Source organism: Rathayibacter sp. CAU 1779 (genome assembly GCF_054551755.1).
The window spans coordinates 1026829-1138738 of record NZ_JBTOLK010000001.1; the positions used below are offsets into that span (position 1 = coordinate 1026829).

Here is a 111910-nt window from a genome sequence, read left to right on the forward strand (position 1 = left end):
CGATCGTGACAGCGGATGCCTTCGGTCACGGCCTCCTGCCCGTCGCGCACGCGGCGCTCGCCGGCGGCGCTCGCTGGCTGGGTACCGCGGGCATCGAGGAGGCCCTCCGCCTGCGTGCGGCCGGAGTCACAGTACCCGTGTTCGTGTGGGAGTGGGATGCGGAGCGTACGGCGTCGGTCGAACGCGCGGTCGCGGCATCCGTCGATCTGTCCGTCGCCGACCACCGGCAGCTGGCAGCGGCGTGCGACGCGAGCGCAGAGACGGGCGTACTCGCTCGTGTGCACCTCAAGGTGGACACGAGTCCGGAGCGGCCGGCGGATGCCGAACTGCTCTGGGAGGAGCTGCTCGCGTCGGCCGCCGATGCGCAGTCCGCTGCCGACGTCGAGATCGTGGGCGTGTGGAGCGAGCTCGGCCACGCCGAGGAGCGGATGCATCCCGAGAACGATCGGCAGCTGAACGCGTACCACGCCGCAGTGAAGGCGGCGGTGCTGCACGGGATCGTGCCGCAGTTGCGTCACATCGCGAACTCGGCGGCGATCCTCGGGATGCCCGGCACGCACCTCGACCTGGTGCGCGCCGGCCGAGCCGTCTACGGCATCGAGCCGGTTGCGGGCACAGAGCACGGACTCGTCCCCGCCAAGCGGATCCTGGCGGGGACGGGAACTGCGGCCTAGCAACGTCCGAGGTGGGATCGCGACTGCCTGCAGGTCTCGTGACTTCCGGAGTTGCTGGAGGCTCGCCGCGGTTCGCAGAACGGGCCGAGGTTCCGCGCCGCGCTCAGGCGCGGGCCTCGTCCGGGGCCTCGGGCGTGCCGCTCAGGGGCGCAGCGGCCACCGTGGGTCGCTCCGGCCGGAGATGCCGCACCGCGACGATGGCCAGCACGCCCAGCGTGACCAGAACGAGGACGATCTGCTCGGTCACTGCCGCCGGTCCGGTCTGGAACGCGCGGAAGAGGCCGACCCAGCAGTAGGTGAGGATCGCGCCGGATCCCATGCCGACGGCATCCGGACGCACGAGGTACGCGAACACGATGCCCGCCGCGATGATGACGATCATCAGCGTCACCGGCACCCAGGGCGACACGGTGTGCGGAATCTGGGAGAGGAGCTGGAACAGGGAGCCCAGCGCGAATCCGGCCGCGATCCCTGCCGCGAATCCGCGGCGCACGGTGAGCTTCCTGCGGGAGCGGGTCGCGGGCAGCGGGTCGCCGTCCGGCGTGGTGCGACCGCGCAGCACGGTGAACGTCACGACGACGAGCACGGCGGCGATGGCGACGGAGACGCCGAGCCGGACACCGTTCGCCATGAAACCGCCTGCGGCGAACGACGCGACGAAGATCGCGGCGGCCCCGAACGTGAGGAGCACAGCCGGGATGGCGAGCCATCCCGCGCGCATCCAGGAACGGCGCCCGAACGCGCCCTCCATGACGGCGATCGGCGAGCCGATGCTCCACACGACGTGCAGCGTGAGCACGTAGATCAGCCACGGACCCGCCGTGCCCAGCCACGGAATGAAGCCGAAGTCGAGCATGTGCGCGCCGACGTATCCCGGGTTGAAGAGCGACTGCGTGATCACGCCCTCCTCGAGCACGCCGAATGCCAGCGCAAGAGTCAGGATGCCGGGCCAGCCGGCGCGCGCTCGCCGCGCGAGCTCGCGGATGAGGATCGCGGCGGATCCGTAGAACGCGGTGAACAGGATGAGCTCGGCGATCTGCTGCCCGGCAGGCGCCGTGCCGCCGAGGTATTGATCGCCGAGCAGGAACTCGGCCGTCACGCCGGATGCCACCGCAAGGGACAACGAGTGCAGGAACGTTTTCATGTGGCAAGCGTCCCGCTGGGGCACAAGGCGGGCATGCGGCATCCGTCACGTGCGCTCCATGACATTCGTCACCGTCTGCGGCGCGGCAGCCGGCGTTCGACGGCACGTGGCACCACGTAGGGTGGGTCTGCCACCCGTGCCGGACGTGGGAGGCAACCGATGCCGACGAGGAGGCGAAGCCGACGATGAGCAGCGATGGACGGCCATTCGGATCCGAGCTGACGTCTCACGCGAGTGGGGCCGAGGTGTCGGAGTACATCGGTCTGCTTCGCTCGCAGGGCCGATATCGGACGCGGTATTCGCCGCTCGGGACGGGCATCCTGGTCGCGATCCAGGCGGGCCTGGGCGTCGTCCTGCTCGGCGTCGCGGGCGTGATGGCGGCATTCGGTGTCGGACTGGCGGCGGTCGGGGTCGTCCTCGTCTTCGGCGTGCTGTTTCTGGTCTGGGCCGTGACGAACGCCGTGAAGTACGCGGCGTCGCGCAAGGACCCGGCCCGATGGCTGCACCTGCAGCGCTTCGCGGACGCGAACGGCCTGGAGTTCTCCCCGTCCGTTCCGAACCCTGATCTCCCCGGGATCGTGTTCCAGCAGGGCTGGGGCCGCATCGCCAGGCAGGTCTTGCGTGCCACGAGCGGACGCTTCGTCGAGTACGCGAACTACGAGTACCGCATCGGCGACAAGAACAACTACACCGTGAACCGCTGGGGTTACGTGGCGATCCGCCTCGACCGTCCGCTGCCGAACGTTGTGCTCGACGGAAAACGCAACAACAGCCTCTTCGGCACGAACCTTCCCGAAAGGTTCCGTTCTCATCAGCGGTTGAGCCTCGAGGGCGACTTCGACCGGTACTTCACGCTGTACTGCCCGGCGGGATACGAGGCGGACGCGCTCTACCTCTTCACGCCCGACATCATGGCCCGTTTCATCGACAACGCCGCACCGCTCGACGTGGAGATCGTCGACGACTGGCTGCTGCTCTACGGCCAGGGCGACCTCGTCACACTCGATCCACAGATCTGGCAGCGACTCTTCTCGCTCGTCGCATCCCTCGAGGACAAGTTCGCGCAATGGGGCCGCTGGCACGATGAGCGCGCGGATGCCGGCGCGCCGGCTGCTGCACCCGTCGCGTCGAGCGACGCATCCGTCCCCGCTGCGCGGCAGGATGCGCCCGCGGGCACCGTGGCACCGGAGGGTCAACGGTTGGTGCAGCGCTCCGGGATCCTCGGCGACATCACCGGCAGGAACTAGAACGGCCGCCGACGCGCTCAGCCGAGGTGTCGCGCGACGCGTGCATCCAGTCCCTGGCGAACGGCCGGCCACTCGATATTCAGGATCGAGTAGGTCACGGTGTCGCGCACGATGCCTTTGTAGACCTGGTAGCTGCGGAGCACGCCGTCCTGCTTCGCGCCGAGCCGTTCGATCGCGGCCCGCGACTGGCGATTGTGCCAGTGCGTGTGGAAGTACACCGCGTTGCAGCCCAGCGTCTCGAACGCGTGGCCGAGCAGGAGCCGCTTCGCGTCGGCGTTGATGCCTGTGCCGTGTGCCGACCGGGCCATCCAGGTGTAGCCGATCTCCACCCGCAGGTTCTCCTGCGTGATGTTGCAGTACGTGGTCATGCCGACAAGGTCGCCGCTTCGCGAGTCGCGGATCGCCCACGGCGCCATCGTTCCCGTGCGCTGAAGGGCGAGCCGACGCTCGATCTCCGTGGCCATCTCCTCCGGACGCGGCACAGTCGTGTACCAGATATTCCACAGCTCGCCGTCGGACGCGGCACGACCGAGTCCCTCGGCGTGATCGAGCGTCAGCGGCTCGAGGGTCGCGATGCTGCCGGTGAGCGGGACGGTGTCGGCGAAGCGCGTCATGCCGAAACGCTACTGGACGTCCGACTCGTCCGGATACGCGAACGCGATGCGCGTCAGACGGCTCAGATCGCGTCGGACTCGACCGGTTCGCTCACGACCAGTTCGTGCACGCCGTGCAGCACCTCGTCGGGGCGGAACGGGTACTTCTCGATCTCCCGCCGGTCGCTGATTCCGGTGAGCACGAGCACCGTGTGCAGACCGGCTTCGATGCCGGCGACGATGTCGGTGTCCATGCGATCGCCGATCATGCCCGTGTTCTCGGAGTGCGCGCCGATCTTGTTCATCGCCGAGCGGAACATCATCGGGTTCGGCTTGCCCACCACGTACGGCTCACGTCCGGTCGCCTTCGTGATGAGAGCGGCGATGGCGCCGGTGGCCGGAAGCGGTCCGTCGGCGCTCGGCCCCGTCGCATCCGGATTGGTCACGATGAACCGTGCGCCCTGACCGATGAGCCTGATCGCCTTCGTGATGGCCTCGAACGAGTAGTTGCGCGTCTCGCCGACCACGACGTAGTCGGGGTTCGTCTCGGTGAGGATGAACCCTGCCTCGTGCAGCGCCGTCGTGATGCCCGCCTCCCCGATCACGAACGCGCTGCCGCCCGGCATCTGCGACTTGCAGAACGCGGCCGTGGCAAGAGCGGATGTCCAGATCGCCTCCTCGGGAACGTCGAGTCCCGAGGCGCGCAGCCGCGCAGCGAGATCGCGCGGCGTGAAGATCGAGTTGTTCGTGAGCACCAGGAACGGCGTGCCGGTGTCGCGCCACTGCTGGATGAGCTCGGCAGCACCGGGCAGCGCCTCGTTCTCGTGAACGAGCACGCCGTCCATGTCGGTGAGCCAGCATTCGATCTCGTCGCGGTTCGCCATGTTCGTCCTCCAGGATGCGGTTCCTCAAGGGTATCCGCGGCTGTTGTCGGCGCCGTTTCGGTGCCCTCACGGTCTGGTCTCCGTCGGTGCCCGCGCCCGCGCGTCACGGGCGCTCGTACGTGCCCACCCTCGCAACGTCCCGACCGCCATCACTCTCTTCCGCGGTCGCGAGATCCCGCCGATCTCCGCCGGTCGCGAGACCTTGGCCACCTCCGCCAGTCGCGAGACCCTCGCCACCTCCGCCGGTCGCGAGACCCTCGCCACCTCCGCCGGTCGCGAGATGCCGTTTGGAATGCAGAAAATGCTCTTCGGGCGCCGATATGGAGCATTTTCTGCATTCCAAACGGGATCTGGAGTCGCGTCTAACGCGAGCTGACGAGTCGCGCGGGGCGACGCAGTCGCCGCCCCCAAGCGCGGTCGCTCGGATGCCGTTCACATTTCGCCATTGGTCCTACTGCAGCCGCGACTGCCCGGTCCACCGTGGGCACGACGCCCATGCGACACTGAGGAGGTGATGACCCTGAGCGATGCACAGACCTGGACGGTCATCGGTGTGCTCGCCGCCGGGTTCGTCGGGTTCATGTCCGTGATCGTCGGGCTCCTGAACCGCACGATGGCCGCCGAGCTTCGTGGCATCCGCGTGGAGATCGGATCCTTGCGCGCCGAGTTCGGCCTCCGCATGGACGGCCTCGAGCGCCGCATGGATGCCATTGAGCGCCGCATCGATGACATCGATCACGATGTCGCAGCGATCTCCCGCAAGGTCTTCGGCGACCAGTAGGCCGGGTGCGGCCGGCATGAACTCAATAGGCTGAACCGCGTGCCGAACGAGACCGATCCTGTGCCTGAGTCGACTCCGACCGTCGAGCAGTCGACGCACGGCGTCGGCCCGTGGCCGGGCGGACCGGATGCCTGGCCCACCGACGACCGGTACGATCCGGAGCTGCTCGGCAACGGCGACACCCGCAACGTCGTCGACCGGTACCGCTACTGGCGGATCGAGGCGATCGTCGCGGAACTGGATGCCCACAGGCACCCGTTCCACGTCGCCATCGAGAACTGGCAGCACGACATGAACATCGGCTCGATCGTGCGCAGCGCGAACGCGTTCCTGGCCCATACCGTGCACATCGTTGGCCGGCGGCGCTGGAACAAGCGCGGTGCCATGGTCACCGATCGCTATCAGCACGTGGTGCATCACGAGACGATCGCGGACCTCGTGGCGTGGGCGCGCGAGGAGCGGATGCCGATCATCGCGGTCGACAACGTTCCCGGAAGCGTGCTGATCGAGACGTTCGAACTGCCGGAGCGCTGCGTCCTGCTGTTCGGGCAGGAGGGACCGGGCCTCTCGCCGGAGGCGATCGACGCGGCGGATGCGATCGTCGAGATCGCGCAGTTCGGATCCACCCGCTCCATCAACGCGTCGGCCGCCGCCGCCATCGCCATGCACGCCTGGATCGTGCAGAATGCGCGCTGGAGCTGAGCACCTCAACCCATTGGCGCCATTTCGGGCGGGACAACGCCTTCCGGATCCGCTGCCCTCATGGACCCTGCCTTCAGCCCGATTTGTGCATCCGGGCACACGGAAGCCGGAGCGTCAGACCTTGGCGGCGGCCTGCGCGGCGACCCACTCGGCGAATGTCTGCGTGTCGAGGCGGGCATCCGGTCCGGGGAGGATCGAGCCGTCGCGGAGTCCACGGCCGAACGCGCCCGGCAGGGAGATGTTGATCACCGGACCCTTGTCGCCGACGGCCTCGAGGTACTGGCGCACCATGTCGGTCATCTGCTCTTCGCGGGGTCCGGCGAGATCGGTGTCCAGGCCGCGCGGCGCGCCGACGGCGATCTCGGCGAGCGCATCGCCCACCTCGGATGCCGCGACCGGCTGACAGTCCATGACTGGCGCCAGGTGCACCCCGGCGAACCGCATGCGGGTGGCCATCTGCTGCGCGAACTCGTGGAACTGCGACGCCCGGAGGATGCTCCACCCGCCGGGCAGCGCCATGAGAATGCGCTCCTGTGCCGCCTTGCCCGCGTAATACCCGGCGTCGATCTTCGCCGCCCCGATGATCGAGAGCGCGATGTGGTGTGGGATGCCGGCGCGCTTTTCCGCTGTCAGCAGGTTGCGGGTCACGGAGCCGAAGAACGCGACGCCAGTCTTCGCGGACTGGGATCCGGTCGACGTGACGTCGATGACGGCATCCGTTCCGCGGAGCGCCTCGTCGATGCCGGTTCCCGTCGCGAGGTCGACCCCCGTTGCGCGGGAGAGCGCCACCGGCTCGTGCCCGCGCGTCCTCAGCGCCTCCATCACGTGCTTTCCGACGGTCCCGGTTCCGCCTGCGACAGCGATTCTCATCGATTCCCTTCCTCCCTCTGCGGCACGGTCGTGCTCACACTCATTCGACAACGCAGGGTGCTGTTTCGTGACATGGGTCGATGCGCGGCGGCCACGTGCGTCGGTTCATCCGTGTTGACGCACCCCAGGCGACCCGCACGTGTCGATTCAGCCCGGCCGCCCGTACGAGTCTGCGACCTGGCGGATGCCATCGGCATCCAGCTCGAACACCGGCTCGCCATCCTGCGCGCTCGGCGCCCGCACCACGGAAACTCTCGGGGCGCCGGATGCCGGCAGATCGACGAGCGCGAATCCCGCGCCCACACGCGCGCGCTCGATGTCCTCGGGAGTGGTCACATCCGAGGTGTTGGTCACTCCGGGAGCGACCACGACGGGGATCCCGCGCTCCAGGGTGACGAGTGGATGGTGGTAGTGCCCGCTCAGCACGAGCCGCACGTCGCTGCCGTCCAGCGCGCCGAGGAGGGCGTGCGGGTCGTCGAGCTCGAGCCGGCGCAGCAGCGGCGTGACGGCGCGCGTCGGCGGATGGTGCACGACCACCACCGTGCCGAGGTCGGCCGGCTCGGCAAGCACACCCTCGAGCCAGGCGAGCTGGGCGGCGTCCAGGGATCCGTATGCGGCGCCGGGCACAGACGAGTCGAGCGTGACGATGCGGTGGTGGCCCAGCGTCAGCACCCTGGTGCGGTCGCCGAGGACCTCGGTGAAGGCATCCGGATGGTCGTGGTTGCCCATCGCGTACACCGCCTCCGCCCCGCGCTCGGCGGCCCAGGGACCGACGAGGTCGCGCAGCTTGCTGTACGACGCGGCCGTGCCGTCCTCGCTGAGGTCTCCGGAGAGCACGACGGCATCGATGCCCGCGACCTCGGATGCGGCGGCCAGCACCCGTTCGAGCGCCGCCGTCGTGTCGACGATGCCGTAGTGCAGCGCGTCGTCGCCGTACAGGTGCGTGTCGCTGATGTGCAGGATTCTGAGGTCGGCGCTCGCCCGATGTGATGCCGTCACGCGGCCACCCTACCGACGGCCGCCGACGCCGTGTGGTCCGGGTGAGATCGCGTCGCCACCCCGGCAACAGCGCCATGTGCGCATGACTGCGCCAGCGAGAGTGGCGCAATCATGCGCACATGGCGCGATCACGGGAGTGCGGCACTTCGCCGTCTACTCCGACGACCCCAGCAGCGTGTCCATCGCCGCGAGCGGGCCGGCGAGCGATCCGCCGTCGACAGGGAGCGTGACGCCGGTGATCCAGGATGCGTCATCCGAGGCGAGGAACGCGATGGCCGAGGCGATGTCGGTCGGTTCGCCGACGCGGCCGAGCGGATAGAGCGGGGCCAGCCGATCCGGTCCGCCCTGCTCGTCCCACACTCGGGTGCGGATGGTGCCAGGCGCCACGACATTGATGCGCACGCCGGCCGGCCCCAGCTCGACGGCGAGATTCTTGGCGAGGAGCGTGAGGCCGGCCTTGGCCGACCCGTATGCCGGCTCGCCGTACGCGGCGACGCCGTTCACCGAGCTCACGATGACGATGGCTCCGCGCGAGGCGATGAGCGCTCCCCTGCACGCGCGGATGAGACGTACCGGCCCGTGCAGGTTGAGGCTGACGATCTCGTTCCAGTGGTCCTCATCCAGCTCGTCGTCGACGAAGTGGTCGCCGCCCGCGACGGAGGCCAGCACATCGATGCGTCCGAACTGCTCGAGCGCCTCGGCGACGGCGCGGTCGACGGATGCCGCATCCATCACGTCGCACTCGAACACGGCGGCACGCTCTGATGTCGTGGCATCCCGTGCCGTGCGTTCGGCCACCCTCGCGGCTGCAGCCTCCGGTTCGCGGTCGAGGATTGCGACGCGAGCCCCTTCGCCGAGGAGCCGCTCCACCGTCGCCCAGCCGATCCCGTTCGCGCCGCCGCTCACGACGGCCACCCTGTCGTCGAATCTCATCGGGCAACGCTAACCCGCCGCGCTCGCCGCAGCCACCCGCCATCCCTCAGTGCCGCAGCACGCAGAACTCGTTGCCCTCGGGATCCGCCATCGTCGTCCACCCGTCGTACTCGGCGAGGATCCGTGCGCCGAGTCCGATGAGCCGTCGTACCTCGGAAGCCGAATCCTCCGCCCGAAGGTCGAAGTGAACCCGGTTCTTCACCACCTTGCCCTCGGGCACACGCGTGAAGAAGTAGCGGGGCAGGCTCGGCGGTCCCACAACGAGCACGCTCGGATCGTCCTCGGGATCGTCGATGCCCTGCGCCCGCAGCCGCTCGAGTTCCGCATCGTCGTACGGCGCGACGGCGTATCCCTCGAGCACCTCGGCCCAGAACCGCGCAATCGCTGCCGGCCGCTCGCTGTCGACGACGATATCCCCCACGACACTCATGGGCACCGATCGTACGCGCGCATCCGTCGGGGGCGGCGGAGGCCGCGGGGGACCACGCCCCCCGGCTCAGCCGATCAGGCTGGGCTGGAGGTCGCGCAGGGTGCGGCGGTGTGTCATCCGGATCACGCCGATGGCCGTGAGCACCAGCGCCGCTGCGAGCCACGTCAGCAGGAACAGCGCGTCGCCGCCTGCCAGGCTCGCGTTGCCGCCGTACATCGTCTGTCGTATGCCGTCGACGGCATACGACATGGGCAGCGCGTGATGCAGCGCGGCGAGCGGCCCGGGCAGTGTCTGCCACGGGAACGTACCGCCTGCCGTCACCAGCTGCAGCACCATGAGCACGAGGCCAAGGAACTGGCCGACGCTGCCCAGCCACACGTTGAGCGCGAGGATGATCGACGCGAACGTCACAGAGGCCAGCGCCATCAGACCGAATGTCGCGAAGGGGTTGCTGACTCCGAAGTGCAGTGCGCCGGCGACGATCGCGTACAGCCCGATCATCTGGATGACGCCCAGCAGCGCCGGCGTGAGCCATCCGGCGAGCGTGATCCGCAGCGGTGAGCGCAGCGCTGTGATGGCACGCCGAGACACGGGCTTCACGATGAGGAACAGCGCGTAGATGCCGATCCATGCCGACAGCGCGATGAAGAACGGTGCGAGGCCGGCGCCGTAGGTTCCGGCGCTCGCCTCCTTCGAGTTCTTCAGCGTGACGGGGTTCGCGATGGTCTTCGCCTGAGCCGCGCGTTCGGATGCCGTCGTCGCCGGGATCTGCTGCACGCCGGCGTCCAGCCCGTCCTGCAGCTTCGACGTGCCGTCGGCCAGCGTGCCGAGGCCGTCGCGCAGGGACGCCGCTCCCGTCGCTGCCTGGGCGGATCCGTCCGCCAGCTGCGATGCTCCGCTCGCCGCCTGCTGAATGCCGCCGCTGAGCGCGGGAGCGGATGCCGCCAGTTGCGACGCGCCCGCCGCCACCTGCTGAGATCCGCTGGAGAGCTGGTCGAGCTGCCCGACGGCGGTCTGCACCTGCTGGTTGCCGTCGGTCACCTTGGATCCGAGCTGGTCGAGCTGGGCCATGACCTGGTCGATCGTCGCCTGGTCGACGCCCTTCGCCTGCAGGTCGGCGACGATCTGCGCGCGAACGCTCGGCACGGCATCGGCCGCCTGTTGCGCGAGGGATCCCGCCTGATCGGCGACGGCCGCGACCTTCGCGTTTCCGGCTGCCACCTGCTGTGCGCCGTCGGCGAGCTGTGCCGTCTGGGACGGCAGGTCGGCGGTCTGCGAGGCGAGGGTGTTCAGGCCGTCGCGGAGGGTAGAGGATCCGGTGGCCAGCTGGGCCGTGCCGTCCGCCAGCGTAGCGGCGCCGGTGTGCGCGGTCGCGGCGCCGTTCGCGAGCTGCTGCGCGGCATCCGCTGCATCGGTGAGGCTGGAGCGGATGTCCGCCAAGGCGAGCAGGAACCGGTTCGCCGCCTCCTGGTTCACCTCCTGCACGATCGACGCCTTGATGGTCTGCGCAGCCTGCTGCCCGATGGTGGATGCGAGGTAGCTGTTCGTGTCGTTCGTGGTGAGCGTGACCGTCGCCTTCTCGGGCGTGGTCGTCGATGCACTCGCCAACTGCCGCGAGAAGTCGGACGGGAAGGTGATCGCGAAGTCGTACTTCTGGTTGTTCAGGCCCTTCGCCGCGGACGTGGCGGAGACGACATGCCAGTCGAAGGTGCCGTCCTCCACGAGCTGGTCCGCGACCTTCTGCCCGTAGTTCACGCTCTTGCCGTCCACCGTCGCTCCGGTGTCGGAGACGACGATCGCTGCTGGGATCTGGTCCAGCTTCGCGTACGGGTTCTGGTTGGCCCAGAGGTAGAGCGCGCCATAGATGACCGGAACACACATCAGCGCGAGGAGCGCGATGGTGGCCATGCGGCTGGCGGTCAGGCGGCGCAGTTCTGCCGCGATCATCTGGGGGACTTTCATTCGTCACTCGATTCGGATGCGTCGCGCGTCTCGCGCGCAGCGGTCGTCGCATCGCCGGTCGTCGCGTCGTCGGCGCCGGGCTGGGAAGTCGTGCGGATCACCGGTACCGGCCGGGTGATCACGTCGGGAAGGTCGAAGAGTGCGGCCTCGTCGTACAGCGCTTCGTTGTAGAGCACCGAGTCGGAGTCGTCACGTGTGGGGTCGTCATCGGGATCCGGCGCCTCCCACGGCGTCTCAAGGCGCTGGACGAGCGAACTGGCCGCGATCGCGGCGGCGGAGGCGTCGCCGGCGATGACGAGCACGGCGTATCCGCGGCCGGCCACCTCGAGCGCCAGCTGCCACCACGCGTTCGGGTCGCCGCCGTGCCTGTCGGGAGAGGTGAGCACGATGCCGCGCACGCCGTCGCGCAGCAGGGCGAGCTCGACGAGGAGGCGGATGCGCACCCGCGGCGGAACCTGTCCGATCGCGTCCCGCGCGTGCCCGGCCAGGCCGAGCGACGCGAGGGTGCGCTTGACCGCACGCGGGCCCGACGGCATCCCGGCGAACATCAGCTCCTCGGCGGTGACGCCGCCGATCGTGACATTGGGCGCTGGATCGCTGACCGCTGGCGCGTCGACCAGGGCGATCGCGCGACGGATGGCGCCGGCATCCGCTTCGCCGTCGAGCACCACGCTTCCGCTGCCCGGTTTCATGCGACCGGAGGCGATGAGACCGAGAACGGTCGGGCGCTGTTCGGTCTCGGCGCGGGCGAGCACGGCTTCGCCGGTGCCGTAGGTGAGGGTGACGGCGCTCAGCGCCGGCTGCTTCGCGACGGCGTTCAACGAGATCCTCATGCGACGCCGCCCGATCGGTTCGATTCCGACTTCTGAGGTCGGGGCGTGGTCGTGGTGGCAGTCGTCGCGGTCGGGCTCGCGCCGGCACCTGCGCTTTCCGTGCCGGCGCGGTCGTCGGCGCTTCGCACCGCCGGACGGAACGCGAGCTCCGGCGCCGTGGCGACGAGCTCGTCGGCGTCGCGCCAGTCGAGGCCGGCGAGGCTGAGTGTGGTCACCATCACGAGCTCGTGTCCCGCGCGGTCGCTGAGCCCGGCGTGCGTCGCCTCGGTGAGCACGTCGATGGCGGCCCGTTCGATGAGCCTGGCGAGCGGATCGGGACGGATGTCGCGCCGCAGCACCCCCTCGCGCACGCCGCGCCGCACGGTGGCGCGCAGCTTCGCGCGCGCCGGTTCCAGTGCGCGTCCGACCAGCTCCTGATGCGGGCCGCGCACGGCGAACTCCGCGGTCACGCTGGCGTGCTGCACCTCGCGCCACAGGGTCGCGCCGTAGAGGGCGATCTCGATGCGGGCATCCGGATGCTCGATCGGCAGGATGGATGCCCCGATCCGCGCCGCCCCGCGCACGAGCACCTCGCGCACGAGGTCGTCACGCGTGGCGAAGTGACCGTAGACCGCCCGTCGGCTCAGGCCGGCCTCTGCGGCGATGGTCTCGAGCGACCCGTCGATGTCACGGTTGAGCACGCGGACGGCCGCCTCGAGCAGAGCGGATCGGTTCTCCGCGGCGTCCCGGCGTGGAGCGCGGGCGCGTGCGGATGCTTCGGTGACGGTGGACATGCCCCCAGTGTACTAACTTGCACATCAATGTGCACATTAGATCAGCGGATGCTCAGCGTGCGGATCCGCCATCGGTCATGGCCCCGAGGGCATGAGACTGCGGTGCGCCGAGCGCTTCTGCTGCGACCTCGAAGAGTTCGCGCACGCGGTCGTGCGCGGTCGACATTCGAACGAGCCGGATACCGAGCGGCTCGCGGTCGATGATCGGACGCAACACGAGACCCGGGCGTGCGTAGAGGGTCGCGACGCTGCGCGGCAGCATCGCCACGCCCCGGCCGGACGCCGCAAGCTCGACGGTTCCCTCGATTCCCGCGCAACGTCGATCTGCTTCGAAAGGGCCTTCGCCTTCCAGGTCCGCCATCCGCAGTCGGCGCTTGCCGGCCAGGCGATGGTTGGCAGCGAGGACGGCGAGCTTCGGCTCGGCACCGAGCGGCACGCTGATCAGGCCGTCGTCATCGATCGGCTCACGGGCCACGGCGATGTCCGCTCGACCGTCGCGCACCGCGTCGGCACCCTCGTACCACACGAGTTCGATCAGGGTGACATCGAGCTCAGGCGCGACCTCGCCGATTGCCGCCACCGCCGGCGCGACACGCAAGCCGGGCGCGAAGCCGATGACGAGGCGCTCGAGACCACGAGCCGCTTCATGCGCGTGACGGACGGCGGTCGTCGCAGACGCGAGCAGACTGCGACCCTCGTCAGCGAGGCGCTCGCCGGCCCGCGTGAGCGCCACGCGGCGGCCCGTGCGGTCGAGCAACTCGACGCCGGTCTCGCGCTCGAGCGCCATGATCTGCCGAGACAGCACGGGCTGAGCGATGAGCAGTCTCTCGGCCGCGCGCCCGAAGTGGAGCTCTTCGGCGACCGCAACGAAATAGCGCAGTTTGCGAAGGTCGAGATCCATGCCCTGAGGGTATCGGAGACCCTGAGAAGGTATTGGACGGTGCACTGGGTGCGCCCCGAGGCTGAACTCATGATTGTTCTGACCACACCCACCGGCCGCGTCGGGCGTCGCGTTCTCGACCGAGTGCTCGCCCGAACGGACGAGCCCGTGCGCGTCATCGCCCGCAACCCTGACGCGCTGCACACCGACACCACCGCTCGTGCGGAGATCGTCACCGGATCGCACGGCGACCCGGTGGTGATCGACGCGGCACTGACGGGAGCCGACGCCCTGTTCTGGCTGACCCCGCCGGCGTGGCGCGCCGAGCGGCTCGAGGACGGCATGGAGGAACCCGCCAGGGCCGCCGCCGAGGCGGTGGGCCGCCACGGGGTGCGGCACGTCGTCGCCGCGTCGAACCTCGGCCGCGGCATCCCCGGCGAATCGGGCCTTGTGCGCCACGCCCTCGCCGTCGAGGACATCTTTGCGGCCACCGGCGCGGCGTTCCGCGCCGTCACGTTGCCCGGCTTCTTCGACAACGTGCTCAACGATGTCGGGGCGCTACGCGACGGCAGCCTCGGCGGCGTGCAGCGCCCCGACCTCAGGGCCCCACTCGTCGCGGTCGACGATATTGCGGATGTCGTCACCGATCTGCTCATCGACCGATCGTGGTCTGGTCAAGAGGATCGCCCGGTCCTGGGTCCGGAAGACCTGTCGATGTCCGATGTCGCCGCGATTCTGTCCGACGTCCTCAAGCGTCCGATCGAGTACACACCGATCGATCTCGAAACGTTCCGCGCGGGGCTGCTCGCGCGCGGGGCGTCGCCCGCGATGGCGGATGGCATGGTCGGGATGATGTCGGCCAAGAACGCGGGACTCGACAACACTGTTCAGCGCACCGCGCTGACGGCGTCGCCGACCACCTTCCGGGCCTGGGCCGAACGTGAACTCATGCCGCTCGTCGTGAGCTGAGCCGGGCCAGGCGACGACGTTGTGGCGGCAGTGATGGCCGCGCCGGTCACTACTTCGCGCTGAGCGCCGCGGCGGCGGCCGCACCGCGCTCGGGGTCGATGGCGAACCGCATCACCTCGGCAGCCGACATCCGCCGCCCGCGCTCCTCCGCGTCGTGCATGAGGTCGGGAAATGCCTCACGCAACGGCGCGAGGTACCTCGGGTGGTACACGAACATCGGCGCGTCGTACATGCCGGACTTCTGTCGCATCTCCTGCGCGGCCCCGGCGAGGATCCCGGCACGCTCGGCCTTTCCCCGCGCGGCAGCGATGGCGCACAGGCCCTCGATGCCATACGCGGTGCCCTCGAGGTGGCCGAGCGTCGCCGAGACATAGGCGGCATCTGCGAACGCCGGTTCCGCCTCGTCGAGCCGGTCCTGGAACAGCAGCAGCCGGGCCATGTGGTGCTCGGTGATCGTGATGGCGAACGGATCGTGCGTGCGCTGGGACACCTCTGAGCCGCGCTGGTAGTGCTGCAGCGCGGCGTCATCGTCGCCCTCGAGCATGTCGATGCGCCCGAACGTGACCCATGCCACCGACTCGCCCCAGCCGTCACCGAGCTTCTGGAACAGCGCGATCGCGCGTTCCAGATCGGTCTTCGCCGTTGCGCGATCCGCATCGGGGATCTGCGCACGTGTCATGGCGGTGCAGCCGAGCGCCACCGCCGTTCCGCCCTCGTCGCCGAGGCGTTCGAACACGGCACGGACCTCCTCGAATCCGTCAACGATGTCGGAGGTCGGGGCCTGCCACATGCGCATCCACAGCACGTAGAACCGGGCGATGTTCGCTGCGCGCCCGGAGAGCTCCGCCCCAGAGTCGAGGATCTCCTCCATCCACACGCGCACCTCGCCGAAGAATCCGCCGATCCACCAGAACACGAGGAGGTTCCAGGCGAACTCGGTCGCGTCGTCGTACTCGCCCGTGTAGACGAGATGGCGGACGGATGCGCGCAGGTTGGCGCGTTCGCGCTCGAGTCGAGCGAGCGCATCCACCTGTCCGGCGCCCTTGAGCTCCGGACCGAGGCGGCGAGCGAGGGCGAGGTAATAGCGGGCGTGCGCCTCACGCATCGTCGGCTCGTCGCCGGACTCCTTCAGCCTCTCGAGCGCGTACTCCCGCACGGTGACGAGCATCGAGTACGAAGGATGCCCGTCTGCCTCGTGCTGCCTCACCAGCGAGTTGTCGATGAGGCCGTCGAGCGCCTCGAGCTCGGCGCCTCCCCACGACCGTTCCCGGCCGAGCGCCTCCACCGCCTCCAGCGTGAACTGCAGTGAGAACACGGAAAGGTCGAACAGCAGCGCCCGCTCCCGGTCACCGAGCAGGTTGGTGCTCCACTCGATGGTGCTGCGCAGCGTGCGCTGCCGTTCCGGCATATCCCTCGTGGATCCCACCAGCAGCGGAAGCTGCCGATCCAGCCGCTCGAGCATGCCCTGTGGGGTGAGCACGCGCATCCGTGCGGCGGCCAGCTCGATCGCGAGCGGCAGCCCCTGAAGGGTGGTGCAGATGTGTGCGACGGTCGCCGCGTTCGAGTCGTCCAGCCGGAACTCGGGGCTTACGGCCGACGCGCGTGCGACGAACAGTTGCACGGCATCCGATCGCAGCGCGGAATCGACCGTCGCTGAGTCATCGTCTGCAACGCCGAGGCCGTCGAGCTCGTAGACGCGCTCACCGCGCACGCGCAGCACGGTGCGGCTGGTCACCAGAAATGAGACCGACGGCGCTATCGAGTAGAGCCGCACGAGCGTGGGCGCGGCGTCGATGATCTGCTCGAAGTTGTCGAGCGCGATGAGCACGTGCTTGCCGGAGAGCATGATCGCCAACCGTTCCTCGAGCGAGACCTCGCCGGTGTCTCGCACGCCGAGCGCGTAGGCGATGGTCGGCAGCAACAGGTCGGGCTCCAGCACGTTCTCCAACGGAACGAAGTAGGTGCCGTCGACGAAGTCGTGCTTCGCCCGACCCAGCACCTCGAGCGCGAGCCTGCTCTTGCCGACGCCGCCGGGCCCGACGAGCGTGACCACGCGGTCGGTGCCGGCGCGCAGCAGGCCGGCGACCTCGGCCACCTCGCGGGTGCGTCCGACGAGCGGTGCGAACGACGGCGGCAGCGGGCGCGCCGCGTTGAGCGGCGCAGGCTCCGGCACGGCTGCCGGGGCTGCCGCGCCGGCAGAGGGCGCGAGCGGTCCGACCGTGGCGGGAGAGACATCCGGATGCGCAGCACGGCTGTCGTCGAACCGCTCGGCCAGCAGCGTGGCCAGGTCGGACTCGAGCAGTTCGGCCAGCTGCTCGTCGGAGTCGAACGTCATGTACGACGCGTTGTCGTCCGAGCGGATCCGATCGAGCAACTGCCCGAGGCGCTCGTCACGCTGCTCCGACGCCTTGATGTAGATGAGCTTCGGCATCGCCGGGCCGGCGAGGTTGTACTCGTCTTCAAGGCCCGACACCTCCTCGCCGGGTGCGACCCATCCATATCGCTCCCAGTACAGTCCGACGAAGACGTCGCTCTGGTCGAGGTAGGCGCGGTAGAGCGAGCGCGGCGGATGCGGCCTTGCCCCCAGCTCGAACATCACCGGCGCGAGGCGGAGCCGTTCGATCGCGGTGCGCGCGGCCCTGCGCTCGGGCTCCAACTCACGGAGCGTCGAGCTCACGAAGACGCGAAGTCGCTGGTCGGGCGTACGGATGGCACCCACACCGGTGGCCATGGATTCATTGTGCGACCTGGGCAATTACTGGACATGTCCCCGTTAGAGGGGCGTCAGGCCCTGCGCGACGTCCGGAACATCCCGCACCCTGCGGTGGATCCCTGAGCGGTGGATCCCGCGGTCGATCCCTGAGCGGCTCTCCCTGAGCGGCGTCCGCGCTATCCGGCCAACCGCCGTCGCGCGATGCGCACGAGCTCGGCGGCCGTCGCGTGCAGGGTTGCGGCATCCGTCCAGACCGCGTGGATCGAGCGCGTGAGCTCCAGCCCGTGCAGGGGAACCTCGACGAGGTCGCCGCTGCGCACCGCGGATTCGACGGCGAGCTCGCTGAGCACCGCTGCCCCCGCACCACTCGCCACCGCGACGCGCACGGCGGCGTTGCTCGTGAGCTCCAGCGCGGGCGCGGGTCGCTGGTAGTGGGCGAGCGCATCCTCCAGCGTGTTGCGCGTGCCGGATCCGGCCTCGCGCACGACGAGCGGGGTGGCGGCCAGCTCCGCCGGACCGAGGGACCTGGTGCGCTTCGCCCACGGATGCGACGGCGCCACCACGACCACCAGCCGGTCGTGCGCGACGGTCATGCGTCGCACATCCCGAGGGATGCGAGGCGTCTCGACGAACCCCACATCGGCCCGCTCGGCTCGCACCAGGTCGAACACCTCGGACGAGTTGTGCACGAGGAGCCCCACGTCGAGATCCGAGTGCTCTCGCCGCAGCGCCGTCAGCCAGACCGGGATCAGGTGCTCGGCGACGGTGAGGCTCGCCGCCACCGTCAGGTGCGAGTTCTGCTCGCGGCGCAGGGCGTCGACGGCGGTGCGGAGCCGGGTGGCGGCATCCAGCACGCCGCTCGCCCAGTCGACGACGACGTCGCCGTCCGCGGTGAGTCGCGAGCCACGTGGCGACCGCTCGAGCAGACGTACCCCGAGGCTCTTCTCCCAGGCGGCGACGGCTCGGGATGCGTTCGGTTGCGCCATCCCCACGGCTCGCGCGCCCGCGCTGAGACTTCCGTGCTCCGAGACCGCGACGAGCAGTTCGAGCACGGCGAGGTCCGGCCAGCGTTCGCTCGCATGACGCAGTCGCGGATCGTCCGACGCGCGCGACACACCCGACGCACCCGACGCACCGGACGCACCGGACGCACCGGACGCACGAGTCGTCCCGCCACCTTCGGTTGCCATATCGAAATGATATGTCGTCATGCGGATCCGGCGTCTACCGTGGCGGCGCGCTCCCGCCGACGCTGGAAGGGTGACCAGCTCCCCACCAGCACGGAACAGCACCGAGCCCCGTACCGCGTCCGAGACCGACGGGCTCGGACTGCAGAAATGGCTCCAACACAGCCCGGATGGAGCCATTTCTGCAGTTCGGTGCGACCCGCGGAGCGACTCGCCGACCGACCGGCAGAGTGGCTGGCGGGGCACTGGCGCGGGTCACGCACTCTGGATGGGCACGCTGCGGGTCGCCCCGGGCCTCGCCGTCTGCGCTGTCGCCGTGGCGATCGCGCTGGTCGTGGCATCCCTCGTCCCGGTGATGAGCGCGACGCTGATCGCGATCATCCTCGGCGTGTTGATGCGCAACACGCTGCCCGTGCCGTCCGTGCTCGAGGCCGGGCTCGCGTTCGCTGCCAAGAAGCTGCTGCGGCTCGGCATCGTGCTGCTCGGGCTGCAGCTCGTGCTCGGTGACATCCTCGGGCTCGGCTGGGGCGTCATCCTGCTCGTCATCGCGGTCGTCGGCATCGGCTTCAGCGGAACGCTGCTCATCGGCAAGTGGCTCGGCGTGCCGTTCACGCAGCGCATCCTCATCGCCGGCGGATTCTCCATCTGCGGCGCTGCTGCCGTCGCTGCCGTGGACGGCGTCATCCAGACCGACAAGGACGAAGAGGTCGTCACGGCCGTCGCCCTGGTCGTGGTGTTCGGAACGCTGATGATCCCGTTCATCCCGTTCGTCAGCTCGCTGCTCGGATTCGGCAGCACTCAGGCCGGGCTCTGGGCTGGCGCATCCACGCACGAGGTCGCCCAGGTGGTCGCGGCCGGCGGCATCATCGGCGGTGGCGCGCTCGCCGTTGCTGTCGTCGTGAAGCTCGCGCGCGTGCTGCTCCTCGCCCCGATGATGGCCATCGTCTCCGTCGTGCAGCGGCGTCGCAGCGGAGCGGATGCCACGGCCAAGCGCCCCCCGATCATCCCGCTCTTCGTGCTCGCCTTCGTCGTCATGGTGGTGCTCCGCTCCGTCGGCATCGTGCCGGCGCCCGTGCTGGACGTCGCCAAGACGGCGCAGGGCGCGCTGCTCGCCGCGGCGATGTTCGCGCTGGGAGCCGGGGTGGACATCCGCAAGCTCGTGAAGGTCGGTGGCCGGCCGCTCCTGCTCGCCGTGCTCGCAACGGTGCTGGTGGCGACCATCGGTCTGATCGGTGCCCTCCTTCTGGGCTGAGGGCTCCCGGCGCACGCCTTCAGGTTGCACCCATCGCTCTGACTACCATGGCCGTATGACCGCCGACGTCCAGAGTTCCGACCACGCCATCCGCCTTCCCGTCGAACGCGATGCGGTCATCGAGCTCCTCGACGCCGGCGGGGAACCGCGCGTGCTGAGACTCGTGGTGGCGCGGTACCCGCACTCGAGCCTCGCCTGGGCGAAGCTGGCCGACGCCGTCTTCGATCCGGACGCCCCGCTCGAGTCCTACGCGTACGCCCGCGTCGGCTACCACAGCGGCCTCGACGCGTTGCGCGCAGCCGGATGGGAAGGGGATGTCGTCCCCTCGATCCCGTGGTCGCACGAGCCCAACCGCGGTGTGCTGCGTTCCCTCTACACTCTGCGTCGCGCGGCGGATGCCATCGGCGACGCGGCCGAGGTGACTCGCCTCACCGACTTCCTCACCGCTGCCGATCCGACGGCCGCCGCCGAGATCGAGGCGTCACGCACGGCCCCCATCCCGGTGCAGCACCCCGCGCCACCGACGGAGTCGATCGTCATCCGCGGCGAGGACTGAGGCTCCGACTGCGGTTCACTCGCCGGCCGGGTCGTCGGCGACCCTCGGCGCCTTCACGATCGCGTCGAGCTTCGCCTCGACCGCCTCGCTGAGGCGGTCGGCGTCCAGCCCGAGCGCGGCGAGCGGTTCGACGGTGGGTCCCTCGGACGCTGCGGAGAGCAGCAGGTGCTCCGTTCCGATGTAGTTGTGGCCGTAGTGGAGCGCGACATCCAACGCGTGCGCGAGGAGACGCTTCGCGTCGCCGCCGAACAACACGGCGCCCTCGCCGTCGGCCGGTGAAGCCTCTGCGGGCTTCACGAGTCGGTCGGACGGAACGTTCATCGCGGCGATGAGGGCGTCATCCGTCACGCCGAGCTCGTGGATGACAACGGCGGCAACGGCCTCCGGCTCGGTGAGCAGTGCGGCGACCAGGTGGCGCGGCTCGACCTCGCCGTCGGCGGTGATGCGTCGCGCGGCCACCAGCACGTTGCGGGCGCGCTGCGTGAAGCGCTGCAGCGGAGCGGATGACGGGGCGGGGAGTCCGTATTCCTGCGCCTTCGACACGAACCGCTTCTGCGCCGCCTGCTTGGTGACGCCCATGCTCTCGCCGATCTGGGTCCAGGATGCGCCGGAGCGGCGTGCCTGGTCGACGAAGTATCCGATCAGGGCGTCCGCCTGGCCCTGCACCCGGTTGGAGATCGTGACGGCGTCGGAGAGATGGCGGAGCGGATCGCCGTCCGCGTGGAGGGCTTCGACGAACGCGATGAGGTTGTCGAGTGAAACGGGGAAATCAGCCATGCGTCAACTCTAGGTTGACGACTCGACATCGTCAACCATTGGTTGACGACTCGACATCGTCAACCATTGGTTGACGGCGTGTGTGGGTGCCGTCGCTTGTGAGACTCTCGCTTGAGACCCCGCCGAGTGCGCACAAAGCGCGCTTCGTTCACGGGCGAAGAGCATTCTTCGCACTTTGGCCGTGAATCGGGTGCGTCGGAGGAGTCCGTGCACCGATGGACAATGGGTTGATGACGGATGACACGGAACCCGCGTCGGTCGAGACCCGGTGGGTCGCCACGGATGCCCGCGACCGAGTGGCGTACGAGGTGCGCGGGCAGGGGCGTCCGGTGATCTTCATCGCGGGCGCCGGCCCCTACCGCGCGTCGGATCCCACTCCCGCGATCACGGCGGATCTCATGGCGGAGCGGGGCATCAGCACCATCCTGTACGACCGCATCGGACGCGGGGAGAGCCTGGCGGACGGCACGCTCACCCTGGACCGCGAGCTGTCGGCCATCGCCGCGCTGATCGGCGTCGCCGGCGGACACGCTGTGCTCTGGGGGCAGTCATCGGGCGGCGTTCTGGCTCTGAGAGCCGCCGTCGACGGGCTCGCCGTCGACGGGCTCGCACTCTGGGAGGCCCCGGTGCAACAGAGTGACGACACGGCGGCCTGGGCGCGCGAGTTCGCCGCGCGTATCGACGCCGGCGACCTGCTCGGCGCCCTCCAGCACTACATGAGGGACATGCCGCCCGAGCGATTGGAGCAGCTCAAGGCCTCACCGCGGTTCGACGAGATCCTTGCGACGGTCCCGTCCCAGCGCTCCGACGCCGCGGCCATCGCGTGGGCGGGCGAGGCGATCCCGGCAGGACGCTTCGCCGAGATCACCGTTCCGGTCCTGGCCATGACGGGTGTGGTCACCAGGCCGGCCATGGCAGCATCGGCGGATGCGATCGCATCCGCCGTGTCGAACGGTCGCGCGGTCACCGTCGGCGGCGCGCGGCATCGTTGGGAACCGGACGCCATGGCATCCGCCGTCGCCGACTTCGTGCTCGCCCTCGGCTGAGACACGACTCAGCGCTGCGTCGTTCCCTGCTGGGTCGCCGGGGCATCATCGGCCGGCGGGTGTGTTCGAGAGCACCTGGAAGATCTCCGGTCCGTTGCGCTTCAGGCGCCTGCCGGCCACACGCCCGAACCAGACCACGCAGGCCGTTCCTGTGATGATGCCGATCGGCACGCCTGACCAGAGGAGCCACGCCGCGCCGGCCACCGTGCCGACGACGAGAACGGCGATCGTCGGGCCGGCAGTCACCACGGTCAGGATGATCGCCACATACGCCTTGAGTACCCACGTCGCGCCCGGCGAGCCGTTGTCGTCGAGTGGTTGCACGGCGACAAGCGAGATCATCGGGATGAGGCCGACCGCCCCGCCAACGACGGCAGGCAGCAGACCGAGAACCCACGGCCAGGCCGTCTGCTGATCGCCCACGATGAGGCCGGCGACGCTGAGCACGATCGAGTACGGACCGACGAGCAGGAACCAGGCGAGCTGGCGGCCGCGGACATCGGCGTGCTCGGCTCCGGCAACGCCGAGCACGATGGCCAAGGCGGCGCCGTCGAAGCCGTAGCTGTTGCCGGCGATCGCAGCGGCGATCACCACCGTCCCGAGCCCGGCGAAGGGCAGCAGAAGTGCGGTGCCCTGACTGATGAGCGGCACGACGCAGACCCCGAGCCCGACCACGAACGCGACCAGAAGGAATCCTGTTCGGTTGGGATCGCGGATCCAGAGTCGAAGCTCACGGCCGGTGACGGCCCCGATCGCCGTTCCCGGCAGGACGCGACGCGCTCTCCGGACGTGTCCGCGCCGGCCGCCGCCGCCCGTCGCCAGGAGCCGTGCGCGGAGCACATGCGGCCACCAGATGGTCAGAGCGGCGCAGGATGCTCCGAGCGCGATGAGCAGGAGCACGGCTGTGAGTGCGCTGCCGCTGACGGCGCTCGCCGTCGCATCCGCTGCCCACCCCGTCGGCAATATGCGCAGCACTGCGCTCAGCGCGGGAGCCCGCCCGGATGCCAAGAGCGCCAGCAACGGTCCGATCAGTGTTCCCGTCACGACCACGGCGCTGATCAGCACGGCGGCGAGCAGCGTGCCCAGGTCTTGTCGACGTCGCGACCCCGATGGCACGACAGCTGCGGCGATCGTGCTCACGATGCTCACGAGCGCCAGCGTGCCGATGGTCCCGAGAATGCCGACGATGCCTGCGACGGGCCCGTGCCGGAAGCCGAACGCGATCAGGGAGCTGAAGGCGATGGCGATGAAGGGCAGCGCCGGATCGGCGAAACCGACGATCAGCAGCGATCGCGCGAGCCTGCGCCGCGGCACCGGCACGATGCGGAAGAGGTCCAGCTGGATTGCCGGATCCCCGCCGGAGAAGGCCGCGAATCCCACCCGGCCAACTGTCCACGTCAGGATGACGAGGGCGATCTGATCGGAGGCGCCCGACGCCTCGATGCCGGTGGCCGTGAATCCGAGCAGGAGTGTCGAAGCGGCGACGAGCAGACCGAAGAAGGCGCCGGCGATAAGCGAGACGGTGCCGAATCGAGAGCGGCGGACATTGGCGAGCGCTGCCGCCCGCATGTGCATCAGGATGCGAACCATGACAGCGCCTCCGGGGAACGCTCAGCGCCGATCAGGTCGGCGAATGCATCGTCAAGCGAGCGGCCGCCCTTGACCTCGTCGAGGCTGCCCGCGCTGACGAGCCGGCCCTCGGAGAGGATCGCCACGTGGTCGCAGAGCGACTCGACCAAAGCCATGACGTGGCTGGAGAACAGGATCGTTCCGCCCGAGGAGATGAAACCGTTCAGGATCGATCGGATCGTGGCCGCCGAGACCGGGTCGACCGACTCGAACGGCTCATCAAGCACGAGCACCTTGGGCCCGTGCAGCAGTGCCACAGCCAGAGCGATCTTCTTGCGCATCCCTGTCGAGTAGTCGGCGACGACCACTGAACCGGCGTCCGTCAGATCGAGCACGCGCAGCAACTCAGCCGAGCGTTCGGCGACGACGGAGCCATCCAGGCCACGCAGCAGACCGACGTAGGTCAGCAGCTCCGACCCGGTGAGTCGGCGAGGGAGCGTCTCACCTTCGGGGAGTACGCCCAGTGCTGTCTTCGCGGCGACGGGGTCGCGCCAGACGTCGAATCCGTGCACAGCCGAGGTGCCGGCATCCGGACGGATCAAGCCGACGGCCATCGACAGGAGTGTCGTCTTGCCGGCGCCGTTCGGACCGACCAGTCCGAAGAATGATCCCGTCGCGATGCTGAGGTCGACTCCGTCGACGGCGGTGAAGTCGCCGAATCGCTTGGTGAGGCCATCGAATCGGAAGGCGGTCTCCGGTTCGGCTGCGCCGCGAGTCCGGTCGTCGCCCGACAGGCGTGTCTGCTCGACCACCACTTACTCCTCGTTCCTCTTCATGGGTTCGTCCGTGTCCGGCTTCATGGGTTCGTCCGTGTCCGGCGCGGTAGCCCGGTCGAACAACTTCGTGAGTTCGCCCTCGAAATTGGCAAGATCGAACTGCGGATCGGTGCGCATGCTCTCGGAGGCGGAGTCGATCGTCGCCCGCAGCGCCCTCGCCAGCATGCGTGCGGGGGCGTCGCCGAACTCGCCGGCAGCGTGGCCGCCCGCGAACAGCTTCGTGAGGCCATCGGCCGCCTCGGATTGCGAGGTCCGGAATATCTCCGGCACGCCGGGCGTCGCTCGGGCATTGGCCAGAACCTCTGTCAGCGCGAAGATCTCGGTGCGGTGCGTGTCGAGATAGGAGACGTTCGCGCTGATGTATGCGTGCAGGGCGTCGCGATACGTCGCGGCTCCGGCGATCCGTGGTGTCATCCAGGCCTCTGCGTCGGCGAGCACGGACTGCACGACCGCCTGGAGCAGCTCCGCCTTGCCGGCGAAGTGGTACGAGATGACGCTCTTGCTCACCCCGATCCGATCCGCGATCGCTCCGAGCGACGTCGCCGAGTAGCCCTCCGACGCCAGTACGTCGATCGCGGCTCTCGTCATCTGTTCCCGCCGCGCCGCCGCCGTGAACGACAGCGTCGAAGGCTCCTGAATTGACCGCATGACCTCAAATTAGTACGCACGGTCAAAATCTTCAAGAGACAGTTCGGTGTTCCGCCACGTGGCGCGTCTAACGCATGCCGCAAGACGACGTAGCGCCAGGTCCCGCCGAGGGCTTCGATAGAATCAGGTGGACGAGCCGCCCCGACCGGCGCTGTCCGGAGGGGAACACACAATGCCCGCAACAGTCATCGTCGGCGCCCAGTGGGGCGACGAAGGTAAAGGAAAGGCCACCGATCTTCTGGGTGGTCGCATCGACTACGTCGTCAAGTTCAACGGCGGCAACAATGCCGGTCACACGGTGGTCGTCGGCGACGAGAAGTATGCGCTGCACCTGCTGCCCTCCGGCATCCTGACCGAGGGCGTCACGCCCGTCATCGGCAACGGCGTCGTCGTCGACCTCGAGGTGCTGTTCGAAGAGCTGGACGGACTCGTCGCCCGCGGAGTCGATGTGTCTCGGCTCGTCATCTCGTCCAACGCGCACATCATCACCCAGTACCACCGCACCATGGACAAGGTGACGGAGCGCTTCCTCGGCAAGCGCCAGATCGGCACGACCGGCCGCGGCATCGGACCGACGTATGCGGACAAGATCAACCGGGTGGGCATCCGGGTGCAAGATCTCTTCGACGAGGGCATCCTGCGCCAGAAGGTGGAGGGCGCGCTCGACCAGAAGAACCACCTGCTGCTCAAGGTCTACAACCGTCGCGCGATCACCGTCGACGAGGTCGTCGACGACCTGCTGTCGTATGCGGAGCGGGTGCGCCCGATGGTCGCCGACACGTCGCTGCTGCTGAACAACGCGCTCGACGAGGGCAAGCAGGTGCTCTTCGAGGCCGGCCAGGCGACCATGCTGGATGTCGACCACGGCACGTACCCGTTCGTCACCTCGTCCTCGTCCACCGCCGGTGGCGCTGCGACCGGATCCGGCGTGGGCCCGAACCGCATCGAGCGCGTGATCGCGATCGTCAAGGCCTACACGACGCGTGTCGGCGCCGGTCCGTTCCCGACGGAGCTCGACGACGAGATGGGCGAGTGGCTGCGCACCCAGGGCGCCGAGTTCGGGACGACGACCGGACGTCCGCGTCGCACCGGCTGGTACGACGCGCCGATCGCCCGTTACGCCACCCGCGTGAACGGTGTCACGGACTTCGTCCTCACCAAGCTCGACACCCTCACCGGCCTTCAGCGCATCCCGGTGTGCGTCGCCTACGACGTGGACGGCGTGCGCTTCGACGAGGTGCCGTCTTCCCAGACGGACTTCCACCACGCCGTGCCGATCTACGAGGAGTTCCCGGGTTGGAGCGAGGACATCCAGGGCGCCCGCAGCTTCGAGGACCTCCCGCAGAACGCGCAGGACTACGTGCTCGCACTCGAGCGGATGAGCGGATCCCGCATCTCGGCGATCGGCGTCGGCCCGGCTCGCGACGCCATCGTCGTGCGCCACGACCTGATCGACTGATCGGCTGTGAGACCGATCGGTTGAGACCGACCGGCTGAGGGCTCATCGGCAGGGAGGCGGCCGGCGGCTCTCGCGCGGCCCGGACGCCTCTCCCAGCCCGCCCCCGAGTCGCGATACGAGGATTGGACCCGTGAACCGCACGCCACGCATCAGCACGTTCCTGTGGTGCGCGGCGGGCCTGATCGTGGCGTTCGTCGCCGTGTACCTGTTCTTCGTGCGCACCTACACGGGCCAGATCGTTGACGAACGCGCCTTCAACGGCGCAGCGGATCAGCACAGCGGGATCGCGGCCATCTCGGAAGCCTTCCTCACCTTCGAGCCGTACCTCGCGTTCGGGCTGGGCGCCGTGCTGACCGTGGGGATCGCGCTGGCCGGACGTCGGTTCCGGCATCTCGTGGTGGCGGTGCTCGTGGTAGGCGTCGCGGTGGCGCTGGCCGAGCTCTCCAAGTACCTCTTCCTCAGCCGTCCGGAGACCGGGGCGACGAACGTCTTCGACAATTCATTCCCGTCCGGGCATACGACTGTCGCGGCGGCTGCGGCGTTCGCGGTGTTCGTCGTAACGGCGCCGCGGTGGCGACCCCTCGCCGCCGTGCTCGGCGGCGGATTCGCCGTGCTGACCGGCGTGCTCGCGCTCATCAGCCAGTGGCATCGTCCGAGCGACGTGGTCGCGGCGTACTTTCTCGTCGCGGCCTGTGGATGTCTCGCCGGCGCCGTCCTCGTGGCCTGGGGCGTCCCATCCGTGGCGCGCCCGTGCCGGGGTCTGCAGCCGCTCTGGTGGATCGCGGGCGTCAGCGCGCTCGTCTCCCTCATCGCGTTCATCGTGATCTACGCCACGACCGAGCAGCACGGACGCCACCTCGAGGTCGCGTACATCGGCGGAAGCTTCGGGATCCTGGCGGCCGGAGCCGCCCTGACCGCGGCGGGGAACCGGCTGTTCCGTCGTGTCGGGTGAACGTGAAGCCGGCGCAACAGCGCCAGGTTCGAGACACCAGGTAACCGCGCCATGTGCGCACTGCTGCGCCAACGAGGCCGGCCCAATAGTGCGCAGATGGCGCAGTTGAATCCGCGGCGGGCAGGCGAATTCGCTGTGTGATCAGGCTGCTGGCACGTAGCGCGACGACGGACGGATGATCTTCGGGTCGCGCGCCTGCTCGAGCACGTGCGCTGTCCAGCCGATCACGCGGGCCATCGCGAACGTCGGCGTGAACATCTCTCGGGGGATCCCGCACTGCTCCAGCACGACCGCCGCGTAGAACTCGACGTTCGTGTGCAGGTCGCGGCCCGGCTTGTACTCGGCGAGCAGCCGCTCTGCCGTCTGCTCGTATTCGACAGCGAGCTCCACGCGCGGACCGCCGAACTCGAGCGCGATCCGGCGCAGGAGACGCGACCTCGGATCCGCGGTGCGGTACACGGCGTGACCGAATCCCATCAGGCGACGACCGGCCGAGAGCTCGCCGCGCACGTAGCGCTCGATGGCGTCCGCTCGGGACGCGGCGGCGGATGAGGAGGAGGTGGCCGGAGCTGCGGGCAGGTCGCGCGCGACGGCATCCAGTGCGTCCAATGCACGGCTCGGCGCTCCGCCGTGCAGCGGACCGGACAGTGCACCGAGTCCGCCCACGATGCAGGAGGCCATATCCGCGCCGGTGGATGCGATGACGCGCGTCGTGAACGTCGAGGCGTTGAATCCGTGGTCGAGGGTGGCGACGAGGTAGGCGCTCAGCGCATGGATCGCCCGTTCGTCCGGTTCGCGATCCGTGACGAGCCGCAGGTACTCGGCGACGGCACCCTGCGCGGTGCCGCCCGGTCGATCCGTGCCGCCTTGGCGGCCCCGGCGCGCATGCTGGTCCCGGTCCGCCGGCACGAACGGGTCGAGCCCGCGACGTGCGCGATGGAAGGCCGCCAGGATGCTCGGCACCACCGCGCCCACCGCGAGAGCCTCCTCGACACGGGCGGCCTCATCCAGGTCGTACAGCGGCGCGGCACCCCGCGCGGCGGCGAGCACGGGCAGCGTCGCCTGCAGCCCGCGCAGTGGGTCGATGACGGATGACGGATGCCGCGAGTCGGCCAGAGACTCCACGAATGTTCGCACCAGCGCTGGCGGCGTGCGGAGGGCGGCGACGCGCTCGCGGAAGGCGGTGGCGGCATCCGCGTCGGGAAGGGTGCCGAGCACCAGCAGCTGCCAAGCCCGCTCGAAGTCGCCTGCGTCGGCCAGCGCGATGGCGTCGTGGCCCCGGTAGTGGTAGCGGCCCTCCGTGCCGAGGACGTCGCCGACGGAGGTCTGTGCGACGACGACCCCGGCGAGGCCGCGCGGCACGTCGGTGGGCGGCGCTGCTGCCGTGCCAGCGCCGGCGGGCTGGACCGTGGAAGGACCGGCGGGCCGGCCCGTGACGGGACCGGCGGTGGCGCGTGCCGCGTCCGCACCTCCGGTGCTCGGTGCTGCCGACGGGCGGCTCGAGACGGACGACGCGACGGCGCCCGATGGGGTGATGGACATGGCGCACTCCTTACTGACGTCTTCAGGTTGCGACTTGATCCCCATTCCGTCAACGTTGATTGGATCAATATCATGAGACCATGGATGCTGCACTGCCGCGCCTGACCGCCGCCCAGACCGCCTCCCGCCTGGGCGTCAAGCCGCAGACGCTCTACGCGTATGTCTCGCGCGGGCTGCTCTCCCGGGAGCGCGACGCACACGGATCCTCCTTCGACCCGCTCGAGGTCGAGGCGTTCGCGTCGTCCCGGCGCGCAGGCCCGGTTCGGCCGAGTGATGTCACAGCGCCCGGCTCGCCACTCATGGTGATGGACACCGACATCGCGCTCATCGAGGACGGCGAGTTGTACTTCCGTGGAATCCCCGCCGCTGAGCTGGCCGTCGGCCACGCGTACGAAGACGTCGCACGGTGGGTCTGGATGCCGGCGCCCGAGGCATCGGCGGCGTCCGCGGCATCCGACGCGCTCGACGCCCTCGACGCGCCCGGATCCGGTGCACGGTTCGCCGCTGATCCCGATGCGGTCCACGCCGCGCGAGCAGCCGTCGCGTCGCTGCCCGCTGATGCCACGGCGCTCGACCGCATCCAGGTGGCCGTTCCGGTTCTGGGGGCCTTCGACCCGACGCGCCACGACCTCGGTGCGGACGCGGTTCGCGCCGCAGCCGAGCGCCTCATCGGCGGGATCGTCGAGACCTTGGTCGCAACCCCGTCGCCGCGCACACCCACTCCGGTCCGGACTCTCGCCCCAGACGGCAGCGCACCCGCCTCGCAGGACAACACCCCTGATCGACCCTCCGCTCCGCTGTCACGAACTGCGGGTGTCTGGCGAAGCGACCCGCAGCCTGCGACAGCGGAACCAGGGGCAAGCGATGCTGGTGCCTCGACGGGTCGCAGCATCGCTGAGGTGCTCTGGCGCGCGTTCACGGGACGACAGGCGACCGAGACCGAGGCGCGCGTGCTGAACGCGGCGCTCGTTCTCCTCGTGGATCACGACCTCGCGGTATCGACGCTCGCGGCACGGGCCGCGGCATCCGCCCGGGCGACGCCGTACGCGGTCGTGTCCAGCGGGCTCGGCGCGCTCGACTCGGCGTTGCACGGCAACGCGAGCGGTGCGGCATCGGACCTGATCGGACTCGTGCTCGACGGAGCGGATGCCCGCACCGCGCTCTCCCGCACGCTCGCTCGCACGGCTCGCCCGGCACCCGGCTTCGGGCAGCCCCTCTACCCGGGGATCGACGCACGGGCACGCATCCTGCTTCCGCTGGTCGCCGAGCTGGATGACGGCCAACGCGTGATCGACGCCGTCGACCGGCTCGCCGAGGAGGTGCGCGAACGCACGGGGCGGCATCCGAACGTCGATCTGGCGCTCGCCGCGCTCACGACCGCGGCAGGGATGCCGGCGGATTCGGGCGCCGCGATCTTCGCCGTCGCACGCAGCGCCGGTTGGATCGCGCACGCCATCGACGAGTACGGGCAGCGCCCACTGCGGATGCGCCCGACCGGGCGCTATGTGGGGGCGGCGGCGACCGCGGGTTGAGCACCGTGGCTGGCGCTGGTTGAGCCGCGGACTCTCTCGCCGCAGCACCAGCCGATCGGTGTCCAAGCCCAGCCGATCGGTCGATCCGGTCTGCGGAGTCGATCGCGACGCTGGAGTCATGACCGAGACGCTTCCCACCACAACAGACCAGGCGCCTTCCCACCGCGCCGCCCTCCGCCCCGTTCGCACGTTGCTCGTGGCGTACTTCGCCGTCAGCGCCGCGATGATCGTGTTCATCGGCGTGCTGACCGCGATCGGGAACGGCCAGGATCCCGCCGTCTGGATCCGTTGCTCCCTCGTGCTCGGCAGCGCCGCAGTGCTGCTGGCCTTCGTCGCGCGTGCCAGGCGGGGATCGCGTGCGGCGTTCATCCGGCTCCGCATCATCACGCCCGTGGTGCTCGCCGCCATCGTCGTGATCGTGTCCATCCCGGGTTTCCTGCCCGGCTGGGTGCGCGTGGAGCAGGCGCTGTGCGGCGCGATCCTGCTGCCGGCGGTCATCCTGCTGTTCCTGCCGCGCACGTCGGTTCTCTTCCACCGCGCAGCGTAAGGTCGTCAGCGTGCTGCCCGACCCGCGCTGGCGAAGAGTGCTCACGATAGAGCCCTATGTCGTTCTCGGGCTCCTCGTGATCGCCGCGATCATCGTCGAGCGGGACGAGCCGGGACGCCTCATCCCCACGCTCGTGCTGTGTGGTGCGACGGGCGTCTGGATACTCGTCATGCGCACGCTGCCGGTGCCGTGGCGAGACCAGCCGATCGCGACCGTCGTGTTCATGTCGGGCATGGTGGCCCTGAACTTCGCCCTGGTGCTGATCAGCGGCTGGTTCGGATTCCTCACCATCGCGACGTTCTCGTTCGCGTACTCCCTCTTCGAGTGGCCGTGGGAACTGCCGGCTGTCGGTGCGACGGCCGTCGTCGCCGGGGTGGCGCAAGCCTCCAGTTTCGGCAACGACCCGGCGGGCATCGTCGGAAGAGTCGGCGTCATCGCCCTCAACGTCGTCGTCATGTGCGGACTCTCCATCGGTCTCAGGCTCGCCGAGAAGCGGCTGCAGGAGGCCGCGACCGAGAGCGAACGGGCGAGGCTCGCACGAGAGATCCACGACACGCTCGCCCAGCGGTTCGCCGGCATCGTCACGCAGCTCCAGGCCGGTGAGGAGGCGGCGGATGACGAAGGCCGACGTCGCCACACGAACGCCGCCCTCATCCTCGCGCGCGACGGTCTCGCCGAGGCTCGACGTTCCGTGAACGCCCTGCGTCCCGCGGCCCTGGACGCCGTCCGGCTGCCGGATGCGCTGCGGAACGTGGCGCGCGTCTGGACCGTACGCACCGGCATCCAGGTGGATGTCAGCACGCACGGCGACGCCTCGGGCCTGCGGACGGATGCCGAGGTCGCACTCCTGCGCACCGCCCAGGAGGCGCTCGCGAACGTCGAACGCCACGCGTCGGCACGCAGAGTGACGCTCACACTGCGCTCGGATGCCGCCGGCTCACGCCTCGAGGTGCGCGACGACGGATGCGGCTTCGATCCGCTCGAGCGGGAACGACGCGAGGCGGATCCGGAATCCGGCGGCTACGGTCTTGTCGCGATGCGGGAGCGGATCGAATCCGTCGCGGGCGCGTTCGTCGTCGAGTCGCGGCCGGGACACGGCACCGCGGTGCGGGCGCAGGTGCCGGCATGAGCGGCAGAACGGGCGCCAAGTCATCCGGTGCGGGCGTCGAAGGATCCTCGGCATCGGTCATCCGGCTGCTCGTCGTCGACGACCATCCGGTGGTGCGGGACGGGATCGTGGGCATGGTCGCCTCCGCGCCGGACGTCGAGGTGGTGGGTGAGGCATCCGACGGCGCGGAAGCCGTCGCGCTGGCACGCGTGCTCGAGCCGGACGTCGTGCTCATGGACCTGCGGATGCCGGGCACAGACGGGGTCGCGGCGATCCGGGAGCTCGCGAGGCTGGGCATCCGCAGCCGCGTCGTCGTGCTGACCACGTTCGACTCGGACGCCGACGTGCTGCCCGCGATCGAGGCCGGAGCCACCGGATACCTGCTGAAGGATGCGCCACGCGAGGAGCTGCTCAGGGCCGTGCGCGCGGCCGTGGCGGGTCACGCCGTGCTCGCGCCATCCGTCGCCTCGCGTCTCGTGGGTCGCGTGCGCACCACGGATGCCGGTGTGCTGACCCCGCGGGAGCTCGAGGTGCTCGCGCTGGTGGCCGAAGGCGCGACGAACCGCGCCGCAGGCGCCCGCCTGCACCTCAGCGAGGCCACGGTGAAGACGCACCTGCTCAGCGTCTACGCGAAGCTCGGCGTCGGGGATCGGGCGTCCGCCGTCGCCGAGGGGTTCCGCCGCGGGCTCCTCGGCGGCTGAGTGCCATCCGCGGGTGCGCTCCAGCGGCGATTCCGTACAGGGGCCGGCGCGCCGCATACCGGATGCGGCGTGTCGCGCTGCAATGCCGCTGGAGCGCACCGGTGGAAGGCACCGGTGCAAGCCGAACCCGGCCGTTCCCGGCAGACTGGAGTCATGACGAGAACGCTCTGGCTCGGAACCTACACGGCGGATTCCGGTGGCCACGGCCGCGGGATCGCCCGCGTCGCGCTCGCGGACGACGGCGCGATCGCGGGCATCCGCACGGCCGCTGCAGTCGACTCACCGTCGTTCGTCGCCACGCATCCGACGCTGCCCGTCGTGTACGCCGTCGAGGAGTTCGCGCGCCGCATCGCGGCGTTCCGGATGACGGAATCCGGCGAGCTCGCACCGCTCGGCGACGCCTGGCCTGCTGGCGAGGCCGTGTGCCATGTCGCCGTCGCACCGCACGGACGGTACGCGGTCGCGACCTGCTGGGGCGACGGACGCGTGCTCGTGTACGAGCTCGACGGCACGGGCGCCATCGTCGGACAGACGGAGGCGCGGGCGTCCGTCGACCCGTATCGCGACATCGCGGAGGAACCGCGGCCGAGCCGCGCACACTCGTCGCTGTTCCTCCCCGACGGACGCATCCTCACCACGGATCTCGGTCACGACACCGTTCGCGTCTGGCGCGCCGAGGGCGCAGAACTCGTTCCCGTGGCGGAGACGGTGCTGCCGTTCGGCAGCGGGCCGCGGCACATGGTGCGGCATCCGAGCGGGCACGTCTACGTCGTGACGGAGTACTCCATCGAGGTGGCGGTGCTCGATCCGGAGACGCTGGCTGTGACATCCGTCGTTCCAGCCGTGCTTCCGCACGACCGCAACGGCAATGCGGCAGCGCACATCTCCTTCGACGGCGACCGGCACGTGCACGTCACGGTGCGCAGTGCGAACGTCATCGGTGTGCTCGAAGTGGCGGATGCCGGTGCTCGCCTCGATCCTGTCGCGCACGTCTCCTGCGGCGGCAACTGGCCACGCCATCACCTGCAGGTCGACGGCCGCCTCTACGTGGCCAACCAGCTCAGCGAGGACATCGCCGTGTTCCGGCTCGAAGACGGGATGCCCGTGCTCGAGACGACCGTGCCCACCGGATCGCCCACCTGCCTGGTGCCTGTCGCAGGCTGAGTTCCGGTGTCGCCGGCTGAGGCAGCGGTGATCGCTCCACCTGCGGCACCGCGTGCGTCATCCGCTCGACGGATGCCCGCCCGGCCCGAATCAACCCACCGCCTGACGCGCGACGCTACCCCGCAGGGGAGGGTGGATGCATGACCGTGATTCTCGAGGCATCCGCCCTGACCAAGTCCTACGGTGACACCCACGCGCTCGCGGGCGTCACACTCGACGTGCTCGCCGGGGAGGCGCTGGCGATCATGGGCGCATCCGGATCGGGCAAGTCGACACTCCTGCACGTGCTGGCCGGTATCCTCACGCCCGACAGCGGATGGGTCGCCCTGCACGGTCCGACGGGCGCGGTATCGGTCGGCGAGCTGAACGACAGCGGTCGGTCCGCGCTGCGCAGGGAGTCGTTCGGATTCGTCTTCCAGCAGGGCTTGCTCATCCCCGAGCTGACGGCCATCGAGAACGCGGCGCTTCCGCTGATGCTGCGCGGTGTGCCGCGCGAGGAGGCCGAGCAGCGAGCTGCCAAGTGGCTCGCCGCACTCGGCCTCGCCGGCCTCGAGCAGCGCCGCATCGGACAGCTGTCCGGCGGGCAGGCACAGCGCGTCGCCGTCGCGCGCGCCCAGGTGATCGAACCGCTCGTGGTCTTCGCCGACGAGCCGACAGGCGCCTTGGACTCGGCAACGTCATCCGACGTGATGGATGCCCTCATCGGCTCGACGACGGGCCGCGGTCGCACGCTCGTCGTCGTCACGCACGACGAGGGCGTCGCCGCCCGCTGCAGCCGCGTGGTGCGGCTTCGCGACGGGCTCATCGTCGAGACGAGGTCGAAGGTCGCGGGTATGGACTACGTGGAGACGCCGGGCGGATCCGCCGGTGCCATCCCCGCAGCTCCGCTCGCGCAGGACACGCAGCACGGCCAGGAGCTCGGACGATGAAGACGCTCTCCGTCGCCCGCCTGCTCGCGCGGCCAGGAGCATCCGGTCTCTCAGCACTGCTGCTGCCGATCGTGGCGTTCAGCATCGCGACAGCGCTCCTGCTCATGACCCTCGCCGGCGCCATGTCGTTCTTCCGCTGGCACGACGAGATGGGGTTCACGTATCAGGTGCTGGCGATCTTCGCGTCGGCTCTGCTGCTCGTCCCGCTCGCCTCGCTCGGAGGTGCGGCCGCACGGCTCTCGGCGCGCCGCAGGGACGACAGGCTCGCCACTCTTCGTCTGCTCGGTGCCACCACGGCGTTCGTCGCGCGGCTCACGGTGCTCGAATCCATCGTGCTGGCCGTCGTCGGCGCAGTCGGCGGGACCGTGCTGTATCTCGTGCTCACGCCGCTCGTCGGACTCATCCCGTTCCGCGGGCAGCCGATCGGCGCGCTCGCCCTGCTGCTCAATCCCCTCATCGTGCTCGCCGTCATCGCGGGCGTCGGCCTGCTCGCCGGCATCAGCGCGGCCATCGGGTTGCGCGGCGTGATCGTGTCCCCGCTCGGCGTGCGCACGCGCCAGGCCGCGCCGCGGCCGCGCTGGATCCGCATCGTGATCGGCGTCGTCGTCATCGCCGCCGTGGTCTTCTGCGTCGCGAACCCGAGCCTGCTCGGCGGTGTGCTCACCGTCATCCTTGTGCTGGCGGCGGCGTTCGTCGCGGCCAACGCGGTGTTGGGGCTGGTCGGCCCGTTCGTCATCCGCAAGTTCGCCCAATCGGGGCTGCACCATGCGACGACCGCTCAACGGCTCATTGCGGCGCGCTCCGTGCTGGAATCCCCGAAGGCGGCCTGGCGACAGGTCGCCGGGGTGTCGATGACGTGCTTCATCGCGGTCTTCGCCGGAACGGCGCTCGCCATGGTGGATGCGGTCGGCGGAGAGCGGATGCCACGCGATCAGTCCGTGCTGATGGGCGACATCCGCACGGGCGTGTTCATCACCCTTGCCATCTCGTTCCTGATGGTGGCGTGCTCCGTCGGCGTGAGCCAGGCATCCGCGATCCTGGATCGGCGCGACCTCTACGTCAGTCTCGACCGGCTCGGGATGCCCCTGAAGACCATGAACGCCGCCCGCGTCCGCGCGGTGCTGTCGCCGCTGCGCATCGTGACCATCGGATCCGCCGTGGTCGCGGTCATCGTCGTGCTGCCGCTCGCCGGGATCGCACTCGTGCTCGCCCCCGTGTCGTTGCTGATCATCGCCGTGAGCATCGCGGGCGGCATCCTCGTGGTCTGGCTCGGGCTGCTGGCCACCCGACCGGTGCTGACCAGGGTGCTGGCGGAGCCGGCGCTGGCGGTGGAGTAGCGGCGCACCGCCCCCGCCCCTGCCCCGGGCGCTCCCGGGCTTCCTGTGCACTTGTCCCTCGTGCGCGGGGCCCCGTAGTGTGTGTGGCGGTCCGCAGCGGCTCACGCACCACCTCCCCCGGGGTGAGCAGTCGGTCACACATCGTGACATGCGGGCAAACCAGAGGCAACGGCGGCCTCGTAGCGTGAGGACGCCTGCGTTGTCGTGCGTGCGCCGCGCCCGCGGCCGGGCGGATGCGAACCCAAACGAGATGAGGACCCCCTGATGAACAACGAACAAGTCGAACTCGTTCAGAGCAGCTTCGCGAAGGTGGCGCCGATCGCCGACCAGGCCGCGGTCATCTTCTACGACGAGCTGTTCGAGCGCGACCCGTCGCTGCGCCCGCTGTTCACCGAGGACATGACGGAGCAGCGCAAGAAGCTCATGACCATGCTCGCCATGGCCGTGAACGGCCTGACCAACTGGGATGCCACGCAGCGCGTCGTCGCGAACCTCGGCGCCCGCCATGTCGGCTACGGCGTCAAGCCGGAGTTCTATCCCACGGTCGGCGCCGCCCTGCTGGCGACTCTGTCGAAGGGCCTCGGCGACGACTTCACTCCCGAGGTGGAGGAGGCGTGGACGGCGGCCTACACGGCGCTGTCCGGCACCATGATCGAGGCCGGCGCCTCGGAGGCTGCGGCGAGCTGAGTGCTTCTGTCGCGGGTTGATCGCTCTCTCGCCGGTTGAGCTCCCGCTCGCGGGTTGAGCGCATGACGACGAGCTCAACCCGCGGCGGTCGGCGACGTGCGGCCGTCGGCATAACTAACGTTGAGGCATGAGCGCCGAGCCATCCGCAGCGGCGTCGCACCACGGTGAGGCGCACCACGTTCGATCAGCTCACGAGTCCCGCCGCATCGCCGCGGCGGTCGTGACGGTCTCCGACCGGGCGCACAGCGGCGTGCGCTCGGACGAGCAGGGTCCGGTCATCGTGTCGCGTCTGCGCGACGCGGGGTGCGATGTCGCGGATGCCACGGTGATCCCGGACGGAGCGGATGCCGTGACCAGCACCCTCGAATCCGTGCTGCGGGCGGGCGCTCGCGTGGTGATCACCACGGGTGGCACCGGGGTGGGGCCGCGGGATCTGACGCCGGAAGGCACGCTGCCCCTGCTGACCCAGGAGCTGCCGGGCGTCGCGGAAGCGCTGCGGCGGCGCGGGGCATCCGTCGTTCCCACCGCAGTCCTGTCCCGCGGCCTGGCCGGGATCGTGCGGCGCGACGATGCGCCGGCCGCGTTCGTCGTGAACCTCCCCGGCTCCTCCGGAGGCGTGGCGGACGGTCTGGACGTGCTGCTCCCGCTGCTGCCCCACCTCATCGACCAGCTCGACGGAGGGGACCACTGATGGCGGTGCTGCGCGCGGAGATCTCCGCCGAGCCCCTCGACCTCGCCGAGCACATCGGCCTCGTCGAGTCGCCGCGGATGGGTGCCGTCGCGACCTTCGTCGGCATCGTGCGGGATCACGACCCGGACGCCGGCGGCACGGTTGTGGCGCTGGAGTACAGCGCGCATCCGGACGCGCCGCGCATGCTCGCTGAGCTGGCTGAGCGCGTTGCGGCGGACGACCGATCAGAGGTGCGGATCGCCGTGAGCCATCGCATCGGACGCCTGGCCGTCGGCGACGTCGCGATCGTCTGCGCCGTCGCGAGCGCACACAGGGGCGAGGCGTTCGACGCCTGCCGGGAGCTCGTCGAGGCGGTCAAGCACGAGTTGCCGGTCTGGAAGAAGCAGGTCGAGGCCGACGGCTCGCACAGCTGGGTCGGACTCGGCGGGGTCTCGTAGGGCCGGTTTCGACGGGGCTCGACCAGCGATGGCTCAGCCGCCGGCGAAGGGCGGCAGCACGTCCACCGTGGTGGCGTCCGAGAGCGGATGCCACGGGTCGTCGACACGCCTGCCGTCCACGAGCAGCGCACAGCGGCTGAGCACGGCGCCCAGCGCCGGATGCGCCGACAACATCGCGCCCTGCAGCGCCCCGACGGATGCCACCGGCAGCTCCTCCTCGTCGCGTCCAGCGGCCTCGGCTGCCGCCGCGAAATAACGCACTCGCGTCACTTGGACGCCGTCCAGTTCTCCGCCGCGGAGCTCGTCAGCGCGATCAGGTCGGACGCCGTCCCCTTGCCGGACCCGACAGCGAGTCCAACGATGAACGCGGTGAGCGGCGCTGCCGGACGCGCGACGCCGTGCGCGACGGTGCTGGCCAGCTGGAGCACGTCGCCGATCGGCACCGACTCTTTCGGGATGCCGAGTTCAGCGGCGATGGCCGCCGTCCAGTCGTCGAGGGCTTCCGGCGGCAGCTTGCTCGACTGTTCGTCGTTCGGCTTCTGGTCATTCGGCACGGGATCCTCCTGGGCTGAATCGGGGTCTGTCGTCATCCTCCCACTCCGGGCGGAGCGCCTCCGGGGGACCGTGTGGGTTCGCGTCACGTGGCCGTTCTGGTGTGTTGGGCCAGGCGTGCATCATGCGAGGAAGTGGCGGTCACGGCCTTAACGGTTCACCAGCCGTCGAAGGTGTCCGGCCAGGGGGCGACGTCGACTTCGTTGCCCTCGGCGTCGGCGAGGGTCCACCAGTCGGGGCCGTTGTCGCGCACGATGGTGCCGCCAGCGGCCAGCGCAGCCTCGACGCGGGCCGGTGCCAAGTCAGCTGGCACGTACAGGTCGACGTGGATACGGTTGCGCTGCGGCCGCGGAGCGTCCATCTGCTGGAACCACACGTTCGGACCGAAGCCGTCAGGCGCGATCACGTCCTCTTCGCCGAACGGCTCGTAGCCGAGCACCGCGGCCCAGAACGGCCGTATCGCCCCGATGTCGAGGGCGTCGAGCGCGATCTGCATCACCTGCACTCGTGACGGGTCGGCTGTGATGCCGAGCTCTCGCGCCGCCTGTGAGATCTGCGCGGCAAGCATGCTGTCGCGCTCGCTGAGCATCCATCCCTGGGGTATCACCTCGTGCGTTTGCAGTCGCACGATGACGCCCGAGTAGCGCAGATCGACGGCGGGGTGATGGTTCGCAGCCTCCGCCAGCACGCCGATCCTGTCCACGAGTTCGACACCCTTCGCGAACGAGCCGGTGGCGAAGTAGGTCGCCGCCCCTGTCGACAAGACCCGCCAGTCCTCAGTGTCGACCGCGGCATGGAACTGCTTCGAAGTAATCAACTCGACCATGACCCGGAGCCTACGCAGCGGCGGAAGGCCGCCACTACCCCTGTGGGCATGACGTCTGCGGATGGAACGCACTCCGTGCGACTTCCGGGCGTGAGCACCTTGGGAATGTGTTCGCTCGGCCGAGTGAAGAAGCAGGTCGGTGCAACAGCACGAGACATCTACGACTAAGGGCCGGGCAGAAACGCGATGATCCAGCGCATCCTCGCGGTCGCCGGCCTGCGCGATGCTGAACGCGCCAGCATCGACGCCAAGCAGGTTCCCATCCGCCGCTGACTGCGCGCTGGCGGATCCCGTAGTGACGCATCAGCGCCGTGCTGATGCCGTTCGGGCGCGGAAGCGGATCCTTCAGCGCGCTGATGCGTACGGGGCGCTCGTATGTGGTCAGACGGCCGCCGGGCGGCGTTGGGTGAACTCGAGGCAGATGTAGGCGAGCTCGTCACGAGGAACGACCGCGGTAAGGACCGTGTCGCTGGAGAGCGCAGCACCGATGGCATACACGAACGGGTCGGTATCGATCTCCAGCGCCGGCACCTCGACACCGTCTACCGTGACAACCGCTTCCCGGTTAATGACCTTCTCGGTCAGCGGTGAAACGAAGCGGTCAACGCCCATGTCACCGAGTCCGAGTTCTTTGCGGAATCGATTCATCAGGATGTGGTTGGCATGGTCCACAAGTAGGCGTGCCGGGGTAGAGAGCTCGGATGTGTCGCGTGTCCATGTCGTCCGCACGGCTTCCCACAACATCGGGTATCGCCTCCGCTCGGCCATCTCGATCAACCATGCCGGCCGGGGTCTTGGGGCCGGATCGTCGAGGGCGCGACCAGTGAGTTCATCGAGTTCGGCGATGTTCACCGGGTCGGATGGATCAATGGGATTGCGCCACAGCGTGTAGTTGATGCTCACCGACATCTGAGAGAGCCCAGTCGTTCCCTCTCGGGACATGGTGTTCTCCATGTTGGCGTCCTCGAGGGTCGGCTGAGGCACGAACCCGATGATCGGAACGGGCATGAGTTTCACCTTTTCCGCCTGCGCAATACGAGGATCAGGCGCGTCTTCTGGAAGGAAGCCCCCGAAACGCATCGGCGCGGTCGCCATCAGCTCAACCGGACTGACACTCGAAGCCCATCAGGCTTGCGACCTGAATCGTGCTGAGCACGTGCACCCTGCGGTGCAAAGGCAGTTCCGCTCATGCTGCACCTCCACACTCCACGCTAGGGCCGTAGATCACCGGGCACCACGTCATCTCGAACCGAATCGAGAGCGTGTCCCAGGACTGGGAGCTCCGGTCGGGAACGACGCAGTGAGGGATCGCGCCACACGCCCGTAACGGGATGGCTATCCGTGCTGACCCCAGAGCTGGAGGGGGATGAAGGGACGGGCATGCCCAAAGTCGCCGTCAGTGGTGAGCAGGGTCAGTTTGCGCGCGATCGCCAGTTGAGCAATGAGAGCGTCCACCGTGCCGAGCTGGACACCGTGGGTGCGGCAGGTGTTCGCCACATCGGCTGCTGCTTCGTAATCCCCGCGGGTCGGCTCGATCAGCTCGACATACGCAAACTGCTCGCGGATCGTCGCCCGGGCGCGCTCCGGGGTGAACCCCCGCAGCAGTTCCGTGAGGATCAGCCCGGTTGCCGCGACAGGCTCACCGCTTACGAGGGCCCCCCGCAGCACATGGACCTCAGGTTGGTCGGGCGGGGTGTCCCGGCGGAAGGCCAGCGACCACACGCTCGTGTCGACGAGGAAAGTCACGACGCCGCGTCGAGCTTGCGGTCGCGCGCGCTCCGGTCCGCCTTATAGTCGTAGCTCGGATCCCAGTCGAGGGTGCCGAATGCTTCCACGATCCGCGCGCGCTCCCGGCGGGCGATGTACTCCTCAAGCGCCACAGTCACGGTAGCCTTCTTCGTCGCCTCGCCGCCGACCCGCACGGCACGATCGAGCAGTTCGGGGTCGATCGCAAGATTGGTAGCCATGTGTACCTCCCTACACATCATCTCACACAGTCGCCCGCTTACGGATCCCGCTGCGGACGTTGCGCCTCGACCTACCGCCCTCGGCTGCCCTTGATAGCGAAGTAGACAATCAGCCCAACGACGACCAGCGCGACCAGCACCCCAGGAAGGGTCAGCCAGCCCAGGTCGGGTCCAAAGGACGTGTCTTGGCAGGGGCTGGGTGTTGCGCACGAAGCGTGCACGATGATAGACGCGTCCATGCGGAGAGAATGCCACTCGCCACGTGTTCAAGAAACACGTGCGCGGTGACGAATCCATCAGCGTGCGTCTGTCGCGAGGCGCTGGCCATTCGTAGAAACACGCTGTGAACCGGTAGCTGCAGACTCGAGAATTGGGGTCTCCCGCGGCGCGACACACGATTGTCGACGACCTAATCTGGGCCAATGACGGCATACGAATCTGCGAGTTTGGTGACGCAGTGGATTTCTGCCGTCGCAGCGATCTTTGCTGTCGCGGTGGCTATTGTCTTCGGCTGGCTGACGTTGCTGAACAACCGACGATCCAAAGACGCGCAGGAACGTGCAAGCTTCGCGGCAGCTGACGCCGCGCCGCCGCCCGCGGCGGAGTTCGCGCACGACACCACGCAGGCCCCTCAAGTGACCTGGGCGGTCGAACCGCGAGGGACGGAAGCATGGCTCCTTCGGAACACCGGGACAATCACAGCATTCGAAGTGACCGTGGCTGGTCTCACTGACCTCGACAATCGGAGACTTCAGGCCGACAGCGCACCGATCGACATTCCTCCGACAGACGTGCTCCCCTTTGATTTCGTGTCGCGACTGTCACTGTCCGGCCCCGGGAATCTTGTAATCGAGTTTGCGGTCGAACACGGAGGCCAGCGCACACGACAGGTAGTTCGCGTTCCCGCCCAATAGGAAGCCAAGGGCCTGCAGACCTGAACGGTCGCGCCTACTCACGCAACGGGATCCGCGATTGATGCACTGAGTCCTGCACACGAGTCGACAATGGCGCTCTGCTGCAGCGTGGCGCAGAAGGTTGCCCGGCCTTCGCTGGTGGGGCTCGCTACGATCCCTGCATGCGACGGACGGACTTCCCACTCCCTGCTTCTTGGGACCCAGAGGGTCTGGTACGTGCGGGATTCGAGGGCTTCGTTCCACTAGTCGGCTTGGCGATGAGAGACGTGACAGCGGAGAAGGGTGTCTACGTCGTTCTGCGGCTGACCGCCGAGGCGCCATACGCCCTTCTCGCGCAGAGTCCGCTTGCCCCGTACGCGATTGAGGATCTCGAGGAACGGTGGATTCTGGGGGCTCACGTCGTCTATATCGGCAAAGCTGGGTCGCTGCCGGCCCGCCCGGGCCGCACGCGACGGGACACGCCGCCGCAGCGGCGGATGCGGCTCAGCGTTCGCGACGCCAGTCGCCCGACTTGCCGCCGGATTTCGCCTCGAGTCGCACGTCCTGGATGGACACGTGCTTGTCGAGGCCTTTGACCATGTCCACGATCGCGAGCGCGGCCACAGAGACAGCCGTGAACGCTTCCATCTCCACGCCCGTGCGATCCGCCGTGCGCACCGTCGCGGTGATCGCCACACCGTCATCGTCCACGGTCAGGTCGACGACCACGCCGTGCACGCCGATCACGTGCGCGAGCGGAAGCAGTTCGGCGGTGCGTTTCGCGGCCTGGATACCGGCGATCCGCGCCACGGCGAGCACGTCGCCCTTCGGCACGGATCCGTCGCGCAGCGCAGCGACGACCGCCGGCGGACACGCGACGCGGCCCGTCGCCGTCGCGCTGCGGATCGTGGGCTGCTTCGCCGTCACGTCCACCATGCGCGCGTTGCCACTGCCGTCGAGGTGCGTGAAGGGCTGATCCGTCATGCCGGCACCTCCAGCACGCTGAGCGCGTCGCCGGCGTGCACCTCGTCGACATCGGCGGGCACCACCGCGTAGCCCTCTGCACGGCCGAGGCCGCCCGCGAGGTGCGATCCGGATCCGCCCTGCGTAGCGGGACGCACCCTGACCGTCGGATCGCCGGATGCCTCTGCCCCCGCCCGTTCGGCTCCGGCTCTCTCGAACCTGATCGGCATCACCTGGACGCGTCCCGGCGGACACGTCCATCCGGTGGCGGCGAACGCCGTCACGCGTCTGCGATGCAGCTCCGACGCTCCCTGCATGCGCAACAGCGCCGGCCGCACGAACATCTCGAACGACACGGCGACCGACACCGGATTGCCGGGCAGCGCGAACACCGGAGTGCCGTCGCCGATCGTGCCGAGTCCCTGCGGCTTGCCCGGTTGCATCGCGACCTGGTGGAATCCCATCGTGCCCGACGAGCCGAGGGTGTTCTTCACCACGTCGTACGCGCCGACGCTCACGCCGCCGGAGAGCAGCACAGCGTCGACGCCGAGGTCCAGGCAGGCCTGCAGCTCGGCGGCGAGCTCGGCCGGCTCGTCCCCGACATGTGAGATGCGCACGGGCTCCGCGCCCGCTTCGGCGACGAGCCCGCCCATCAGGAACGAGTTGGAGTCCGGGATCTGGCCGCGCTCCAGCCGGTCGCCGGGCTCGCGGAGCTCGCTGCCGGTCGCGATCACGGCGATCCGTGGCGCAGGACGCACCAGCACGCTGCCGTGACCGGCAGCGGCCGCTGATGCGACGCGGTAAGCGGTGAGGCGCACGCCGGCTTCCAGCACGGTGTCGCCTGCGGCGACATCCTCTCCACGCCGGCGGATGTGGGCGGCCGGCCCCGGCGCTGTGGAGACCGCGACCACCTCGACGCCGCCGTCGGTGTGCTCGAGCTGCACGACGGCATCCGCGTCGCTCGGGATCGGCGCACCCGTCATGATGCGTACGGTCTCGCCGCTGCCGATGCCGGGATCGAGAGCGCTGCCGGCCGGGATGTCGCCCGTCACCCGCAGCGTGACGGGCGAGGCGGTCGTGGCGTGCAGCACGTCGTGGCGGTGCACGGCGTAGCCGTCCATCGCCGAGTTGTCGAACACCGGGATGTCGAGTCGGCTCTCCAGCGTCTCCGCAAGCACCAGCCCGTGCGCGTCTCGCAGCGGGACGCGCACGGGCTCGAGCGGCCTGACGATCGCGAGCGCCCGTTGCTGATGCGCCTCGATCGTGTCGAGGGATGCCGTCACTGGGCCTCGTTCCAGCGCTTCATGCCACCGGAGAGCACCGAGACGTCGGCGAATCCGAGCTCGGCCAGCGTCGATGCGGCCCGGCGCGCGCGAGCCTCGGCCTGGCAGTGCACCACGACGGGCAACCGGTGATCCAGATCAGCGACCGATGCCCGGTCGAGCAGTCCGATCGGGATGCCGATGGACCCGGGGATGCTCCGCGCGGCCCGTTCGGCCGGCTCGCGCACGTCCAGCAGCACGAGATCCGGTCCGCCAGCCGCTCGGCTGGCGAGCCGTTCGGCGAGCTCGGCCACCTCGATGGTGCGATCGGCGGGCGCGACGTTCGCGGCGGCCTGGCGTGCATCCTCGGATTCGCGCGACGGCGCATCCAGCGACGTGGGGAAGCTGCGCGTGACCCTGGCCCGCGAGCCCGCGTCGACGGCGGCCGAGTGCCAGATGGACGCGGCGGCCGGCTTGGCCTGCGCGGACTCCGTCGCAGATGCGGCAGGAGCCGGCTGGGGGTATCCGGACGACATCGGCTGGGGGGAACCGGCAGGCATCGGCTGACGCTCCGAGCTCTCGGCGACCCGCCTCGGCGGCGTCACGTCCGACGACCGGTCGGGGAGTCGCCCCGCCGATCTCAGCGGCACCTCGCGGAAGGTCGCGCGCAACGCATCCACGACGAGGATGCGCCCGAACAGCGGCCTACCGGCGCCCGTGATGAGCTTCACGGCCTCCGCGGCCATGAGCGAGCCGACCTGTGCGGTCAGCGGTCCGAGGACACCGGCCACGGAACATGTCGCTCCGTCGTCGGCAGGCTGCACGGGGAACAGATCCGTGAGCCGCACCCCGGGGGATCCGTCGTTCGGGTGCGCCCAGAAGACGGTCACCTGGGCGTCGAAGCCGAGTACAACGGCCCACACGAGCGGGATGCCGGCTGTGGCGGCCGCGGCATCCGCTGCGTACCGGGTCGCGAAGTCGTCCGTGCCGTCGAGCACGAGATCGTAGTCAGCGACGAGGTGCGGAGCCGTGAACTCGTCGAAGCGTTCGCGGTGGCGGTGGACGCGACACTCGGGGGCGATGCGGGCGATGGCATCCGCCGCGCTGTCCACCTTGGAACGGCCGACATCCGCGACGCCGTGCGCGAGCTGGCGCTGCAGGTTCGACGCCTCGACCACGTCGTCGTCCACGATCCCGAGCGTTCCGACGCCGGCCGCGGCGAGCGCGAGCAGGGCCGGGCCGCCGAGTCCTCCTGCGCCGAGGACGAGCACCCTGGCATTCGCGAGACGGCGTTGACCCTCGTCCCCGATGGCGTGCAGGGTGAGCTGGCGCGCGGTGCGCTCGGACTCGGTCGGCGTCAGGGCACGGGCGGGCGTGACCAACGGCAGCATGCTTCAACGCTACCCCGGTGACCCCTGGCCGCTCGGGGCGGCCACACCGAGCGGGAACACAGTCGTTCGCGAATTGTCTGGCAAGGTCCAACCGATACCCTCGACTCATGCCCGAGAACGACCAGTCGGATGACCGCAGCCGCGCGATCGAGACGTTGCACGGCATCCGCGAGAGCATCGACAACATCGACGCTGCGTTGATCCACCTGCTCGCCGAGCGGTTCAAGTTCACCCAGCGCGTCGGCGCGCTCAAAGCCGAGCACGGGCTGCCCGCCGCGGATCCGCAGCGCGAGCGCGACCAGATCCGCCGCCTCCGGGCGCTCGCCGAGGCCAGCCACCTGGACCCGGAGTTCGCCGAGAAATGGTTCAACTTCGTGGTCGCCGAGGTGATCCACCATCACGTGCAGGCGGGGGCTGCCCCCGCCGCCGAATAGGGCGGAGGCGTCGCGCCGATCGTGACAGGTTTCAGCATTCCGGACCAGACGGGCAAGACAGCCGTCGTCACCGGAGCCAACAAGGGAATCGGATTCTTCACGGCCGCGGCACTCGCCGCATCCGGAGCGGATGTCGTGCTCGCCTGCCGAGACACCTCACGAGCGGATGCCGCTGCCCGCGCCATCCGCGCACGGTGCGCCGCCGACGGGGTGGCGGCATCCGTCGAGATCCTCGCGCTGGACACCGCGAGCCTGGCGAGCGTCGCGGACGCCGCAGAGGCACTGGCGAGCCGTCACCGGATCGACATCGTCGTCGCGAACGCGGGGATGGTGCATCCGCCGCGGCACCGCGAGACGACCCGCGACGGCAACGAGGTCGTCATCGCGACCAACCTGCTCGGACACTTCGCACTGCTGGCACGGCTGATGCCCGTGCTGCGTCGCTCGCCCGGCGCGCGCGTGGTGAGCCTGGGCAGCATGGCCACCCGGCTCAGTTCGTTCCTGGTGGACGACCTGCAGCTCGAACGGCACTACTCATCGTGGCGGGCGTACGCGCAGTCGAAGATCGCCGTCGAGTCGTTCGGCTTCGAGTTGGACAGGCGGATGCGCGCCGCCGAACTCGACGCCACCAGCGTCGTCGCGCATCCCGGCTACTCGATCAGCGGGCGAACGCCGCGCATCCCCGGCGTCAACGAGCCGTCGCGCGGCACCGTGTTCGCGGATTCGCTGCAGGCGCCGTTCACGCAGAGCAAGGAGCGGGGATCCTGGCCCGTACTAGCTGCGGCCACCCGAGCGGATGCTCCAGGCGGCTCGTACTGGGGCCCCAGGTGGCGCATGAAAGGGGTCCCGGCGCGGCAGGATCCGACGGCCACCGCGGCCGATCCCGCGATCGCGCGGCGCGTGTGGTCCTTCGCGGAGGCCGCGACCGGCGTCCCCTTCGAGGTGTGAGGGCCCACCAACAGCGCCATATGCGCACTATTGCGCCAGCGGGAGTGGCGCAGTAGTGCGCACATGGCGCAGTCGCACGTCCGCCGCGGCCGAGCTCGCTCAGGGAGCTCGGCGGTATCCGGGATCAGACCTCGGCGTCGGCCTCCGCATCGTCCCAGCGGCGGGGGCCCGTGCCGTCGCCCGTGTCGCCGAGGGAGTCATCGGGGTTCTGCAGCGAGCAGGTGCGCAGGCTGAGGCATCCGCATCCGATGCAGCCGGTGAGGTCGTTGCGCAGATGCTCGAGTGCGGCGATGCGGACGTCAAGCGCCTCGCGCCAATGGGACGACAGCCGGGCCCAGTCACGCTTGGTCGGAGTGCGGCCTTCCGGCAGTGAGTCCAGTGCGTCGCGGATCTCGCCGAGCGGCACCCCGACCCGCTGCGACACCCGGATGAACGCCACGCGCCGCAGCATGTCACGCCGATATCGTCGCTGGTTGCCCGCCGTGCGCTCGCTCGAGATGAGACCCTTGCGCTCGTAGAAGTGCAGTGCGGACACCGCGACGCCGCTGCGTTCCGACAGCTCGCCGACGCTCAGCTCGCGACGCGTGCCGCCCGTGATCTGGGGCATCCGCCCACCTCCTCGGCCTCAATGAAGTCCGTCCACTGCGACCTCAACAATAGATGAGGTTTCCTGGCCCGCGCTCCTTGACCTCAACCACGCTTCAGGTTTTAGCGTCGATCCCATGAGCACGCAGACGGATGCCACGCCCCGGGATTCCGCACCGCCATCCGGACGGAGCGACGCGCAGGTAACGTCGAATCACATGACGTCATCGCCCGGATCCCCGGAACAGGACGCGTCGCAGACGGCGACGAACCCCGTGGACACGGCGCCCGGCGAAGGCGTACTGGGCAGGCGGTACCGCTGGATCACGATCGGCATGAGCGCGCTCGTGCTGTTCGTCGCGTTCGAGGCGATGGCGGTCACCACGGTCATGCCGGTGATCGCCAGGGAACTGCACGGAACCTCTCTCTACACCCTCGCGTTCGCCGGCTCGACGGCGATCAGCCTCGTCGGCATGGTCGTTGCGGGCTCCTGGTGTGACAGGCGAGGGCCGTCGAGGCCGCTGGTCATCGCGGTGGTCCTCTTCGTGGCAGGGCTGGCGATCGCCGGCCTCGCGCCCGACATGCTCGTGCTCGTCGCCGGACGTCTCGTGCAGGGGCTCGGCGGTGGCGCGCTTACCGTCGCGCTCTACGTGGTGGTGGCGAGATGGTATCCGCCCCGGCTGCAGCCCATGGTGTTCGTGGGATTCTCGACGGCGTGGGTCATCCCGTCGCTCGTCGGTCCGTTCCTCGCGGGCGTGGTCGCGCAGACCGTCGGATGGCGCTGGATCTTCCTCGGCGTCATCGTGGTCGCCCTCGCCGGACTGCTGATGATCCATAGGGTGCTCGTCGGCATCCCCGACGAGCGCAACGACGACGTCGCGTGGCAGCCCGCCCGCATCGTGTGGGCGATGGTTGCGGCATCCGCCGTTCTCGTCTTGGGTTTCGCGACCGAGTTCGGCGAGTTGCTGCGCTGGATCACGTTCGTCGTGGCCGCCGTGGTGCTGGCGGTGGCGGTGCGTCCGCTGATGCCGCGCGGCACGCTCCGGGCGGTGCGCGGGCTGCCGTCGGTGCTGCTCACGCGCATCCTCATCTCCGGCGCCGAGCTGGCCGCCGAGGTGTATGTGCCCTATCTGCTGATCGACCGGTACGGGCTGTCGCCGGCGATCGCCGGGCTCGCGCTCACCGGCGGCGCTGTCGCCTGGTCGGGCGGATCCTGGGTGCAGGGCAAGCTCGGCGGCCGGGTGAGCAACCCGCGGTGGGTCGCACTCGGTGTGCTGTCCATCGCGATCGGCGTCGCGGGAACCACGCTCATCGCGGCGTTCGGGCTGTCGCCGTGGATCCTGTTCGGCGTCTGGATCTTCGCCGGCTTCGGCATGGGCATCGCCCTGCCGCGCCTGACTGTGCTCATGTTCGGCTACTCGAACCGTGACGACCAGGGCTTCAACAGCTCGGCGCAGGCCATCGCGGATGCCGTGGGTGCGGCATCCGCCGTCGCCGTCGCCGGTCTCGTGTTCACATCGCTCGCCGCGGCCGGCGGCGCGTGGCCGTACACCGCGGTCTTCGCATTCGGGACGGTTCTCACGCTGCTTGCGCTCGGCACGGCGACGCGGGTGGGACGACGGCGCTGATCGCGCGCGCGCCAATCCCTCGAGTTCCTGCAAACCTCCCGAGTTCCTGGCGCGAGTGGTCGCTTCCCGAGCGCGAAGCGACCACAGACCCCAGGTACTTCGCGGCGGGCCAGCGCCGTGCTCAGCGATCAGGGTCGACCTCGAGCGTCACCTCGACCGTGTCACCGGCCTCTCGGCCGGTGTTCTTACGGGTCTCCGCATTGAACGAGACGAGGTATCGGCCGCCCATGACGCCGATCGTGGTCTTGTACGTGTAGCCGCCGTCGATGGTGACGATGACGGGCACTCGCTTGCCGCGGGCGAAGCCCAGGACGATGTCCTCGGGAACGACGATGCCGACGTTGCGACCGCCGGTCGGCTCGAGAACGGTCTGAAATGTGGCCACGGTGTCTCCTCGATTGGCTTGCGGGATTGCGCGGTGCCCTACGGTCAGTGTTCCTGATCCCAGTGCTTGATGGAGCCGATGCGGATGTGGTTGCCGAACGGATCCCTGATGCCGAAGTCCGTGCCGTACGGCTGCTCCATCGGCTCCTGGGTGATCTCGACGCCGGCGGCCTCGACCTTCTCGAACATGCCCTGCACGTCGTCGGTGGTGAAGGCCAGCCATCCGCCACCGGCACCCTTGGTCACGAGGTCGCGGACCTGGGCGGCGGTGGCCTCGTCGTGCGCAGGGGCGCCCGGCCGCTCCAGGAGGATCTCCTTCTGGTCGCCGGGGACTCGCACCGTGAGCCACCGCATCGGTCCGAAGTCCATGTCGGCGCCGACCTCCAGGCCGAGCACCTCGGTGTAGAACGTCAGGGCTTCGTCCTGATCCAGCACGTAGATCGAGGACAGGTTGTTACGGGTCAGCATGATCAGCTTCTCCTTGTCGTTGGATGTCGGGCTCGTCGTTGGCCATGGGGCTCGTCGTCGGCCATCGAGCATCACCCTAGGCAGCGGGGAGGGCGGGCGCCTTCTCCAGAAGTGCTCGCTCCGTACGCTGGTGGTGTGGGCCGTGAGAACGAAGCCGTGAACCTGAGTCTCCTGCGCGCGCGCAACCACATGGATCGCCGCTACGCGGAGCCGCTCGACGTAAAGCAGCTCGCTGTACTCGCCTACATGACGCGAGCCCATTTCATCCGCGAGTTCAAACGCGTCTTCGGTGAAACGCCGTACCGCTACCTGCAACGCCGACGCGTTGAGCGGGCGATGTTCCTGCTGCGGCACGGCGAGGCGAGCGTGACCGACATCTGCATGGCCGTCGGATTCAGCAGCCTCGGCACCTTCAGCCGCACGTTCTCCGAGATCGTCGGCCGCTCACCGTCGGCGTACCGGGAATGGGCGGCGCAGCAGCGACTCGTCGCGCCGACCTCGTTCGCGATGCGGTGGTCGCGTCCCACCGGCAACGCCCGCTGACACATGCGGCGGCTCCCGCCGCGCGTCCGCGCCGTCCTGTGAGCCCTCCGCCCCGCGAGTTCCTGTCGCATGTGGTCGCTTCCCGGGCGCGAAGCGACCATATGGGACAGCGATTCGACCGTGCGATGCGGCGGCACGGCGTGGCGGCACGAGACGGGACGGCAGGGCAGGGCGAGCGGGGCGCGTCCGCACAGTCCCGCGAGTTCCTGTCGCATGTGGTCGCTTCCCGGGCGCGAAGCGACCACATGCGACAGCAAATTGGTGGTGCGGTGCGGTGCGGGGCGGGGCGGCGCCGACAGCGCGCGGGCTAGGCCCCCGGCGTGTAGTACTCCTGCGTCGGCGCCTGGCCGACGACCGGGCCGAAGTGCTCGGCGAGGGTGGCCTGGTGGGATGCGCGCAGCTCCTCGAGGCCGACGGTGAAGACGTCCTGCACCTCGAGCACGGGCTGCTCGCCGACGACGGCATCCGTCACGCCGATGCGCAGCACCGGGTAGTCGCGGCCCTCGCAGAGCCCGCGGAACTTCACGTCGTCCTCGCGTGGGACGGACACGATCACGCGGCCGGTCGACTCGGAGAACAGTGCTGTCGCGGCATCCACTCCGTCGCGCTCGATGATCTCGCTCAGCCACACGCGGGCGCCGACTCCGAAGCGCAGCACGCACTCGGCGAGGGCCTGCGCGAGCCCGCCGTCCGACAGGTCGTGCGCGGAGGCGATGAGGCTCTCGGTCGACCCGGCTTGGATGAGGTCGGCGAGGCGCTTCTCGCCGTCGAGGTCGACCGCGGGCGGGCGTCCTCCGAGGTGGCCGTGCACGGTGCCGGCCCACGCTGATCCGTCGAGCTCTTCGCGCGTGACGCCGAGAAGGTAGATGTTGTCGCCTGCATCCTGCCAGCCGGACGGGATGCGCCGCGCCACATCGTCGATGACGCCCAGCACACCGGCCACCGTCGTCGGGAAGATGGGGGTGTCGCCCGTCTGGTTGTAGAACGACACGTTGCCGCCGGTCACGGGGATGCCCAGCTCGAGGCAGGCATCCGACAGACCCTCGACCGCCTGCGAGAACTGCCACATCACCTCGGGGTTCTCCGGGGATCCGAAGTTGAGGCAGTCGGTGACGGCCGCGGGGGTGGCGCCCGTGACGGCGACGTTGCGGTACGCCTCGGCGAGAGCGAGGCGTGCCGCCTGCTTCGGGTCGAGCTGGCCGTAACGGCCGTTGGCGTCGGTCGCGATCGCGAAGCCGAGGCCGCTCTGCTCGTCGACGCGGATCATCCCGCCGTCGTCCGGGAACGAGAGCGCCGTGTTACCGCCGACGTAGTAGTCGTACTGGTTCGTGATCCAGCTCTTGTCGGCGAGGTTCGGGGATCCGACGAGGGCGAGGAACTGGTCGCGCAGCTGTTCGCGACCGTCCTCGGTGGAGGCGTCGGGGCGACTCAGCGTGACAGCCGAGTCGGCCTGCAGCGTGTCGATCCAGGCCGGGTATGCGACAGGACGGTCGTACACCGGACCGTCGACCGCGACGGTGCGCGGGTCGACGTCGACGATCTTCTCGCCGTGCCAGTCGATGATCAGGCGGCCGGTGTCGGTGACCTCGCCGAGCACGCTCGTCTCGACATCCCACTTCGCGGTCACGGCGAGGAACTTCTCGAGCTTGTCGGGAGTGACGACCGCCATCATGCGCTCCTGCGACTCCGACATGAGGATCTCCTCGGCCGTCAGCGTGGGGTCGCGCAGCAGCACGTTGTCGAGAGAGATGTACATGCCCCCGTCGCCGTTGGAGGCCAGCTCGCTCGTGGCGCAGGAGATGCCTGCCGCGCCGAGGTCCTGAATGCCCTCGACCAGCTTCTTCTCGAACAGCTCGAGGCAGCACTCGATGAGCACCTTCTCGGCGAACGGGTCGCCGACCTGCACGGCAGGCCGCTTCGTCGGGCCGCCGGAGGCGAACGTGTCCGAGGCGAGGATGGATGCCCCGCCGATGCCGTCCCCGCCGGTGCGCGCCCCGAAGAGCACGACCTTGTTGCCCACACCCGACGCGTTCGCCAGGTGCAGGTCCTCGTGCCGGAGCACGCCCACCGAGAGCGCATTGACCAGCGGATTGCCCTGGTACACCGGGTCGAAGTACGTCTCGCCGCCGATGTTCGGCAGACCCAGGCAGTTGCCGTAGAACGAGATGCCGCCCACCACGCCGTGCACGACGCGTGCGGTATCCGCTTCGTCGATCTTGCCGAAACGCAGCTGGTCCATCACGGCGACCGGGCGCGCGCCCATCGAGATGATGTCGCGCACGATGCCGCCGACACCGGTCGCCGCGCCCTGGAACGGCTCGATGTAGCTGGGGTGGTTGTGCGACTCGACCTTGAAGGTGACGGCCCAGCCCTCGCCGACATCGACGACGCCCGCGTTCTCGCCGATGCCCACCATGAGGTTCTTCTTCATCTCGGGCGTGACCTTCTGCCCGAACTGACGCAGGTACTTCTTGGAGCTCTTGTAGGAGCAGTGCTCACTCCACATCACCGAGTACATGGCGAGCTCACCACTCGTGGGTCGGCGGCCGAGGATCTCGCGGATGCGCGTGTACTCGTCGTCCTTGAGCCCGAGCGCCGCGTACGGTTGCTCCTTCTCCGGCGTGACAGCAGCGTTGTCGACGGTGTCGAGAGCGGATGCCAGTGCTGCAGCCGGCACCTGCGCGCCGGACTGCGTCTCGCCCTGCGAGGCGGATTCGGATGCCGTGGGCTCGGTCACGCGGCGGTCTCCTCGGGATTCTCCGGGCACCCTCGACGTGGCGTACGCAACACTGTGGACGGGTGCGCGGACGAGGGCGCAGAACACCTTGAGTCTACCGGCGACGCAGCGTGCCGACGGCCGTCAGTCGCAGGCCCATCGAGCTCTGATCGTGTCCGGCCCCGTTCTTCCGGATGGCGCGATCGCACTCAGGCGGCCCCGTCCTTGTGCCGGAGGTTCGGGAACGACCGCTTCGCGGCGAGGCCGAGCACGGCGGCGACCACCGCGAGGACGAGGGCGGGCCAGGGGATGGCATCCACTCCGCCCCGGTCGAGCGCGATGGCCCCGAGCAGCGCGCCGATGCCGATGGAACCGTTCCACGTGGCGACCACGAGCGACTGCACCAGATCGGCGGCACGGGGTGCGATGCGCATCGGGGCCGTCTGGAACAAGGTGGGAACGGCTCCGTATGCCACACCCCAGAGAGCGATGGCGCCGAGCAGCACGATCGGTGGCGCGTCGAAGGCGAAAGCCGACAGGGCGGCCACCAGCACGAGGGAGGCGACGACGACCGCGACTCGCAGTCGTCGGTCGGCGGCGATCCCCGAGATCAGCACGCCGATGATCGCGGCGACGCCGAAGACGGGAAGCGCGACGGCGAGACTCGGACCGCCAGGCGAGGCGGCCGTGAGCGGCGCGATGTACGTGTACGCGATGTTGTGTGCGAGCACGAAGGCGGCGGTCGTCGCGAGCAGGCCGGCCAGGCCCGGCGTGTGCAGCGCGGAGCGGAGCGTGTGCGCCGAGGCGCTGGTCGGGTTCGGTGCGGTGCCCTCGCCGGTGTGCAGCACCCCCTGACGAGGCAGTGCGAGCCAGCACACGACGGTCAGGATGCCGCCGACCGCCGCCACCAGCAGGAAGGACCAGCGCCAGCCGATCGCGTCCCCCAGCACGGTGGCGATCGGAAGCCCGAACGCGAAGGCGACGGGCATGCCGGCCATGGCGAGAGCGAGCGCGCGACCTGCCTGCCGCGGCGGAACGAGCCGCATGGCGTAGCCGGGAGCCATGGCCCAGAGCAGGCCGGCGAGCATCCCGCCCACCATGCGGGCGACGACGATCACCGGATACGAATCGACGGCCGCCGTCAGAGCGTTCACCGCCGAGAACCCGAGCACGAGCGTCATCAGCAGTGCCTTTCGCGGGACCCGTCTCGTGATGGCGGTGAGCGGTATCGCGGTGACGGCCGTGGTGATCGCATAGCTCGACACGAGAAGACCCACCTGGGACTCGCTGGCCCCGAGACCGCGGCTCATGGACGGCAGGAGGCCGGCCGGCATGATCTCCGTCAGCACCGCGATGAAGACGACGGTGGCGAGCGCGAGGAGCGCGCCGAACGGCAATCGGGGGGCGGCGCCCCGGGCGTCGTGCACCGCGGAATCGGCGGCCATCGTGGTCGAGACGGACACCGCGACGGCGACGGTCGACGGCGGGTCGATGGGGTGTCGTGCTTGGCGGTTCGGCTGATGTGAATCCCTGTCGATCGAATGCATATCGACAGCGTGAAACCTTGACACTAATGTCAATGTCAAGCGGATGTCGTTGGAGGTCGGAACATGCGGATCGGCGAACTGTCCAACGTCACGGGAGTTCCGACCCGGTTGCTGCGGTACTACGAGAACCAGGGCCTGCTGGCGTCGGTGCGACAGACCAACGGATACCGCGACTACGGCGACGACGCCGTGGAACGCGTCACGCAGGTGCGCGGACTCATCGAGGCGGGCATCCCGACGGCCGTGATCGGCGAGATGCTTCCGTGCCTGAGTGCCACGAGTGCGCCGATTCCGGCGATCGAAGCGGATGTCGCGCAGACGCTGCGCGAGCGGCGCAGCCAGCTGCAGAGCCGCATCGACTGCCTGGCACGCAACAGGGACGCCATCACGGAGTACCTCGACCGCGCCACGGTTCTGGACTGAGGCGGTTCGAGCCCGTCGCGCGATGCCCTAGCGGGGAGCGGGCTCGGGTCGTCCGGGCCGAGGGAACACCGACCGCATGTGATCGGAGTCGAGGTAGTCGGCGACACCGATCAGGATGAGGCTGAACACGATCTGCTCGGTCACCATCCAGAGCGGATACAGCCCGGGAATCGCCGCGAGCACGAGGGTGATGACCGGGAAGATCTTGCTGAACAGTCGCAGCCGCGAGTATCCCCAGTAGTACCCCAGCGATGCCCGCCACGCGAAGTAGAACAGGGTCGCCGTCATGCCGAGCACGACGACCGTGCGCATCCACACCGACCACTGCACCGGGATGCCGTCTGCCGCCAGCACGAGCGCGATCACGACGGCGGCGATGCCGATCGCGAACTCGAGCACGAGCAGCCACGCGATGGCGACGAACGCCCGTTTCGTGCGCGGATGCTTCAGTGAGCCGTCCTCGACGCGCACCTCCCACTGCCGACCGCCGGCGACGCGGTCGAGCCGCCGGAAGAGCGGCTCGAGTCGGTCCAGCAGTGCGACTGCCATCGTTTCCTCCCAGGTCGAGTACGGGACACCCTGTCGCTATGTTACGACCGGATGCCTGTGCACTCGTCGAGAGGTCGGGGCGGTCTTCTCATTCCCCGATGCGGAAGCCGGGGCCCGTGCCGATGTCCATCCCCCCGATGCCAAAACCGGGATCCGTATCGATGTCCATCGCCCGTACGAGGTGGGGACCGTATCGTTCAGCGGCACTTCGGTGGGACACGCCGTGCCGTGCCCGTTCCGTGCGGTGCGCCGCACGGAACTGCCGCCGGAGCGCACGGTTCCGTGAGACAGGCCGGAGCCGAGGGACGACGGCAGTGCCGGGATGTGTTCGCGAAAGACGGGACGGCGGCGACCGCTACGCGGCCTGCAGTGCAGCGATCGCCGAGGTGAAGAACGTCAGGCCGTCGACGCCGGAGCGCATGGCGGCATCCGTGTCGGGTCCGAACCCCGGCTCGGTCGCGTGCTCGGGGTGCGGCATCAGGCCGACCACGTTGCCGCGCTCGTTGGTGACGCCCGCGATGTCGTTGATGGATCCGTTCGGGTTGACGCCGACATAACGGAATGCGACGAGGCCCTCGCCCTCGAGACGCTCGATCGTCTCAGCGGATGCCACGTACTCGCCCTCGCCGTTCTTCAGCGGGATGACGATCTCCTGCGCCGTCGCGAATCCGTTGGTCCACGCGGTGGACGAGTTCTCGACACGCAAACTCTGGTCGCGACGGATGAACGTGCCGTGGTCATTGCGGATCAGCCCGCCCGGCAGCAGTCGCGCCTCGGTGAGCATCTGGAAGCCGTTGCAGATGCCGAGCACGGGCATCCCCTTGTTCGCGGCGTCGATGACCTCGCTCATGATCGGCGACAGGCTGGCGATGGCGCCGCAGCGCAGGTAGTCGCCGTAGCTGAACCCGCCGGGCAGCACGAGGGCGTCGACACCGCTCAGGTCGTGGTCGCCGTGCCAGAGGGCGACGGCTTCGGCACCCGCGGCGCGGACGGCGCGCTGGGCGTCACGGTCGTCGAGGGATCCCGGGAAGGTGACGACGCCGATGCGCATCAGGCCACCGCGCTCTCTGCCGTCGTGCCTTGCGCCGCCGCGTCGTCGACCACGTGCACGCCGACGACGTCTTCGATCACACCGTTGGAGAGCACATCCTCGGCGATCTCGCGGACTGCCGCCAGCAGCTCGTCGGTGACGACGGCATCCGTCTTCAGCTCGAACCGCTTGCCCTGCCGCACGTCGAACGTGCCGCGTCCGGTGCGCGCGAGGGCGCCGGCGATGGCCTTGCCCTGCGGGTCGAGGAGTTCCGCCTTCGGCATGACGTCTACAACGATGGTGGGCACGGAGGACTCCCTGGGGTCGAAGTGGATTGCCTCGATTCTAACGGCGCGCGGCTGGGCATTCTGCTGCGCAAGCATCCGCATCCGTTCACCCTCCGTCAACCGTGCGATAGCGGCTCGTTCGGCCTGGATGCATAGCGTCGAGGTGCGGGCGCGGGTGTAGTGCGCCGTGCCTGAAGTCGGGTCCGAAGGGCAGGGGATGAGCACACACGACGCCGTGACGACGAGTCGTCGCACCGCGGAAGAGTTCCTGTTCCGCGATCTGGACGACGCCCCGAACGAGGAGCTCGACGATCTCGACGAGGTGGACGAGATCCAGGTGGAACTCGTGGTGCTGGCGCTCGCAGGCACCACGGTCGTCGACGACGGACTCGTCGAGCGGGCCTACGAGCGGGCGCTCATCCGTTCCGGCATCGCGACGACGGCCGACGAGCGCATCCGCGCGCTGTGTTTCGTGCGCGACAACATCGGCCGTGCGAAGGCGGACGTCTTCCGCGAGCTGGCCGTGGACGCCGACCAGGCGGGCCGCGCGACGAGCGAGTTCGAGGGCGCCTTCGCGGACCTCGCAGACCGCGAGGGGATCGACGCGGTCCCGGGGGCGGAGGCGGCCATCCGTCGTCTCCGCGAGTGCGGTGTGCGGGTTGCGTTGACCACCGGGCTCAGCCGGATCACGATGCACGGCATCCTGGAAGCGCTCGGCTGGGAGCAGCTGGTCGACGTCGTGCTGTGCTCGGAGGATGTCGGCCGCGGCCGCCCGTACCCCGACATGGCCCTCACCGCGCTGCTGCGCACACGGGCGTCATCAGTCGAGGCGATGATCGTCGTCGGCGACACGGTGTCCGACATCGAAAGCGGCCTCGCAGCCGGTGCGGGCGTCACGGTGGGCGTGCTCACCGGCTCGCATGACGAGCACGCGTTGACGCAGGCGGGAGCGGATGTCGTCATCGACAGCATCGCGGACCTCCCGGCACTGCTCGGCGTGGCCGCCGACGACGCTGCGGCATCCGACGACGCTGACGCACTCGACGCCGATCTCCTCGGCGCCGACGCCGCCGACCGCTTCGACGGCTGAGGGTTCGAAAGCGGATGTCGCGTCTCCTCGAAGCCCCGCCCCCGACCGGTCAGGCCTCCTTCCCGGCCGCCACCGCGATGGTCTGGCAGGGGGTTGGCCGCGGGCATCTCGCGGTCGCCGTGCCCGGCGTGCGTCTCGCCCCGGGCGACGCGTTGGTGGCTGTGGAGCTCGCGACCGTCTGCGGATCCGATCTGCGCACGGTGCGCGGCGATCGTCAGGCCAGCACGCCACTCGTACTAGGGCACGAGCAGGTCGGAACGGTGGTGGACGTCGCGCGAGGAGCGAAGACGAGCTCGGGCGCAAAGCTCGGCATCGGGGATCGGGTGGTGTGGTCTCAGACCGTGTCGTGCGGGCGTTGCATCCGCTGCCGCCGCGGACTGCCTCAGCTCTGCCTCACCGTGCAGCGCTACGGCCACGAACGGATGCGCCGCGGCTGGGAGCTCAGCGGCGGATTCGCGACCCACGTGCATGTGCGCGCCGGGACGGCGATCGTTCCGGTCCCTTCCACGGTGCCTGCCGAGGTGCTCGCGCCGCTCTCCTGCGCCGGAGGCACCGCCGTTGCCGCACTCGACGCAGCCTGCGATGTCGTCACGCTGTGCGACGAGGTCGTCATCGTCTCCGGCGCCGGGATGCTCGGCCTCATCATCACCGCGCTCGCCAAGCGTGCGGGCGCCCGCGTCGTGGTGAGCGAGCCGCGTGCCGAGCGGCGCGACCTCGCGCTTGCCTTCGGAGCGGATGCCGTCACCGAGCCCGCATCGGCCTCGAGGTCCGGTTCGCTGAAGTCGGCCCTGCACAGGATGGGCCGCCGCGGCGACACCGTGCGCATCGCGATCGAGGCGTCGGGTGCGGGCACCGCGGTCCGCGAACTGGTGGAGTCCGTGGATGCCGGCGGCGTCGTCGTGCTCGCCGGCTCGAGCGTCCCGGACGGCGAGCTGGTCGTGGAGCCGGCCGCGTTGACCTCGCGGATGCTCACCCTCCGCGGCGTGGACCACTACACGTCAGGCCAGCTCGAACGGGCCGTCGACTTCGCCGTCGAGTGCTGGCAGAGCGTGCCGTTGGCCGCCCAGGTGGGCCGTGTGTTCGGACTCGCGGATGCGTCGGAGGCGCTCGCCGCGGCTGCCGGCGGCGCGTCACCGCGGGTCGCGGTGGCGCCGTTTCCGCGCCTCGCCTGAGTTCTCGGGGCATCCGCGAACCCGGAGGGATCCGCTCGGTTGACAGTCGATATCCCGCCTTGTATATTCCACATGGAATAATTCACATCGAATAGTTCGATCGGAGGTCCCGGATGTCGGCACTCACTCCCCTGGGGCTCGCCGTGCTCGGTCTTCTCATCGAGGGCCCGAAGCATCCGTACGAGATGTTCCAGACCTTCATCGCGCGTTCGGAGGATCGCATCGTCAAGGTGCGCCCCGGATCGCTCTACCACGCGGTCGAACGGCTCGAGAAGGACGGGCTGGTGCGCGCAACGGGCACCGAGCGCGAGGGCAACCGTCCGGAGCGCACGACGTACGAGATCACGGATGTCGGCCAGGATCGCATGCTGGAACGCATCACCGAGATGCTCTCCGAGTGGAAGTACGAGTATCCGGAGTTCCCGCTCGCCATCGCAGAGGCGCACAATCTCCCGCGTGAGACGGTCATCAGGCTCCTGCAGAAACGCGTGCTCGAGCTTCGTGCCCAACTCGAGCTCGTCGGACGTTCCGTCGATCATGTCGAAGGCAAGAACCTCGAGCGAAAGTACTGGCTCGAGGCCTCGTATCTGCGCGTGATCGTCGAGGCGGAGACCGAATGGGTCGAGAACCTCATCACAGAACTCGAAAACGGAACCATCGACTGGTGAGCGGTCGATCAGAAATGGACATCATGGACAAGCAGAGAAGTCCGTGGCCCGCGCTCTGGGCGCTGGTCATCGGATTCTTCATGATCCTCGTCGACACGACCATTGTGTCGGTCGCCAACCCCCGGATCCTCGAAGGCCTGAAGACCGACATCAACTCGGTCATCTGGGTCACGAGCGCATATCTCCTGGCCTACGCCGTTCCGCTGTTGGTCACCGGCCGCCTCGGCGACCGCTTCGGCCCCAAGAACATGTATCTCATCGGCCTCGTGCTCTTCACCGGCGCGTCGCTCTGGTGCGGATTCAGCGGCACCATCGAGATGCTCATCACGGCACGCGTCGTTCAGGGCCTTGGTGCGGCGCTCATGACGCCGCAGACGATGGCGGTGATCACCCGCACGTTCCCGCCCAACCGGCGCGGCGCAGCCATGGCGCTATGGGGTGCCACCTCCGGCGTCGCCATGCTCGTCGGCCCTCTGCTGGGCGGAGTCCTCGTCGACAGCCTCGGCTGGGAGTGGATCTTCTTCATCAACGTGCCGGTCGGCGTCGTGGCCTTCATCCTGGCGGTCGGCCTCGTGCCCAAGCTGCCGACGCATCAGCACACGTTCGACATCCTCGGCGTCGTGCTCAGCGCCGTCGGATTGTTCCTGCTGGTCTTCGGCATCCAGGAGGGCGAGACGTACGACTGGGGCACCATCGCCGGACCCATCACGGTCTGGGGGCTGATCATCGCGGGTCTTGTCGTGCTGGCCGTGTTCGTGCTGTGGCAGGCGTTCAACAAGAAGGGCGAGCCGCTGATGCCGCTGAAGCTCTTCCGCGATCGCAACTTCTCGCTCGCCAGCTTCGCCATCAGCACGGTCGGATTCTCCGTCTCGAGCATGTCGCTGCCGCTCATCTTCTTCGCGCAGCTCGTGCTCGGCTTCACGCCGACCCAGTCGGCGCTGCTGATGGTGCCGATGGCCGTCGTCGTGCTGCCGCTCTCCCCGATCGTCGGACGGCTGGTGGACCGGGTCCACCCGCGCTACCTGGCGTTCTTCGGCCTGTTCGTCATGGCGCTCGGCCTGCTCTGGTACGCCGCGTGGCTCGACCCGAACGTGGATCTGTGGCCGCGGCTGCTGCTGCCGAGCGTCGTGCTGGGCATCGGAAACGCGTTCATCTGGTCTCCGCTGTCGGTCACGGCGACGCACAACCTGCCGCCGGCGCAGGCAGGCGCCGGAGCGGGCATCTACAACACGGTGCGTCAGATCGGAAGCGTCCTGGGCAGTGCAGCGATCGCGGCGCTCATCCAGGCTCGCCTCACGGCCAACGGTCTGCACTCGGCATCATCCGGTGCGGAGATCAGCGGTTCGAAGCTGCCCGCTTTCGTGCAGCAGCCGTTCGCGGATGCCATGGCCCAGTCGATGCTGCTGCCCGCTGCGGTCGCTCTCCTCGGTGCCGTCGTTGTGCTGTTCTTCGTGCGTCCGCGCGACACCGGACAGTGGTCGGCGACGCAGGGCACTCCGGTGGTGAACCAGGCGCCGCAGCCCGTCGAGAGCTGAGCCCTTCGACCGCACCGCTATTGCGCCATTTGCGCACTACCGCGCCCCTCTAGGTGGCGCGGTAGTGCGCAAATGGCGCGACTGCTCGCTCCGCCCCGACGGGGGTCACTCTTTGGATGCCGACGCCGTGAGCCGGATCGCGTTCGCCCACGGATCCTCGAAGCTCAGCGCGCGGCCGTCGTCGCGCACCTGCACACGGTAGTGCGCCATGCGCTCGGCCACCGAGCCGAGGTCGTCCGAGGTGGGCAGCACGATGTCCACACGGCCGAGGCCGAGTGCGGGCATCCGTCGTCCTGCGCCCCTGCTGTTCCACGTGTTCATGGCCATGTGGTGGTGGTATCCGCCCGCGCTGACGAAAAGCGCGGAGCCGCCGAGCTCAGCGGTCGTGTCGAATCCGAGACGGTTCACGTAGAACTCCCGTGCGGAGTCGACATCGCCGACGGAGAGGTGCACGTGTCCGACGCTGGCGTCTCCGATGATCGGATCCGCGATGGCCTCATCCGTGAGGTTCTCGCGCAGGAACTCGTTCGGGTCGAGGAAGAGCGTGTCCATCTCGACGTGTCCGTGCGTCCAGCTCCACTGTGTGCGGTCGCGGTCCCAGTACAGTTCGACGCCGTTGCCCTCCGGATCGGTGAAGTAGAACGCCTGGCTCACCAGGTGGTCTGAGCTGCCGGTGAACGTGCCAGGCGCGTGCACGGCGACCGAGTAGACGGCGGCAGCAAGGGCTGCGCGCGACTCGAACAGGATCGCCGTGTGGAACAGCCCGGCTGACCGCGGGGCCGCGTGGCGCAGCTCTGGGCTGTACTGCAGCACGATGACGGGCGTCGTGCCACGGCCGAGCACCACGCGGTCGCCTTCGGCGGAGAGGATGCGCAGGGTGACGGCATCCCTGTAGTAGGCGGTCATCGCATCGAGGTCGCCGACCAGCAGCGTCACTGCGCCCATCGCGGTGTCCGCGGCGAGACGGTCGAAGTCCTGGAGGTTCATTGCACCTACAACTAAATCGCGCGTGGGTTCATTCCCACTCGGCCGCGCGTCGTTGTGCGCCGGCGAATGCCGATGGCCGTTCAGTCTCCGGACAGACGCTCCAGCAGCTCGCGGTAGCGCGCGGCGGTGCGCTGCACGACGTCCTGCGGCAGCTCGGGCGGAACGCCCTGCTTGTCCCAGTTGGCCGACAGCCAGTCCCGCACGATCTGCTTGTCGAAGCTCGCCATGCGCTCGGCCGGGGTCGAGGCTGTGCGCCAGGTCTCGGCATCCCAGTAGCGGCTGGAGTCGCTGGTGAGCACCTCGTCGGCGAGCGTCAGCTCGCCCGTCGTCTTGTCCGCGCCGAACTCGAACTTGGTGTCCGCCAGGATGAGTCCGCGCGCCTCGGCGATGGCGGATGCCCGCCGATAGATGTCGAGAGCAGCGTCGCGAAGCCGCGTGGCGGCATCCGCTCCGACCAGCTCCACGGTGCGCTCGAAGCTGATGTTCTCGTCGTGCTCGCCCTGCTGTGCCTTGAACGCCGGCGTGTAGATGGGCTCGGGCAGGCGGTCGCCGTTCTGCAGCCCGGCGGGAAGCGGGATGCCGCAGACGCTCTGCGACTGCTGGTACTCGAGCCAGCCGGTGCCGGTGAGGTAGCCGCGCACGACGCATTCGATCGGGTACATGTCCAGCGGCTTGACGAGCATCGCGCGTCCGGCCACGGCCGCCGGAATGCGTTCGCTGCCGTCGACTCCATGATCGGCGACGAGATGGTTCGGCACGTCGTCGAGCCGGTCGAACCACCACAGCGACAGGGTGGTGAGCAGCTCGCCCTTGCCGGGGATGCCCGGCTCGAGCACGAAGTCGAACGCGCTCACCCGGTCGCTGGCGACCACGAGCAGGGCGTCGGCGGATTCGACGGATGCCGTCCCCTGCGGAACATAGAGATCGCGCACCTTGCCCGAGTACACGTGGTTCCAGCCGGGAAGAGTCTGCGCGGTCACCCGCTCATGCTATCGAGCCGCCATGGTCCCGCGCCCGGCCGCCGTGTCAGGATGAGACGTCGGCTCGTGGGGAACCGACAGGGGGAAAGGGGCCGACATGCGTCGCGCCATGATCGGAACGCTCAGCGACAGCGAGTTCACCCTCGTCGCCGAGACGGAGAAGGACTCGCTGGCAGCTCTCGACGAGGATGCGCTGCTGGAGCTGCACGGCCGCATCCGTCGGGCTCGCAACAAGTACACCGGCATCTACCGGCGCAACGCTGCCGCTCGCATCGACGACGTCGCGGCCAGGGGCAAGGCGTACGCGCAGAACCAACGAGATCGCGACAAGGCGGAAGTGTTCGAGGATGCCCTCGCTCGCGTCAGCAGGCAGATCGCGGTGGTCGCCAGGCAGGCCGCCGTCGAACTGCGCACGGAACGGCTCGAGGCGGTGCAGAGCCGCGGATCCGGTCCGGATCTCGCCTCGGCGCCGGCGTCGGGCGTCGGCCCTGGTGTCACTCGCTCGCACCAGAAGACGACGGGAGGCGTCAAGCGGGACGCCGGGACGCGTGCCATGGGTGCCAGGCGCCAGGCGAAGAAGGATTCGCGCTGATCGCATCGGTGTGCGACGGCGGAGCGCTGCCCGCGTCATCGTGTCTGGGCGTGCGTGCCTGCCGTCCTTCGCCCTCGTCGCAGTCGCGCTATCCGGCGCCGTTCGAGCAGGTCTGCGTCGCCGCCGTCTGCCCGTAGACGTTGCTGCCGAGGGTCACCGGCGTGGAGGTCTGGCTCGGCGTTGCCGACGACGAGCCCGTCGCCCTGGACTTCGATGACGACTTCGATGACGACTTCGACGACGAGGACGGAGCCGGCGTCGCCGTCGCGCTCGGCTGCGTGATCGGCGTGGTCGACGTGGTGACAGATCCTTCGCCTGCGCCCGCCGTCAGTTGCACAGGCTGATCGTTCACGAGTGCCTGGTCGAGCGTCTGCGCCGACTCCGCGTCGGGAATCACGCGGTTCGGGTCGTCGGGATCCGTCAGCACCGGATACTGCAGGAACGTGATGTTGCTCCACTGCAGATTCTTCATCGCTGCCGCGATCTGATAGAGGGTCGTGATGTTGTCGAGGCTGTCGGAGAGGGTGATGTTGCTGGTTGCGGCTTTCGCGAGGCCCCACAGCTTGACGGGATTCGTCAGGGTGCCGGCGCTCATCACGGTGCGGGCCAGCGCGCCGAAGAACACCTGCTGGTTGCTCAGGCGATCCAGGTCGGATCCGCCGACCACGCCGTGACGGGTGCGCAGGAACTCCGCGGCATTCTGGCCCTGCAGCGTCACCTCGCCCGGCGGCAGGTCCAGGCTGGTGTCTGGGTCGTCGATGCCGTCCCCGCCGATGCAGACCTGCACGCCGCCCACCGCGTTCGAGAGGGCCACGACTCCGTCGAAGGTGACGAGCCCGGCGAACGGGATGTTCACGCCCGTGAGCTCGTGGATGGTGCTCACCACGCAGGACAGGCCGCCCTCGGACAGCGTCGTGTTCAGCATGGCCTGGTCCTGAGCGTCGATCGTGCCGCCGGACGACGACGTGCACGCCGGAATGGGGACCTCCAGGTCACGCGGGAACTGCACGACGGTCAGGCGCGTGTGGTCGGAGGAGAGATGGATGAGCACGTTGTCGTCGTTGTTCCCGATGCCGGCGCTGTCGTCGAGCGTGCCCCACGCGTCGCCCTGCCCGGTGCGCGTATCCGACGCCACCATCAGGATGTTCACCCCGCCCTTGAGCGCTGCGATGTTCGGGATGACGCCGCCGTCGGCCGCCTCACCTGCGAGGTGTACGGAGTGCTTGGTCGTGCTGACGAGGTTCACGGCGGCGACCCCGGAGATCCCGAGCACGCTCACGACCGCCACGGCGGCGACGGATGCCACCACCTTTCCGAGCGTGACCCAGGGGTGCGCGTGCAGTCGGCCGTGGCGCGCGATCCCGCGGAGGGGACGCTGCGCAGGCGACGACGTGCCGCGTGCGGCCCTTCGCGATCCGGTCTCGCTCATGCACACCCCTTCGCGGCGGAGCTCCGATCCGCCGACTCCATCGTGAATCCCTCTCATGTGGCGAATTCCTGACAGAGCGATCACGAGGATGAGAGGGCCCGCAGGTTCGTGTGATTTCCGCGCGGGATATCCTCCGTTCTGGTGTGAGACGCGATCATCGTGCACAATTGTTCTAACTCACTACAAAAGGCGTGTCGGCGACGTGTGTCGCCCGCACCATCGGAGCTCACGCGCTGGGGGACCCGCGCGAGGCAGGAGAGGCGACGTGGCCGAATCGGCGGGAACCAACTGGGCAGGCAACTACACATATACGGCGAGCTCTGTGGCGCATCCGTCGTCCGTGGAGGACGTGCAGGAGGCAGTGCGGGCCGCAGTCGCGGCCGGATCCACGGTGCGTGCCCTTGGTACGCGGCACTGCTTCAACGACATCGCCGACACCGCCGGCACACAGCTGGTGACGGCGTCGCTCCCCGAGCGCTTCGACCTCGACGAGGCGGCACGCACGGTGACGGTGTCCGCGGGCGCCAGGTACGGTGACGTCGCCCTGCAGCTAGATGCCGCCGGCTGGGCGCTCCCGAACCTCGCCTCCCTGCCGCACATCTCCGTCGCCGGGGCGATCGCCACCGCGACCCACGGGTCAGGTGACCGCAACGTGAACCTTGCCGCCGTGGTGAGCGGGATCGAGTTCGTCGACGGAGCCGGCGAGTTCCGCACGCTGAGCCGTGACGACACCGACTTCGCGGGCGCGGTCGTCGGGATCGGCGCACTCGGCATTCTCACAGCCGTCACGCTCGACGTCGTGCCGACGTTCGAGGTGGCGCAGACCGTCTACAACGGCCTCGACTGGGACACAGTGCTGGAGAACTTCGACGCGATCACGTCGGCCGCATACAGCGTCAGCATGTTCACCGGATGGGTCGACGGCGTGCAGCAGGTCTGGGTCAAGCAGCGCGTCGGCGCCGGATACCCTGCTGCTCCCGAGACGTTCTTCGGATCTGCGCAGTCACGAGAGAAGCGGCATCCGCTCCCCGGGGTCGACGCAACGGCCTGCACCGATCAGTTCGGCGTGCCCGGGCCGTGGTACGACCGGCTGCCGCACTTCAAGCTGGCGTTCACGCCGTCCAACGGCGAGGAGATCCAGAGCGAGTACCTCGTGCCGCGTGACCGCGCGGTGGACGCGATCCGCGCGCTGCTCCCGCTCGCCGAGCGGATCGCACCCGTGCTGCAGGTGACGGAGCTGCGCACCGTCGCCGCCGACGACCTCTGGCTCAGCTCGGCGTACGAGACCGATGTGCTCGGCATCCACTTCACGTGGAAGCGCGAGCAGGCCGCAGTCGAGGCGGTGCTCCCGGCGATCGAGGCTGCGCTCTTCCCGCTCGGCGCTCGCCCGCACTGGGGGAAGCTGTTCCTCGACACGGAGCACGTCGTGCCGTCGCTGTATCCGCGGTTCGACGACTTCCGCGCGCTCGTGGCGAAGTACGACCCGAACGGCGTCTTCGGCAACGCGTACCTGAAGCGCCTGCTGGGCTGAGGCGGTCCCTCGTCGAGCCCGCGTGTTCTTCCTCGAACCCCCCCTTATCGTCGAGCCACCCCGTTACATCGGGGTGGCTCGACGGTTCGAGGGTGGTTCGTCGCCACAGCACGTGAACGGTTGCCCTCGCCGCCGGCCACCGGGTGTGCAGCATTCGAGGCGTGACGATGCGCGCGCTTGACGGATGCCCCGTGCGGCGATTGGCTGTCAACCGTGCGTCTTGCCGCGGAACCCGTCCCCATGTCGAGGGCTGACACGTTCCGGTCGCCGTGGTGGTACCACCCTGCGACCGGGATGCTGGCGGCCGGGTTCGCGCTCGCGATCGGGCTCGGAGCCCCGCTCGCGATTCCGATCGCCGTGCTGGTCTTCGCCGTGGCGAACGCCGTGTTGTCTTATGTGTATGGGGTGACGACCGGCGTACCGATCGGGCGTATCAGCACCGTGGCGAGGGTGCTGGTGACGGTTCTCGTGGCCGCCGCGATGCTCGGCATGTCCTACGGCGCGCGCGTCATCGTCACCAACAGCGGCGCTCAGTGGGTCGCCTGGGTCGCCGCCGTGGCGGTCGGTGTCGGCATCATGGCGTACGGGCGGCTCGACGACATGCTGATCGGAGAGGCGCTGGACGAGGCGGAAACCGATCGCCGTGGCGACCTGGAGGGGCACGCCGACACGGAGCATCCATCCTGAACGGGCGTGAGCCCGCGATCTCCGCGGCCGATGCTGCGGCGATCGAGGCCGTGCACGCCGGGCTGACGGATGCCGCGGCCCGGCTCGGCGCCGCGGGAGCGCGTAGCGAGGCGCTCGCCGAGTACGTGCCTGCCGGTCGTGTGCTGCTCGTTCCGCGTCCGGAGCGGCTGAGGCCGCTCGGCGCCGTCTGGCGCCTCGGTGTGCTCCTGCTCGGCGTGCCGGGCGCCGCCGCGGGCGAAGGGACCGGCCGTGGCACTGCGGCCGATGCGACGGGCGACGGATCCGGTCGTGCGGCAGGGTCGGATGCGTCAGCGCGGCAACCCCGTCTCTACGCGACCGGGTCCCTCACCCGTCCGGCCGAGCCGGGACGCCCGACCTTCATCGCGGCATCGGCCGAGCGACGCCGTCAGCTGCGGGTCGCCGCCTACCGCGGGCACTTCCGGCCAGGCGAGAGTGTGAACTTCGATGCGCGGCCCATCGCTCTCGATGCGAGCCTGGTCGGGGCATCCGGGCCGCTGACCGTTCGGGATGGCGTGACGTACGTGCGATGGAGCCCGTCGGATCCGACAGCCGTCACCCCGTTCGACCCCTACCTCGCGGAGCGCGTAGGGCTGCTCGCCGATCCGCCCGAGGGAGCCTGAGGCAGTCTCGGGACCAGAGTTGTGCACTCTCGCGCAGGCGGCAGGGAGCGCAGCGAAACCGGGGCTCAGTGCGCCGCGGGGGCGACCGAAGCGGCGATGTCCGTGCGGTACTGGCCGCCCTCGAGGGTGATGGATCCGATCGCGGTGTACGCGCGCTCGCGGGCCTCCTCGAAGGTGGATCCGAGCGCTACCACGCTGAGCACCCGGCCGCCCGTGGTGACGAGCGTCTCCGTCGACCAGCTGGAGGTGGCATCCGTCGACAGCGCCTTCACATCCGTCGCCGCGTGCAGCACCTGCACCTCGGGAACCGCGGATGCCGCGTCCAGCCCGAGCAACGGACGTCCGGTCACCGGCGCCACCGGGTATCCCTCGCTCGCGAGGACGACGGTGACGGCGACGTCCAGGGCGAACTCCGGACGTGGAACGCCGCCGAGCTCACCGGTCGCCGCCGCGTAGAGGAGCCCGGACAGCGGCGTGACGAGTCGCGGCAGCACGACCTGCGTCTCGGGGTCTCCGAAACGTGCGTTGAACTCGATGACGCGGGGGCCGGCATCCGTCACGATGAGGCCGCAGTAAAGGAGGCCGACGAACGGCGTCTGCTCGGCGGCCATGGCACGGATGGTCGGCAGGGCGATCGTGTCGATGACCTCGTCGACGAAGTTCTCGTCGAGCCAGGGGACGGGCGAGTACGCGCCCATGCCGCCCGTGTTCGGTCCCTCGTCGCCGTCCAGCAGACGCTTGTAGTCCTGGGCCGGCGACAGCGGGAGAACGTGCTCGCCGTCACTGAGCAGGAACAGCGACACCTCGCGGCCGTCGAGGAACTCCTCGACGAGAACCGTTCCGTGCTCCAGCCACTCCGTCGCGTGGGCGAGAGCGGCGTCGCGGTCGCTCGTGACGAGCACGCCCTTGCCTGCGGCCAAGCCGTTGGCCTTCACCACGTACGGTGCGCCGAAGCGGTCCAGCGTGCTTCTCGCCTCGTGGATGGTGGCGGCGACCTCTGCGCGGCCGGTCGGCACGCCAGCGGTCTCCATGATCCGCTTGGCGAACGCCTTCGAACCCTCGAGCTTCGCGGCCTCCCTGCCGGGGCCGAACACCGCGATCCCGCGCTGGCGGACCGCATCGCTCACACCCGCCACGAGTGGCGCCTCCGGACCGACCACGACGAGGTCGATGCTGTTCTTCTCCGCGTAGGAGGCCACGGCGACGCCGTCGTTCGGGTCGATCCCGACGGTCCGGACGTCCTCCGCAATGCCTGCGTTGCCGGGGGCCGCAGTGATGTCGTGGTCGGCATCCTCGGACAGCAGCGCGCGGATGATGGCGTGCTCACGCGCGCCGGAGCCCAGAACGAGAATCCTCACCTGCCCATGGTAGGGCGTGCCGGTCCTAGCCCCGCCCGGCAGAGACGGCCTGCGGCGCACCAGCCTCGCAACATGACGGTCCGCGCTCTCCCGCCGAGAACGTGCCGTTCTGGCATGTTCTCGGTCGGATGTCATGTCGGCTGCCTCGGGCACAATGGGGTCCATGGCGGAAGAGAAGGTCACCGGCCCGGCATCGTATTTCCCGTCGATCGAGAAGAAATACGGAAAGCCGATCGACTACTGGATGACGCAGCTCGAGTCTGTTGCCGACCGTAAGCACATGGAGCAGGTCGCCTACCTCAAGGACGAGTTCGGCCTTGGACACGGGCACGCCAATGCGCTGGTCGGCTGGTTCCGCCAGCACCGGGGGTAGCGCGCATTTCGCCTGCAACGCGCGGATCCCGCGGCCGTCAACGCGTGGGCTCGCGGCGGCCGCGCGGTGCCGCGTCGATGACCGCATCCAGAACTTCGGCGTCCGCGCGCCGACCCACTCTGCCGAGAGCGAGGATGGTGGCGCCGGTGCGCGGGAGCTGGCGTTGGGCGCTCTCCTTCGTGATGGCCGTGATCGTTGCGGGAGTCGGCGTTCTGCTCACGGTCGCTCCGACCGTCGGGCTGGCACGCGCCATCGGGATCAGTGCCGTGCTCCCTGCGCGCACCGCGGTCACGGCCGCAGCCTTGGCGCTTGGCGTCGTGCTGGCGCTCTGCTGCCTCGCGCGCGCCGGACGCCCGCTGCTGCCGATCGCGACGGCGTTGCTCGTCGTGGCAATCCTGAACGTCCCCGTCGTGGTGTTCCGTGGCTTCTCGGCCGAGGCGCCGCAGGCGGCGGGAGCCGGGCAGCTCCGGGTGCTGGAGTGGAACACGAACGGCGGCCTCGTCGAACCGTCCACCGTGGCGGCATTGGCGGCTCGGGAGCGGGCGGATGTCGTCGTGCTGCCTGACGCGGAGATCGCGTCGACGGCATCCGCCTACCGCGCCGCCTTCGATGCGAAGGGCGTCTCGTTCCGACTGTATGCCGGCACGTCGCCCGGCGCCCAGGTCGCCGTGTTCCTCTCGCCGAGCCTGGCTGCCGAGTATCCGCACGCCGTTCCCGGTCCGGATGCCGACACCACGATCATCCTGGAGCCGACCTCGTCCCGGCTGCCGACCATCCTCGCCCTGCACTCGCCGATTCCGACTCCGACCGGCATCGGGCACTGGAGGGATGACCTCGACTGGGTGACGGAACGCTGCGGGTCGGGATCCGTGCTGGTCGCCGGCGATTTCAACGCGAGCGTCGACGACTTCGGAGGTCCGGGGCTCGGCAGATGCCGGGACGCAGCGACGACGCGCGGAGCGGCATCCGTCGGCACCTGGCCGATGCGGGTTCCGGCCTTCCTCGGAATGCCGATCGATCACGTGATGCTCACCGACGGGGCGTCCGGCGTGCGATCGTTCAGCGTGCTGACGAGCGAGGATGCCTCCGGCGCCCGTCACCGCCCGACGCTGACGGTGATCGCGACCGGCTGATCGGCCGCATCGCCGTTGCCGACGGCAGACGACTCAGCACCGTCGGTGCACCCGGGCAGAATGGACGGATGGCCAGAGCACGCATCACCGAGGCGGACGGCATGTCGGCGGTGTCGGTCGCGCTGACGGACTCTGCCACGCGCGATGCGACCGCCACCGCCGTGCGGTACCTGTTGCAGGCGCTCGCCGACAAGGTGCCTGGCAACTCCGTGGAGGTGCGCGTGCCGCCGTTCGGCGCCGTGCAGTGCATCGAGGGCCCGCGGCACACGCGTGGCACTCCGCCCAACGTCATCGAGACGGATGCCGCCACCTGGCTCGCCCTCGCCACCGGCCGCACCACGTGGCCGGAGGCCGTAGCAGCCGGGGTGGTGCACGCCTCAGGCACGCGCGCCACACTCGAGCCCGTGCTGCCGGTGTACCGCCCGCGCTGAGACGTCGACGCTTCCCCTCGCAGGTCGGCCTCGCCGCGATGCGCGACAATGGATCCGTGCCCCACGACCCCCAGAACGATGCCGGCCGGACTCCGTTCGCCGGAGACGCCGCCGACGCCGCACCCGGCGTCGGCGGCGATGCCGCCCACGAGCAGCTGGTTCCCTCCGATCGAGACGGATCCGACCGGATCGGCGCGAGCGCTTCGGATGGCCAGGACGAGGCATCAGCAGGGGAGCCCATTCGCGAGGAGGCCGTCGTGGAGTCGGAGCAGCGAGTGCGCGTGCGACGCACACCGCGGTACGGCCGATTCATGATCCTGGGCGGTGCGATCTTCGCCGTCGCCGCCTTCATCGTCACGTACTCGCTGCCCCAGGGAACGGGTTACGACCGCAACACGGTCTTCGGATTCGTGCTGCTCGCCGCCGTCGCCGTCGGCGTCGGGCTGGGCGCCCTCGCCGCGATCATCGCCTCGGCCGCCACGAAACATACCGAGCGCACGGTCGTCGCGGACCACATCGACGTCCGCCAGACGGATACCGGCCAGACCGTCGATCTCCCCGATCTGGGCGAGCTTCCCGCCGAAGCCGACGACGAACCGACCGCGTCACGGGCCGTCGACGGTGACGGCCGCGATTCCGCAGGGGATGCGGGACCCGAGTCCCGCTGACGCCTCCGTCATCAGGCACGCTCTCCCTTCTTCTCGGCAGGGGAGTCCGGCGCCTTGATGCCGGCTTCTTCGAGGTTCATGGCCGCCTGGACGGCCGGATCCAACGGCTTCGCGGCAGTGAAGACGATCCGCACCTTCTCCGGCGTGATCACCTCCACCTCCCGCGTGTTCCAGCGCGTGTCGAGCGGCTCGCCGACGGCACCCGCATCCACAGCACGGCAGGCCTCCACGAGGGAGTCGATCTGATCCAGCACGCAGGCGAAGCTGAGGCTCACCGCCGGCACCGTCTCCGGCGTCGAGATCGCCGGGACCAGAAGGACGTCCTGGAACGCCCACCGACGCAGATGCACCAGCCGTCCCGGGATGCTGAACAACTCGAAGAAGCCGAGACCGCGAGTCCAGAAATCGACGGAGGCGGCCAGGTCGGCCGTCGGGATCGTCATGAAGGACGGCATCCCATAGATCCCGCGGAACAGTTCGGGTGCGACCGCATCCGGACCGGGAGCCGGGACCGGACTCATCTCAGAAGCGTTGTAGTAATCACTCATGCAGCCACGATTGACCTTCACGCAGCGTGAAGGTCAAATGCGGATCGCGCTGTATCCGGGAACCATCGCTCCCACCTTCCCCGTCGCTCCCCCACCCGCCGCTACGCGGCGCGCGGGGACCCCGCGCTCCGTGGGCCCAGTCGTCAGCGGTCGCGCTGCGCGCTCGACTGACTCCATTGGCGAGGTAGGGCACGTAAGCACGCTCTACCTCGCCTCAGCTGTCAGTACCAGCCGGTGGACTGCGAGTGGCCCCACGCGGCGCACGGCGAGCCGTACGAACCGTTGATGTAGCCGAGGCCCCAGGCGATCTGGGTGGAGGCGTCGGTCTGCCAGTTGGGGCCGGCGCTGGCCATCTTCGAGCCGGGAAGCGCCTGCGGGATGCCGTACGCACCGCTCGGGTTGCCGGCGGTGGTCGACCAGCCGGACTCGCGGTTCCACAGGCTCACCAGGCAGGAGAACTGGTCGTCGCCCCAGCCGTACGAGCCGGCGGCCATCGACTTGGCGATCGCCTGTGCGGATCCCGGCGACACGGCCACGGACGCGGTCGACGAGTACGAGGACGACGACGAGGTGGACGCGGCTGCTGCATCCGCCGCGGCCTTGGCCTGCGCTTCGGCTGCAGCCTTCGCGGCTGCTTCGGCTGCAGCCTTGGCGGCTGCTTCTGCTGCCGCCTTGTCGGCGGCGGCCTGCGCGATCTGGGCGCCGGCGTCGTAGCCGGCCGCCGTGGCCTTCGCGAGCACGACGGCAGAGTCGGCGGCGTTGGACAGCTTGGTCAGCACGGCGGGGTCTGACGAGTAGTTGTTCTCGAGCGCGGAGATCGCGGCCTTCAGCTGCGTGAGATCCGCTCGACCTTTCACCTGGTCGGCGGTGAGCTTGGCGGAGGCGAGCGACGTGAACGAGAGCTGGGCGGCGATGCCGTCGGCGGAGCTCGAGTGCGAGGCGGGGCTCGCATTAGCGGCCTGCACGGCGACCGGGGTGACGACTGCGGCGACCGCGAGAACGGCCGCGGCGGTGACGCGCAGCGGGCGGCGGTGGCGAAGAGCAGTGCTGGAGAGCGAGGAGAGGGAGTTGCGGATGCTGTCGGGGGCGATGCGGTTGAGGAAGGTCACGTTGTTCCGTTGCTCGGAGCTTCCCCGCGTGGTCGACCCCGTTTCGCGCGCACGCTCGCCGGGGCAACGGGATACGGCCGGCTGATGCGCCGGAAGGTCCCGTGCGGGCTGGACACCCGGATCCGCGGCCGTGGCGGCATCGATGCGGCGAGCGCACGGCAGAACGAAAGACACGTACCGGGCAAGCTCCGGTCGCACACCTTCGGGCGGCGGCGCACCCTCCGCGGTCTTCTACGGTTCGGGTGGTCGTCTGCTGGCGTATCCCTGGGTCCGACCTGGTCGGTGGGCCGTGGAGTTTCGGGTCGGGATGCCGCCCGCGTACGACCCGCGCAACGTTACGCAGGGGCTCTGGACAGCTCGTCCACAGGTCATCCGAGGTTCCTGGGAGCGGTTTTCCCGCGGAATCCCGCGGAATCGGACCCGTGAATCACGTTTATAACGATTTCGCAACTTGAGACGACTTTTCTCAGAATTCGTGTGCATGACAGCTTCGGAGGCCGGGTCGGGCCAGCAGTCTCGGAGACGTAACACGCTCAACGTCGCGGCGGCGTGTACGCCGCGACAAGCGCGACCACGGATTCAGTCGACTGCGGCGCGCCGGGCAGGGACCGGCGCAAATCAACTCAGCTGCGTCCGCTCCACCCATTCGAGGTATTCGGGCGTGACGGTTCCTGTGACGTAGTCGCCGGTGAAGCAGCTCATCTCGAGGTCGGTGACGAGGGACTGGCCTTCCAGGATGGCATCTTTCATGTCGGACACCTCCTGGTAGATGAGGCTGTCGGCGCCGAGCTCGAGGGCGATCTCGGGGATCTTGCGTCCGGCGGCGATGAGTTCCTGACGGCTCGGCATGTTGATGCCGTACACGTGCGGGAACCGCACGGGCGGTGCCGCCGAGGTGAAGGTGACCTTGTTCGCGCCGGCGGCGCGTGCCATGTCGACGATCTGCTTGGAGGTCGTGCCGCGCACGATCGAGTCGTCGACGATGAGCACGTTCTTGCCCTTGAACTCGCTGGACATGGCGTTGAGCTTCTGTCGCACGCTCTTCTTGCGTTCCGCCTGTCCCGGCATGATGAACGTTCGTCCCACGTAGCGGTTCTTGTAGAAGCCCTCGCGGTACTCGATGCCGAGTTTCTGGGCGACTTGAGACGCGGCCGGTCGGGACGAATCGGGGATGGGCATCACGACGTCGATGTCGCCGGTTGGCGCGTAGCGGGCGATGGTGTCGGCCAGCCGGTTCCCGAGCCGGAGGCGTGCCTCGTACACGGAGATGCCGTTCATCACGGAGTCGGGACGTGCGAGGTACACGTATTCGAACGAGCACGGCACCAGCACGGGGTTGCGTGCGCACTGCTGCGTGTACAGCTCGCCGGAGAGCGTGATGAACACTGCTTCGCCCGGCGCGACATCCCGCACCACCTCGTAGCCCAGCGCCTCGAGCACGACGGATTCCGATGCCACGATCCATTCGTCGCCGACGAGCCCGGCGGGCCTGCGGCCGAGGATGAGCGGACGGATGCCGAACGGGTCACGGAAGGCGAGCAGCCCCTGGCCCGCGATCATCGCGATGGCGGCGTAGGCGCCTTCGACGCGCTCGTGCACCTGCTCGACGGCCTTGAAGACCTGGTCCGGTTCGAAGGACAGCCCGCTGATCTGGCCCTGCAACTCGGTGGCGAGAACGTTGAGCAGGAGCTCGGTGTCGCTCGTGGAGTTCACGTGGCGGCGATCGATGTGAAACAGGTCGTCGGCGAGCTCACGGGTGTTCGTGAGGTTGCCGTTGTGCACGAGGATGATGCCGTACGGCGCGTTCACGTAGAACGGCTGGGCTTCCTGCTCATTGGCAGCGTCGCCCTTGGTCGTGTAGCGCGCGTGGCCCAAGCCCATGTTGCCCAGCAGTGACCGCATGTCGCGGGTGCGGAACGCCTCGCGCACCTGCCCGCGGGCCTTGTGGCTGTGGAACGTGCTGCCGTCGGCGGTCGCGATTCCGGTGGAGTCCTGTCCGCGGTGCTGCAGAAGGAGGAGGCTGTCGTAGACCAGTTGGTTGACCGCCTCGGTGGAGACGATGCCGACGATGCCGCACATGCTGGGAGTGTGCTCCTGAGAGTGGGGATGCGCCCGCGATCTCGGGCGGGTCAATTCTCGCACGGCGTCGCCTGGGCATCCGCTGGTCGACGGGGACGGATGCCGCGACTCGACGTCCACACGATCGCTTCTGAGCGGCTCCCCACAGCTGCGACGGAACGCCACGGTGGCCGGGCAGATCGTTCGTACCGTCAGTGGTGACGCTCCCACGACTCGAGCACCTGAGGGCTGCCCGCGACGGCCTCGATGATGGCTGCTGCCTCGACGGCAGATGCCTCGGCCACTCCCGTCGACGACGATCCGTTCGTTCCGTCGGCGAGGATCCGATCACTCGGCCGGCGACGACTCGATCACGTCGGCCGGGATCAGCGCTGCGAGACGTTCCGGATCCGCGAGCACCTGGATCTCCACGATGCGTCCGTCAACGACGGTGAACGCCATCACGGAGATCGGTCCGCGAGGGCCGACGATGGTGACGCCGGCGGCGCCGTTGATCCATGCGGGCCGGCGATAGGGCGAGAGCGAGGTGAACATCATCGCCTGGCCGGCGATGGCTCGCGGTCCCCTGAGCACGCTGGTGGCGGATGGCCGCAGCGTGCCGCCGTCGGCGCGGAGTACGACATCCGGATGCAGCAGCCGCAGCAGCGCGTCGAAATCGCCGTCGCGCGCCGCGGCGAAGAACGCATCCACCGCCGAGCGCTGCGCGGCACGATCCGGATCCGGCGTCGGAGCCGCGCTGACCTTCGCCCTCGCGCGGCTCGCGAGCTTGCGTGCCGCCGCGGGTGTGGTTCCGAGGACCTCGGCGATGTCGTCGAACGGCACGGCGAACGTGTCGTGCAGCACGAAGGCGAGGCGCTCATCCGGGGTCAGCTCCTGGAGAACGATCAGCATCGCGAGGCCGATGGTCTCGGCCGCCTCGGCTGCTGCCTCGGGGAGCGAGCGGGTGTCGGAGACGATCGCGGCATCCGGAATGCGCATGCCGTTGCCTGGCTCGAGCGCGTCGTCGAGCGAGGTCTCGCCATGCATGCGACGAGCGCGCAGCATCATGAGGCAGACGCGGCCGGCGACGGTGGTGAGCCACGCATCCAGGTTGCGCACGTCGGACACATCGGCTCGCGAGGCGCTCAGCCAGGTCTCCTGCAGGGCGTCGTCGGCGTCGGCGAACGAGCCGAGCATGCGGTAGGCAAGGGATCGCAGACGCGGACGAAGGGCCGTGAAGGTCGGTTCGAGCAGTGCTGCGTCGGTCACGGTGAACAATCTTGCCGCTCCGTGTCACATTCCACAGGGCCGGCGCATCGGCATGGTGAAGACATCGAATCGCGTCGGATCGGCAGCTTCTCGGCCACCCCGACGCACGACGAAAGGCACAGCATGACCTCGTCCACTCTCGGTTCGTCCGCCGCCGACTCGTTCGCCGACGGTTCGCCATCCGGTCTCGTGCTCGTCACCGGCGGCGCCGGCACCCTCGGCACGATGGTCGTCGATCGCCTGTGCGACCGCGGTCGCACAGTGCGGGTCGTGAGCCGGCGAGGCTCAGGTCCCCGCAACGACGTCGAGTACGTCGCGGGCGATCTCGAGACCGGGAGCGGAGTCGCGGATGCCGTCGCCGGCGTCGACACGATCATCCATTGCGCCGGATCGCAGAAGGGCGACGGCGAGAAGGCCCGCCAGTTGGTTGCGGCTGCGCGCGCGGCAGGCGTGCGCCACCTCGTGTACATCTCGGTGGCCGGTGCCGATCGCATCCCCGTGCGCTCCAAGACGGATCACGCCATGTTCGAGTACTTCGCGCAGAAGCGGGAGGGCGAGCTTGTGATCGAGAAGTCGGGCATCCCGTTCACGACGCTGCGCGCGACGCAGTTCTTCGAGCTGGTGCTGCCTGTGGCGGAATCCGTGGCGAAGCTGCCCGTCGTACCGCTTCCGAAGAAGATGCGCGTGCAGCCGATCGCGGCGGCGGAGGTCGCCGACCGACTCGTTGCGCTCGCCGAGGCTGCGCCGGCCGGATACGTGCCCGAGCTGGGCGGCCCGCGCGTGTACACCTCGCACGAACTGGTCCGCGAATACCTGAAGGCCGAGGGCCGCCACCGCCTGATGATGTCGGTCGGGCTTCCGGGCGGCGCAGCGAAGGCAGTGCTGCACGACGCCATCATCTCCAGGGGCGATGCGCGGGGAACGGCCACGTGGGAGGAGTTCCTGGCCCATCGCCAGGCGGCTGTCGTCGGTGCCTGAGCGCGCCCGCTTCTCTCGTTGCTAGACGGCTGCCACCTCTGCGTCGCTCGCGGCGGTCGGATCCGACGAATCGGCATTCGTCGCGGAGTCATCCGCAAGCGCCTCCGGCTCCGCGCGCCAGCACCGCGCAGTCACGCCGACCAGGTTCCACGCGTTGATCGACACGAGGAGCGCCAGGAGGGCGGAGACCTCGTTCTCCGAGTAGACCGCCAGCGCGTCGGCGACCACCTCGTCGGGCACGCGAGTCTCGGAGGCGCGGGTGACGGCATCCGTGAACGCGAAGGCTGCACGCTCACGTGCGGTGAAGAAGTGGGCCTCCTGCCACACGGCGACTGCGGAGATGCGCTGGAAGGATTCGCCGACGTCGCGCGCGTCGCGGGAGTGCATGTCGACGCAGTACGAGCATCCGTTCAGCTGCGAGGCACGCAGCTTCACGAGATTCCGCAGGCCGACGGGGATGCCGACGGCGTCGAGCTCCACGGCCGCCGCGTGGTCGAGGTGCGCCATTGCGCGGGAGAACTTGGGGACGAGGGCGTCGAAGTCGAAGCGGATGTCGGGAAGGACGATGGAATCGCTGCTCATGCGGTCAACGATACTCGGGAGTGGCACCTTGCTAGAGTCCATTGTCATGGCAGATGGTTGGGCCAATCTGGGGAGGGATCTGCACCTCGTTGTGGATCCGCGGCGCAAGACCGACTCGCTCGAGGCCGCGCTGAGGGACATGATCCGGGAAGGGCGGCTCGTGCGCGGCGCTCGCCTGCCGGCATCCCGTGGCCTGGCGCAGGATCTGGGCATCGCACGCAACAGCGTCGCCGAGGTCTACGAGCGCCTGGTCGCCGAGGGATGGCTCGAGTCCCGCGTCGGCGCAGGCACGTGGGTGGCCTCGACGGCGCGGATCGCTGATGGCGCGTCTCCCTCGCCCGGCGCCTCAACCGCCGGCCGGGCACGGGACGAGCGTGGCTCGCGAGCGCATGGCCACGGCGGACGAGGGGGCGGGGGCGGCAGAGCGGCGGATCGGCGCGGTGACCCAGAATCCGCGGACCGGATCGGATCCGTCGGCTTCGCGCCTGAGCCGGCGTTCGACCTCCGCGCCGGGATCCCCGACACCACTCTCTTCCCGCGCGAGGCGTGGACGGCGGCGCTGCGCCGCGCGCTCCAGGCGGCGCCCGCCTCGGAGCTGGGGTACGGGCATCCGCACGGTCTGCCGGAGCTCCGCGAGGCGCTGACCTCCTATCTCGGCCGTGCGAGAGGCGTTGTGGTCGAGCCGTCCACCGTTCATGTCACGCACGGTGCCGGCCACGCCATGCGGCTGATCGCCATGGCCCTCGTCGCGCGTGGAGCCCGCCGGATCGCCGTCGAGGAGTACGGCCACGAACTGCATCGCGACATCCTCGCCGCCTCCGGCCTCGAGGTGGTTCCACTGCCGGTGGACGATTCAGGGGCCGTCGTCGACGAGCTCGGCAGTCGAGCGGGAGGTCGCGACAAAGACCGCGGCGGAGGCCGCGTCGACGCCGTGCTGCTCACGCCCGCACACCAGTTCCCGACCGGTGTCGCGCTCAGCCCGTCGCGTCGTGCAGCGGTGGCGGCCTGGGCGGAGCGGACCGGCGCGCTGATCATCGAGGACGACTACGACGGCGAGTTCCGTTTCGACCGCCGCGCCGTCGGCGCCCTGCAGTCCCTGGCTCCCGACCACGTGGTCTTCGTCGGCACGGCGAGCAAGGCGCTCGGACCCAGCGTCGGGCTCGGCTGGTGCGTTCTGCCCGGCGACCTCGTCACAGCGGTGGCCGCCCGGCGCCGGCTCGACGGCGCGAAGACCGGCGGGCTGACGCAGCTCGCGCTCGCCGAGTTCCTCGAGCGCGGCGACTACGACCGAAGCGTCCGCAGCGCCCGAACGCGCTATCGGGCTCGACGTGAGCAGGTGGAGCGCCTCGTCGCCGAGCGGATGCCATCAGCCAGCGTCACCGGCATGGCCGCCGGCCTGCACTTCCTGCTCGAGCTGTCGCCAGGCATCCGGGAGGAGGACGTCAGCCGGAGAGCGGATGCCGTCGGCCTCGCCTTCGACGGACTCCACACGTTTCGCGCGTCAGGGGCGGCTCGTGCGGCACGTGCCGCAGGACTCGCGCCACGGCATCCTGCGATGGTGGTCGGGTTCGGCGCGCCTCCACCGCACAGGTTCGACGAGACACTCGAGCTGGCGCTCACGGCCATCGATCGCGCGCGAGAAGGTGCGGAGGACGCGTCGAACTCCCGTAGGTAGCCCGACTGCGTCGCTCACCGGCTCCATCGATTCGGCACGTGAGCCCGCTCCCGCTGCTCTCGCATCAGTCGCCGATAGGCTCTTACCCGTGACCGAGAACTCCACCAGCACCTACCGCGAGGCCGGCGTCGACACCGCAGCCGGCGACCTCGCGGTCGAGCTCATGAAGTCGGCCGTGGCCAAGACGCACGGACCGGAGGTGCTCGGCGGCGTCGGCGGATTCGCGGGGCTCTTCGACGCATCCGCTCTCCGCGGTTACCGACGCCCGCTGCTGGCCACGTCGACCGACGGTGTCGGCACCAAGGTCGCCATCGCCCAGGCGCTCGACAAGCACGACACCATCGGCCAGGACCTCGTGGGCATGGTCGTCGACGACATCGTCGTGGTGGGTGCGCGGCCGCTGTTCATGACGGACTACATCGCGTGCGGGAAGGTCGTGCCCGAGCGCATCGCCGACATCGTGCGCGGCATAGCGGCCGCCTGCTCGGAGACCCGCACGGCATTGGTCGGCGGCGAGACCGCAGAGCACCCCGGCCTGCTCGGACCCGACGACTACGACGTGGCAGGTGCCGCGACCGGCGTCGTGGAAGCGGATGCCGTGCTCGGCCCCGAGAAGGTGCGGAACGGCGACGTCGTGCTCGCCCTTGGCAGCTCCGGCCTGCACTCCAACGGATACTCGCTCGTGCGCCACATCCTCGCGAAGCGGAACATCGCATTCACCGATCGGCTCGACGAGTTCGGCGGCGTCGTCGGCGAGACCCTGCTCGAGCCGACGCGGCTCTACACCGCGCCGCTGCTTCGCGTGCTCGCGTCGCCGAGCGGAGCATCCGTCCACGCGCTTTCGCATGTCACGGGCGGCGGCATCGCGGCGAACCTTGCGCGCGTGCTGCCGCGCGGATCCTGGGCGGACATCGACCGGTCCACCTGGTCGCCGTCGCCCGTGTTCCGGGTGCTCAGCGACCTCGCGGGCACGTCGCTGGAGAGTGCGGAGGGCACGTGGAACCTCGGTGTCGGCTTCTTCGCCGTCGTCGAGGCGGATGCTGCGGCATCCGTCATCTCGACGCTCGCCGTCGACGGCATCCCGGCGTGGCAGGTGGGCACCGTGTCGACGGCCGAGCGCGACCTCACCGACTACGAGCAGGGCGCGAAGGGCGTGGACGGCGGCGCCGTCCGCCTCGTCGGAGCGTTCGGAAGCTGACATCGGCCTCGCGCGATCAGCGCGTGTGGCCGCCCCGTACCACGCGCCGAGACGGCTGACGTCGGTTCGATGCGAGCACGCATGTGTTCACAATTCAGGATGGTCTCCGCGACTTCGGCGCGTTGCTCACCGGATCCCGCGATTGCTCGGTAGATCGGCTTCGCAGCAGTCCATCCGTTCCTGAATTGTGAACGGGCCCATCGTCTGCCGACCGCGCCCTGTGCGGATGACGTCAACCGACGGGGTGCAGCCAGGCGACCGGCCGGTCAGAAGTTCAGGCGGACGCCGCCAGCGCGTCGATCCGCTCCCGAGCCGCCGACAGCTCTGCCTCGAACCGCTCGCGCTCACCCGCCAGCCCCGGCAGGGTGCGCGACAGGCTGCGGCTCACCGCCACGGTCTCGATGTGCATGCCGAGGGCGTCTCCGAGGATGAGGTCGATCGGCGGCACGGTGTGGTCGCGTCCCTCGTTCTCCGTGCCTTCGTCGTAGATGCCGCCGCGCACGGTCACGATCACCGCGAGCCGATCCTTCAACGGTTGAACGGGATCGGCTCCGAAGGGAGCCAGCACGCCGGGCACGTGCACGTGGTCGATCCACGTCTTCAGCGTCGACGGCACCGAGTAGTTGTACATCGGCGCGCCGATCACGAGCACGTCGGCGGCGAGAAGCTCGGCGATGACGGCATCCTGCTCGGCCTGCTCGTCGGGCAGCGCGGGGGCGTCGGCGGCACGCAACGACGGCGCCCAGTGCAGCGACTCGTGGGCCAGATGCGGCACCGGATCCGCGACCAGGTCGTGCACGACGACCGTGCGGTCGGATCCGGCGGACGCCCACGCCCTGGCGAACCGCGCCGTCAGCTCGCGCGAGACGGAGGTCACGGGATCGATCGAGGAGTCCAGTTGCAGCAGCGTCGGCACGCGTTCCACCGTACTGGGTCCAGTCGCCTCGTCCGGCGGTGTGAAGTGCCCTGCAGCGGTCTGTCGCATCCGGCGCGCCCGGGGTGATCTGCTCGCGTCGGGATCGTCGCGCTTCGCCCGCTCGAATGGCAGGCTGGGAGCAGTCGTCGTGGAGGGGGCCACAATGTCGCTGAATCGGTCCGAGCTGGAACAGACCCGGCTGGAGTTGCGTCAGAACCTGAAGCTCAGCGGATGGAGCGAGCAACGCCTCGCCGACGCCCTGGGCTTCGACACCGAGCGTTTGCACGAGGCGCTGACCATCGCGGAACCCGATCCGGCGGATGTCTGGCTCGTTCGCGACGCGCTCGATGCGGCGGTGCGCGCATCCGGCCGCGATCCGGAGCCCTACTCCCGGCTCACCGAGGAGTCTCGGGCGAACGCGGAGCGCTGGTTCGGGATCCGGCCGGCGGCGGAGGTCTCCGCGCTGATCGAGGCAGCGAGCGGAGGCGACCGGTAGCGATCGGGCGACCGCGCCCAGGATGCTGTGCCGCGCTTGACTGTCCTCTTCGCGTGCATGCGACGATGGCCGGGTGACCGACGACAAGCGCTCCCTGGACTTCGACACCCTGATCGCCGAGGGCGAGGCGGTCCCCACCGAGGGCTGGGACTTCTCCTGGTTCGACGGGCGGGCAACCGAGGAACGACCGAGCTGGGGATACGCGCGCGTCGCATCCGCTCGGGCGAGCCGGGTGGCCAGCGTGCTCGACGTGCAGACCGGCGGCGGTGAGGTGTTCGCGGAGATCCTTCGCGGAGCGGATCCGACCCCCGGTGTCGTCGCGGCGACGGAGGGGTGGTCGCCGAACGTGCCTCTGGCCAGAGCAGCGCTCGCGCCGTTCGCCGGGACGGTGACCGCGTCGGAGGAGGATGCGGCGCTGCCGTTCGCGGACGCGAGCTTCGCGCTCGTGCTGAGCAGGCATCCGGTCGTCACGGATTTCGTCGAGACGAACCGGGTACTTGTACCCGGTGGGACCTACCTCTCACAGCAGATCGGCGAGCGGTCGAACAGTGAGCTGTACGAGTTCTTGATGGGACAGCAGCCGCGCGACGGGGTGGCCAGACTCGACCGGCTCCGGGGCGCGGCGGAGTCGGCAGGGCTGGAGGTGCTCGACCTGCGCGAGGAGCGCACGCGCATCGAGTTCTCCGACGTCGCGGCGGTCGTCTACTTCTTGCGGAAGGTGGTCTGGACCGTGCCGGACTTCACGGTCGAGCGCTATCGCGACCGGCTTCGCGAGGTGGACGCGATCATCCGCCGTGACGGTGCGTTCGTGTCGCACAGCGCACGGATTCTGCTGGAGGCGCGGAAACCCGCGGCATAGACACCCGCAATCTGCGATCGCTCCGCACTCCGCACCCCGCATTCAGGGGATCCCGTCCGGCGCGAGGTCGTTCTTATGATGACCCCGAGACTGACGGCGAGGGAGGCGTCATGATCACGGGGGACGAGGGCACTGCAGTGCAGAAGGGCACTGCTGCGCCCGCTCACGACGGCGACACCCCGCCCGCGCCGAAGAACATCGTCATCTGCCTGGACGGCACGAACAACCTGCTCGACAGCCATCCGACGAACGCGGCGAAGATCTTCATGATGCTCGACCTCGACCATCCGCAGCAGCAGCTCGCCTACTACGATCCGGGCGTCGGCACGCTGCCGGCCTCCGGAGCGTTCGGCAGGATCGGCAAGGCGCTGTCGCAGCTCGGCGGACTGGCGTTCGGCTTCGGTATGAAGACCAACGTCGCGCAGGCGTACTCGTGGCTGATGGACCGCTACCGCCCAGGCGACCGGGTCTACATCTTCGGGTTCAGCCGTGGTGCGTTCACCGCTCGGGCGCTGGCGGGAATGCTCGCACGGCCCGGGATGCTCCGTGCCGGCTCCGACAACCTCGTCGAGTACGCGGTGAAGGAGTACGTCAAACCCGTTCGCACCCAGAAGGCCAGGGCCGAACGCGCGGCCGAGGCGAAGGAATTCGCGGATGCCCTGTGCTGGGGAACGCAGGGCCAGCCCGTCGCCGCTCCTCCCGGCAGCGCGCCCGACGAGTTCCTGTCCGCCCTGGGTGCGAGAGACATCCACGCCGTCCCGATCGAGTATCTCGGCATCTGGGACACCGTCGAGGCGTGGTTCGGCGGAATCGGTGCCCTTGACTGGGCGGAGACCTACAACCTGTCCAACGTGAAGAAGCTCAGGCACGCGGTCGCCATCGACGAGTGGCGTCTGCAGTTCCGCTACTCACCGGTGAAGCCGAATCCGAGGTTCGAGGAGGTGTGGTTCGCCGGCGTGCACTGCGATGTCGGCGGCACGTTCGAGAACAACGACCTGGCGCGCATCGCCCTGAAGTGGGTGTTCGAGGGCGCAGGCCGGGATTTCCTGCTCCGCGACGGAGCATGGGATGCCCAGTACCGCAAGTTCTGCAGCGTTGTGCAGGGGCTGGCGGATGGCGCGAACCGCGTGAACAAGGATCCGTGGGCCTACCACCTCCTCGGCACCATCCGTCGTCGGATCCCGGACGACGCCATGGTGCACGCTTCCGTGCGGATGCGGCGGGACGCGGATCCGTCGTACCGCCTGAACCGCACGGATCCCGACGCGCCGATCCGCTGGGCGGACGAGGACTGGACCGTGTTCATCGCGCCGTCGGGCCATGAGGTGACAAATGTCACGGCCGTGAGGTGACCGGCGACCGAGGCACGGGCATCCGCTGAACGCTTCGATGGGAAGCGTGAACACGACACCAGCCATCGAGGCCCCGGTCATCCAGCTGACGGGCCTGCGCAAGACCTTCGGGTCGATCACGGCGGTCGACGGCATCGACCTGATGATCCAGTCCGGGGAGGTGGTCGCCCTGCTCGGCCCGAACGGCGCCGGCAAGTCGACGACCATCGACCTCGCCCTGGGATTCGCCACGCCCACCGCCGGCACCGCGACGCTGTTCGGCGGGAATCCGCGATCCGCCATCGACGAAGGCCGCGTCGGCGCCATGCTCCAGGGCGGCGCGCTGCTCCCCGACCTCACCGTGAGACAGGCCGTCTCGCTCATCGCTGCCGCCCACAGGCATCCGCTCCCGGTGCAGGAAGCGCTCGAACGCGCCAGGGTCGCGGACATCGCCAAGCAGAAGGTGCGCAAGCTCTCCGGCGGACAGCTGCAGCGTGCGCGGTTCGCGGTGGCGATCGTCTCGAACCCCGACCTCATCTTCCTCGACGAGCCGACGGCCGCCATGGACGTCGAGGCGCGGCGCACGTTCTGGCAGTCGATGCGCGAGTTCACCGACGCCGGCCGCACGGTCGTCTTCGCCACGCACTACCTCGACGAGGCGGACGCCTACGCAGACCGCATCGTCATGCTGGCCGGCGGCAGGGTGGTCGCCGACGGCGCCCCCGCCGAGGTCAAGGCGGTGGTGGCCGGGCGGCGCATCCGCGCGACCTTCGACTTCGCCTGGACGGCGGATGTCGCTGCCGAGCTGTACGAGCTGCCGGGCGTGCGTACGGTCGACCGGCGAGGGGACGTGCTCACCATCGTGAGCGACGACCCCGACGCGGCCCTCCGCACCCTTCTCTCGAACCATGACGACGTGCACGACATCGAGGTGACGGCCCACTCGATGGACGACGCGTTCCTCGCCCTGACGCAGTCGGCCGAGTTCGACTCGAATCTGCCCAGTTCCACCGCGCTGATCGGAGACCGCTCATGAGCATCACGTACCTGGGACTGGAGTCCCTTCGCCAGCTGAGGAACGTCGCCTCCCTGGTCTTCACCTTCCTCCTCCCGATCGGCATGCTCCTGCTGTTCGGCAGCATCTACGGATCCGGCGGCGCGGTCGACCACGTCACAGGACTTCCCTGGATCGTCGTCACGACGGTGCAGATGGCCGGCTACGGCGGCATGATGGCCGCCCTCGGTCAGGCGTTCTCGATCGTCGCCGAACGGTCCGTCGGCTGGAACCGCCAGCTCCGGCTCACCCGCCTGAGCGGCATGGGATACCTCATCTCCAAGGTCACCGCAGCGCTCGTCGTGGCGCTGGCCAGCATCCTCGTCATCATCACGATCTCCGTGCTGGTCTTCCACCCGGCGCTGAGCTTCGCCGGCTGGGCGATGGCGGCGCTGGGACTCTGGTTCGGCGTCATCCCGTTCGCGTTCATCGCCGTGCTGATCGGACAGTTCGCGAAGCTGCAGTTCGCGCAGCCGCTGTTCATGGTCATCTTCTTCGGGCTGGCCATTCTGGGCGGTCTGTGGGTCCCGCTCTCGGTGCTGCCCACCTGGATGACGAACATCTCCCAGTTCGTGCCGTCGTACTGGCTCAACCGGCTGGGGCAGATGGGCGCACACCTCTCGGGCGACATCCTCGCCCCCGTGCTGGTGCTCGTCGCCTGGACACTGGTGCTCGGAGCGCTCGTCGTCTGGCGCTACCGCCGCGACGCGGCGCGCCAGTGAGTGCCGCGCTCGAGACCGCCATGACTCCGAACCCCGAGCCGGCTCGCTCCGAACGGCACGTCCCCGAATCCCGGGATGTGCCGTTCGGCGCGCGCGATTTCGGGGTGCACGGTCCCAGAGATCCGGAGGCCGTGGCGCCTACGCTGAACTCCGTGACCGCCAAGCGCGCAGCCGACGCCGACGACGCATCCGCAAGCGGTGGATCCAGCCAGCGCGGATCCGCTCCGGCGGATCACCCGCGTCCACCGTTCAGCCCCGCAGACCTCGCACGAGCGTCGGGCACAGGGTGGTGGACGCAGGCCAAGGCGCGGCTGACGCATCGGGGCGCCAGACGCTGGTACTGGGGATCCATCTGGGGGCTCATCTACCTGATCATCCCGATCGTGCTCATCTGGAGCGCCAGCCCGCCGATCGTCGCCGGCGTCCTGATGACGGCGCTCATCGCCCTGATCGCCGCGATGTATGTCGTGATCCCACCGCTCATCTGGGGCAGGCCGTGGCCGGTCGCCGCCGCGGCGTACGCCGTGTTCGTCGCCATCACCTGCCTCGGCATCCCGATGATCGGCGAGAACGTCATCTGGCTGTGGATCTTCGTGCCCGTCATGTCCGCGATGAGCTGGCAGCCGCGAGCGTTCACCCTGTCGATCATCCTGATCGTCGTCATCGCCCAGCTGGTGGTGATCGGGTCCACCGGAACGTTCGCCGACTACTGGTACTCGGCAGCGCTGACCGCATCCATCGGCATCATGATGTTCGCGTTCGCCCAGCAGATCCAGGCCGTGCAACGGCTTCGGGACGCCCAGGGCGAGATCGCGAGACTGGCGATCGTCGACGAGCGCGAGCGTTTCGCCCGCGACATGCACGACGTGCTCGGACACTCGCTCACCGTGGTGACGGTGAAGAGCGAACTGGCCAGGCGCCTCGTGTCGCGGGATCCGGAACGCGCGGAAGCGGAGCTCGCCGACATCGAGAGACTCTCACGTGCTGCGCTGGCGGATCTGCGGGCATCCGTCGCCGGATACCGCGCGATGACGCTCGAGACGGAACTGTCTGCCGCGCACGCCGCTCTCGTGGCCGCTGACATCGTGCCGCACCTGCCGACCTCGACCGATGTCGTCGCGCCAGAGCTGCGCGAGACGTTCGCGTGGGTGCTGCGCGAGTCCATCACGAACGTCGTGCGGCACGCGCGCGCGAAGAACTGCTGGGTCGCGCTGGAAAAGAGGGCCATCATCATCGGAGACGACGGGGTCGGGATGCCGCTGGTCGCCGCCCAGTCCCATCAGAGCACTGCGGGCGGCAACGGCGTGGACAGCATGCGTGAGCGCGCCGCACGGGTGGGCGCTGAGCTCAGCGTCGAGCCGGGCGAAGACGGCGGGACAGTGGTGGCCGTCCGCGCCGCGTCCGGCCGGGGCGGATCCTCGACGGGACCCGTGCGGCAGGCAGGGGGTGCGTCGTGACCGAGAGCATCCGGCTCCTGCTGGCCGACGACCAGGCACTGGTGCGCGGCGCGCTCGCTGCGCTTCTCGAGCTCGAGTCCGACCTGACGGTCGTCGCCCAGGTCGGTCGCGGCGACGAGGTGCTGGATGCCGCCCGCGAGACGAACGCGCAGGTCGCGCTCCTCGACGTGGAGATGCCGGGACTCGACGGACTCGCCGTCGCCGAGCAGCTGCACCGGCAGCTCCCGGCCTGCCGGTCGCTCATCGTGACCACGTTCGGACGGCCAGGATACCTGCGCCGCGCCATGGAGGCCGGCGCGAGCGGATTCGTCGTCAAGGACACCCCGGCCACGCAGCTCGCCGACGCGGTGCGGAGGGTCGCTCAGGGACTGCGGGTGGTGGATCCGGCGCTCGCTGCCGAGTCGCTGGCATCCGGCGTCTCTCCGCTCACGCAGCGCGAGACCGAGGTGCTGCGGGTCGCGGCCAGGGGCGGCACGGTGAACGAGATCGCCCGCGAGTTGCACCTCTCCCAGGGCACGGTGCGCAACCACCTGTCGGCGGCCATCGGCAAGACAGGTGCGCGCAACCGAGCGGATGCCGCGGCGCAGGCCGCCGCGAACGGCTGGCTCTGACCGTCCCGGCACGATCCGCCCACGGTCGTCTTCGAGAGAGACGGGCACGTCCCGCGCTCCGCTGTCCTTTGGTGTCGCCTCACGGAGGTGGAGGCGACGCAACGGGACAGCGGAGGGTGGCGAGTGGTGCTCGTCCGACTTCGGAGCGCACGACGGGACAGCGGAGGCGTTGCGCGGGGCGCGTCCGTCCTGCATAGACTCGCGGGATGCGCTGGACCCTGCGCCCGAGCACGCTCGACGACGTGGACTGGATCGCCGAGTTGCGGGCTGTTGTGCTTCGGGATGACCTCACGCGGCTCGGTCGCTACGACGAGGTGCGTGTGCGTCAGCGCCTCCGCGACGCGTTCCATCCGGAGCTCACCACGGTCATCGTGGTGGACGCTGAGCCGGTGGGATCTATCACCGTGCGTCCGGATGCGGACGGCATCTGGATCGAGCACTTCTACCTCGACCCCGCCGTGCAAGGACGGGGCATCGGCACGGCGGTGCTGGCATCCGTGTTGTCTGAGGAGTCCGCGGAGACGGCCACTGGGCCCGCCGGGCCGCACCGCCTCAACGTGCTGCAGGGCAGCGCGGCGCGTCGCCTCTACGAGCGGTTCGGATTCACGGTCGACACCGAAGACGCCGTCGACGTCTTCATGTCACGACGCGTCCCGCTCGCCACGCCGCACCGTCGGTTGAATCTGTCGAAACCGGCTCGCTCCTGACAACGCAAAACGCGCATCCGGAAAGGATGCGCGTTGCGGTATGCACGCGGATCAGCCCGCCGAGCGCTCCCGGTGGTCGTAGTCGTCGGCCTGGTAGCCCTCGGGCTCGTAGTCTGCCCACGCCGCGTACCGATCATCGTCGTGCGCGTGACCGGTGAGTTCTTCCTCGAGCTTGTTGTAGTCCACAGTCGGGCTGTAAGACTTCAGCTCACGGGCGATTTTCGTGTGCTTCGCCTTCTGACGGCCGCGCCCCATGCGAGACCCCCTCACGATGACAGGCCCGGGGCGTTAACGCTCACTCGGGACTTTGGATGGGAAATAAAAACTAGCGGCCAGTTTAGCATGAGGGCTCTCGTCGGCCTGGGCTCCCGTCCAGCAGTGCATGATGGGATATACCGTGTCAAAAGTCCCCGCCCGCCCCCAGGTGGTGATCATCGGCGCCGGTCAAGCCGGCCTCGCTGTCGCCTACTACCTCCGGCGTTTTCAGCTCGAGCCCGACGTCGATTTCGTCGTGCTCGACCGGGGACCGGGAACTGGCGGTGCGTGGCAGTTCAGGTGGGATGCGCTGCGTCTGGGCAGCGCCCACAAGGTCAACGACCTCCCCGGCATGGACGAGCTCGGCCTCAGCTTCGAGAACGCGGATCGCACGCTGCCGGCGAAGGACATCGTGTCCGGGTACTACAGGCGTTACGAGGATCATTTCGACCTCAAGGTGCATCGTCCGATCGTGGTCTCCGACGTGCGGAACAGCCGCGCCGACCTCGTCGTCCATCACTCCGAGGGTGCGACGGCGACCCAGATCCTGGTCAACGCGACGGGCACGTGGGGCTCGCCCTTCGTGCCGTACTATCCGGGTGCGACTACATTCCGTGGACGGCATGTGCACACCAACGGCTACGTGACGGCGGAGGAGTTCCGCGGCCAGAACGTCGTCGTGGTGGGCGGCGGAACGAGCGCCGTCGGCTTCCTGCTCGAGCTGGAGCACATCGCCGGAAGCGTGTCGTGGGCATCCCGGCGTCCGATCGACTACAGCACCGATCACGTTCGCACCATCGAGGGCGGCATCGCCGCCGTACGCGACGCGGATGCCGCCGCTCGCGCAGGCAAGGCCCTCCCGAGCGTCGTCAGTGCCACCGGTGTTCCGCTCACGCGCAAGGTCGCGGCGGGCATCTCGCGTGGAGTGCTGAAGGAGCGAGCGATGTTCGCGTCCATCGAGCCGGACGGCGTGCGCTGGCGCGACGGATCCTTCACCCCGGCGGATGTCATCATCTGGGCCACCGGATTCCGTCCCGAACTCCGCCACCTGGCGCCGCTCAAGCTCCGCGAGAAGGAGGGCGGTGTGTCCGTCGAGTCCGGGCAGGTGTGGACGGATCCGCGCGTCTTCCTTGCCGGATACGGCCCCTTCGCGTCCACCGTGGGTGCGAATCGATCCGGCCGCATCATCGCCCGCCAGATCATGGCGATGCTCTGAGCTTTCGGCCGACCCCGCGACTCCTGTCCCGTGTCGTGACCGAGGTCGGGCCGGACGCAGGCGCGGGAGACACGGCAGCAGCGGTCGACGTGATGAGCTTCCTGGATGATTTCTGCATGTCTTCACTGTGGTCGCCGAGCTGAATGGCCGTCGTCGGGCACGGGGAGACGTCCGGGAGACGCGGATGACGCGCGCATCGTTCGCACGCCGCATCCGGACGCCGCACCAGACCCGGCCGCGTGCGCAGAAAACGGTCGTGATCGAAGCACAGGGCGCGTGTCCGTACACTCGGCCGAGTTGTGGCGTGGCGTCACGCCCCGACGCGGGGCGAGTGTGCCTGGTGCAGGGATGCGCTTCGGCGCCGCACGCACGCGAGGTCGGGCGTGCGCAGGGGCAGCGGCGGGTGGCGCGAGGAGTGCGTAGGGGGCGCCAGGAGTGCGTGGACCGCTACCGCGCGCGTCGTCACACGGCGAAGTTCGGTCGATCGTCGCCGCTCAGCGGCGCCCGGCGTGCGACCGCGGCTTCGTCGTGTCCGGCGGAGTCGACGGGCCGTCGCCGCTCGTCGTGTCCGCCCCGGGTGGGGCGACCTTGCGGGAGGTGTCCGTGACGGATGTCGATCCCTCTTGAGCGGATGCGCCACGTCGTCCGCGGCCCGCGGCATTCGGCACGGCGGGCGCCAGTGGACGACGCGGGATGGCTCGGATCGGCTCGCCGCGGCGGTCCTGTCCGGGCAGCGGTCGCGAACGTCGTCCGTAGATCAGCTCGGACGAGTCGAGCAGCCACGGCACCAGCGCGATCGTCACACCGTGGATGAGCATGAGCTGCTTCGAGATGCGGCGGGCGCGGTGGTTGTGCAGGATCGCCTCCCACCAGTGTCCGACGATGTACTGCGGCAGGTACACCGTGGTGACCTCGGATCCGTGCTCCTCGCGGCGGTGCTTGATGTACTTCGCGAGCGGCACGCCGAAGTCGCGGTACGGCGACTCGATGATCGTCAGCGGCACGTGGATGTTCATGTCGTGCCACTGCTGCTGCAGGGCATCGGTCGACTCTTCCTCGACCGAGATGTGCACGGCCTCGATGGACTGGTGTCGAGCGGCGATCGCGTAGTCCAGCGCCTTGAGCACGGGCTTCTGCATCTTGCCGACGAGCACGATCGCGTGGTCGCCGCTTGCGCCGAACGTGGTGGTCGGGTCGACCTCGACCTCCTTGGCCACGTCACGGTAGTAGCGGTTCACGCCCATCATGAGCAGGAACAGGATCGGCATCATGATGAACACGAGCCACGCACCGTGCGTGAACTTCGTGATCGTCACGACGACGAGAACGCTGAAGGTGAGCAGCGCGCCGAACGCGTTGATCGACATGCTGCGGATGATCGTGCCGCGATCCTTAGCCTGGCGCCTGGCATCCGTGTCGCGCAGCATCCCGATCCAGTGCTTCACCATGCCCGACTGGCCGAGCGTGAACGAGACGAACACGCCGATGATGTACAGCTGGATCAGATTCGTGAGGTTCGCCTCGTAGATGATCAGCAGGATGATCGCGGCCAGCGCCAGCGCGATCACGCCGTTCGAGAAGACCAGACGGTCACCGCGGGTGGAGAGGGCCTTCGGCGCGTACGAGTCGCGGGCAAGTACGGAGCCGAGCAGCGGGAATCCGTTGAACGCCGTGTTGGCCGCCAACAGCAGCACGACGGCTGTCGCGGCCTGCACGATGAAGAAGGGTATGGAGTTGTTGCCGAACGTCGCGGATGCCAGCTGCGCGACCAGCGAGCGCTGCGGCTCCGTCCCACACTGCTTCCATCCGATCAAGTCGCACGGATTCTCCGCGTAATGCACCCCGCTGATGAGCGAGACGGCCATCAGGCCGGCAAACAGGAAAATGGCGATTCCGCCCATGAGGAGCAGCGTGGTGCGCGCGTTGCGGATCTTCGGGGTGCGGAACGCCGGCACTCCGTTGGCCACGGCTTCGACGCCGGTCAGGGCGGAGCATCCGCTCGAGAATGCGCGCAACAGCAGGAGCACCATGGCGGCCTGGGCGAGGCCCTCGGCCCTGACCTGGTACTGAGCGGATTCGGCGACCGGAGCGAAGCCGAGCGCCGTGCGGATGAGCGCGGTGACGACCATCACGCCGATCGACCCGATGAAGACATAGGTGGGGATGGCGAACGCCTTGCTCGCCTCGCGCACGCCCCGCAGGTTCATGCCGGCGATGAGGATGACGAAGGCGACGGCCAGCTCGACGCGGAATCCGCTCAGCCAGGGCAGTGCGGAGATGATGTTGTCCACACCGCTGGCGACCGAGACGGCGACCGTCATCACGTAGTCGACGAGCAGAGCGGATGCCACGATCAGCCCGGCCTTCTCGCCGAGGTTCTTGTGCGCCACCTCGTAATCTCCGCCGCCGGACGGGTACGCCTTGACCAGTTGCCGGTACGAGGTGACCACCGTGAGCATCAGCACGACGACGGCGAGGGCGATCCAGGGGGAGAACGCCAGGAAGGCGGTGCCGCCGACGAGCAGCACCATCATGAGCTCCTGCGGAGCGTAGGCCACGGAGGACAGCGCGTCGCTGGCGAAGATCGGCAGTGCGAGGTGCTTGGGGAGGAGTTGTCCCTCGAGTTTCTCGCTGGGTAGGGGTTCCCCGATCAGCCACCGTTTTGCAGAGCGACCATCGAGCCCGGGGACCTTCCCCTCATTTGTCACGAGGGACGACACTACTACCTGCCTAATGACTGTCAAGTCGGCGCGTCGCGGTGTCAGGCGAACGTACAGCGTTGTAACGGCGGGCGCACGGATTCACGGATGAAAACCCCGTTCGTGACGGGTTTTCGAGCCGATTCCGGGGCGGCGACCTTTGGGCCGGGCGAGGCGGTTTGCCAAGGGAGGGGACCGCGTCGGGGACGCGGACCTACCCTGAAGGCATGCCACGACGAACAGGTGGCGAAACGGTCCACACGCACGGTCTGACCCAGGCGGTCGAGTGGCTGGACGACAAGCTGGTCCCGGTTCTGGGACCCGCGCCGCTCGGCCCCTACGACGCTGAGCCGCCGCACAGCACGGCGTGCCCGCTGTGCGGGCTGCCGCTGGCCGGTCACGACACGGAGAAGTCGGAGGGACACGTTTTCTTGCGTTGCCCCGACGGAACCGTGACGGAGACCGGGCGGGCGGCTTGACCTGTCGGCCGCACGGCGTGCTCGCGCCGCAACGCGCCGACCGTGTGAACCGAGGAGCCGGAGAGTGAACGTGCCGGGCGAAGCCCGGCGCGGCACGAGGCGTGCGCTCTCGCGTGCTCTCGGCCTCCCGCCGCCGCTTTCCCCTCGAGCCCGCACGTTGCAGTCCATCCACCCCGTTATTCGCGTGAATACCTGGGTGGATCGGCAACAGAGGGGTGGGCGGGCAGCAGAGGGGTGGCTGGCAACAGAGGGGTGGCTGGCAACAGAGGGTGGATCGGCAACAGAGGGGTGGGTGGCAACAGAGGGGTGGGTGGCAACAGAGGGGTGGGTGGACCGCAGAGGGGTGGATCGGCAACACAGGGGTGGGTGGAGCGCAGGGCGAGTAGGGGCGGTGGCGGGCGTCCGCTGCGCGCTCAGAGCGGCAGGCGGCTCAGCAGTTCCGTGCGCAGGCGGGTGAGGCCGTCGCGCAGCTCGGTGATGGCGGCATCCGGGATGCCGGTGTGAGCGGATGCGCGGCGGAGGTCAGCACGCACCTGCTGCCGGAACTCGTTCAGCACGATCTCCGCCTGCCTGAGGGCGAACCGGGACTCCGCACGCGGGTCTGGCGTGGCATCCTTCGGCGCACCGGCGCCAGTCGCTGCCTGGGCATCGCGCTTCGCGTCGCGGGCGGCGGCCGCGAGGTCGGCGCGCAGGCTCTTCATCGCCTGGTTCACGCCGGCGCGCACCTCGTCGGCCATGCGGCGGAGGGAGTCCGTGACCTCGTTCTCGATGTCGTCGAGTTCGGATGCCCGTGTCTGCAGTTCCGTGCGTCCGGCATCCGTGATGGCGTACACGGTCTTGCGGCCGACCGTCGTCTTCGTGACGAGTCCTTCTTCTTCGAGCTTCGACAGGCGGGGGTAGATCGTGCCCGCGCTCGGGCTGTACGTGCCGCCGAAGCGGTCGCTCAGCGCCTGGATGAGCTCGTATCCGTGCTTCGGGGACTCGTCCAGCAGGCTCAGCAGGTAGAGCCGGAGGCTGCCGTGGGAGAAGACCGCGGGCGTCATGCGGCGCCGTCCGCGGCGTCCGTGGAATCCGCGGCAGCGGCCGGCGCAGGCCGCGCACCTGAGCCGGCGGGGCGGCGGACGACGGAGAGGTTGCCCGAGACGGAGTTGACGGACATGTCGAGCCAGCGTCCCTCGAGCGATCCGGTCTGGTGGGTGAACGTCTTGCCCATCGAACCGCGCACGATGGTGGTGCCGTCGAGATGGGCGACGCCACTGACCGTGTTGATGCGGTAGCGCACGCCGACCGAGTCGTCGATCCGCAGGGTGACGTCACCCGAGACCGTGTTCGTTCGCACGTCGAACGGCACGTCGAAGAGGTCGAGATAGATGTTCGCGCTCACGCTGTCGACGCTGAACTTGGGCACGCTGCCCGACACCGTGATGTCGCCGGAGACGGTGTGCGCCGCGACCTCGCCGCGGTGGCCCCTGGCCGTCAGCTCTCCGCTGACGGTGTTGAGATCCAGATCGCCGATCACGTCGTCGGTCGTGATCTCGCCGCTGACGGTGTTGAGCTTCGCGTCGGTCACGAGTCCGCTGATGAGAGCGGTGGCGGACACGACGCCGAGCGTGAGTGCCACGTCTCGCGGAACGAGGATGGTGACATCCGCTTCCGCCTTGCCCCGCCAGGATCGGAACACTTCGATGAAGTTGTCCCAGCGCCACTGCGGGTGGTCGACCTCGAGCACGTCGCCGTCGATGGAGACCTTGATCTCCTTGCCTGAGACGTTGGTCACCTCGACGCGTGCCGAGGGGCCGTCGTGGCCGATGACGTCGACCTGACCGCCGATCAGGCTCACCTTGAGCTTGCGCACGATCTCCAGGTCGATGGTCTTCGAGTCGCCCGGCATGATCAGCCAGCGTTCCTGTGCCATGGTCTTCTGCCCTTTCGTCTGACGCTCGCCGGTCTGGCCGGGGGGGGGGGGGGGGGGGACAGGGGGGGGCCATGGTGAGCGTCGCTTCGTTCGTATGGGGTGTCGTGCATAAGTCTCGGGGATCGAGATATATCGCGACTGATAACAAACACGATATATCGCGTCTCGTGATCGCGCAAGACGGCTGACGAAGAAGTCGCTCGGGTGACGAAGAGCTCGGGTGATGAGAAGTTGTTCAGACGTGCTTGCCGTGGCGTCATCGGTGGATGAGGCTGGGGCTGTTGCGACCGTCGGTCGTCGACGCAGCAAGCCGAAGCAGGTTTCCTACTGGTGTGGGTCAGGGTGGGCAATCTGCTCGGCCTTCGCGGAAGATCCTTCGCGGGCGCTCCTTTGCGGAAGCTGGTCGGGCAATGCCGAGAAGCGAGATGAGGCATGGATGAGCGAGCTTCCCGAGTTGCGCACGATCGACGACGAGGAGATGCGGCGCATCCTCGCCGAGGCGAGGCCGTACACGGTGGTGCTGCTGCATCCGGGACCGGAATTCGCATCTCCGGATGCGCGGGCGATCATTTGGGAGCACGGACGCAGGAACATGCAACTGCGCGATGCGGGCATCCTCTCGATCGTGCTGCCGGTGCGCGATGGCGGCGACCTCGCCGGAGTCGGTGTCTTCGGTGCGAACGCGGAGGAGACCCGGGCGATCATGGCGGGCGATCCAGCGGTCGCGGCCGGAGTGCTCGTCGCCGAGGTGCACGAGGCATCCGGATTCCCGGGGAGCGCATTGCCCGCCGTCGACGCGGATCGGAGTTGATCGGCACCGCTTGACTCTCCCCTCGGGGGAGGCTCGAGAACGGTGTCATGACAACTCACGACACCGAGTTCGACACTCACCGGGGCGCCGGGATCGACGCGCAGTTCGACGCTCCGACCGATCCCGAGCCCGACACCGGGCGCTCCGTCGCTGTACGCGGAACCGACGACCGTGCGGATGCCGTTTCCCGGCCTCCGTGGCGCGCCCTCAGCGCGCTGCTCATCGGCACGTTCATCACGGCCATCGACTTCTTCATCGTCAACGTCGCGCTCCCCTCGATGCAGGCGGAGCTGCACGCCAGCGAGGGCTCGGTGGAGTGGTTCGTCGCGGCGTTCTCTCTGGGGACTGCGGCATCGCTGCTCACCGCGGCGCGGATCGGTGACCGCTTCGGCCGACGTGGTGCCTTCGTGATCGGCATCGCGGTGTTCGTCGCCGCGTCCGTGCTCTGCGCGGCGGCGGCCGACGCGGAAGTGCTGGTGGTCGGACGCTTCATCCAGGGCGTCGCCACGGCATTCGTGACGACAAGTGTGATGGCGATGATCGGGTCCGTGTTCCACGGGCCCGCCAGAGCGCGGGCGGTCGGGCTCTACGCCGCGGTGCTCGGCATCGGGGCCGCAGCCGGCCAGATCATCGGCGGACTCCTCGTCGGTGCCGACCTCTGGGGACTCGGATGGCGGTCCATCTTCGCGATCAACGTGCCCATCGGCATCCTCGCCCTCGTGCTCACGCCGTTCGTCGTGCCTGCGACCCGCGGCATTGCTCGGCGCTTGGATGTCTGGGGCGTCGTGCTGATGACGGCGGCCATCGTCGCGCTCGTGCTGCCGCTGGTGGAGGGACGCGACAGCGGATGGGCGCCCTGGGTGTGGGCGAGCTTCGCGCTCGTCCCCATCCTCGTGGCAGGGTTCTTCGCGCAGCAGCGCCGTCTCGAGGCGCGTGGTGGCGAGCCGATGTTCCCACCGATGCTGGTGCGCACCCCGGCATTCAGGTCGGGACTGCTCTGGCAGCTCGTGTTCTGGTGCGGGCAGGGATCGTTCTACGTCGTGCTGACCATGTATCTCCAGCTCGGCCGTGGTCTGACCGCGCTCGAGTCGGGGACCATCTTCCTCGGACTCGCCGTGCCGTACTTCGCGGCCGTCGCGCTCGTGCCGCGGCTCGTCGTCCGCATCGGACGTCTGGTGCTGGTGCTCGGCAGCATCGCGAACCTGATCGGCTTCGCTGCGCTCGCCGTCGTCGCGCTGACCGGAGCGGATGCGGCGTGGGTCCTGGTCGGCCTGGTGTTCTGCGGCGCCGCGCAGGGTCTGAGCATCCCGCCGTCCACGAGCCTCGTGCTGGGCACAGCGAACCCCGCGGATGCCGGGATCGTCTCCGGCGCATTGTCCACCATGCAGCAGGTGGGCGGTGCGCTCGGCGTCGCCGTCGTCGGCACGGTGTTCTTCGGGGTGCTGGGGTCGGCGACGCAGGGCGGATCCGGAGTCGCGGATGCCTTCGCCTCGAGCCTCTGGCCGCTCGCGATCGTCGCAGCCCTGGCGCTGCTGCTCACCTTCCTCCTGCCGCGCGGTGAGCGCGTGGTGCGCGTGGCACGCGCTCGAGGCGTGACGGAGTCGCTTCGAATCGCGGAGCAGCCGGGCACGGCTGGTGCGGACGTCGCGGCGACGGCGGATCCGCGCGCGTCGGTCGTGAACGCCGGAGAGACGCGATGACCGCCGTGCGGCGGGGGTCGGTCCTCCCCGCGTCACTCCAGCCGCGGCATCCGGATGCGAGGATCGTCGACGTGGCGCACAGTCTCGTCTCCATCGGCGACTTCTCCCGCATGACGCACCTCACGGTGAAGGCCCTGCGGTACTACCACGACGTGGGCGTGCTGGCGCCTGCGGACATCGATCCGGACAGCGGATACCGCAGGTACAGCACAGAGCAGGTGCCCGTCGCGCAGGTGGTGCGGCGCCTCCGCGACCTCGACATGCCGATCGACGCGGTGCGCGAGGTGGTCTCGGCACCGGACGTCGAGTCGAGGAACGCCGCGATCGCCGACCACCTCTCGCGGATGGAGCAGCAGCTGGCGCAGACGCGGTCGGCTGTGGCATCCCTCCGCTCGCTGCTCCAGCCGGTGAAGCGGGGCGGACGCGAGATCGAGTTCCGGTTCTCGGTGCCGACGCCGGCACTGGCGATCGGCACGAGGGCGTCCCTCGGGGATGCGCTCGCCTTCGTCGCCGGTGCCGTCACCGAGATCCTCGCCACGGGGCAGGAACTGGAGCTCGGCGAGCCCGGAGTTCCCGGCGCGCTCTTCTTCGAGGACGTCTTCGAGAAGGACTCCGGTGAGCTCGTGGCGTTCGTGCCGTTCGAACGGCCCACGGCACCTGGCGCCGGTGACGGCGTGGCGGCCGGCACCTTGCCCAGCACGGTGCCCGGACGAGCCGATTGGTACGAAGTCCCGGGCGGCGAGTGGGCCGTGCTGCTGCACACCGGAACGCATGACGATCTCGACACGGCGTACGCGGAGGCGGGCGCGTTCGTCGCGTCGCGCGCGATCGGGGTGGCCGGTGCGATCCGGGAGGACTTCCTCGTCTCGCGGCTGCAGACGCCCGACGCCGATGCCTGGCGCACCGAGGTGTGGTGGCCGGTGTTCCGGACGGCGGCATCGGCGTGACGTCCGCTCGGGCTTCCGAGTGACATCCACTCGAACCATGAGGTTGACATTGACGCAACGTCAACCTCTAGCGTCGAAGACATGAAGGATGACACGGATGCCGCACCGTCCGTCGAGCGCTCCATCCAGGACCTCGCCAGGCTCGTCGGCACCACCAGCCGCACGCTGCGTCACTACGACGACATCGGGCTGCTGAAGCCGAGCCGCATCGGCGCGAACGGATACCGCTACTACGACGAACGTGCGTTCGTGCGGCTGCAGCGGATCCTGCTCCTGCGCGATCTCGGGCTCGGGCTCGCGGATATCGCGGCAGTGCTCGACCGCGAACGGGACGAGACCGTCGCGCTCCGGCACCACCTGCACTGGCTGAAGAGCGAGCAGGAACGGCTTGCGCGGCAGGCGGCATCCGTGGCATCCACCATCGACGCTCTGCAGAAGGGAGAGGCGATCATGGCCGAGAACGCGTTCGACGGATTCGATCACACGCAGTACAAGGAGGAGGTCGAGGAGCGCTGGGGTAAGCAGTCATATGCAAAGAGCGACGCATGGTGGCGCTCGAAGAGCGAGACCGAGAAGCGGGCGTTCCAGCAGCAGCATCTCGACATCTCGGCCGACTACGCATCGGCCAGAGCGGACGGCGTGGACCCGGCTGACGACCGCGTGCAGCAGATCGTGCAGCGTCATGTGGACTGGTTGAACCTCTCGGCGCCGGCGACCGGAGTGACCGTCAATCGTGACGTGCTGCTCGGATACGGCGACATGTACGTCGCCGACGAGCGGTTCGCCGCGAACTACGGCGGCGCAGAGGGTGCGGCCTACGTGCGAGACGCGTTCCGCGCCTACGCGGACCGGGTGCTGTAGCACTTTCGTGAGGCGGAAGGGGCACTTTCGGGCGGCGAAACGGGCACTCTCGTGAGGCGGAAGGGGCACTTTCGGGCGGGGGCGGTGTGGCGCCGGGGTGGCGGGGCCGGGTCAGCGCCGGGGGCCGAGGGCCCAGGGCTCCGGGGGGCGCGAGCGGCTGCGGGATGCTGCGTCGGACTCGATGAGGCGGGCGTCGTCGGGTGAGACTGGTGCGGCATCCGGGATCCGCAGGGCGAACAGCGGGATCGTGACGTGTACGAGTGGGCCGATGCAGAGCGCGAACGCCAGGGTGCCCCATCCGACGTTGCCGCCGAGCAGCCAGCCGACCAGCAGCACGCCGGCCTCGATGCCCGACCGCACGAGCCAGATGGGCCGTCCGGTGCGGGCGTGCAGGCCGGTCATCAGGCCATCCCGCGGGCCGGGTCCATATTGGGCTCCGATATAGAGACCGGATGCCACGGCGATGAGCAGCAGGCCCCCCGCGAACTGCAGGATGCGCACCCACAGCTCGTTCGGTTGCGGGATGACCCACAGTCCGAACTGCGCCGCCGGTCCGATCAGCAGCACGTTGAGCACGGTGCCGAGTCCCGGACGCTGGCGCAGCGGGATCCACAACAGCAGGACGATTGCGCCAACGAGGTTGGTCACAAGACCGAACGGGATGCCGGTGTGCAGCGTGATGCCCTGAGCGAGGACATCCCACGGCTCGATGCCGATGGTGGCCTGCATCATGGTCGCCATCGCGAATCCGTAGAGGAAGAGTCCGATCAGCAGCTGTGTCATCCGGCGAGCCCGCGTCGCGGGGCGCACGCTCAGCGGCCGGACATGCAGCGCTCTCGCACCAAGGGCTCGAGCATTCGCGAACGTTCGAAGGCTCTGCGTGCGGAAGCCCGTCAGCGCCTGAACGCCGAGAGGACGTGCACTCCGGGGCCGATCGTCCACGGGTGGCGCGGGGAGCTCGATTGGCTGCATGTAGATATCCAATTCTAGGATTGGCCTTCTCATGAATAGCCAATTCAGTTAAAGTGGCCTGATGGCCGCCACGTCGATCAGCTCCCGCTCCCTTCTCGACCTGCTCGGCCAGTGGCGCGATGCCGGGCCGTCGTACGAGGCGCTGGCCGATCGCATCCGCTTGCTCGTCATCGACGGACGCCTGCTCTCCGGCGTGCGCCTGCCTGCGGAGCGCGAGCTCGCCGCGCAGCTCGATGTCAGCCGCACCACGGTGACGGCCGCGTACCAGCGGCTGCGTGATCAGGGCTTCGCCGTCAGCCGACAGGGCTCGGGCACGAGGACGGCCATCCCCGGCACGGCACCTGCTTCGCCGACGCCTCCCAGTGGCCTGCTCGACTTCACCAAGGCCGCGCTCCCTGCGCCGTCGACGATGGCGGATGCCGTGCGCCGCGCATCCGAATCGCTCACGCCGCTGCTCGCCGACAGCGGCTACGACACCGTGGGTCAGCCGGGGCTGCGGGCCGCGATCGCCCGCCGGTACACCGAGCGCGGACTGCCGACGGATCCGGACGAGGTGCTCGTCACCGTCGGCGCGCAGCAGGCGATCACGCTCATCGGGCGGACGCTGGTGAGCCGGGGCGACCGGGTGCTGATCGAGGTGCCGACGTATCCGCACGCGTACGACGCGCTCGCCGCGGCAGGCGCACGTCTCGTGTCAGCCCCGGTCTCCGTGGACTCGCGCGATGGATGGGACGTGGACGCGTTCGAGTCCGTGGTGCGCCGCACCTCACCCGCCGTCGCCTACGTCATGCCGGACTTCCAGAACCCGACCGGACGCTCGATGTCGGCATCCGTGCGCCGTCGGATCCTCGACGCGGCCGCTGCGCAGGGGACGGTCGTGGTCGCCGACGAGACGCCGGGCGAGCTCGACATCGATCGGCCGCACACCCTCCCGCCGCTCGCGGCGGCCGCCGGCGGAGCGCAGGTGATCATGATCGGCTCGGCCAGCAAGACCATGTGGGGCGGGCTCCGGGTGGGCTGGGTGCGCGCGGAACGGACCGTCATCCGTCGGCTGCACGCCGTTCGCGTCAACATGGACCTCGGAACGCCCGTGCTCGATCAGCTCGTCGTCGCTGCGCTGTTCGAGGACTACGGCCGGGTGCTCGCCGAACGACGGGCAGCGCTCCGAGTCGGCCGCGACGCGGCGGAACGCGTCATCGCCGAGGCGTTCCCGGACTGGGTCGTGCCGCACGTGCATGGCGGGCTCGCCTTGTGGGTCAACATCGGCGCGCCGGTCAGCTCCCAGCTCGCCCTGGCAGCGCGCAGCGAGGGACTGCTCGTGACGGCTGGGCCGCGCTTCGGCGTGGACGGCGCGTTCGAGCGGTTCCTGCGCATCCCGATCACGTACTCCGAGAGGGATGTGGAGCGCGCGGTCTCGGCGCTGCAGCGGGCGTGGCCGGCCGCGGCGCGGCATCCGCTCCCCGAAGCGGGGATGCTCGCGGCTGTCGTCTGAGTCGGCTCGCGTCGCATCTCCTCGATCTGCTTCATGGGCAGTGGCCCCTGATTCGGCCATGGGACGTTACGGCGCGTCATGCGTCGGCGCCTTGGAGCTGCCAATTCGTCGTGCTCCTCGCTGCCGAAGGCCACGCCCAATCAGCACACGGCACAAAACCACTGACCGAACAGCAAAGCCACCGTCTCGCGCGGGAGACCGCCGACCTCATCGTGCGGGCCGAGCACATCCCCGGAGAGATCTGCCGATACCCGGTGCCCCGCCGCAGTATCCGCGGCCTCCGTGGACCTCACACCTAGGGTGTGCTGCCAAGCCAATTTCGGATGTTCCACGGCGAGTCCCGGAGACGAGTCTCGCCGTGCGACCTTGCCGACGTATGCTCCGGTGCGAGAATCACAGCGTGGGCAGTATCGCCGCTCTTCGTGGTGGGCAAGGAGAGGGAGCATTATGTCGAGGGAAACGAAATCGCTGACACTGAACCCTCAGCTAGAGGCGTTTCAGGCATCACTGATCGACAATTACGCTGCGGCGAACCGGACGGCGAAGCATGGGCAGACCGTCTTCGTCGGCTCCAGCCTCATGGAGATCTTCCCCATCGAGGAATGGGAGGAAAGCGGCGAAGTCGCCTTTGACACATACATCTACAACCGGGCTGTCCGAGCCACGACCACTGCATTCCTGCTGGAGCACATCGACACGCAGATCTTCGATCTGGAGCCGTCGAAGCTCTTCATCAACATCGGCACGAATGACATCGGGTTCAGTGTGCCGGAAGAAGAATTCCTGGCGAATGAACGTGAGATCTTCCGCCAGATCGCCGAACGGCTGCCCGACTGCGAAACCTACGCACTGAGGTACTACCCGATCAACACGGTGGACTTCCAGAACGACGAGGACGAGAAGACACTCTTCGCGACGCGCTCCAACGCAGCGTTCCAGGCCGCATCGGACAAGATCGAGGCGATCGCGCGGGAGTTCGGATTCCGCTTCATCGACGTGAACGCGGGCTTGGCCGACGAACGGGGCAATCTGAAGAAGGAATTGACCTTCGACGGCGCACACCTCAACCCGGACGGCTACCGAGTGGTGCTGACGAACCTCACGCCGTACCTCTGAGCGAAGCGCCTTACGTCGCGTAACCAGGTCGTCGTGCTGTTGGCTGCTGGCGAGCCAGTGGAGGGTGACGGCGAGGCAGAGTCCGGCATGGCAGTTGCGAGCGGCCTTGTCTGAGCGCATCGCGTTGCCGCACCACACTGTCCCACGCAACAAATGAACGGGTTCAGCAAGGCGAGCTAGTACTCGCCGTCTTCGCCGCTTCCGTTGGAACACGTGGTGGTCGCGGCCGTCTGGCCGAACACGTTGTCGCTCAGCTCGGCGGGGGTCGAAGCGGGTGCAGGGGACGCGGAGCCCGTGGACGGCGTGCTGCCCGCATCGGATGCCGCGGGCTGGTCGGTCGCGGCGACCGAGCCCTGGCCCGTGCCGGCGATCAGGCTCAGCGGCTGATCGGCGGCGATCGCGTCGGTGAGGGTCTTCGCGGAGTCCTCGTCGGGGACCACCTTCTGATCGTTCTCCGGGTCGGTCAGCACCGGATACTGCACGAACGTGATCTTGCTGAAGTCGAGGCCCTTCACAGCGAGCGCGAGCTGGTACAGCGAGGTCGCGTTGTTCAGGTTGTCGGTGAACTGGATGTTCGACGCCGCCGCCTTCGCAAGACCCCACAGCTTCACCGGATTGGAGAGCGTGTTCCCGCCGAGGATCGTGCGCACGAGCGACGAGAGGAAGACCTGCTGGTTGCTGATGCGGGACAGGTCGCTCGCACCCTGGACGCCGTGGCGAGTGCGGAGGAACTCTGCGGCTTGTTCGCCTTGCAGGGTCACGTTGCCGGGAGGCAGCTTGAGGTTCGTCTTCGGATCGTCGATGCCGTCCCCGCCGATGCAGACGGTGACTCCGCCGACGGCGTTCGACATGGCCACGACGCCGAGGAACTTGATGAGACCCGCGGCCTGCACGTCCAGCCCGGTGAGGCTCTTGATGACCTCGACGGTGCACGGAAGGCCGCCGTCGGCCAGCGAGTAGTTGAGCGGCGTGTAGTCGATCGGACTGTTCCATCCGCCGTGGCCATCCGGACACTTGGGGAAGTCGATCATCAGGTCGCGCGGAAAGCTGATCACCTCGGCGTGCGTGTGATCCTGCGAGAGGTGCAGCAGCATCGTCACGTCGTTGTTGCCCACGCCCGAGCTGTCGTCGAGCGTTCCGTAATCGCCGCCCTGGTCCGTGCGCGAGTCGGTCGCGGCGATCACGATGTTCATACCGCCCTGCAGCGCGCCGATGTCCGGGATGGGTCCGGCGGTCTGGCCGACCAGATGTACGGGCGGCGGCGCGTCGCTCACGAGGTTCGCCGCCGCAACGCCCACGATGCCGAGAGTGCTGACCAGGGCGACTGCCGCGACCGAGGCGACGACCTTGGCGGCAGTGGACAACGGATGCCGCCGCAAGCGTCCGTGTCGCGCGATGCTGTGCCGGCGTCGGGGGTGTTCGTCGCCGGAGGCAGGGTGCGCCGGCGCGGGCGTGCCATCGTGCGGCATCCAGTCGTCATCCGTCATCGGCGACTCCTCTCCCCGGTGAAGCCTGACACGCGGGATTCGCTGTGCTCAAGCGCAGCCCATTGCGTCCGCAGGTAGTTGACAGGAATCAACCGTCCAGCCGCGGGTGCGATAATCGCCCGGTCGGCGGGGATGCCGGCGTCCTGCAGATCGCGTCATCTCACTCTTCTAAGGATTCGCACGTGCACTCCCTTGCCGTTCTGAGCATGAAGAACCGTGCTCTCATAGCGCTCGTCACGATCGTGGTCGCCGTCTTCGGCGGCATCGCGCTCACCAACCTCAAGCAGGAGTTGACGCCGTCGATCGACTTCCCGGAGCTGGTCATCGTGACCACGTACCCTGGCGCTTCGCCGCAGGTGGTCGAGAACGACGTGAGCACGCCGATCGAGTCGGCGATCCAGAACGTGCCGAACCTCGACAGCACGTCCGCGGTGAGCAGCACGAACCAGTCGCTGATCACGGCGAAGTTCAACTACGGATCCGACCTCGACACGGCCGAGCAGAAGATCAACCAGGCCATCGGCAACATCTCGGGCCGGTTGCCGTCGAACGTGAAGCCGCAGGTCTTCGCCGGATCCATTTCCGACCTGCCGATCATCGAGCTCGCCGTCACGAGCGACGAGAGCGAGAAGCAGCTCGCTGCCGACCTCAACCGCCTCGTGCTGCCCGACATCACGAAGATGGACGGCGTCGCATCCGCTCAGCTGATCGGTGCCGTCGGGCAGCGCGTCACCATCACGCCGGATCCCGCGAAGATGGCAGCGGATGGCGTGACCACGCAGTCCATCACGACCGCGCTGCAGCAGAACGGCGTGCTGGTCGGGGCCGGATCCATCACCGCCGACGGCAAGACGCTCAACGTGCAGGCCGGGTCCACGATCACGGCGGTGGACCAGATCGCCTCGCTCCCGCTCGTGTCGTCGGGCTCGGCCTCGGCATCCGGATCCGCATCGAGCTCGGGCTCGGCCGCCTCGGAATCGAGCGCGACGGAATCGTCGGGGGGATCGGCATCCGCTTCGGAGAGCGCCGCGGCAGCGGCCGCCGCACAGGCAGCGCAGACACCCGACGTGCACACCATCGGGGATGTCGCGACGGTGGGCATCACGGACGACCCCACCTCCTCGATCTCGCGCGTCAACGGCAAGCCCGCGCTCACCATCGCTGTCACGAAGACACCGACGGCCAACACGGTGCAGGTGTCCAACGAGGTGAAGAAGCAGACGTCGAGCTTCGAGAAGTCCCTTGGGCACAACGCGACGTTCACCTCGGTGTTCGATCAGGCGCCGTTCATCGAGCAGTCGATCAACTCGCTGGCGGAGGAAGGGCTTCTCGGCCTGTTGTTCGCCGTGATCATCATCCTGATCTTCCTGTTGTCGATCAGGTCGACGCTCGTCACGGCCATCTCCATCCCGACGTCCGTGCTCATCACGTTCATCGGCATGTGGGCCAGCGGCTACACGCTGAACATCATCACGCTCGGCGGTCTGACCATCGCGATCGGACGCGTGGTGGACGACTCCATCGTCGTGATCGAGAACATCAAGCGGCACATGGTCGCGGGAGTCGATCGCGCCAAGAGCATCGTCTCCGCGGTGCGCGAGGTGGCGGGCGCGGTCACGGCGTCGACCATCACCACCGTTGCGGTGTTCCTGCCGATCGCGTTCGTCGGCGACGTGACCGGCGAGCTCTTCCGGCCGTTCGCCGTCACCGTGACCATCGCTCTTCTCTCATCGCTGCTCGTGGCGCTCACCATCGTTCCGGTGCTCGCGTACTGGTTCATCCGTCCGCCGAAGCCGGAGAAGCTCGCCAAGCGTGCCGCCAAGCAGGCCGCGAAGGACGAGCGCAGAGCCGCCACGCGGGCCGCCAAGGCGGCGTCGAAGAGCGGAGTCGTCGCATCAGAGGCGGAGGCGGCCAGGCAGGCGGAGTTCGCGGCGGACGACGCGGCGAGTCACATGTCGATCGCGGATGCCGTGGCCAGCGGACACGACGAGCTCGAGCATCCGTCCCGCCTGCAGCGCGGCTACCTGCCGATCATCAACTTCACGCTGAAGCACTCGGCGGTGACGATCATCGTCGCCGTGCTCGTGCTGGGCGGGACGCTGGCGCTCGCGCCGCTCATGAAGACCAACTTCCTGGGATCCAGCGGCCAGAACACCCTCTCGGTGACCCAGACCTTCGACCCAGGCACGAGCCTGCAGGCGGAGGATGACGCGGCCACCGTCGTCGAGAAGAAGCTTCTGACCATCGACGGCATCGACACCGTGCAGCTCTCCATCGGCACGTCAGGCAGCGCGTTGGCGGATGCCTTCGGCGGCGGGGGCGCGAACAGCGCCACCTTCTCCATCACGACGGATCCGGACGCCGACCAGGATGCGCTGCAGACCACCGTGCAGAACACGCTGAAGAGCCTGGATGTGCCCGGCGACCTCGCGGTGTCGTCGAACGCGGGATTCGGCGGATCCAGCAGCATCGAGGTGGACATCACCGCCTCGAACCAGGAGGACCTGAAGACGGCGACGGACTCCGTGGTCGGCCAGCTCGACAAGCTGAGCTCGGTGAACCAGGTGTCGAGCAACCTCGCCTCGACGCTGCCGTACATCGCGGTGAGCGTCGACCGCACGACGGCCGCCCAGTACGGCCTCAGCGAGGTCGCCGTCGGATCGCAGGTGTCGGCGGCCATGCAGCCGACGCAGGTGGGAACCGTGTCGATCGACAACACGTCGCTCACGATCTACATCGCCGACAAGAACCAGCCGATGACGGTGGACGAGCTGAAGAACCTGCAGATCCAGACGCTGCGCGGTCCGCAGCCGCTGTCGACCCTGGCCGACGTGCACGACGCGAAGGGACCGGCGACGGTCACGACGCAGAAGGGCCTGCAGAGCGCGACGGTGACGGCGAATCCGGTCGGCGACGACCTCAGCGCCGCGAACACGCAGGTGTCGGAGGCGCTCACGAAGGCGGACCTGCCGAGCGGGGCATCCGCGACGATCGGCGGCGTCACGTCGAACCAGGGCACGGCGTTCGCTCAGCTGGGGCTCGCGATGCTGGCGGCCATCCTGATCGTCTATGTGGTGATGGTGGCGACCTTCAAGTCCCTGCGTCAGCCGTTGCTGCTGCTCGTCTCGATCCCGTTCGCCGCCACCGGCGCCATCGGCCTGCAGCTCATCTCCGGTGTGCCGCTGGGAGTCGCATCCCTCATCGGAATGCTCATGCTGATCGGCATCGTGGTGACGAACGCCATCGTGCTCATCGACCTGGTGAACCAGTACCGCACGAAGGGGCTGTCGGTGCCGGATGCCGTGCGGCACGGCGCATCTCGCAGGCTGCGGCCGATCCTCATGACGGCTCTCGCGACGATCTTCGCGCTGCTGCCGATGGCGCTCGGCGTCACCGGTCACGGCGGATTCATCTCGCAGCCGCTGGCGATCATCGTGATCGGAGGGCTCATCTCGTCCACGCTGCTCACGCTCATCGTGCTGCCCACGCTGTACAACCTCGTGGAGGGCGCCCGCGACCGGCGTCGTGCCCGCCGGGAGGCCAGGCGCGGCGGTGGATCGGCGACGGGCGACACGGGAGGGGATGGATCAGGTTCCGGTGGCTCGGGTCCGGGCGGAACCGGTTCGGGCGATAGTGAGCCGACGCCGTCGGACGGCGCTCCGCAGGCGCCGACCGAGCCGGAGCCTGCTCCGGTCTGACGAGCGGTGGCGGCGTGTCGGGCTCGCCCAGCCACGAATTGTCCGATGCGCCCTAGCCGAGGTCGGGCAATGCGGCGCGGAGGTCGTCGAGAGCGGTGCCGACGAGGTCCGTGAACTCACGGCGGTTGTCCGGCACGATCCAGGCGGCGTAAGCGATTCCGAAGGCGAGCATGCCGATGTCCGCCGCCAGAGCCGCCGTGGTGGCAGCGACTCCTCGCGCGCGAAGCGCATCCGCGACGTTCTCGGCGAGGCCCTGCTGCTTGAGGCGATCCCGAGCCTGCAGCTCTGTGCTGGAAGCGATGACGGCACGCAACTGCGGTCCGAACCGGCGTTGCACCGAGGTCATCATGCCGGCGGCGCTTTCCAGACCGGAGCGCACGACGTCGAGGGGTGAGGCGTCCGCGGGCGCCGCAGAGATCCCATCGACCAGAAGGCGGGAGAGAGTCTCCTGGCCGGCCGCGAAGACATCCTTCTTGTCCGGAAAGTAGCGGAAGAAGGTGCTCTTGGTCAGCCCGGCCCGCTCTGCGATGTCGACCACCGTTGTGCCGTCGTATCCGCGTTCGGTGAAGAGCTCAAGGGCGGCGGCGATAAGACGTTCTCGGCCGTCGGGCTCCCATCGTGGCATGTCCTCATTCTACTGATGGGACTTTTGTCCCATCAGTGCTATTGTGATGGGACAAGGGTCGCATCACTTCTCGGAGGAGTTCATCATGCGTGTGTTCGTCACCGGTGCCACCGGCGGAATCGGTTCCGCCGTCGTTCCCGAGCTGCTCACTGCCGGCCATGAGGTGATCGGTCTCGCCCGCTCCGACGTCTCCGAGCAGCGGCTCGTCGGGCTCGGGGCATCTGCTGTACGTGGGGACCTGACGGCCGTCGACGTGCTTCGCGCGACCGCCGAGAACGCGGACGGCGTCATCCACCTCGCCTTCAGCAACGACTTCGCGAACTTCGCACAGGGTGCGGAGGAAGAGCGCATCGCCGTCGAGGCGATCGGCGCAGCCCTCGTCGGCACCGGCAGGCCGCTCGTCGTCGCCTCCGGCACGCCTGCCGTCGCAGGTCGCACTGCGACGGAGGCCGATCCGACGCTGCTGGACGGACCGGTGGCTGGTCGCGGGGGAACCGCCCGGTATGTCGCCGACCTGGTCGATTCCGACGTGCGAAGCGTGTTCGTCCGACTCCCGCGCTCGGTGCACCAGGCTGGAATCGCATATGGATTCGCCTCCATGCTCATCGACGCAGCGCAGCGCACGGGCGTCTCCGGCTACGTCGGCGACGGCAGCCAACGCTGGCCGGCCGTGCACCGCCTCGATGCAGCACGCCTCTTCCGAGTCGGGCTCGAGGATGCCGTGCCCGGCGCCGTGCTGCACGCCGTCGCGGACGAGGGCGACACGATGCGCTCGATCGCGGAGGTCATCGGAGGCAGACTCGACGCGCCCGTCGAGCAGGTTCCGACGGAGAGCTTCGGGTTCCTCGGCACGATCTTCGGAGTCGACCAGCCAGCGAGCAGCGCGCTCACCCGCGAGCGCTACGGATGGCGTCCCAGCCATCCGAGTCTGCTCGAGGATCTGGCGACAGGTGCGTATCCGGAGCCCCGACACCCAGCCGCCTGAGCGTCGGCCGATGCGAGGCTTGTGCCTTGCTCCGTGCTTGCGGGCCTACGCTCGAAGCATGCCGATT

At 69.0% G+C, this 111910-nt stretch carries 112 protein-coding genes (2 of these 112 running past the window's edge); 60 read left to right on the forward strand and 52 right to left on the reverse strand.

Annotated elements, in window-relative coordinates:
• Positions 1-674 carry the 3' portion of an alanine racemase gene (locus ACX9R5_RS04665; protein WP_459407829.1) on the forward strand. Its footprint begins 154 nt before the window's first position, so 674 of the gene's 828 nt are visible here — the last part of the coding sequence; its start codon lies off the left edge, out of view; its stop codon occupies positions 672-674.
• Positions 675-777: 103 nt separating this feature from the next.
• On the opposite strand, the gene ACX9R5_RS04670 is transcribed toward ACX9R5_RS04665, so the two are convergent.
• Positions 778-1818 carry a hypothetical protein gene (locus ACX9R5_RS04670; protein WP_459407830.1) on the reverse strand — a complete coding sequence of 347 codons (1041 nt, stop codon included), beginning with the start codon at positions 1816-1818 and terminating at the stop codon, positions 778-780.
• A 185-nt stretch (positions 1819-2003) separates the two neighbouring features.
• Here ACX9R5_RS04670 and ACX9R5_RS04675 point away from each other — a divergent pair, with 185 nt between their 5' ends.
• Positions 2004-3065 carry a hypothetical protein gene (locus ACX9R5_RS04675; protein WP_459407831.1) on the forward strand — a complete coding sequence of 354 codons (1062 nt, stop codon included), beginning with the start codon at positions 2004-2006 and terminating at the stop codon, positions 3063-3065.
• Positions 3066-3082: 17 nt separating this feature from the next.
• On the opposite strand, the gene ACX9R5_RS04680 is transcribed toward ACX9R5_RS04675, so the two are convergent.
• Together ACX9R5_RS04680 and ACX9R5_RS04685 are read right to left on the reverse strand one after the other, a co-directional pair.
• Positions 3083-3679: a GNAT family N-acetyltransferase gene (locus tag ACX9R5_RS04680; RefSeq protein ID WP_459407832.1), complete on the reverse strand. Its 597-nt coding sequence runs from the start codon at positions 3677-3679 to the stop codon at positions 3083-3085.
• A 62-nt stretch (positions 3680-3741) separates the two neighbouring features.
• Entirely contained in the window at positions 3742-4542 is an 801-nt protein-coding gene (locus tag ACX9R5_RS04685) for an HAD-IIA family hydrolase (RefSeq protein WP_459407833.1), read from the reverse strand.
• Positions 4543-5056: 514 nt separating this feature from the next.
• Between ACX9R5_RS04685 and ACX9R5_RS04690 the strand changes: the two genes are divergently transcribed.
• Both ACX9R5_RS04690 and ACX9R5_RS04695 read left to right on the forward strand, forming a co-directional pair.
• Positions 5057-5323 (forward strand): hypothetical protein, encoded by a 267-nt coding sequence (locus ACX9R5_RS04690; RefSeq protein WP_459407834.1) that lies wholly within the window; start codon positions 5057-5059, stop codon positions 5321-5323.
• A 39-nt stretch (positions 5324-5362) separates the two neighbouring features.
• The gene (locus ACX9R5_RS04695) at positions 5363-6025 is read left to right on the forward strand and encodes a TrmH family RNA methyltransferase (RefSeq protein WP_459407835.1); all 663 of its coding nucleotides are present in this window, start codon (positions 5363-5365) and stop codon (positions 6023-6025) included.
• Between the two features lie 114 nt (positions 6026-6139).
• On the opposite strand, the gene ACX9R5_RS04700 is transcribed toward ACX9R5_RS04695, so the two are convergent.
• The 8 genes from ACX9R5_RS04700 to ACX9R5_RS04735 form a co-directional block, all read right to left on the reverse strand.
• Positions 6140-6895, reverse strand: coding sequence for an SDR family oxidoreductase (locus ACX9R5_RS04700; protein WP_459407836.1), 756 nt, complete (start codon positions 6893-6895; stop codon positions 6140-6142).
• A gap of 147 nt (positions 6896-7042) precedes the next feature.
• Positions 7043-7894 carry a metallophosphoesterase gene (locus ACX9R5_RS04705; protein ID WP_459407837.1) on the reverse strand — a complete coding sequence of 284 codons (852 nt, stop codon included), beginning with the start codon at positions 7892-7894 and terminating at the stop codon, positions 7043-7045.
• 153 nt (positions 7895-8047) lie between these two features.
• On the reverse strand, positions 8048-8827 hold the full coding sequence (locus tag ACX9R5_RS04710; RefSeq protein ID WP_459407838.1) for an SDR family NAD(P)-dependent oxidoreductase: 780 nt from the start codon (positions 8825-8827) through the stop codon (positions 8048-8050).
• Positions 8828-8873: 46 nt separating this feature from the next.
• Complete coding sequence (locus ACX9R5_RS04715; protein WP_459407839.1) at positions 8874-9257, reverse strand: VOC family protein; 384 nt, start codon at positions 9255-9257, stop codon at positions 8874-8876.
• 66 nt (positions 9258-9323) lie between these two features.
• Positions 9324-11219 carry a YhgE/Pip family protein gene (locus tag ACX9R5_RS04720; protein WP_459407840.1) on the reverse strand — a complete coding sequence of 632 codons (1896 nt, stop codon included), beginning with the start codon at positions 11217-11219 and terminating at the stop codon, positions 9324-9326.
• A complete protein-coding gene (locus ACX9R5_RS04725) occupies positions 11216-12052 on the reverse strand; it encodes a hypothetical protein (protein ID WP_459407841.1) in 837 nt (278 codons plus the stop codon). Before ACX9R5_RS04725 ends, ACX9R5_RS04720 begins: the two co-directional genes overlap by 4 nt.
• Entirely contained in the window at positions 12049-12825 is a 777-nt protein-coding gene (locus tag ACX9R5_RS04730; protein WP_459407842.1) for a TetR/AcrR family transcriptional regulator, read from the reverse strand. Before ACX9R5_RS04730 ends, ACX9R5_RS04725 begins: the two co-directional genes overlap by 4 nt.
• Before the next feature lie 52 nt (positions 12826-12877).
• On the reverse strand, positions 12878-13726 hold the full coding sequence (locus ACX9R5_RS04735) for a LysR family transcriptional regulator (RefSeq protein ID WP_459407843.1): 849 nt from the start codon (positions 13724-13726) through the stop codon (positions 12878-12880).
• A 69-nt stretch (positions 13727-13795) separates the two neighbouring features.
• Here ACX9R5_RS04735 and ACX9R5_RS04740 point away from each other — a divergent pair, with 69 nt between their 5' ends.
• Positions 13796-14674, forward strand: a complete 879-nt coding sequence (locus ACX9R5_RS04740; RefSeq protein WP_459407844.1) for an NAD(P)H-binding protein — start codon at positions 13796-13798, stop codon at positions 14672-14674.
• Between the two features lie 49 nt (positions 14675-14723).
• Here ACX9R5_RS04740 and ACX9R5_RS04745 read toward each other — a convergent pair whose 3' ends face one another.
• Together ACX9R5_RS04745 and ACX9R5_RS04750 are read right to left on the reverse strand one after the other, a co-directional pair.
• Positions 14724-17405, reverse strand: coding sequence for a DUF4062 domain-containing protein (locus tag ACX9R5_RS04745; protein ID WP_459407845.1), 2682 nt, complete (start codon positions 17403-17405; stop codon positions 14724-14726).
• Between the two features lie 158 nt (positions 17406-17563).
• Positions 17564-18577, reverse strand: coding sequence for a LysR family transcriptional regulator (locus tag ACX9R5_RS04750; protein WP_459407846.1), 1014 nt, complete (start codon positions 18575-18577; stop codon positions 17564-17566).
• A 265-nt stretch (positions 18578-18842) separates the two neighbouring features.
• Here ACX9R5_RS04750 and ACX9R5_RS04755 point away from each other — a divergent pair, with 265 nt between their 5' ends.
• Both ACX9R5_RS04755 and ACX9R5_RS04760 read left to right on the forward strand, forming a co-directional pair.
• Complete coding sequence (locus tag ACX9R5_RS04755) at positions 18843-19826, forward strand: YeiH family protein (RefSeq protein ID WP_459407847.1); 984 nt, start codon at positions 18843-18845, stop codon at positions 19824-19826.
• A 55-nt stretch (positions 19827-19881) separates the two neighbouring features.
• Positions 19882-20382: a DUF3151 domain-containing protein gene (locus ACX9R5_RS04760; protein WP_459407848.1), complete on the forward strand. Its 501-nt coding sequence runs from the start codon at positions 19882-19884 to the stop codon at positions 20380-20382.
• 15 nt (positions 20383-20397) lie between these two features.
• On the opposite strand, the gene ACX9R5_RS04765 is transcribed toward ACX9R5_RS04760, so the two are convergent.
• A complete protein-coding gene (locus ACX9R5_RS04765) occupies positions 20398-21159 on the reverse strand; it encodes a Clp protease N-terminal domain-containing protein (protein ID WP_459407849.1) in 762 nt (253 codons plus the stop codon).
• Between the two features lie 230 nt (positions 21160-21389).
• Here ACX9R5_RS04765 and ACX9R5_RS04770 point away from each other — a divergent pair, with 230 nt between their 5' ends.
• Positions 21390-22205, forward strand: coding sequence for an alpha/beta fold hydrolase (locus ACX9R5_RS04770; RefSeq protein WP_459407850.1), 816 nt, complete (start codon positions 21390-21392; stop codon positions 22203-22205).
• Between the two features lie 45 nt (positions 22206-22250).
• Here ACX9R5_RS04770 and ACX9R5_RS04775 read toward each other — a convergent pair whose 3' ends face one another.
• From ACX9R5_RS04775 to ACX9R5_RS04785, 3 genes are read right to left on the reverse strand one after another with little or no spacing between them, the layout of a single operon-like run.
• Positions 22251-23795: a hypothetical protein gene (locus ACX9R5_RS04775; RefSeq protein WP_459407851.1), complete on the reverse strand. Its 1545-nt coding sequence runs from the start codon at positions 23793-23795 to the stop codon at positions 22251-22253.
• Entirely contained in the window at positions 23780-24586 is an 807-nt protein-coding gene (locus ACX9R5_RS04780) for an ABC transporter ATP-binding protein (protein ID WP_459407852.1), read from the reverse strand. The genes ACX9R5_RS04775 and ACX9R5_RS04780 overlap by 16 nt, the downstream gene beginning before the upstream one ends.
• A 3-nt stretch (positions 24587-24589) precedes the next feature.
• On the reverse strand, positions 24590-25258 hold the full coding sequence (locus tag ACX9R5_RS04785; RefSeq protein WP_459407853.1) for a TetR/AcrR family transcriptional regulator: 669 nt from the start codon (positions 25256-25258) through the stop codon (positions 24590-24592).
• Between the two features lie 172 nt (positions 25259-25430).
• On the opposite strand from ACX9R5_RS04785, the gene ACX9R5_RS04790 reads away from it, so the two are divergent.
• Both ACX9R5_RS04790 and ACX9R5_RS04795 read left to right on the forward strand, forming a co-directional pair.
• Complete coding sequence (locus tag ACX9R5_RS04790; RefSeq protein WP_459407854.1) at positions 25431-26717, forward strand: adenylosuccinate synthase; 1287 nt, start codon at positions 25431-25433, stop codon at positions 26715-26717.
• Positions 26718-26847: 130 nt separating this feature from the next.
• A complete protein-coding gene (locus ACX9R5_RS04795) occupies positions 26848-27669 on the forward strand; it encodes a phosphatase PAP2 family protein (protein ID WP_459407855.1) in 822 nt (273 codons plus the stop codon).
• Between the two features lie 141 nt (positions 27670-27810).
• Here the strand turns inward: ACX9R5_RS04795 and ACX9R5_RS04800 are convergent, their stop codons facing one another.
• Positions 27811-29211 (reverse strand): citrate/2-methylcitrate synthase, encoded by a 1401-nt coding sequence (locus ACX9R5_RS04800; protein WP_459407856.1) that lies wholly within the window; start codon positions 29209-29211, stop codon positions 27811-27813.
• Between the two features lie 80 nt (positions 29212-29291).
• Between ACX9R5_RS04800 and ACX9R5_RS04805 the strand changes: the two genes are divergently transcribed.
• From ACX9R5_RS04805 to ACX9R5_RS04850, 10 genes are all read left to right on the forward strand, one after another.
• Entirely contained in the window at positions 29292-30743 is a 1452-nt protein-coding gene (locus ACX9R5_RS04805; RefSeq protein ID WP_459407857.1) for a citrate/2-methylcitrate synthase, read from the forward strand.
• A gap of 118 nt (positions 30744-30861) precedes the next feature.
• Entirely contained in the window at positions 30862-31290 is a 429-nt protein-coding gene (locus ACX9R5_RS04810; protein ID WP_459407858.1) for a hypothetical protein, read from the forward strand.
• A gap of 10 nt (positions 31291-31300) precedes the next feature.
• Positions 31301-32419 (forward strand): sensor histidine kinase, encoded by a 1119-nt coding sequence (locus tag ACX9R5_RS04815; RefSeq protein ID WP_459407859.1) that lies wholly within the window; start codon positions 31301-31303, stop codon positions 32417-32419.
• Positions 32416-33099, forward strand: a complete 684-nt coding sequence (locus ACX9R5_RS04820) for a response regulator (RefSeq protein WP_459407860.1) — start codon at positions 32416-32418, stop codon at positions 33097-33099. Before ACX9R5_RS04815 ends, ACX9R5_RS04820 begins: the two co-directional genes overlap by 4 nt.
• A 153-nt stretch (positions 33100-33252) precedes the next feature.
• Complete coding sequence (locus ACX9R5_RS04825; protein ID WP_459407861.1) at positions 33253-34263, forward strand: lactonase family protein; 1011 nt, start codon at positions 33253-33255, stop codon at positions 34261-34263.
• A 140-nt stretch (positions 34264-34403) separates the two neighbouring features.
• On the forward strand, positions 34404-35192 hold the full coding sequence (locus tag ACX9R5_RS04830) for an ABC transporter ATP-binding protein (RefSeq protein WP_459407862.1): 789 nt from the start codon (positions 34404-34406) through the stop codon (positions 35190-35192).
• Positions 35189-36529 (forward strand): permease, encoded by a 1341-nt coding sequence (locus tag ACX9R5_RS04835; protein WP_459407863.1) that lies wholly within the window; start codon positions 35189-35191, stop codon positions 36527-36529. The genes ACX9R5_RS04830 and ACX9R5_RS04835 overlap by 4 nt, the downstream gene beginning before the upstream one ends.
• 264 nt (positions 36530-36793) lie before the next feature.
• The gene (locus tag ACX9R5_RS04840; protein WP_459407864.1) at positions 36794-37216 is read left to right on the forward strand and encodes a globin family protein; all 423 of its coding nucleotides are present in this window, start codon (positions 36794-36796) and stop codon (positions 37214-37216) included.
• 127 nt (positions 37217-37343) lie between these two features.
• On the forward strand, positions 37344-37907 hold the full coding sequence (locus ACX9R5_RS04845) for a MogA/MoaB family molybdenum cofactor biosynthesis protein (RefSeq protein ID WP_459407865.1): 564 nt from the start codon (positions 37344-37346) through the stop codon (positions 37905-37907).
• Positions 37907-38344, forward strand: a complete 438-nt coding sequence (locus ACX9R5_RS04850; RefSeq protein ID WP_459407866.1) for a molybdenum cofactor biosynthesis protein MoaE — start codon at positions 37907-37909, stop codon at positions 38342-38344. Before ACX9R5_RS04845 ends, ACX9R5_RS04850 begins: the two co-directional genes overlap by 1 nt.
• 33 nt (positions 38345-38377) lie before the next feature.
• On the opposite strand, the gene ACX9R5_RS04855 is transcribed toward ACX9R5_RS04850, so the two are convergent.
• From ACX9R5_RS04855 to ACX9R5_RS04880, 6 genes are all read right to left on the reverse strand, one after another.
• On the reverse strand, positions 38378-38614 hold the full coding sequence (locus tag ACX9R5_RS04855) for a MoaD/ThiS family protein (protein WP_459407867.1): 237 nt from the start codon (positions 38612-38614) through the stop codon (positions 38378-38380).
• The gene (locus ACX9R5_RS04860) at positions 38611-38898 is read right to left on the reverse strand and encodes a DUF6457 domain-containing protein (RefSeq protein WP_459407868.1); all 288 of its coding nucleotides are present in this window, start codon (positions 38896-38898) and stop codon (positions 38611-38613) included. Before ACX9R5_RS04860 ends, ACX9R5_RS04855 begins: the two co-directional genes overlap by 4 nt.
• A gap of 155 nt (positions 38899-39053) precedes the next feature.
• Entirely contained in the window at positions 39054-39722 is a 669-nt protein-coding gene (locus ACX9R5_RS04865) for a VOC family protein (RefSeq protein ID WP_459407869.1), read from the reverse strand.
• Positions 39723-40103: 381 nt separating this feature from the next.
• Positions 40104-40817, reverse strand: coding sequence for a hypothetical protein (locus ACX9R5_RS04870; protein ID WP_459407870.1), 714 nt, complete (start codon positions 40815-40817; stop codon positions 40104-40106).
• A gap of 240 nt (positions 40818-41057) precedes the next feature.
• A complete protein-coding gene (gene vapC, locus ACX9R5_RS04875; RefSeq protein WP_459407871.1) occupies positions 41058-41468 on the reverse strand; it encodes a type II toxin-antitoxin system VapC family toxin in 411 nt (136 codons plus the stop codon).
• On the reverse strand, positions 41465-41689 hold the full coding sequence (locus ACX9R5_RS04880) for a type II toxin-antitoxin system VapB family antitoxin (protein WP_459407872.1): 225 nt from the start codon (positions 41687-41689) through the stop codon (positions 41465-41467). The genes vapC and ACX9R5_RS04880 overlap by 4 nt, the downstream gene beginning before the upstream one ends.
• A 422-nt stretch (positions 41690-42111) precedes the next feature.
• Here ACX9R5_RS04880 and ACX9R5_RS04885 point away from each other — a divergent pair, with 422 nt between their 5' ends.
• A complete protein-coding gene (locus ACX9R5_RS04885; RefSeq protein ID WP_459407873.1) occupies positions 42112-42603 on the forward strand; it encodes a hypothetical protein in 492 nt (163 codons plus the stop codon).
• A gap of 483 nt (positions 42604-43086) precedes the next feature.
• Here the strand turns inward: ACX9R5_RS04885 and moaC are convergent, their stop codons facing one another.
• From moaC to ACX9R5_RS04900, 3 genes are read right to left on the reverse strand one after another with little or no spacing between them, the layout of a single operon-like run.
• Positions 43087-43566 (reverse strand): cyclic pyranopterin monophosphate synthase MoaC, encoded by a 480-nt coding sequence (gene moaC, locus ACX9R5_RS04890; protein WP_459407874.1) that lies wholly within the window; start codon positions 43564-43566, stop codon positions 43087-43089.
• Positions 43563-44828, reverse strand: a complete 1266-nt coding sequence (locus tag ACX9R5_RS04895) for a molybdopterin molybdotransferase MoeA (protein ID WP_459407875.1) — start codon at positions 44826-44828, stop codon at positions 43563-43565. The genes moaC and ACX9R5_RS04895 overlap by 4 nt, the downstream gene beginning before the upstream one ends.
• Positions 44825-46198 carry a ThiF family adenylyltransferase gene (locus tag ACX9R5_RS04900; RefSeq protein ID WP_459407876.1) on the reverse strand — a complete coding sequence of 458 codons (1374 nt, stop codon included), beginning with the start codon at positions 46196-46198 and terminating at the stop codon, positions 44825-44827. Before ACX9R5_RS04900 ends, ACX9R5_RS04895 begins: the two co-directional genes overlap by 4 nt.
• A gap of 107 nt (positions 46199-46305) precedes the next feature.
• On the opposite strand from ACX9R5_RS04900, the gene ACX9R5_RS04905 reads away from it, so the two are divergent.
• Together ACX9R5_RS04905 and ACX9R5_RS04910 are read left to right on the forward strand one after the other, a co-directional pair.
• The gene (locus tag ACX9R5_RS04905; protein WP_459407877.1) at positions 46306-46632 is read left to right on the forward strand and encodes a chorismate mutase; all 327 of its coding nucleotides are present in this window, start codon (positions 46306-46308) and stop codon (positions 46630-46632) included.
• Between the two features lie 21 nt (positions 46633-46653).
• Positions 46654-47580 (forward strand): SDR family NAD(P)-dependent oxidoreductase, encoded by a 927-nt coding sequence (locus ACX9R5_RS04910; protein ID WP_459407878.1) that lies wholly within the window; start codon positions 46654-46656, stop codon positions 47578-47580.
• Between the two features lie 124 nt (positions 47581-47704).
• On the opposite strand, the gene soxR is transcribed toward ACX9R5_RS04910, so the two are convergent.
• Positions 47705-48187 carry a redox-sensitive transcriptional activator SoxR gene (gene soxR, locus ACX9R5_RS04915; RefSeq protein ID WP_459407879.1) on the reverse strand — a complete coding sequence of 161 codons (483 nt, stop codon included), beginning with the start codon at positions 48185-48187 and terminating at the stop codon, positions 47705-47707.
• A 196-nt stretch (positions 48188-48383) separates the two neighbouring features.
• Between soxR and ACX9R5_RS04920 the strand changes: the two genes are divergently transcribed.
• Positions 48384-49793, forward strand: coding sequence for an MFS transporter (locus tag ACX9R5_RS04920; protein ID WP_459407880.1), 1410 nt, complete (start codon positions 48384-48386; stop codon positions 49791-49793).
• Between the two features lie 121 nt (positions 49794-49914).
• Here ACX9R5_RS04920 and ACX9R5_RS04925 read toward each other — a convergent pair whose 3' ends face one another.
• Both ACX9R5_RS04925 and ACX9R5_RS04930 read right to left on the reverse strand, forming a co-directional pair.
• A complete protein-coding gene (locus ACX9R5_RS04925) occupies positions 49915-50178 on the reverse strand; it encodes a DUF1905 domain-containing protein (RefSeq protein ID WP_459407881.1) in 264 nt (87 codons plus the stop codon).
• 44 nt (positions 50179-50222) lie between these two features.
• Positions 50223-50645: a VOC family protein gene (locus tag ACX9R5_RS04930; RefSeq protein ID WP_459407882.1), complete on the reverse strand. Its 423-nt coding sequence runs from the start codon at positions 50643-50645 to the stop codon at positions 50223-50225.
• Between the two features lie 135 nt (positions 50646-50780).
• Between ACX9R5_RS04930 and ACX9R5_RS04935 the strand changes: the two genes are divergently transcribed.
• Positions 50781-51188: a helix-turn-helix domain-containing protein gene (locus ACX9R5_RS04935; protein WP_459407883.1), complete on the forward strand. Its 408-nt coding sequence runs from the start codon at positions 50781-50783 to the stop codon at positions 51186-51188.
• Between the two features lie 307 nt (positions 51189-51495).
• On the opposite strand, the gene purL is transcribed toward ACX9R5_RS04935, so the two are convergent.
• Together purL and ACX9R5_RS04945 are read right to left on the reverse strand one after the other, a co-directional pair.
• Complete coding sequence (purL, locus tag ACX9R5_RS04940) at positions 51496-53865, reverse strand: phosphoribosylformylglycinamidine synthase subunit PurL (RefSeq protein WP_459409040.1); 2370 nt, start codon at positions 53863-53865, stop codon at positions 51496-51498.
• A 248-nt stretch (positions 53866-54113) separates the two neighbouring features.
• Positions 54114-55451, reverse strand: a complete 1338-nt coding sequence (locus ACX9R5_RS04945) for an MFS transporter (protein WP_459407884.1) — start codon at positions 55449-55451, stop codon at positions 54114-54116.
• 63 nt (positions 55452-55514) lie between these two features.
• On the opposite strand from ACX9R5_RS04945, the gene ACX9R5_RS04950 reads away from it, so the two are divergent.
• Positions 55515-55874: a MerR family transcriptional regulator gene (locus tag ACX9R5_RS04950; RefSeq protein WP_459407885.1), complete on the forward strand. Its 360-nt coding sequence runs from the start codon at positions 55515-55517 to the stop codon at positions 55872-55874.
• A 27-nt stretch (positions 55875-55901) separates the two neighbouring features.
• On the opposite strand, the gene ACX9R5_RS04955 is transcribed toward ACX9R5_RS04950, so the two are convergent.
• The 3 genes from ACX9R5_RS04955 to ACX9R5_RS04965 form a co-directional block, all read right to left on the reverse strand.
• Positions 55902-56423, reverse strand: a complete 522-nt coding sequence (locus ACX9R5_RS04955) for a hypothetical protein (protein WP_459407886.1) — start codon at positions 56421-56423, stop codon at positions 55902-55904.
• A 355-nt stretch (positions 56424-56778) separates the two neighbouring features.
• Complete coding sequence (purQ, locus tag ACX9R5_RS04960) at positions 56779-57474, reverse strand: phosphoribosylformylglycinamidine synthase subunit PurQ (RefSeq protein WP_459407887.1); 696 nt, start codon at positions 57472-57474, stop codon at positions 56779-56781.
• Positions 57474-57761, reverse strand: coding sequence for a phosphoribosylformylglycinamidine synthase subunit PurS (locus tag ACX9R5_RS04965; protein WP_459407888.1), 288 nt, complete (start codon positions 57759-57761; stop codon positions 57474-57476). The genes purQ and ACX9R5_RS04965 overlap by 1 nt, the downstream gene beginning before the upstream one ends.
• Positions 57762-57957: 196 nt before the next feature.
• Here ACX9R5_RS04965 and ACX9R5_RS04970 point away from each other — a divergent pair, with 196 nt between their 5' ends.
• The 4 genes from ACX9R5_RS04970 (at position 57958) to ACX9R5_RS04985 (ending at position 62205) form a co-directional block, all read left to right on the forward strand.
• Complete coding sequence (locus ACX9R5_RS04970) at positions 57958-58830, forward strand: HAD family hydrolase (protein WP_459407889.1); 873 nt, start codon at positions 57958-57960, stop codon at positions 58828-58830.
• A 14-nt stretch (positions 58831-58844) separates the two neighbouring features.
• The gene (locus tag ACX9R5_RS04975) at positions 58845-60002 is read left to right on the forward strand and encodes an alcohol dehydrogenase catalytic domain-containing protein (RefSeq protein ID WP_459407890.1); all 1158 of its coding nucleotides are present in this window, start codon (positions 58845-58847) and stop codon (positions 60000-60002) included.
• Positions 60003-60115: 113 nt separating this feature from the next.
• Complete coding sequence (locus ACX9R5_RS04980; RefSeq protein ID WP_459407891.1) at positions 60116-60670, forward strand: PadR family transcriptional regulator; 555 nt, start codon at positions 60116-60118, stop codon at positions 60668-60670.
• Between the two features lie 23 nt (positions 60671-60693).
• A complete protein-coding gene (locus tag ACX9R5_RS04985; RefSeq protein WP_459407892.1) occupies positions 60694-62205 on the forward strand; it encodes an MFS transporter in 1512 nt (503 codons plus the stop codon).
• Positions 62206-62310: 105 nt separating this feature from the next.
• On the opposite strand, the gene ACX9R5_RS04990 is transcribed toward ACX9R5_RS04985, so the two are convergent.
• Complete coding sequence (locus ACX9R5_RS04990; protein ID WP_459407893.1) at positions 62311-63192, reverse strand: VOC family protein; 882 nt, start codon at positions 63190-63192, stop codon at positions 62311-62313.
• Positions 63193-63272: 80 nt separating this feature from the next.
• The gene (locus ACX9R5_RS04995; RefSeq protein ID WP_459407894.1) at positions 63273-64172 is read right to left on the reverse strand and encodes a phosphoribosylaminoimidazolesuccinocarboxamide synthase; all 900 of its coding nucleotides are present in this window, start codon (positions 64170-64172) and stop codon (positions 63273-63275) included.
• A gap of 97 nt (positions 64173-64269) precedes the next feature.
• Between ACX9R5_RS04995 and ACX9R5_RS05000 the strand changes: the two genes are divergently transcribed.
• Positions 64270-64764: a hypothetical protein gene (locus ACX9R5_RS05000; RefSeq protein WP_459407895.1), complete on the forward strand. Its 495-nt coding sequence runs from the start codon at positions 64270-64272 to the stop codon at positions 64762-64764.
• 88 nt (positions 64765-64852) lie between these two features.
• On the opposite strand, the gene ACX9R5_RS05005 is transcribed toward ACX9R5_RS05000, so the two are convergent.
• Entirely contained in the window at positions 64853-66193 is a 1341-nt protein-coding gene (locus ACX9R5_RS05005; RefSeq protein WP_459407896.1) for an LCP family protein, read from the reverse strand.
• 265 nt (positions 66194-66458) lie between these two features.
• On the opposite strand from ACX9R5_RS05005, the gene ACX9R5_RS05010 reads away from it, so the two are divergent.
• The 3 genes from ACX9R5_RS05010 to ACX9R5_RS05020 all read left to right on the forward strand — a co-directional run bounded on the left by ACX9R5_RS05010 (position 66459) and on the right by ACX9R5_RS05020 (position 69052).
• Positions 66459-67724, forward strand: a complete 1266-nt coding sequence (locus tag ACX9R5_RS05010; RefSeq protein WP_459407897.1) for a D-arabinono-1,4-lactone oxidase — start codon at positions 66459-66461, stop codon at positions 67722-67724.
• A gap of 240 nt (positions 67725-67964) precedes the next feature.
• Complete coding sequence (locus ACX9R5_RS05015) at positions 67965-68411, forward strand: hypothetical protein (RefSeq protein ID WP_459407898.1); 447 nt, start codon at positions 67965-67967, stop codon at positions 68409-68411.
• Positions 68412-68461: 50 nt separating this feature from the next.
• Entirely contained in the window at positions 68462-69052 is a 591-nt protein-coding gene (locus tag ACX9R5_RS05020; protein ID WP_459407899.1) for a hypothetical protein, read from the forward strand.
• 65 nt (positions 69053-69117) lie between these two features.
• Here the strand turns inward: ACX9R5_RS05020 and purD are convergent, their stop codons facing one another.
• Complete coding sequence (gene purD, locus ACX9R5_RS05025) at positions 69118-70410, reverse strand: phosphoribosylamine--glycine ligase (protein ID WP_459407900.1); 1293 nt, start codon at positions 70408-70410, stop codon at positions 69118-69120.
• 163 nt (positions 70411-70573) lie between these two features.
• On the opposite strand from purD, the gene ACX9R5_RS05030 reads away from it, so the two are divergent.
• The 4 genes from ACX9R5_RS05030 (at position 70574) to ACX9R5_RS05045 (ending at position 73015) form a co-directional block, all read left to right on the forward strand.
• Positions 70574-70783 carry a DUF4287 domain-containing protein gene (locus ACX9R5_RS05030; RefSeq protein WP_459407901.1) on the forward strand — a complete coding sequence of 70 codons (210 nt, stop codon included), beginning with the start codon at positions 70574-70576 and terminating at the stop codon, positions 70781-70783.
• A gap of 146 nt (positions 70784-70929) precedes the next feature.
• The gene (locus ACX9R5_RS05035) at positions 70930-71916 is read left to right on the forward strand and encodes an endonuclease/exonuclease/phosphatase family protein (RefSeq protein ID WP_459407902.1); all 987 of its coding nucleotides are present in this window, start codon (positions 70930-70932) and stop codon (positions 71914-71916) included.
• 68 nt (positions 71917-71984) lie between these two features.
• Entirely contained in the window at positions 71985-72347 is a 363-nt protein-coding gene (locus ACX9R5_RS05040) for a sterol carrier family protein (protein ID WP_459407903.1), read from the forward strand.
• Between the two features lie 56 nt (positions 72348-72403).
• The gene (locus tag ACX9R5_RS05045; RefSeq protein WP_459407904.1) at positions 72404-73015 is read left to right on the forward strand and encodes a hypothetical protein; all 612 of its coding nucleotides are present in this window, start codon (positions 72404-72406) and stop codon (positions 73013-73015) included.
• Between the two features lie 11 nt (positions 73016-73026).
• Here ACX9R5_RS05045 and ACX9R5_RS05050 read toward each other — a convergent pair whose 3' ends face one another.
• The 4 genes from ACX9R5_RS05050 to ACX9R5_RS05065 form a co-directional block, all read right to left on the reverse strand.
• The gene (locus ACX9R5_RS05050) at positions 73027-73563 is read right to left on the reverse strand and encodes a VOC family protein (protein ID WP_459407905.1); all 537 of its coding nucleotides are present in this window, start codon (positions 73561-73563) and stop codon (positions 73027-73029) included.
• 221 nt (positions 73564-73784) lie between these two features.
• Positions 73785-74672, reverse strand: coding sequence for an aggregation-promoting factor C-terminal-like domain-containing protein (locus ACX9R5_RS05055; RefSeq protein ID WP_459407906.1), 888 nt, complete (start codon positions 74670-74672; stop codon positions 73785-73787).
• 618 nt (positions 74673-75290) lie between these two features.
• Entirely contained in the window at positions 75291-76751 is a 1461-nt protein-coding gene (gene purF, locus ACX9R5_RS05060) for an amidophosphoribosyltransferase (protein WP_459407907.1), read from the reverse strand.
• Between the two features lie 327 nt (positions 76752-77078).
• Positions 77079-77999, reverse strand: a complete 921-nt coding sequence (locus ACX9R5_RS05065) for a sigma-70 family RNA polymerase sigma factor (RefSeq protein ID WP_459407908.1) — start codon at positions 77997-77999, stop codon at positions 77079-77081.
• A gap of 123 nt (positions 78000-78122) precedes the next feature.
• Here ACX9R5_RS05065 and ACX9R5_RS05070 point away from each other — a divergent pair, with 123 nt between their 5' ends.
• Positions 78123-78977, forward strand: a complete 855-nt coding sequence (locus ACX9R5_RS05070; protein WP_459407909.1) for an SDR family oxidoreductase — start codon at positions 78123-78125, stop codon at positions 78975-78977.
• A 21-nt stretch (positions 78978-78998) separates the two neighbouring features.
• Here the strand turns inward: ACX9R5_RS05070 and ACX9R5_RS05075 are convergent, their stop codons facing one another.
• The gene (locus ACX9R5_RS05075; protein WP_459407910.1) at positions 78999-79559 is read right to left on the reverse strand and encodes a carboxymuconolactone decarboxylase family protein; all 561 of its coding nucleotides are present in this window, start codon (positions 79557-79559) and stop codon (positions 78999-79001) included.
• A gap of 46 nt (positions 79560-79605) precedes the next feature.
• Between ACX9R5_RS05075 and pdxR the strand changes: the two genes are divergently transcribed.
• On the forward strand, positions 79606-81234 hold the full coding sequence (pdxR, locus tag ACX9R5_RS05080; protein ID WP_459407911.1) for a MocR-like pyridoxine biosynthesis transcription factor PdxR: 1629 nt from the start codon (positions 79606-79608) through the stop codon (positions 81232-81234).
• An 88-nt stretch (positions 81235-81322) separates the two neighbouring features.
• Positions 81323-82432: a phosphoribosylformylglycinamidine cyclo-ligase gene (purM, locus tag ACX9R5_RS05085; RefSeq protein ID WP_459407912.1), complete on the forward strand. Its 1110-nt coding sequence runs from the start codon at positions 81323-81325 to the stop codon at positions 82430-82432.
• A gap of 274 nt (positions 82433-82706) precedes the next feature.
• On the opposite strand, the gene ACX9R5_RS05090 is transcribed toward purM, so the two are convergent.
• On the reverse strand, positions 82707-83348 hold the full coding sequence (locus tag ACX9R5_RS05090) for an FMN-dependent NADH-azoreductase (RefSeq protein WP_459407913.1): 642 nt from the start codon (positions 83346-83348) through the stop codon (positions 82707-82709).
• Positions 83349-83511: 163 nt separating this feature from the next.
• Between ACX9R5_RS05090 and ACX9R5_RS05095 the strand changes: the two genes are divergently transcribed.
• The 8 genes from ACX9R5_RS05095 to ACX9R5_RS05130 all read left to right on the forward strand — a co-directional run bounded on the left by ACX9R5_RS05095 (position 83512) and on the right by ACX9R5_RS05130 (position 90585).
• A complete protein-coding gene (locus ACX9R5_RS05095) occupies positions 83512-83844 on the forward strand; it encodes a DUF2316 family protein (protein ID WP_459407914.1) in 333 nt (110 codons plus the stop codon).
• Positions 83845-83917: 73 nt separating this feature from the next.
• A complete protein-coding gene (locus ACX9R5_RS05100; RefSeq protein ID WP_459407915.1) occupies positions 83918-84703 on the forward strand; it encodes a class I SAM-dependent methyltransferase in 786 nt (261 codons plus the stop codon).
• Between the two features lie 110 nt (positions 84704-84813).
• On the forward strand, positions 84814-86055 hold the full coding sequence (locus ACX9R5_RS05105; protein ID WP_459407916.1) for a phospholipase effector Tle1 domain-containing protein: 1242 nt from the start codon (positions 84814-84816) through the stop codon (positions 86053-86055).
• A 37-nt stretch (positions 86056-86092) separates the two neighbouring features.
• Positions 86093-87070 carry an ABC transporter ATP-binding protein gene (locus ACX9R5_RS05110; RefSeq protein WP_459407917.1) on the forward strand — a complete coding sequence of 326 codons (978 nt, stop codon included), beginning with the start codon at positions 86093-86095 and terminating at the stop codon, positions 87068-87070.
• Positions 87067-87810: an ABC transporter permease gene (locus ACX9R5_RS05115; RefSeq protein ID WP_459407918.1), complete on the forward strand. Its 744-nt coding sequence runs from the start codon at positions 87067-87069 to the stop codon at positions 87808-87810. Before ACX9R5_RS05110 ends, ACX9R5_RS05115 begins: the two co-directional genes overlap by 4 nt.
• A 152-nt stretch (positions 87811-87962) precedes the next feature.
• Positions 87963-89267, forward strand: coding sequence for a sensor histidine kinase (locus tag ACX9R5_RS05120; RefSeq protein ID WP_459407919.1), 1305 nt, complete (start codon positions 87963-87965; stop codon positions 89265-89267).
• Positions 89264-89878 carry a response regulator gene (locus tag ACX9R5_RS05125; protein WP_459407920.1) on the forward strand — a complete coding sequence of 205 codons (615 nt, stop codon included), beginning with the start codon at positions 89264-89266 and terminating at the stop codon, positions 89876-89878. Before ACX9R5_RS05120 ends, ACX9R5_RS05125 begins: the two co-directional genes overlap by 4 nt.
• Positions 89879-90084: 206 nt before the next feature.
• Positions 90085-90585 carry a GNAT family N-acetyltransferase gene (locus ACX9R5_RS05130; RefSeq protein WP_459407921.1) on the forward strand — a complete coding sequence of 167 codons (501 nt, stop codon included), beginning with the start codon at positions 90085-90087 and terminating at the stop codon, positions 90583-90585.
• Between the two features lie 51 nt (positions 90586-90636).
• Here the strand turns inward: ACX9R5_RS05130 and ACX9R5_RS05135 are convergent, their stop codons facing one another.
• The gene (locus tag ACX9R5_RS05135; protein ID WP_459407922.1) at positions 90637-90840 is read right to left on the reverse strand and encodes a DUF3073 domain-containing protein; all 204 of its coding nucleotides are present in this window, start codon (positions 90838-90840) and stop codon (positions 90637-90639) included.
• Positions 90841-90982: 142 nt separating this feature from the next.
• Between ACX9R5_RS05135 and ACX9R5_RS05140 the strand changes: the two genes are divergently transcribed.
• Positions 90983-92056: an NAD(P)-binding domain-containing protein gene (locus ACX9R5_RS05140; RefSeq protein ID WP_459407923.1), complete on the forward strand. Its 1074-nt coding sequence runs from the start codon at positions 90983-90985 to the stop codon at positions 92054-92056.
• A 494-nt stretch (positions 92057-92550) separates the two neighbouring features.
• Here the strand turns inward: ACX9R5_RS05140 and ACX9R5_RS05145 are convergent, their stop codons facing one another.
• Complete coding sequence (locus ACX9R5_RS05145; protein ID WP_459407924.1) at positions 92551-94764, reverse strand: APC family permease; 2214 nt, start codon at positions 94762-94764, stop codon at positions 92551-92553.
• A gap of 218 nt (positions 94765-94982) precedes the next feature.
• On the opposite strand from ACX9R5_RS05145, the gene ACX9R5_RS05150 reads away from it, so the two are divergent.
• Positions 94983-95234, forward strand: coding sequence for a hypothetical protein (locus ACX9R5_RS05150; protein ID WP_459407925.1), 252 nt, complete (start codon positions 94983-94985; stop codon positions 95232-95234).
• A 413-nt stretch (positions 95235-95647) separates the two neighbouring features.
• Here the strand turns inward: ACX9R5_RS05150 and ACX9R5_RS05155 are convergent, their stop codons facing one another.
• Positions 95648-96277 carry a PadR family transcriptional regulator gene (locus ACX9R5_RS05155; RefSeq protein WP_459407926.1) on the reverse strand — a complete coding sequence of 210 codons (630 nt, stop codon included), beginning with the start codon at positions 96275-96277 and terminating at the stop codon, positions 95648-95650.
• Positions 96274-97149 (reverse strand): DUF4097 family beta strand repeat-containing protein, encoded by an 876-nt coding sequence (locus ACX9R5_RS05160; protein ID WP_459407927.1) that lies wholly within the window; start codon positions 97147-97149, stop codon positions 96274-96276. Before ACX9R5_RS05160 ends, ACX9R5_RS05155 begins: the two co-directional genes overlap by 4 nt.
• A gap of 436 nt (positions 97150-97585) precedes the next feature.
• Here ACX9R5_RS05160 and ACX9R5_RS05165 point away from each other — a divergent pair, with 436 nt between their 5' ends.
• From ACX9R5_RS05165 to ACX9R5_RS05180, 4 genes are all read left to right on the forward strand, one after another.
• Positions 97586-97960: a hypothetical protein gene (locus ACX9R5_RS05165; protein WP_459407928.1), complete on the forward strand. Its 375-nt coding sequence runs from the start codon at positions 97586-97588 to the stop codon at positions 97958-97960.
• Positions 97961-98007: 47 nt separating this feature from the next.
• On the forward strand, positions 98008-99660 hold the full coding sequence (locus ACX9R5_RS05170) for an MFS transporter (RefSeq protein ID WP_459407929.1): 1653 nt from the start codon (positions 98008-98010) through the stop codon (positions 99658-99660).
• 71 nt (positions 99661-99731) lie between these two features.
• Positions 99732-100607 carry a MerR family transcriptional regulator gene (locus ACX9R5_RS05175; RefSeq protein WP_459407930.1) on the forward strand — a complete coding sequence of 292 codons (876 nt, stop codon included), beginning with the start codon at positions 99732-99734 and terminating at the stop codon, positions 100605-100607.
• Positions 100608-100688: 81 nt separating this feature from the next.
• Positions 100689-101468, forward strand: a complete 780-nt coding sequence (locus tag ACX9R5_RS05180) for a MerR family transcriptional regulator (RefSeq protein WP_459407931.1) — start codon at positions 100689-100691, stop codon at positions 101466-101468.
• A gap of 111 nt (positions 101469-101579) precedes the next feature.
• On the opposite strand, the gene yczE is transcribed toward ACX9R5_RS05180, so the two are convergent.
• Positions 101580-102251 (reverse strand): membrane protein YczE, encoded by a 672-nt coding sequence (gene yczE / locus ACX9R5_RS05185; protein ID WP_459407932.1) that lies wholly within the window; start codon positions 102249-102251, stop codon positions 101580-101582.
• A 250-nt stretch (positions 102252-102501) separates the two neighbouring features.
• Here yczE and yczR point away from each other — a divergent pair, with 250 nt between their 5' ends.
• Together yczR and ACX9R5_RS05195 are read left to right on the forward strand one after the other, a co-directional pair.
• A complete protein-coding gene (yczR, locus tag ACX9R5_RS05190; RefSeq protein ID WP_459407933.1) occupies positions 102502-103932 on the forward strand; it encodes a MocR-like transcription factor YczR in 1431 nt (476 codons plus the stop codon).
• 384 nt (positions 103933-104316) lie between these two features.
• Positions 104317-105048 (forward strand): SGNH/GDSL hydrolase family protein, encoded by a 732-nt coding sequence (locus ACX9R5_RS05195; RefSeq protein ID WP_459407934.1) that lies wholly within the window; start codon positions 104317-104319, stop codon positions 105046-105048.
• A gap of 176 nt (positions 105049-105224) precedes the next feature.
• Here the strand turns inward: ACX9R5_RS05195 and ACX9R5_RS05200 are convergent, their stop codons facing one another.
• Positions 105225-106535, reverse strand: a complete 1311-nt coding sequence (locus ACX9R5_RS05200; protein WP_459407935.1) for an LCP family protein — start codon at positions 106533-106535, stop codon at positions 105225-105227.
• Between the two features lie 182 nt (positions 106536-106717).
• Between ACX9R5_RS05200 and ACX9R5_RS05205 the strand changes: the two genes are divergently transcribed.
• Positions 106718-110233, forward strand: a complete 3516-nt coding sequence (locus ACX9R5_RS05205) for an efflux RND transporter permease subunit (protein ID WP_459407936.1) — start codon at positions 106718-106720, stop codon at positions 110231-110233.
• 52 nt (positions 110234-110285) lie between these two features.
• Here the strand turns inward: ACX9R5_RS05205 and ACX9R5_RS05210 are convergent, their stop codons facing one another.
• Positions 110286-110858 (reverse strand): TetR/AcrR family transcriptional regulator, encoded by a 573-nt coding sequence (locus tag ACX9R5_RS05210; RefSeq protein WP_459407937.1) that lies wholly within the window; start codon positions 110856-110858, stop codon positions 110286-110288.
• An 85-nt stretch (positions 110859-110943) separates the two neighbouring features.
• Here ACX9R5_RS05210 and ACX9R5_RS05215 point away from each other — a divergent pair, with 85 nt between their 5' ends.
• Positions 110944-111843, forward strand: a complete 900-nt coding sequence (locus ACX9R5_RS05215) for an SDR family oxidoreductase (protein ID WP_459407938.1) — start codon at positions 110944-110946, stop codon at positions 111841-111843.
• A gap of 58 nt (positions 111844-111901) precedes the next feature.
• Positions 111902-111910, forward strand: partial view of an NUDIX hydrolase gene (locus ACX9R5_RS05220; RefSeq protein WP_459407939.1) — the beginning only. Its footprint extends 471 nt past the window's final position; the window shows 9 of its 480 coding nt (coding positions 1-9); its start codon is at positions 111902-111904; its stop codon lies off the right edge, out of view.

What these genes read in the sequence shown, in the direction of transcription:
- ACX9R5_RS04670 (WP_459407830.1), bottom strand. Translation starts at nt 1,818, where the DNA reads ATGAAAACGTTCCTGCACTCGTTGTCCCTTGCGGTGGCATCCGGCGTG.
- ACX9R5_RS04675 (WP_459407831.1), top strand. Translation starts at nt 2,004, where the DNA reads ATGAGCAGCGATGGACGGCCATTCGGATCCGAGCTGACGTCTCACGCG.
- ACX9R5_RS04680 (WP_459407832.1), bottom strand. Translation starts at nt 3,679, where the DNA reads ATGACGCGCTTCGCCGACACCGTCCCGCTCACCGGCAGCATCGCGACC.
- ACX9R5_RS04685 (WP_459407833.1), bottom strand. Translation starts at nt 4,542, where the DNA reads ATGGCGAACCGCGACGAGATCGAATGCTGGCTCACCGACATGGACGGC.
- ACX9R5_RS04690 (WP_459407834.1), top strand. Translation starts at nt 5,057, where the DNA reads ATGACCCTGAGCGATGCACAGACCTGGACGGTCATCGGTGTGCTCGCC.
- ACX9R5_RS04700 (WP_459407836.1), bottom strand. Translation starts at nt 6,895, where the DNA reads ATGAGAATCGCTGTCGCAGGCGGAACCGGGACCGTCGGAAAGCACGTG.
- ACX9R5_RS04710 (WP_459407838.1), bottom strand. Translation starts at nt 8,827, where the DNA reads ATGAGATTCGACGACAGGGTGGCCGTCGTGAGCGGCGGCGCGAACGGG.
- ACX9R5_RS04715 (WP_459407839.1), bottom strand. Translation starts at nt 9,257, where the DNA reads ATGAGTGTCGTGGGGGATATCGTCGTCGACAGCGAGCGGCCGGCAGCG.
- ACX9R5_RS04720 (WP_459407840.1), bottom strand. Translation starts at nt 11,219, where the DNA reads ATGAAAGTCCCCCAGATGATCGCGGCAGAACTGCGCCGCCTGACCGCC.
- ACX9R5_RS04725 (WP_459407841.1), bottom strand. Translation starts at nt 12,052, where the DNA reads ATGAGGATCTCGTTGAACGCCGTCGCGAAGCAGCCGGCGCTGAGCGCC.
- ACX9R5_RS04730 (WP_459407842.1), bottom strand. Translation starts at nt 12,825, where the DNA reads ATGTCCACCGTCACCGAAGCATCCGCACGCGCCCGCGCTCCACGCCGG.
- ACX9R5_RS04735 (WP_459407843.1), bottom strand. Translation starts at nt 13,726, where the DNA reads ATGGATCTCGACCTTCGCAAACTGCGCTATTTCGTTGCGGTCGCCGAA.
- ACX9R5_RS04740 (WP_459407844.1), top strand. Translation starts at nt 13,796, where the DNA reads ATGATTGTTCTGACCACACCCACCGGCCGCGTCGGGCGTCGCGTTCTC.
- ACX9R5_RS04745 (WP_459407845.1), bottom strand. Translation starts at nt 17,405, where the DNA reads ATGGCCACCGGTGTGGGTGCCATCCGTACGCCCGACCAGCGACTTCGC.
- ACX9R5_RS04750 (WP_459407846.1), bottom strand. Translation starts at nt 18,577, where the DNA reads ATGGCAACCGAAGGTGGCGGGACGACTCGTGCGTCCGGTGCGTCCGGT.
- ACX9R5_RS04755 (WP_459407847.1), top strand. Translation starts at nt 18,843, where the DNA reads ATGGGCACGCTGCGGGTCGCCCCGGGCCTCGCCGTCTGCGCTGTCGCC.
- ACX9R5_RS04760 (WP_459407848.1), top strand. Translation starts at nt 19,882, where the DNA reads ATGACCGCCGACGTCCAGAGTTCCGACCACGCCATCCGCCTTCCCGTC.
- ACX9R5_RS04765 (WP_459407849.1), bottom strand. Translation starts at nt 21,159, where the DNA reads ATGGCTGATTTCCCCGTTTCACTCGACAACCTCATCGCGTTCGTCGAA.
- ACX9R5_RS04770 (WP_459407850.1), top strand. Translation starts at nt 21,390, where the DNA reads ATGACGGATGACACGGAACCCGCGTCGGTCGAGACCCGGTGGGTCGCC.
- ACX9R5_RS04775 (WP_459407851.1), bottom strand. Translation starts at nt 23,795, where the DNA reads ATGGTTCGCATCCTGATGCACATGCGGGCGGCAGCGCTCGCCAATGTC.
- ACX9R5_RS04785 (WP_459407853.1), bottom strand. Translation starts at nt 25,258, where the DNA reads ATGCGGTCAATTCAGGAGCCTTCGACGCTGTCGTTCACGGCGGCGGCG.
- ACX9R5_RS04790 (WP_459407854.1), top strand. Translation starts at nt 25,431, where the DNA reads ATGCCCGCAACAGTCATCGTCGGCGCCCAGTGGGGCGACGAAGGTAAA.
- ACX9R5_RS04800 (WP_459407856.1), bottom strand. Translation starts at nt 29,211, where the DNA reads ATGTCCATCACCCCATCGGGCGCCGTCGCGTCGTCCGTCTCGAGCCGC.
- ACX9R5_RS04805 (WP_459407857.1), top strand. Translation starts at nt 29,292, where the DNA reads ATGGATGCTGCACTGCCGCGCCTGACCGCCGCCCAGACCGCCTCCCGC.
- ACX9R5_RS04810 (WP_459407858.1), top strand. Translation starts at nt 30,862, where the DNA reads ATGACCGAGACGCTTCCCACCACAACAGACCAGGCGCCTTCCCACCGC.
- ACX9R5_RS04820 (WP_459407860.1), top strand. Translation starts at nt 32,416, where the DNA reads ATGAGCGGCAGAACGGGCGCCAAGTCATCCGGTGCGGGCGTCGAAGGA.
- ACX9R5_RS04825 (WP_459407861.1), top strand. Translation starts at nt 33,253, where the DNA reads ATGACGAGAACGCTCTGGCTCGGAACCTACACGGCGGATTCCGGTGGC.
- ACX9R5_RS04830 (WP_459407862.1), top strand. Translation starts at nt 34,404, where the DNA reads ATGACCGTGATTCTCGAGGCATCCGCCCTGACCAAGTCCTACGGTGAC.
- ACX9R5_RS04835 (WP_459407863.1), top strand. Translation starts at nt 35,189, where the DNA reads ATGAAGACGCTCTCCGTCGCCCGCCTGCTCGCGCGGCCAGGAGCATCC.
- ACX9R5_RS04840 (WP_459407864.1), top strand. Translation starts at nt 36,794, where the DNA reads ATGAACAACGAACAAGTCGAACTCGTTCAGAGCAGCTTCGCGAAGGTG.
- ACX9R5_RS04845 (WP_459407865.1), top strand. Translation starts at nt 37,344, where the DNA reads ATGAGCGCCGAGCCATCCGCAGCGGCGTCGCACCACGGTGAGGCGCAC.
- ACX9R5_RS04850 (WP_459407866.1), top strand. Translation starts at nt 37,907, where the DNA reads ATGGCGGTGCTGCGCGCGGAGATCTCCGCCGAGCCCCTCGACCTCGCC.
- ACX9R5_RS04865 (WP_459407869.1), bottom strand. Translation starts at nt 39,722, where the DNA reads ATGGTCGAGTTGATTACTTCGAAGCAGTTCCATGCCGCGGTCGACACT.
- ACX9R5_RS04870 (WP_459407870.1), bottom strand. Translation starts at nt 40,817, where the DNA reads ATGGCGACCGCGCCGATGCGTTTCGGGGGCTTCCTTCCAGAAGACGCG.
- ACX9R5_RS04880 (WP_459407872.1), bottom strand. Translation starts at nt 41,689, where the DNA reads ATGGCTACCAATCTTGCGATCGACCCCGAACTGCTCGATCGTGCCGTG.
- ACX9R5_RS04885 (WP_459407873.1), top strand. Translation starts at nt 42,112, where the DNA reads ATGACGGCATACGAATCTGCGAGTTTGGTGACGCAGTGGATTTCTGCC.
- moaC (WP_459407874.1), bottom strand. Translation starts at nt 43,566, where the DNA reads ATGACGGATCAGCCCTTCACGCACCTCGACGGCAGTGGCAACGCGCGC.
- ACX9R5_RS04900 (WP_459407876.1), bottom strand. Translation starts at nt 46,198, where the DNA reads ATGCTGCCGTTGGTCACGCCCGCCCGTGCCCTGACGCCGACCGAGTCC.
- ACX9R5_RS04905 (WP_459407877.1), top strand. Translation starts at nt 46,306, where the DNA reads ATGCCCGAGAACGACCAGTCGGATGACCGCAGCCGCGCGATCGAGACG.
- soxR (WP_459407879.1), bottom strand. Translation starts at nt 48,187, where the DNA reads ATGCCCCAGATCACGGGCGGCACGCGTCGCGAGCTGAGCGTCGGCGAG.
- ACX9R5_RS04920 (WP_459407880.1), top strand. Translation starts at nt 48,384, where the DNA reads ATGACGTCATCGCCCGGATCCCCGGAACAGGACGCGTCGCAGACGGCG.
- ACX9R5_RS04930 (WP_459407882.1), bottom strand. Translation starts at nt 50,645, where the DNA reads ATGCTGACCCGTAACAACCTGTCCTCGATCTACGTGCTGGATCAGGAC.
- ACX9R5_RS04945 (WP_459407884.1), bottom strand. Translation starts at nt 55,451, where the DNA reads ATGCATTCGATCGACAGGGATTCACATCAGCCGAACCGCCAAGCACGA.
- ACX9R5_RS04950 (WP_459407885.1), top strand. Translation starts at nt 55,515, where the DNA reads ATGCGGATCGGCGAACTGTCCAACGTCACGGGAGTTCCGACCCGGTTG.
- ACX9R5_RS04955 (WP_459407886.1), bottom strand. Translation starts at nt 56,423, where the DNA reads ATGGCAGTCGCACTGCTGGACCGACTCGAGCCGCTCTTCCGGCGGCTC.
- purQ (WP_459407887.1), bottom strand. Translation starts at nt 57,474, where the DNA reads ATGCGCATCGGCGTCGTCACCTTCCCGGGATCCCTCGACGACCGTGAC.
- ACX9R5_RS04970 (WP_459407889.1), top strand. Translation starts at nt 57,958, where the DNA reads ATGAGCACACACGACGCCGTGACGACGAGTCGTCGCACCGCGGAAGAG.
- ACX9R5_RS04975 (WP_459407890.1), top strand. Translation starts at nt 58,845, where the DNA reads ATGTCGCGTCTCCTCGAAGCCCCGCCCCCGACCGGTCAGGCCTCCTTC.
- ACX9R5_RS04980 (WP_459407891.1), top strand. Translation starts at nt 60,116, where the DNA reads ATGTCGGCACTCACTCCCCTGGGGCTCGCCGTGCTCGGTCTTCTCATC.
- ACX9R5_RS04985 (WP_459407892.1), top strand. Translation starts at nt 60,694, where the DNA reads ATGGACAAGCAGAGAAGTCCGTGGCCCGCGCTCTGGGCGCTGGTCATC.
- ACX9R5_RS04990 (WP_459407893.1), bottom strand. Translation starts at nt 63,192, where the DNA reads ATGAACCTCCAGGACTTCGACCGTCTCGCCGCGGACACCGCGATGGGC.
- ACX9R5_RS05000 (WP_459407895.1), top strand. Translation starts at nt 64,270, where the DNA reads ATGCGTCGCGCCATGATCGGAACGCTCAGCGACAGCGAGTTCACCCTC.
- ACX9R5_RS05005 (WP_459407896.1), bottom strand. Translation starts at nt 66,193, where the DNA reads ATGAGCGAGACCGGATCGCGAAGGGCCGCACGCGGCACGTCGTCGCCT.
- ACX9R5_RS05015 (WP_459407898.1), top strand. Translation starts at nt 67,965, where the DNA reads ATGTCGAGGGCTGACACGTTCCGGTCGCCGTGGTGGTACCACCCTGCG.
- ACX9R5_RS05030 (WP_459407901.1), top strand. Translation starts at nt 70,574, where the DNA reads ATGGCGGAAGAGAAGGTCACCGGCCCGGCATCGTATTTCCCGTCGATC.
- ACX9R5_RS05040 (WP_459407903.1), top strand. Translation starts at nt 71,985, where the DNA reads ATGGCCAGAGCACGCATCACCGAGGCGGACGGCATGTCGGCGGTGTCG.
- ACX9R5_RS05050 (WP_459407905.1), bottom strand. Translation starts at nt 73,563, where the DNA reads ATGAGTGATTACTACAACGCTTCTGAGATGAGTCCGGTCCCGGCTCCC.
- purF (WP_459407907.1), bottom strand. Translation starts at nt 76,751, where the DNA reads ATGTGCGGCATCGTCGGCATCGTCTCCACCGAGGCGGTCAACCAACTG.
- ACX9R5_RS05070 (WP_459407909.1), top strand. Translation starts at nt 78,123, where the DNA reads ATGACCTCGTCCACTCTCGGTTCGTCCGCCGCCGACTCGTTCGCCGAC.
- ACX9R5_RS05075 (WP_459407910.1), bottom strand. Translation starts at nt 79,559, where the DNA reads ATGAGCAGCGATTCCATCGTCCTTCCCGACATCCGCTTCGACTTCGAC.
- pdxR (WP_459407911.1), top strand. Translation starts at nt 79,606, where the DNA reads ATGGCAGATGGTTGGGCCAATCTGGGGAGGGATCTGCACCTCGTTGTG.
- ACX9R5_RS05095 (WP_459407914.1), top strand. Translation starts at nt 83,512, where the DNA reads ATGTCGCTGAATCGGTCCGAGCTGGAACAGACCCGGCTGGAGTTGCGT.
- ACX9R5_RS05105 (WP_459407916.1), top strand. Translation starts at nt 84,814, where the DNA reads ATGATCACGGGGGACGAGGGCACTGCAGTGCAGAAGGGCACTGCTGCG.
- ACX9R5_RS05110 (WP_459407917.1), top strand. Translation starts at nt 86,093, where the DNA reads ATGGGAAGCGTGAACACGACACCAGCCATCGAGGCCCCGGTCATCCAG.
- ACX9R5_RS05115 (WP_459407918.1), top strand. Translation starts at nt 87,067, where the DNA reads ATGAGCATCACGTACCTGGGACTGGAGTCCCTTCGCCAGCTGAGGAAC.
- ACX9R5_RS05130 (WP_459407921.1), top strand. Translation starts at nt 90,085, where the DNA reads ATGCGCTGGACCCTGCGCCCGAGCACGCTCGACGACGTGGACTGGATC.
- ACX9R5_RS05135 (WP_459407922.1), bottom strand. Translation starts at nt 90,840, where the DNA reads ATGGGGCGCGGCCGTCAGAAGGCGAAGCACACGAAAATCGCCCGTGAG.
- ACX9R5_RS05150 (WP_459407925.1), top strand. Translation starts at nt 94,983, where the DNA reads ATGCCACGACGAACAGGTGGCGAAACGGTCCACACGCACGGTCTGACC.
- ACX9R5_RS05155 (WP_459407926.1), bottom strand. Translation starts at nt 96,277, where the DNA reads ATGACGCCCGCGGTCTTCTCCCACGGCAGCCTCCGGCTCTACCTGCTG.
- ACX9R5_RS05160 (WP_459407927.1), bottom strand. Translation starts at nt 97,149, where the DNA reads ATGGCACAGGAACGCTGGCTGATCATGCCGGGCGACTCGAAGACCATC.
- ACX9R5_RS05165 (WP_459407928.1), top strand. Translation starts at nt 97,586, where the DNA reads ATGAGCGAGCTTCCCGAGTTGCGCACGATCGACGACGAGGAGATGCGG.
- ACX9R5_RS05170 (WP_459407929.1), top strand. Translation starts at nt 98,008, where the DNA reads ATGACAACTCACGACACCGAGTTCGACACTCACCGGGGCGCCGGGATC.
- ACX9R5_RS05180 (WP_459407931.1), top strand. Translation starts at nt 100,689, where the DNA reads ATGAAGGATGACACGGATGCCGCACCGTCCGTCGAGCGCTCCATCCAG.
- yczE (WP_459407932.1), bottom strand. Translation starts at nt 102,251, where the DNA reads ATGACACAGCTGCTGATCGGACTCTTCCTCTACGGATTCGCGATGGCG.
- yczR (WP_459407933.1), top strand. Translation starts at nt 102,502, where the DNA reads ATGGCCGCCACGTCGATCAGCTCCCGCTCCCTTCTCGACCTGCTCGGC.
- ACX9R5_RS05200 (WP_459407935.1), bottom strand. Translation starts at nt 106,535, where the DNA reads ATGACGGATGACGACTGGATGCCGCACGATGGCACGCCCGCGCCGGCG.
- ACX9R5_RS05210 (WP_459407937.1), bottom strand. Translation starts at nt 110,858, where the DNA reads ATGCCACGATGGGAGCCCGACGGCCGAGAACGTCTTATCGCCGCCGCC.
- ACX9R5_RS05215 (WP_459407938.1), top strand. Translation starts at nt 110,944, where the DNA reads ATGCGTGTGTTCGTCACCGGTGCCACCGGCGGAATCGGTTCCGCCGTC.